This is a genomic window from Pantoea sp. SGAir0215 (assembly GCF_043543215.1).
In genome coordinates, this window is the sequence record NZ_CP028031.1 from 1,036,732 (window position 1) to 1,151,055 (window position 114,324).

Consider the following 114,324-nt stretch of genomic DNA (forward strand, 5'->3'; position numbering starts at 1 on the left):
TTACAACGACGGCGATTTCTACTACTTCATGCACCCGGAAAGCTTTGAGCAGTACCAGGTTGAAGCTAAAGTGCTGGATGAAGTACAGAAGTGGTTGCAGGACAATGCGGAGTGTATCGTAACCTTGTGGAACGATAAACCGATTGCAGTTCAGCCACCGAACTTTATCGAAGCGGAAGTGATTGAAACTGACCCAGGCCTGAAAGGCGATACCGCGGGTACAGGCGGCAAGCCTGCCACGCTGTCTACCGGCGCCGTCATTAAAGTACCTTTATTCGTTCAGATTGGCGAGGTGGTGAAAGTGGACACCCGCTCTGGCGAATACGTTTCACGCGTAAAATAATCCTGAGAGGCGCATCCTTTGATGCGCCTTTTTTATGTGAGTTTCAACAATGAAAAAACTGGCAAAACTTATCGCGCTGGCGTTGCTGGTCTCTTCTGGACTGAGCGCCTGTAATACCTTTCACGGTTTTGGCGAGGATGTTTCTCACCTGGGTGGGGCTATTTCTCGCGCCGCGAAGTAACACGGCAGAATTTCCTTTTTTCAGCGGGTTAGGCTCGCAGCGTGGCGTAATCGGTCTATGCTTTAAAAGCTGTACTTTTAATGCAACGTAAAAAAGGAACTGGCTTATGTTAAAGAAAAGTATTGTTGCGATTTTTTCTGTGGTGATGTTATCAGCATTGTTGTCAGGCTGTAATACCACGCGTGGCGTTGGCGAAGACGTTGAAGCAGGCGGTCAGGCGATTCAACGTAGCGCGCAGTAAGCTCCAAAAACCGGTACGAACGTCTTTCGTACCGGCTTTATTTTCTCTTCTATCCCTGTTTTACCCAAATCAACTCGTCCACCGGGAAACCGGCCTGACGTGCCTGCTGTACCAGCTTTTGCTTCACGTCGTTGTCCAGCTGCGGCGTGCGGGACAGAATCCATAAATAGTGGCGGTTAGGTCCGCAGACCAGCGCATAGCGGTAGTCGGGATCCAGCGCGATAACGTTATAGCCACCATAAAAGGGGCCAAAGAAAGAAACTTTGAGCGCGGCGCGTTGTTTGTCGCCGGTAAAGTAAGCTTTGCCCACGCTCTCCTGCCAGCGCTGCTTTTTCGGGTTATAGCCGCGGTTAACCACCTTGAGGCCGCCGTCTTCCCGAGGACTGTAGTTTGCCGTCACCTGTTCAAGACCGCGTTCAAAGCCGTGATTCAGCCGGGCGATCTCATACCATTGACCGAGATAACGCTCACTGTCGAAGTGTTCAACGACGGTAACATTCTTCGGCGGTGTGGTTGAGCAGGCAACGGACAAGAAGGTACTCAGGCTGGCGACCAGTGTTTTCCATGGAGACATAAAAAGATTCCTTTGTTATTTAACCTGTTAATTATAGAACCCGGCCAGTTTATTGGACAGTTTTGCGCCATGATTGTCTGGCACCGCCATTGCGAGTAGACTTCCCACCCTTATTTGTATCAGGAGTCATCACCATGAGTGAAACGGCAAGCTGGCAACCGGGCGCGTCCATTGCCAATTTAATTAAACGCGCAGGCATTGTGGCTGAAGTGCGTCGTTTCTTTGCCGATCGTGGCGTACTGGAAGTGGATACGCCAGCCATGAGTCAGGCGACCGTCACCGATATCCATCTGGTGCCTTTCCAGACGCGGTTTGTCGGCCCCGGCATGTCCGACGGATGCGACCTCTGGCTGATGACCAGCCCGGAATACCATATGAAACGCCTGCTGGCAGCCGGTAGCGGGCCGATTTATCAGATGGGACGTTGTTTCCGCAATGAAGAGGCCGGACGGCACCACAATCCTGAATTCACCATGCTGGAGTGGTATCGCCCCCATTATGATATGTACCGGCTGATGAACGAAGTGGACGATTTGCTTCAGCAGGTGCTGGAGTGCGACAGCGCGGAATCCCTCTCATATCAGCAGGCGTTTATTCGTCATCTTGATCTGGACCCGCTTTCTGCGGATAAAACGCAATTGCGGGAGGCCGCAGAAAAGCTGGGTGAGGGCGAGCTGGCGAATCGGGAAGAGGATCGCGATACCTTGCTGATGCTGCTGTTTATGTTGGGCGTGGAACCCAAAATTGGTCAGGATAAGCCCTGTTTTGTCTATCACTTTCCGGCCAGCCAGGCGGCACTGGCGGAGATCAGCACAGAAGACCATCGCGTTGCCGAACGCTTTGAGGTTTATTACAAGGGCATTGAACTGGCGAACGGCTTCCGTGAACTGACGGACAGCCGTGAACAGCGTCAGCGTTTTGAACAGGATAATCGCCGCCGTGCAGCACGCGGGCTGCCGCAGCACCCGATTGATCATTACCTGCTGGCGGCGCTGGAACATGGCATGCCAGCCTGTTCAGGCGTGGCGCTGGGCATAGATCGGTTGATTATGCTGGCACTGAAGGCCGACTCGCTGAGTGAGGTTATCGCCTTTCCGGTAGACCGCTGCTAGTCAAGGCTTCGCGCCAGCTTACGCTGAGAAGCCTACTGACCTGAGCCAGAAACAGACAAGGCCGCGCAATGCGCGGCCTTGTCTGTTTTTTTCCGTGGGACGGGCGTTCCCGTCAAAATATTTTGCCTACTGACTGTTGTCCGGAAACTCCTGAATCGTCACCGGCAGGGTCAGCTTCTTATCATTACGCAGCACCTGGACATCAATCACTGAGCCGGGACGAATTTCGGCAACCTGGTCCATGGTTTCCTGTGCCGATATAGCCGGTTTTCCGTTTACGCTCAGCAACACATCGTTAGGCTCAATACCGGCTTTATCCGCCGGACCGCCGGGCGTAACGACGCTGACGATAATCCCCTGAACTCTGTCCAGACTGTTTCCCTGACCGTGCAGCGGGGGCACTTCGCGCCCTGTGATACCGATGTAGCCACGTATAACCCGGCCATCGCGAATCAGCTTATCCATGATTTTCGACGCGAGTGCGGTGGGAATGGCAAAACCGATTCCCTCGGGCGTTTCACCGTCGCTGCTTTTGTCGAAGGTCAGGGTGTTAATTCCCATCAGCTCGCCCAGCGAATTGATTAACGCGCCACCGGAGTTGCCCTGGTTAATGGAGGCATCGGTCTGCAGGAAATTCTGGCGGCCTGACGAGCTCAGTCCGACCCGACCCGTTGCGCTGATAATGCCCTGCGTGACCGTTTGCCCAAGGTTATAGGGGTTACCAATAGCCATCACGACATCGCCAATGTGTGCGACACGTTTAGGGTTAATGGGGATCACCGGCAGATTCGGCGCGGTGATTTTCAGCACCGCTAAATCGGTCATCGCATCCGACCCAACCAGCGTCGCCTCGAAGAAGCGGCCATCCTGCAGGGCGACGATGATTTGATCGGCATTATTAATGACGTGCTTGTTGGTCAGAATATAGCCTTTGGCATTCATAATCACGCCGGAACCCAGCGTGGTGATACCACGGTTATTGTTCCCTTGCGTACTGCGGTTATAAACGTTGACCACGGCAGGCACAGCGCGGCGCACCCCTTGATTGAAGCCAAAGGGCGTTTCATCGTTACTGTCATTTTGACTATAGAGGGCAGCACCGCCCAAACGCAGTGCGGGCAACGCTGCGAGCAAGATGCCCGCAACAATCAGTCCCAACACCACTGAACGCAAAAGTTTAAGAAACATGGTGTTAAATCACGTCAGGGGAGAACGTTGGGGAGAATACCATGCGCGAGGCGGACACACACGTGCTTGTGTCCGCCATTATGCGTGGTTTATCTCAATAACAGATAGATGCTTTCCTGACCGCGCACGACATTCAGCGCCAGCACTGGTGGTTTGGCTTCCAGCACTTTGCGCATTTCGGCAATATTCTGAACGCGCGTGCGGTTAACGCCAATGATGACATCATCTTTTTGCAGGCCCACTTGTTCAGCCGGCGTGCCTTTTTCGATGCCGTCAATCTTCACGCCTTTATCACCGGTTTTCGTCTGACCATCGCTCAGCGTGGCACCCTGAAGAGCCGGTGACAGCAGTTGTGCGCTGGCGGTTGTCTGAGCACTCTGTTCAAGAGTGACCTCAACGCTGACGGGTTTGCCTTCACGCAGCAGGCCCAGCTTCACTTTCTCGCCGGGTGCCGTGGTGCCGATTTTTACGCGCAACTCAGCAAAACTGGTGATGGGTTTATCATTCACAGAAACAATGATATCTCCCGACTTAATACCGGCTTTCTGTGCCGCCGACTGCGGCAGAACTTCAGACACGAAAGCACCGCGTTGGGCATCGACGTTAAACGCCTTGGCCATATCCGCAGTCATTTCCGTGCCTTTAATGCCAAGCTGACCGCGTTTGACTTCGCCATACTTAATCAACTGATCGGCCAGGTTGATTGCCATATCGCTTGGAATCGCAAAGCCAATGCCGATATTACCGCCGCTGGAGGCGAGGATGGCGGTGTTAATACCAATCAGTTCGCCGTTTAAATTCACCAGCGCACCGCCGGAGTTACCGCGGTTGATGGCGGCATCCGTCTGGATAAAGTTCTCCAGCCCCTCAAGATTCAGTCCGCTGCGGCCCAGTGCCGAAATAATCCCGGACGTAGCCGTCTGGCCCAGCCCAAAGGGATTACCAATAGCGACGGCAAAATCGCCCACCTTAAGTTGGTCGGAATCCGCGACTTTAATCTGCGTCAGGTTCTTAGCGCCCTGGATCTGAATCAGGGCAATATCCGTTTGTTCATCGTGACCGATGAGTTTGGCGTCATATTCACTGCCGTCGCCCAACTGGACATTGATTTTATCGGCGCCGTTGACCACGTGGTTGTTCGTTAACACGTAGCCCTTCGAGGCGTCGATAATGACGCCGGAACCCAGGCCTTCAAACGGTTGTGGCTGAGACTGACCGCCGCCAGGCAGTTGGCCAAAGAAACGCTTTAAGGGTTCAGGAATATCCTGGGCCTGTGAATCCGACTGCGTGCCTTCAACATGCACACTGACCACGGCAGGTAACACTTTTTCCAGCATCGGTGCCAGGCTGGGCAGTGGCTGCCCCTGAATCTGTGCAGGTAGCGTCGCCATTGCGCCGGGCGCAGCGGCAAGACTCATTCCAATACTCAAGGCTAACGCGCTTAACAGTCGTGCTTGTTTTTTCATTGCTACAACGCTCTCGCTGCAAAAAGTGGGGGGAATAAATCAGTGAGACAGCCGTTTGCGGCCGGGGTTCGCAAAAACAGCGGGCACAGCGTGGCTGTGCCCGATACGCTTAGTCGCGCACGGCGCGTTCACCGCGCAGTAAACCGGAAGCGCCTTCTGAGTAATCGCGTGGCATCTGAACCGGTACCTGATCGTTATCGGCTTCCGCTTCGGTCAGTTGCCAGGCAAAGGGATTTTTGTCGCCAGGCATGTTTGGCAGCAGGTCATTAGATCCTTTCGCCATATGCTGGTAAAGCTGACGGTAATCGCGTGCCATGTTGTCAAGCAGCTCGGCGCTTTGCGCAAAGTGGTTGGTCAGCTCTTCACGATAATCAGCCAGTTCGGCTTTCGTTTTATCCAGCTCATACTGCATGCTGCGCTGCTCGCGCAGTTTCCTGTTGCCAAAACGCATGGCTACTGCGCCGACAATGATACCTACCACTAAACCAATTAGCCCGTATTCCCAGGTCATAATGACTCCCGTGTTATTTCCGTTGTTCCGTAGGGCGTTGCACCACTTAATAATAGTCACTATACCCGTTAATCTTATGGATGTGGAACTCTGGAGCGCCATGCCTTAGTGTAGAGCGGCCTTTTTTTCGACAAACGATGTGTGAATAAGACAACATTCAGGGACACTGAGCGAACCATGCAAACCTCATCTCCGCTTGCCCGCTATGAGCAGGCGCTATCGCAGGGCGATTTTAAGCCCGACGATGTACAACGTGAAGCGATCACCCGCTTAGATGCTATCCAGCAAGGGCTCATCGCCCGCCAGCAGACGACTGAACCTGCCTCGCAGGGGTTGTTTGGTCGTCTGTCGAAGCTGATGGGTAAAGAGAAATCCCAGGTCAAAACGCCGGTACGTGGCTTGTATATGTGGGGCGGCGTGGGGCGCGGGAAAACCTGGGTCATGGATCTGTTTTTTCAGTCTATTCCTGGCAACCGCAAGCTGCGCTTACACTTTCACCGCTTTATGCTGCGCGTGCACGAAGAGCTGACCGAACTGCAGGGGCACAGCGATCCGCTGCTGATCATCGCCGATCGCTTCAAAGCCGAAACCGATATTTTGTGCTTTGACGAATTTTTTGTGTCCGATATTACGGATGCCATGTTGCTGGGCACGTTAATGGAAGCGTTGTTCGAACGGGGCATCAGCCTGGTCGCCACCTCGAATATTCCGCCCGATAACCTCTATAAAAACGGTTTACAGCGCGCGCGTTTCCTGCCGGCCATTGAGCAGATCAAGCAACATTGTGACGTCATGAACGTTGATGCGGGCATTGATTACCGTCTGCGCACGCTGACGTCGGCGCATCTGTGGAAGTCTCCTTTAGGGCCAGAAACTTACGCCGATATGGATCGCATGTTCCAGGCGCTGTCAGGGGAAAAACGCGACAGCGCACCGGTGCTGGAGATCAACCATCGCAAAATGCCCACGCTGGGTGTCAGTGAAGGCGTGGTGGCAATCGACTTCAAAACCCTGTGTGGGGAAGGGCGCAGCCAGCACGATTACATCGAACTGTCGCGCCGCTTTCACAGCGTGCTGCTGTTTGATGTGCCGGTCATGATTTATAAAACGGAAGATCAGGCGCGGCGTTTTCTGGCGCTGGTGGATGAGTTTTACGAGCGCCATGTCAAACTGGTCGTCGCCGCGGAAACCTCGCTGTTCGAAATTTATCAGGGCACGCGCCTGAAATTTGAATACCAGCGCTGCCTGTCGCGTTTGCAGGAAATGCAGAGCGAAGAGTATCTGCGGCTGGCGCATTTACCCTGAGATTCCGGGTAATAAATGAAAATAGAGTTCGATTTTTGTAATCGACTTCTCTATAATCTTGCGACCCCACGTTACGGCACTGGATTTTTTTCCCAAATCCTCTGCGCGCCGGTAACGCTATCCGAAGGGGTGGCTTGCTGGTCAAAATGGTCGTGTGAGCCTCATTCGTTTACTTAAGCGTTTGGGATTTCACCAACGTGTAACTTAATTTGGGTAAGCTTTTCGATGAAAACTTTTACAGCTAAACCAGAAACCGTCCAACGTGACTGGTATGTTGTTGACGCAACTGGCAAAACCTTGGGTCGCCTGGCGACTGAACTGGCACGCCGTCTGCGTGGTAAGCATAAAGCGGAATACACTCCGCACGTTGATACAGGTGATTACATCATCGTTCTGAACGCTGAGAAAGTTGCTGTCACCGGCAACAAGCGTTCTGACAAGATTTACTATCACCACACTGGTCACATCGGTGGTATCAAACAGGCGACCTTTGAAGAGATGATTGCTCGCCGTCCTGAGCGCGTGATTGAGATCGCGGTTAAAGGCATGCTGCCGAAGGGCCCGCTGGGTCGTGCTATGTACCGTAAACTGAAAGTTTACGCAGGTAACGAGCACAACCATGCGGCACAGCAACCGCAAGTTCTTGACATTTAATCGGGATTAAAGGCAATGGCTGAAACTCAAAACTACGGCACTGGTCGCCGCAAAAGCTCATCCGCACGCGTCTTCATCAAGCCGGGTAGCGGTAACATCGTCATCAACCAACGCTCTCTGGAGCAGTATTTCGGTCGTGAGACTGCACGCATGGTCGTGCGTCAGCCTCTGGAACTGGTTGATATGGTTGGCAAACTGGACCTGTACATCACCGTTAAAGGTGGTGGTATCTCTGGTCAGGCAGGCGCGATCCGTCACGGTATCACCCGCGCTCTGATGGAGTATGATGAGTCACTGCGTGGCGAACTGCGTAAAGCAGGCTTCGTTACTCGCGATGCTCGTCAGGTTGAACGTAAGAAAGTCGGCCTGCGTAAAGCACGTCGTCGTCCTCAGTTCTCCAAACGTTAATTGTTGCTGCTTCGGCAGTCACAGTTGGCACAAAAAACCCGCTTCGGCGGGTTTTTTGCTTTTCATGCCAGGCGGCGCAGTCACAGAAAACAACAATGCTGTTCGCATTTTACCCGCAAAAATGCATTCCCCCGCCCACAAGCTGCCTAAAATCTGGTAAACTCCCTGTCACTTTGCGCCCGCAAGCTGGCGCGTTATGCGCCTGGCATCAGTCGGGAGTGGTTAGCGCGGATTGCGAGCGAGTTCTATGAGCAGGTGAGTCGCCGTGTGGTTGGCCATTCGCAGTAACTTTTTGTGAACAAACTGGGAGGTTTTCATGGCTGTCGCTGCCAACAAACGTTCGGTAATGACGCTGTTTTCTGGTCCTACTGACATTTTTAGCCATCAGGTGCGTATTGTGCTGGCCGAGAAAGGTGTCAGCGTAGAGATCGAGCAGGTCGAAATGGATAACCTGCCGCAGGATCTGATTGACCTCAATCCGTACCGTACTGTGCCGACGCTGGTTGATCGCGAACTGACACTGTATGAATCACGCATCATCATGGAATACCTTGATGAGCGTTTCCCACACCCGCCTTTGATGCCGGTTTATCCGGTTGCGCGTGGCGAAAGCCGTTTGATGATGCACCGTATCGAGCAAGACTGGTACAGCCTGATGAGAAAGGTCGAGAACAGCAGCGGTCAGGAAGCCGAAGCGGCGCGTAAGCAGCTGCGTGAAGAGTTACTGGCGATTGCCCCCCTGTTTGGACGTTCACCTTTCTTTATGAGCGACGAGTTCAGCCTGGTTGACTGCTACCTGGCACCGCTGCTGTGGCGCTTACCGTCAATGGGCATCGATCTGCTGGGATCGGGCTCAAAAGAGCTGAAAGGCTATATGAACCGCGTATTTGAACGTGACTCCTTCCTTGCTTCACTGACTGAAGCTGAACGTGAAATGCGCCTGCAAGCCCGGGGCTGATTTATGGAAATGTCGCAACTTACGGCCCGTCGCCCCTATTTGCTGCGGGCTTTTTATGACTGGCTCCTGGATAACCAGCTGACGCCGCATCTGGTGGTCGATATCAACCTGCCGGGCGTTCAGGTTCCGCTGGAATATGCCCGGGACGGTCAGATTGTCCTCAACATTGCGCCGCGCGCTGTAGGCAATCTTGAGCTGGGTAACGAGGAAGTCTCGTTTAATGCCCGCTTTGGTGGCGTGCCGCGCCAGGTGAACGTGCCGATGGCGGCCATTCTGGCCATCTATGCGCGTGAAAACGGTGCGGGGACCATGTTTGAGCCTGAACCGGCTTATGAAGGGGCATCCCAGGCGTTCCCGGAAAATCAGGAAGAGACGGTCATGTCAGTGATTGATGGCGATCGCCCTGACGATGCCAGCGATGACGACAACTCACCTGATGACGATCCGCCACCGCGCGGCGGTCGTCCCGCACTGCGTGTGGTGAAATAACTCAGAATGCCTGTCAGCCGACAGGCATTTTTTTGATCGTCAGAATGATGAGCGAAAAAAAATCCGGGCGCACAGCGTACCCGGATTTTTGCTTTCTGCGGCTGAGATTAGTACACGTCGCGCAGGTAGCGTTTCTCTTTCTTCAACTGATCGATGTAGTCCGCCGCGCGCTCGCTGGACAGACCACCAAACTGGCGTACGATTTCATACAGCGCATTATCCACGTCTTTCGCCATGCGTGAGGCATCACCACAGACGTAGAAATACCCACCTTCCTGCAACCAGGCGTACAGTTCTGCGCCCTGTTCCAGCATGCGGTTTTGCACGTAGACCTTTTTGTCCTGGTCGCGTGAGAACGCCAGATCGAGACGCGTCAGCAAACCGCTCTCATGCCAGGCCGTCAGTTCTTCACGGTAAATGAAGTCATGCTCCTGATGCTGATCGCCAAAGAACAGCCAGTTTTTGCCTTGCGCACCGGTCACCTGACGTTCCTGCAGGAACGCGCGGAAAGGGGCGATGCCGGTACCCGGGCCGACCATGATCATGGGGGCATTGCCGTTGGCCGGGACCCGGAAGGATTTATTCGGCGAAATAAAGATCGCCGGCTTTTCGCCACGACGCACGCGCTCGGCCAGGTAGGTTGAACAGACTCCGCTACGGTTGCGGCCGCCACTGTGATAGCGCACAGCCGCAATCGTCAGGTGAACCTGGTTAGGATGCGCTTTGGAACTGGACGAAATGGAGTAGGCACGGTGCTGCAGCGGACGCAGCAGGGCGACGAACTCAGGCACGCTCAGGCTGCGGGTCAGCTCAAGTTGCAGCAGGTCCAGCGTATCTTTGCCCCACAGCCAGACACCCAGGGCATCTTTATCATCGTGCTGAAGTACGTGACGCAGTTCCTGGTTCGTGGTGTTCTGTCCAACCCACTCAATCAGCTTGCGTGAAGGCTCAGAAATTTCAAACTGGTAGGTCAGCAGATCGCCAAGACTTCTGTCGAAGCCGGGGACGGGCGTCTGATAATCGGCGTTCAGTTGTGTCAGCAACAGGCTGACCAGCGACGGTTCGTTCACCGGGATCACACCCAGCGCATCGCCCGCTTCGTACTTCAGACCGCTGTCAGTCAGATCAAATTCGAAATGGCGAATGTCTTTCGCAGACTGCTCACTCGACAGGCGCTTGTTGGTGATGAGGGCTGCGGCATAAGGATTGGATTTGTTGCTGCCGGGGATGACCGGGGCTTCCGGTGCGCTCTCCAGAACCGTGCCGCTGCTGCCTGCGCTGCTGGCGAACTGTGGCATCGTGCTGTTCAGCCACGCATGCGAAGGCTCTTCATAATCAATATCGCAGTCAATACGATCAACAACACGTTTGGCACCCAGCTGTTCCAGGCGCATATCCAGGAATTTACCGGCCTGGCAGAAACCGTCATAGCCGGTGTCGCCGATAGCCAGAACGGCAAAGTGCATCTGCTCCAGACGCGGTGCGGTACTGGCGGAGATGGCGTCCCAGAATAACTGGGCATTGTCCGGCATTTCACCTTCACCGTAGGTCGAGGTGACGATCAGCACGTGGCGCATTGTGGCAAACACGTCGAGATCCACATCGCCCAGCGCCTGAACGACAGGCACCAGGCCTTTAGCACGGGCCGATTTGGCCGCAGACTGGGCCAGAGCTTCAGCGTTACCGGTCTGCGAACCATAAAGAATGTGCAGTTGGGTCGTTGCAGCGGCGGCGTTGCCCGCGGCAGGTTGCTGTTTGTCTTCTAACACCAGCAAACGGGAGTGCAGGCCAGCCAGAAAGCCCGCCAGCCAGTATTTCTGATCACCATTGAAAGGTGCATCTTCAGGAATGTATGGAATTTTCATGGATACCTTTACTCAATCCCGCTCTTAACCGTCATGTTTCGCACCGCCGTGAGTGTGGCGAAACCCGTCCTCTCAGCGGCCGTCTGCCACAGAGAGGCTCGGGATTGACCTCCGCCCGGTACCGCGAAACCCTCCGGGTAATCATGATTAAACACAGTTCAGTTTACAGACGCGGCTGTCAGGCCAGTTTCCCTACCGCTGCCGCAATTTCAGGTAATGCCGCACGTGCAAACAACTCTTCAAAATCAGGCAGACGACCAAGGATTTCACGGTTGCAGGCATCCTGATACATGATCCAGCCATAGGTGGCCAGGCTGTCCATGGAACGGATGTTGCGTTGCGTCAGTGCCGCTTTGTAATCGGACATGCGTTTTGAACCGATCAGGCTGGCTAATTCGCTGTCGCTGTAGTTCTCAATAGCTGCCCGCGCATGGCGCTGCAGTTTACTGACCAGCGAAAAGTCCTCTGTCATCAGTAAATTACGAACCGCTTTCTCGACCGCCGGATCCTCAACGTGGGTGCCTTTCGGTAACTTGCCGAGAGCCAGCTGCTGCGCGAAGCTCAATACGGTGTAGTTATTGAGCAATACAAACATCTCGACCGTATCTGTCGCGCCATAAGCCGGTACGGCACCGTCTGCAATGGTTTTGCCTTCACGCCACGCGGCTTTGAATTTCGCCACCTGATGCGCTGCCAGCGCGGTTGAGAGTTCTTCCAGCAAATCCTTACGGGATTTCGCCTTCAGGATTTCACCGCCATCCTGATACAGCAGCAGAGAGCGCGGCATCACATACACGAAGTGCTGACATTCGGTTTCCCAGTGCTCCAGCAGCCAGGCCGCACGTGGTGACTGCGTGGCGTCCAGATGCCAGTTCAGCATGGTCAGCACGGCCTGCTTATGAATTTGTGCCAGCTCATCGGCATCGGCAATGGAACCAAACAGAACGGAATCGCCCGCTGCATGGTTAGCCAGGGAGCCGTACGGATCGTACTGGTAAGCAAAGCCGCCGCTCATGCCGTTACCGAAGCCTTTACCAAAGGTGCCCAGGTTCAACACGGCACCGTTGGTCATGTATTCGCAACAGAAGTCACCGACGCCTTCCACTACCGCAGTGGCACCAGAGTTACGCACTGCGAAGCGGTCACCGGCCTGGCCCTGCACGAACAGGCGGCCGCCCGTTGCGCCGAACAGAGCAAAGTTACCGATCAGGACGTTGCCATCACTGTCCTGTGCGCCGCCGCCCGGTGATAACACCACCAGCTCGCCGCCGCACTGGCCTTTGCCCACGCCATCGTTGCAGGTGCCACGATGTTGCATCAGCATGCCGTCATTGCAGAAGGCACCGAAGGACTGACCGGCTGAGCCGGTGGTCGTAATATGCACCGTGGCCGGCGCCAGATAGCGACGACCGCGATCGTCCTGCAGCACAGAGGGCATCGCCTGCAGTTGCTCTGCTGTCAGGGTATGATTCAGCATGCGCTCGATATCGATCGCCAACTGACCGCCCACGCTTTTATTGCGGTTGTTCAGGACGACATCGTGACCTAACTGCAGCGATGTCTTGCCCGCTGTCACCAGTTGCTGGTTGAGTTCTTCTACCCAGCCATCATCCAGCTCAAAATCTTTTTCCAGATAAACCGGCTTGTCGATTTTCAGCTCTGGCACCACGGTGAGCATGGCGCGCAGATCCAGCTTGCCGACTTCCAGCGGGTGATCCATCAAATGGAGCAGGTCAGCGCGCCCACGGGCTTCACGCAGCGAGCGCAGGCCCATACGCGCCAGGATTTCGCGGACTTCGTGCGCCACATTCAGGAAATACTGTGCGAGCTGACGCGGATCGCCATCAAAGGCTTCGGCGTTCGTGGTTAACCCTGCCGGGCATTTGACGTTACAGTTCTTCGCCATCACGCATTTCAGCATCATCAGCGCAGTCGTACCGAATTCAAAGCTGTCACCGCCCAGCAGCGCGGATTTCACCACGTCGCTGCCTGTCTGCTGTGCACCTGAACAGCGCAGCAGGACTTTGTCGCGCAGGCCGTTCGCACACAGCGCCTGATGAACTTCGGCAATGCCGATTTCCGCGACGCGACCGGTATATTTCAGACTGGTCACCGAGGCGGCGCCCGTACCGCCCGTGTTACCGGCGACGTTAATAACGTCAGCACCGGCTTTCGCTACGCCCACGGCAATGGTGCCAATCCCTTCAGAGGACACCAGCTTCACAATGACGCGAACACGCGCCGCTTTGCAGTCGTGAATCAACTGGGCCAAATCTTCGATAGAGTAGGTGTCGTGGTGCGGTGGTGGCGAGACCAGCTCAACGCCCGGTGTGCCGCCACGTGCCGCCGCGATTTCGACGGTGACTTTCGCCGCAGGCAACTGGCCACCTTCGCCAGGTTTTGCACCCTGACCAATTTTGATCTCCAGCTCTTCCAGCATCGGATCGGCCAGGTACGCCGCCCAGACGCCGAAACGACCTGACGCCAGCTGCTTGATACGGGACGCACGGATAGTGCCATGACGGGAATAGTGCTCGCCGCCTTCCCCGCAGTTGCTCATGCCGCCGACCATGTTGGTGCCATGTGCGACAGCTTCATGTGCCGGTGCCACCAGCGCGCCGTGACTCATCGCCCCGGAGGCGAAAGTACGAGTGATTTCACAGGCAGGCTGAATTTCGCTTAACGGCAGTGAGGGCAGCGCAGTAAAAATGCGCGACAGATAGTCGGCAGCTTTACCTACGGCGGTGATTTTCAGGCCGCCTGCGACCACGTCCGCCGATTCGATTTCGTCACTGAAGCGGGCTTTCAGAGCCCGTGACAGATTCAGCAGACGTTCGCTTTCCGGCTTCAGCCCAGCGATGGCATCGGTCAGCCGCAGCATAAAGGTGTTCGGGCTGCCTTCGATGGCCTCGCATTCCAGGCCGCGAGTAGCAAATCCGTTGTTGGTCAGCGAATAACGGCCCAGTTTACGGCGGAATTCCGCTTCGCTGTCGATATGCGTCAGATCGGCCGGGAAGGCCAGAATGTCACGCAGCGCAGCAGGGCGGCGTTTACGCTCTTCATACATCAGGCTGGAGAACTGACGGTAATCGGCTGTGATGGCAAAGTTATTCATCACGTCATCAGGAATGCGCTCAAAGCTGCTGTCCTTGAACGTGTCAGGCTTGATGCCAAACGCATTATCCAGACGGGCCAGCGTCATCAGACGAATGAAATTGTCCTCTTCGCGCGCTTTGTCCGCAAAGCGAATCGGCTCTTCCGTCATATCAATAAAGGTACGCACGGCAATGGTGCCGTAGGAGTGGCCTGCGCCCTCTGCGCGCTCTTTAAACAGCCCCAGTAATGGCACTTCTGATTCGCCCTGAATTTTCAGCGCGCTTTGATGCCAGTCCACTGCCATTTGCGCGATGGTGGCAAAGCCCGCGCCACCAACAGGCGTTTTGATATTCGGGAAATACTTCTTCAGCACCGGATCGTCAGTGTTAAGGAAGTTAGGTTCAAAGAACTCACCGCTACTGTAGCTTTCAACGGTACACAGGCCCACTTTACCCATGGTCTTCATCAGGGCCTTTTCGGCGGCTTTGGCATAGCGTTTAAAGGCTTTATTGCCTTCTTCACCTTCACCGAATTTCTCCTCGGCACGCATCTGTACGCCGAGCGGATAGACAGCAGAGGCACCAAAGCCCAGCGTCGCGGCAATGTGATGCGACGAGATAATCTGCCCACTCTCCACCACCAGGGACACGTCAAGACGTAATCCTTCCTGGACCAGGCGCTGGTTCACCGCAGAAACCACCAACAGCATGGGCAGGGCGGCATGGGTGGACGAGATGTGGCGGTCGGTCAGGACGGCTATCCCGCCCTGAGAACGTGCGAAATCCACGACCTGCTGAGCCAGATCGTCAATCGCCTTCTCCAGCGCAGTGGCGTTGGCCGTACGGCTGAGCAGGTCTTTGCCGGTGACAGGTTCGTACAGCATGTCAAAACGGGCATAAGGTGCGACGTTCTGTTCGCGCAGCTGTAGCATGTCCAGGTGCGTCAGAATAGGCGTCGGCACAATAATCTGACGGCCTTTACTGCGTCCCAGGTGCGGTTTGGCTCCCAGTGCCACGCGCAGCGTCATACCGTCCGCTTCACGGATGGAGTCCAGCGGTGGGTTAGTGACCTGTGCAAAACGCTGCGAAAAGTAGTGCGCCATGCCGCCTTCGTGATCGGACAGACCATTGATCGCGTTGCCGTAACCCATAGCAGAGATTTTCTCGGCCCCGGTGTTCAGCATCGGGTCCATCATGAATTTGAAGCTTTCCTGGTTATAGTAGTAAGCCACAAAGCGCTGATAGGTTTTCAGATCGCCGCGATAGCGCAGAGGCGACCCTTGTTTCTCAGCAGGGATGACAGGCAACTCCTTGAGATCGACGCGAGATTTGCCGAGCAGTGCAGCGTAATCTTTTTCCGCAGCCAGCTTTTCCAGCGCTTCATGCGTGGTATAGCTGCGTTTTTCGCGATGATCAAAATAGAGCATGCCGCCGGCTTCGATACGACCACGGCGCAGTACGCTTTCCGGGGGAAAGGCAATCTGGCCGGCTTCCGACATGGCACCAATATACTCGGCGGTTTCTACCGAACGCAGTGGACGAAGACCCAGACGGTCAAGACGTGCGCCAATCACTTCCCCATTACCAAAGATCAACGCCGCAGGGCCGTCGTTCTTCTCTTCATAGAGTGAGAAATATTCCAGCATGTCACGCACCGCCGGAGAGAGCGCGGTGTCATTTTCCCATGCAGGTGGCATCATCGACACCACGGCGGTGATTAAGTCGAGATCGTCTTCCATCAGGCGGCTGTGAATGCTCTGGTCAAGACGGGAACTGTCTGACTGACCTTTCGGGCGAACGATAGTTTTTCCACGCGCAGAGGCCAGCGCGGATTCAGCAATCCGGTTTTTACGATCGGTATTCAGCTCACCGTTATGGGCCATTAACCGGAAAGGTTGCGCCATAGTGGTGTGCGGATCGGTATTGGTTGAGAAGCGGGTATGGAAAAACAGCCCACGGACCTGATGATTGGGATCGGTCAGATCTTTGAAATAAGGAATGACCTCATTGGAATTCAGACGGGCTTTGAATACCTGGGTACGGGACGAAAGCGACAGCGGATACAAACCGCCAAACTCACTTTTCGTAAAGGCCTCTGCCTCAATCGCCAGCAGGGCGCGATAAATCCGTTTTTCAAAATCGTTCTGGTGGCTGACATCCTGAGGCGCAGCAAAAATCCATTGCACGATGGGCAACTGAAACTGGACAGCGGCCGGACGCGTCACGCTGTTATCCAGCGGCATTTCGCGTTTCATGATCACCGGCAGATTAAAATGACGCAGCGTCTCTTCTACCAGGCGCTCCGCATTGGCACGCAGTTCAGCATCTTTAGGAACGAAGAAGTTACCCACGCCAAAGCGACCGGCTTCCAGCGCCTGACCGGTAATTTTACGGAAAAAGTGCAGTGAAAGATCGACGTTGACACCCGCGCCATCACCCACGCCTTCAGCGGACATGCCACCACGGTGCGGAACCGTGCAGAGTGCACTGTGCGCCATACGCAGAATGTCGTGGGTCTGCTCGCCGTCCTTACGGGTAATGAAACCTACACCACAGCTGTCACTTCCTGCTGCTGGGTTATATAAGCCATAGGATTCAGGTTTTTTAGTGGACATTGAGGGTCTCCTTAAACTGCTTTTGACATTACCTGCATTGTTTCAGGCACTGAGCCTGGTTAAACACTCTTCCCAGCGCGCATTCTTTTATTCCCGCGCCTGACAGCCTGCGCGATTTCGTTTTACGCACTTTTCATCGGCAGGAGGATAAGTCCGTGGATGTGTAGCGCGTGGTGTTTCCGTTCTCGAAAGGAGATGACTCAAACCATGCGGGCGTCATGTTGCATAGATATGCCGTGACGCTTGCCCATCATGAAAGCTTTCAGCGGAATTCCAACTTATCGGGAAAGCGAATCAAGGTCAAATAGCGAGCCTGACACAGTTTAATCACGTCTTTATGTCGATAACCAAATGAATTTATTATGCTTTTGTGTCTAAATTGTGTCAGTTTTTCATTAAGCGGCAGAGAGGGAAATGTGAACTCTATCACTGTGCCAGTGGCGTGAAATCGCTGAAGTATGCTGGCGACAGGGTACTAAACAGTATCAAATGCTGCTACAGGCAGTGGAAGCGCAGGATGTATCTGTTTTTCTTATAGCAGCAAATTTGAATCAATAAGGGGCATGTGATTAGTAAAATTAATCAGGTCGCGTTGCTTAAAGCTTCGAATAATGTGAATGGCTATGCATGAAAAACAGGGCGTCGTGACAATAAAGCCTTGTCAGACGGAAAAGAAGAGGTTGGATACGCGCGCCTGTTTAGCAGACGGCCCTACAGATTCATTGAGTTAGCACAATTAGTCAAGGGTTTTAGCAATAATGGGGCAAACGTCGGCGAAGCAACGGCGTTTTGCACCATATAAGTGCATGACGGTCGCGATCTCGCCGGATGCACTAAGACGACGGTGACGTAAATACGCTATCATGTGGCTGTTCTCACCCAGGGAGTGTTTATGAAACAGATTCGCCTGCTGGCGCAATATTATGTTGATTTAATGGTCAAGCTTGGCCTGATCCGTTTTTCGCTGCTGCTGGCGTCTGCACTGGTCGTGCTGGCCATGATTGTGCAGATGGCGGTGACCATGGTACTGCGTGGTCATGTCGAAAGTATTGATATGGTGCGATCGGTCTTTTTCGGTCTGTTGATCACGCCCTGGGCGGTTTATTTTCTTTCCGTGGTGGTCGATCAACTGGAAGAGTCACGCCAGCGTCTTGCCAGGCTGGTGGATAAGCTGGAAGAAATGCGTACGCGCGATCTTGAGTTGAATCAGCAGATGAAAGAGACCATTTCCCGACTCAATCAGGAAATTGCCGATCGTAAAAAAGCGGAGCAGGCACGTGAGCAGGTCATGGCTAAGCTACGCGAAGAGGTGGCGCGGCGCGAGCAGGCGCAAATAGAGCTGGAACAACAGTCGTCTTTCCTGCGCTCTTTTCTGGATGCATCGCCAGATCTGGTCTTTTATCGCAATATCGACAAGCAGTTCTCAGGCTGTAACCGCGCCATGGAGCTGCTGACCGGTAAAAGTGAAAAACAGCTTATCGGGCTCACGCCACATGATATTTATGACAATGACACGGCGACTAAAGTGTTGGAAACCGATGAAAAAGTCTTTCGTCATAACGTCTCGCTCACCTATGAGCAGTGGCTGCAGTATCCCGATGGGCGGAAAGCCTGTTTTGAAATTCGTAAAGTGCCCTATTACGACCGGGTCGGTAAGCGCAGCGGCCTGATGGGCTTTGGCCGCGATATAACCGAACGTAAACGCTATCAGGACGCGCTGGAGAACGCGAGCCGGGAAAAGACCACCTTTATCTCTACGATCAGCCACGAGCTTCGTACGCCGCTTAACGGCATTGTCGGTCTGAGCCGCATTTTGCTGGATACCGATCTGAATCAGGAGCAGCTCAAGTACCTGAAAACCATCCATGTCTCTGCCATCACCCTGGGCAATATCTTTAACGACGTCATCGAAGTGGACAAAATCGAGCGACGCAAGGTACAGCTGGACAACCAGCCGCTGGATTTCACCAGTTTCCTGGCCGATCTGGAGAATCTCTCTGGCTTGCTGGCGCAGCCAAAAGGCCTGAAGTTTGTCATGGCCCCGCAGTTACCGCTGCCTCATAAAATCTCAACGGATGGTACACGACTACGGCAGATCCTGTGGAACCTGATCGGCAATGCCGTGAAGTTTACTCAGCAGGGTGAAATCATCGTGCGTATCGCCTATGAACAGGATGAAACGCTGCGCTTTGAGGTACAGGATTCCGGGCAGGGCATTCGCGAGGAAGAGCAGGACAAAATTTTTGCCATGTATTATCAGGTTACCGATCAGCATGGCGGCAAACCGGCAACCGGAACCGGTATCGGCCTGGCGGTCTCCCGCCGTCTGGCGCAGGCGATGGGCGGGGATATCAGCGTCAGTAGTGCACCGGGCCAGGGCTCCTGTTTTACCGTGGTGATTAAAGCGCCGCGTATTGCCGAGGAAGTAGAAGATGAAGGCGTTGACGATACGCTGCCGCTTCCGGCCCTGCACGTGCTGTTGGTGGAAGACATTGAGCTGAACGTCATTGTGGCTCGCTCGGTTCTGGAAAAACTGGGATGCAGCGTTGACGTTGCTATGACGGGGCAAGCAGCGCTTGAGATGTTTGACCCGCTGGAGTTCGATTTGGTGCTGCTGGATATTCAGTTACCGGACATGACCGGCATGGACGTGTCGCGTGCCATTCGTCAACGGTATCCTGATGCGCATTTGCCGCCGCTGGTTGCCTTAACCGCCAACGTATTGAAAGACAAAAAAGAGTATTTTGATGCGGGCATGGACGATGTGCTCAGTAAACCGCTTGCCGTACCTGCGTTAACGGCCATCATCAAAAAGTTTTGGGATGACCAACCCGGAAACGATGATCAGGCCGTTATGACGCCGGGCAGTCGTCAGTCCGATACCTTGCTGGACATTCCAATGCTTGAACAGTATCTGGAGCTGGTGGGACCCGGTCTGATTACGCAAAGCCTGACCATCTTCGAACAGATGATGCCGGGCTACCTGGAGGTACTGGACTCCAACCTGATGGCACGCGACGAAAAAGGCATTGCTGAAGAGGGCCACAAAATTAAGGGAGCGGCGGGTTCTGTCGGTCTGCAGCATCTGCAACAGATCGCGAAACAAATTCAAAGCCCAGAATTACCGGCCTGGTGGGATAACGTGGGCGAATGGGTGGAAGAGCTGAAGCGTGAATGGCGGCACGATGTGCAGATATTGCGCGAGTGGGTGGCTGAGAAACAACGGTGATCCAAAAAAAATGACCCCAGCCGAGGCCGGGGTGCGCTAATACTGCGCCAACACCAGGGAAAAAGTCGCTGCTGCTATGCTTAGTGTTTTTCAAGGCAACAACGGGTATTGGTTAACACATGCAACACCTTATCAAATTCGAATTAGCTTGTGACAAGATTCATTAAAATTTGTGATGTTGAACAGCGTTTAAATACAGGAAACATTAATTTGCCAACATAGTCAAGAAAGGAATCAATTTTACCGTTACATTGATTGTTTTTTGAACAAAAGTTCTGTTTTTTGTACGGGTTTAACCCAAATTTGTTAACAAAGCCTGTGTTGAGCCTCTTAACACAAATGATTCGTCACTGATGCGAACTAAATTGGCTATAAACTTATGATAATAAAGAATAATGAAAGGATCGGGTCAGGAAGGTCCAAAACGTTTCGGAAAACGTCATCCGCCCTGGCGCTTAAAAGGTTTTATCAATAGAAAAGTTTGTAATGTTTGGGGAAACATATTAATAAAAAAACATGCATTGCGGTTAAGAAATGCCATAAGTACGTTAATGCCTGCCGCATTGCTGCAACCTGTGTTCAGGCGCGCCCGAAATAAAATATAAGTTTTGTGAAACATTGATGGCTGCAATTATCACGAATTATTATCATCGCCCTGCAAGGAATGGTGTGAGACTTCGTAAATGGAACCGATTCCTTTTTAAGGGAACTTATTGAACTCATTCATACTATTGTTGCATCGCAGATGCATTTTCTTTGCCATATCATAAAGGTGACAGGCCCAGACGGCGAATTTTTCAGGAACGCTTTTTATCATCAGGGGTGATTACACCTGAAATTAATTAAAAAACGACATAATGATGAGACGATTGTATGAGTAAGCATAAAGGGAAGCTTTGGCAGGGTGTAAAGCGCATTGTGCTGCGCATTCTGCTGATTTGGGCAGGGCTGTGGCTGGCAGGTATTTTACTTTTTTCCTTTCTCCCGGTGCCTTTCTCTGCCGTGATGGCTGAACGCCAAATCGGTGCCTGGTTGCGTGGCGATTTCAGCTATGTCTCACATTCGGATTGGGTGGGGACACAGGCGATGTCGCCCTGGATAAGGCTGGCCGTTATCGCGTCGGAAGATCAAAACTTTCCTCACCACTGGGGCTTTGATGTGGCAGCCATTCAGTCTGTACTGGACAGCGATGATAACCGGATGCGCGGTGCGTCAACGCTGTCACAGCAAACGGCTAAAAATCTGTTTTTGTGGGATGGACGTAGCTGGATGCGTAAAGGACTGGAAGCGGGTCTGACGGTCGGCCTGGAAACCGTTTGGACTAAACGCCGGATCTTAACGGTTTACCTGAATATCGCGGAGTTTGGTAAAGGGACCTTTGGTGTTGAGGCGGCGTCCCGGCGTTTTTTCAACAAGCCTGCCAGTCGCTTAACCATGTCAGAAGCGGCGTTACTGGCGGCCGTTTTACCTAACCCGCTGCGCTTTCGTGCCGACGCGCCGTCAGGCTATGTGCGTCAGCGCCAGCAATGGATACTCCGACAGATGCGCCAACTGGGAGGAGAGGGCTTCCTGCAGCGCAATCATCTGGACTGACGTTACTCTTCGTCGAAACCGGCTTCGAAGAGTTCAATGACGGCGGCCAGCGCGTCAGTTTCCTGGGGGCCGCTGGCTTCGATCTCAATATGGCCGCCCTTGGCGGAATCCAGCATCAGCAACGCGATAACGCTGCTGGCTTCGGCTTCTGTGCCGGCCTCGTTGCGTAACAGCACTTCGGCATCGAAACTTTGCACCAGTTCAAACAGCTTCATGGCGGGGCGTGCATGCATGCCCAGCTTGTTTCTGATTTCCACGGTTTGCTTGACGGTCATGATTTACGTTTTTCCAGTGTGCGATGACGGGACTGTACATTTTTACCCCGTGAGCGGAAATAATCAGCGAGCTGTTCTGCAATATACACCGAGCGGTGTTTGCCACCGGTGCAACCAATCGCCACGGTGAGATAGCTGCGGTTGTTCGTTTCCAGCATGGGCAGCCAGAGTTCCAGATAACTGCGTGTCTGATAAATGAAGTTATGGACTTCGGTATGACGATCCAGAAAAGCCGCGACGGGACGATCCAGCCCCGTCATCGGGCGCAGTTTGGGATCCCAGTGTGGATTGGGCAGGAAACGCACGTCAAAGACGTAGTCCGCATCAATGGGAATACCATGTTTGAAGCCAAACGACTCAAACACCATAGTCAGCTCCCGCTCGCGTTTACCCAGTAAGCGGGTACGCAACATCTCAGCCAGTTCATGCACCGACATCTCTGACGTATCAATGATCAAATCGGCACGCGAGCGCAGCGGCTCAAGCAGGTCACTCTCTTCATCAATCGCGCTTTCCAGCGACAGATTTTTGCTGGACAGGGGATGGAGGCGACGCGTATCACTGTAACGGCGAATCAGCGTATTGCGGTCGGCATCAAGAAACAGCAACTGGGGCGAGAATCCGGAAGGCAGATTATTGAGCGCGGTTTCAAAAATTTCAGGCGACTCAGGCATGTTACGCACATCGATACTCACCGCCGCTGAGATATTGCGCTCAACCAGTGATTCTGCCAGCTGAGGCAACAACACGACCGGCAGGTTATCCACGCAGTAAAAACCCATGTCTTCCAGCGCGCGCAGCGCCACTGATTTTCCTGAGCCTGACCGACCGCTGACGATCATCAGCACCATGACCTTCTCTCCCGTTTTAAAGCCGGCTCACGCCGGTAAATCACGCGCTTTATTGCTCTGTTTGTTCTTCGGTAATGATGGCATACAGCTCTTCATCGCTCTGCGCAGCACGCAGACGGCGGCAAACCGTTTTATCCGCCAGCCGTTTGGCTACTAACGACAGTGTATGTAAGTGAGTTTTACACTGGTCCGCGGGCACGAGGAGCGCAAAAAGGAGATCGACAGGCTGATTATCCACGGCATCAAATGCGATGGGTTGCTCAAGGCTGATAAAGACACCGACGGCACGTAACGTATCCTCCTCCAGCTTGCCATGCGGGATGGCAATACCGTTGCCAATACCGGTACTTCCCATGCGCTCGCGGGTCAGTATCGCTTCAAACAGCGTTTGATGCGGCAGGTTGAGCTGCTTAGCGGCCAGTTCACTGATAATTTCCAGCGCCCGTTTTTTGCTTTGGCAGTGTACGCTGCTGCGGGTGCAGTCTGGCGAAAGCACTGTGCTCAGTTCCAGTGTTAAATCATTGTTCATTTTCGTTTCACTTGCGAGTTCACTTAGCCAGTAAACCGGTACGCGGTAATCACGTAGCGGAATCATGGCGCTGGCACAGATGACAAAACGGGGCGGTTAATCCGCCCCATCCTTTCAGCTCTGCGCGCCCGGCGCGCCTGCCAGCGTGAAGGTTAGTGTTTTTTTAACTTGTCTTTATATTTGGTCAGTTGACGGGCCAGCTTGTCAATCAGTCCGTCAATTGCCGCATACATATCTTCCGCTTCCGATGTGGCGTGCAGCTCGCCCCCGTTAACGTGCAATGTGGCATCAGCAACCTGTGTCACCTTCTCAACGTTCAGGACAACATATACCTGGTTGATATGATCAAAGTAGTGTTCCAGTTTGGCAAATTTCGCCGTGACGAATTCACGCAGTGGCTCGGTGATTTCAACATTTTGCCCGGTAAGGTTCAGCTGCATAGGTCTTCCTTCTCTCTGTTAAACCAACTGCTTACGTTGGTTTGAAGGCGGTATGGACAAAGACTCTCGATATTTTGCAACGGTACGACGTGCCACTATGATCCCTTGATCAGATAACATGGAGGTCAGTTTACTGTCACTCAAGGGTTTAGCGGGATTTTCCGCCGAGATTAATTTTTTTACTAGTGCCCGTATCGCAGTAGATGAGGCTTCGCCTCCTCCTTCAGTATTAACATGACTGGAGAAAAAATACTTCAGTTCAAAAATGCCACGCGGGCTGTGAAGATATTTTTGCGTGGTGACGCGGGAAATCGTGGATTCATGCATATCCACCGCCTGGGCAATATCGGCCAGCACCATCGGACGCATAAACTCTTCGCCCTGCTCAAAAAAGGCCTGTTGCTGTTCAACAATGCAGCGTGAGACTTTTAACAGCGTCTCATTGCGACTTTCCAGACTTTTGATCAGCCAGCGCGCCTCCTGCAAATTACTGCGGATAAACTGACTGTCACTGTCATTACGCGCAGCACCGCCCATGGCGGCATAGTGCTGGTTGATTTTAAGCCGCGGCAGACTGTCGGTATTAAGTTCTACCGTCCAGCGCGTCGCAACTTTACGGACCAGCACATCAGGAATAACGTATTCAGGCTCGCCAGTATTGATCGACTGGCCCGGACGTGGATCGAGCGACTGAATCAGCAGCATTGCCTCTTTCAGTACGTCTTCCTTTAAACGCGTGACGCGCATCAGGCTGCGGAAATCATGGTTGGCCAGCAGATCAAGATGATGGCTGACGATCAGGCGGGCTTCAGAGAGCGTTGGCGTTTCAGGCGCATACTGCGACAACTGTACCAGCAGGCAATCACGCAAATCACGTGCACCTACGCCGATCGGATCAAAATGTTGAATGCGCTTTAAAACGGCCTCAACTTCGTCCATTTCCAGCTCATCATCGCCGATACTGTCGAGAATGTCTTCAAGCGAAACGGTAAGATAACCCGTATCGTCAATGGCATCGACGATAGACGTCGCGATCGCCCGATCGGTATCGCTAAACGGCGTCAGCTCAACCTGCCACATCAGATAATCTTGCAGCGACTGGGTGGTTTCGCCCTGGTAGATGGGCAGTTCGTCATCCTGATAGTCCGTACCGGTTCCTGATGGCGTTCCCGCGGTATAGATTTCATCCCAGGTCGCGTCGAGCGGCAGCTCTTCGGGCATATCCTTTTGTTCCAGCGCTTCACGCGTATCAAGTCCCGCTTCGCCTTCCTGATACTCTTTTGCGTCTATTTCTTCATGCTGTTCAGTCTGTTCAAGCAGGGGATTACTTTCCAGGGCCAGCTGTAGCTCTTGCTGAAGTTCAAGCGTAGAAAGCTGCAACAGACGTATCGCCTGTTGCAGTTGTGGGGTCATCGCCAGTTGCTGGCTGAGCCGGAGTTGTAAACCTTGCTTCATAGACAGGATGAATATTCCCGGGTAACCATCAGTATTAACGACACCTTATCAGAGTCTGAACTCTTCACCCAAATAAACACGTTTAACCTGCTCATCTGCAAGGACTTCATTCGGCGTACCGTGAGCAATCAGGTTGCCCTGGCTGACAATATAGGCCCGTTCACAGACCGCCAGCGTTTCACGCACGTTGTGGTCAGTGATTAACACGCCAAGCCCACTGTCGCGCAGATGTTCAATAATCTTTTTGATATCAATAACGGAAATCGGGTCAACACCGGCAAAAGGCTCATCCAGCAGAATGAATTTGGGATTTGCGGCCAGCGCACGGGCAATTTCCACACGGCGACGTTCACCGCCCGACAGTGACTGTCCCATATTGTCGCGCAGATGTGCAATATGGAACTCATCCATGAGCTCATTCGCCCGATCCTGTCGCTGTTCTTCGGTTAAATCATCACGAATTTGCAGCACGGCCATCAGGTTGTCGTAAACGCTCAGACGCCGGAAGATTGACGCTTCCTGGGGCAGGTAGCCGATACCGCGACGCGCACGCGCGTGGAGCGGCAGAATACTGATGTCTTCATCGTCGATGACAATGCGGCCCGCATCGCGCGGAACAATCCCGACCACCATATAGAAGGTGGTGGTTTTACCGGCACCGTTTGGGCCGAGCAGGCCGACGATTTCACCGGATTTTACCTGCAGACTGACGTCTTCAACCACGCGACGGCCTTTGTACGCCTTCGCCAGGTTCTCTGCGATTAATGTGGCCATAGTGATCAGTTACTCTTTTTTTCGCTATTGGTTGACGCGGGCTTGTCCTGCAACTGCGACGGCACCAGAACTGTGGTCACGCGCTTGCTCTGGCCCTGGCTGTAAGCCTGCATTTTTTGCTCTTTGACCAGGTAAGTAATGCGGTCGCCTTTAATATTGCTGTCCAACTGCTCAATGTACGCATTGCCCGTCAGCTCAACAAAGTCATTAGCAAGCTCGTAATGCAGTTTGGACGCGTGTCCCTGTACCGGTTTACCGTTGTCCTGCATCTGATAGAAGGTCGCCGGATTGCCGTAGGCATCAACGATAGTTTTTTTGCTGTCGCCGCCCGGACGGGTCACCACGACTTTATCTGCCGTAATCTTGATCGACCCCTGAGTTACGACCACATTACCGGTAAAGGTCGCGACGTTGCCTTGCAGGTCCAGCGACTGATTTTCAGAGTCGATATTAACGGGTTTGTCCGAGTCACCGGTCAGCGCCAGCGCCGGCAGGCTGGCTGCAAGCAGCAGGCTGGCCAGTAAAAACTTAATGCTGTTTTTGTTCATTTTGAATTTCATAAGAGGTTTTGACCTTTTCGAGTAACTCGGCTTGCTTTGTCCGTAAATTTCCACGCATTTTCATGCCGGTAGAGTTAAAACTGCGGCCATATAACGTCACCTGATCGTCCGAGGCGACGTCCTGAGTGACAAGATTGACCTGAGCGTTATCCGTTTTGATGCGCTCCAGTTCAGAATCTGGCGCCAGCGCATTCAGCTCAACATGACCATATAAATACAGCATACGATCTTTAGTGAGCTTTGCTTTATCTGAACGTACCGTCCAGGTCGGCATTTTATTCTCGTCGTAGGTTGTCATGACCGGATTATCAAACCAGCTGGTTCCCGTATTTTCGAAATACGTAACTTTGTCCGAGATCAGCTTATAAGCCAGGCCACCCTGAGGGTTGTAAACTACGGTATGCGAATTGGCACTGGTGTAGGTTGGCGTTTGATCATTATTCATTACCGGTGCGCCATCGTCGCTGTCCCGGTTAGTGAAATTCCAGCCAATGAGCACCAGCGCAATCAAGGCCAGCCCCAACGTTATCCAACGCCTGCTTTTACTCATACTGATTGCCCTTTGGCATCCTCAAATTTATTTTGCGCCATCAAAATGAGATCGCACAGTTCACGCACTGCGCCGCGCCCACCGGCAATACGTGTGACGTAACGCGCTCGCGCTAACAGCAGCGGGTGCGCATCGGCCACCGCTACGCTGAGCCCTACTTTTGCCATAACTGGCCAGTCGATCAGATCGTCACCAATATAAGCCACCTGCTCGTCAGAGAGCGACAGTGTATCCAGAAGTTCGCGATAGGCCAAAAGCTTATCTGATTGCCCCTGATAAAGATGGCGAATCCCCAGCGTTTTGCAGCGGTCTTCCAGTAACCGGGCCGTGCGGCCGGTAATAATAGCCACTTCAATGTCCGAGGTCAGCAGGCAACGAATGCCGTAACCGTCGCGCACATTAAAGGTTTTCAGTTCTTCTCCACTGTTACCCATGTAGATCAGGCCATCAGACATCACGCCGTCCACATCGCAAATCAGCAGGCGAATGTGCCCGGCACGGGCCATAATGTCGGCACTGACCGGGCCGTAACATGTTTCTATAGCGGCAATCTCAGACTGCATTGTGTCTTCCTGTTTACACTACGCCTGCGCGCAGCATGTCATGCATATGTACCACACCCAGCAGATGGTCGTCATCGGCTACCAGCAGGGAGGTAATGTTTTTGGTTTGCATTAAATTCAGCGCATCGACGGCCAGCACGTTCGGACGTACGCGGATGCCGCCACGCGTCATGACTTCTGCAATGGTCGCTTTTTGAAAATCGATGCCCATGTCAAAGATGCGGCGCAGGTCACCATCGGTAAAAACGCCTTCAATCTTCATCAAATCGTCAACAATCACGGTCAGGCCCAGATTTTTACGGGTTATCTCCAGCAACGCATCCCGCAATGATGCATCCCGCGTGACGTGCGGTAACTCATCACCGCTGTGCATGATGTCGCTTACGTGCAGCAGCAGTTTACGGCCCAGCGCACCGCCCGGATGCGACAGCGCGAAATCTTCAGGCGTGAAGCCGCGTGCCTCCAGCAGGGAGACAGCCAGTGCATCGCCCATCACCAAAGCTGCGGTGGTACTGGTCGTAGGTGCCAGGCCCATCGGACAGGCTTCCTGCGGCACCTTGACGCAAAGATGAATATCGGCGGCCCGAGCCATGGCGCTTTCAGGTCGACTGGTCAGACAGATCAGTTTAATCTGCTGGCGTTTCACCACCGGAATCAGCGCCAGAATCTCGCTGGATTCGCCGCTATTGGAAATGGCAAGCACCACGTCGTCTTTACCCACCATTCCCAGGTCGCCGTGGCTGGCTTCCGCTGGATGCACAAAGAAAGCCGGCGTGCCGGTGCTGGCAAAAGTCGCCGCCATTTTTTTACCAATATGACCTGACTTGCCCATGCCCATAACCACCACTTTGCCCTTACAGGCATAAATCATGGCGCAGGCGTCGGAGAAGGCCTCGTTGATATACTGGTCAAGCTGCTCAAGGCCTTCGCGCTCAATGCGCAGAACCGTTTTACCGGCTCGCTGAAAATCAAACTCTACCGTTGGTTGCTGATGTGACATGGCAAATCTGTCCTTTTTAGCCGCCCATAAACGCTGGCTGTAGCCACAGCAACGTTACCCAGACGAAGAAACCACAGAGTAAAAGCGTCCCCGCCGTACGGCCAATGCGGCGGTGACGCAACAGACAAAGCATGGCGAACAGTACGCTTACGCCAAGCATTATCCAGTAATCGCGTGCAAAAGCGTGATAATCGACGCTGCCGGGGTGAATCAGTGCCGGCAGGCCCAACACGATAGCGAGGTTATAAATATTGGCCCCAATCAGGTTGCCAATCGCAATATCATCTTCGCCTTTCAACGCACCGGCGATGACCGTGGCCAGCTCCGGCAGACTGGTGCCGACGGCGATAAGCGTCAGCCCCATAACCAGTTCACTCACGCCAAAGTAGTCGGCAAAGACCGTCGCATTATCAATCACCATGTGTGTCGACATGGGCAGGATAATCAGGGCGACAGCCAGCCAGAGAAAGGCCACGGTGTTACCCGTCTCTTCGCGTGGCAGCTCAGCCAGTTGTTCACGCGTCAGCGTATCGTTATTGTCATTTTCTGCTTTACGCGCGATGCGAATAGTCACAATCAGATAAATCGCGGCGATGGCAATCAGGGCGATACCGTCCAGTCGACTAAGATAGTTATCAAACAGCGTAATACCGCTCAGTAATGAGACCAGCACCATCAGCGGCAGTTCACGGCGAATTAAGTTGGAATGGATACTGAGCGGATGCAACAGCGCCGCGCCGCCGAGAATCAAAAGTATATTGGTGATGTTCGAACCAAGCGCGGTGCCCACCGCCAGATCCATTTGGCCATACTGCGCAGCGGAGAAGGAAAGAATGATCTCCGGAAGCGAGGTACCGATACTGACGACGGTCATGCCGATGATTAACGGTGGGATCCCGAACGATCGGCAAAGTATTGCAGCACTAAACACCAGACGATCGGCACCATAAGCCAGTAAAAGCAGTCCGATAATCAGCAGTGCGGTTGCGACGAACATGAAAAATCCTTGCTTAAAACCCCTGTTGGCTTGCCTTCAGGTTCGATGTGACAAAACAGGCGCTGATTTTGACCGTCCGAGCGACAAAAGTAAATTTTATGACCGTTTTCGCCAAATCTTTGCATTAAGTTTCTGTAAAGCTATCGTGCGTTTAACCTTAACAGGCTACCATCGTACCCTATGTTTACGCCCGATCCGTAATAGAGGTGATAATGATCCAACAAAAAACGAACCTGGTTGAGGTTCGTGGCGTGAGTTTCTCACGTGGCGATCGCAAAATTTTCGACGATATTTCCCTTACGGTACCCAAAGGCAAAGTGACGGCGATCATGGGGCCGTCAGGGATCGGGAAAACAACGCTGCTGCGCTTGATTGGCGGGCAACTTCAGCCTGACAGCGGCGAGATCTGGTTCCGGGACGAGAACATTCCGACATTGTCGCGCACCCGATTGTATGAAGCGCGTAAAAAGATGAGCATGCTGTTTCAGTCCGGTGCACTTTTTACCGATTTAACCGTCTACGAAAATGTGGCCTGGCCGCTTCGTGAACACACACGGTTGCCGGCGGCGCTTCTGCACAGCACCGTCATGATGAAGCTGGAAGCCGTGGGGTTACGGGGTGCCGCGCAGTTGAAACCTGCGGAGCTTTCGGGCGGAATGGCGCGCAGGGTGGCCCTGGCTCGGGCTATTGCTCTGGAGCCCGAGTTAATTATGTTCGATGAGCCGTTTGTGGGTCAGGATCCTATTACCATGGGCGTACTGGTTAAACTGATTGATGAGCTTAACCATGCACTGGGACTGACATGCATTGTGGTGTCGCATGACGTGCCTGAAGTGTTAAGTATTGCCGATTATGCTTATATCGTGGCGGGACAAAAAATTATCGCGCACGGGACCACGCCCGATTTGCGTGCCAACAATGACCCACGCGTGCGCCAGTTTATCGACGGCATCGCGGACGGGCCCGTACCGTTTCGTTTTCCGGCGGGCGATTATTTGGCCGATTTAACCGGGTCAGGGAGAAGCTAAGCTGATGTTGTTAAAAGCACTGGCGTCATTAGGACGTCGGGGGATTGGAACCTGCGCCAGCTTTGGGCGTGCCGGATTGATGCTTTTTCATGCGCTGGTCGGTAAACCCGCGTTTCGCAAACACTTCCCGCTGTTAGTCAAACAACTTTACAGCATTGGCGTCCTGTCTTTGGTGATCATTGTGGTCTCCGGGTTATTTATCGGCATGGTGCTGGGGTTGCAGGGCTATCTGGTATTAAACACCTATGGTGCAGAAACCAGCCTGGGCATGTTGGTGGCACTGTCATTGCTACGTGAACTGGGGCCGGTTGTCACAGCCCTGCTGTTTGCCGGTCGGGCAGGGTCGGCGTTAACGGCTGAGATTGGGCTGATGAAGGCCACGGAACAGCTGTCCAGCATGGAGATGATGGCGGTCGATCCTCTGCGCCGTGTTGTCTCACCACGTTTTTGGGCAGGTTTTATCAGCATGCCGCTGCTGGCACTCATCTTCACCGCCGTAGGGATTACCGGCGGCGCGCTGGTGGGCGTGAGCTGGAAAGGTATTGACCCTGGCTTCTTCTGGTCGGCGATGCAAAATGCCGTCGATTTTCGTAGCGATGTGGTTAACTGCATTATTAAAAGCGCCGTTTTTGCCGTCACGGTTACCTGGATCGCGCTGTTTAATGGTTACGATGCGATTCCGACCTCTGAAGGTATTAGTCGCGCCACGACGCGCACCGTGGTGCATGCATCACTGGCGGTCCTCGGTTTAGATTTTGTGCTGACAGCACTGATGTTTGGGAATTGATGCGATGCAAAGCAAAAAAAGCGAAATTTGGGTTGGCGTTTTTATGATCATGGCACTGTTAGCGGTGCTGTTCCTTTGCCTGCGCGTGGCGGATCTTAAATCGCTGGGGACAGAACCCACTTGGAAGCTGTATGCCACCTTCGATAATATCGGCGGCCTGAAAGTCAGTTCGCCTGTTAAAATTGGTGGTGTCGTGATTGGTCGGGTGACAGATATTTCACTTGAACCGAAAACATTACTGCCACGCGTCACGATGGATATCAGCGACAAGTATGCCAACCAGATTCCGGACACCAGTTCGCTGGCCATCCGCACTCAGGGCTTGCTGGGCGAGCAGTTTCTGTCGTTAAACGTTGGCTTTGACGATCCTGAGCTTGGCTCGGCGATGTTAAACGATGGTGGCACGATACGTGATACCAAGTCGGCGATGGTACTGGAGGACCTGATAGGCCAGTTCCTGTATAAAAGCGGCGACAACAAAGGTAACAAGCAAACCGGTGACAGTAAGGATGCGCAGGGTGGCGATACTGCCGCTCCCGCAGCCGCTCAACCTTAACAGAGGGATAACATGATGTTTAAACGTTTTCTGATGATTGCCATGCTGGCGATCGCGCCATTGGCGGCGACAGCAGCCGATCAAAGCAATCCTTATACGTTGATGAATGAAGCGGCTAATAAAACTTTTACCCGCCTGAAAAGCGAGCAGGCGAAAATCAAGCAGGATCCCAACTACCTGCGTGATATCGTCCGCCAGGAGCTGCTGCCTTATGTGCAGATTAAATATGCGGGGGCGTTAGTCCTGGGCCGTTTCTATCGGGAAGCCACACCGGCACAGCGCGAAGCCTATTTTAAGGCTTTTGGTGATTATCTGGCTCAGGCCTATGGCCAGGCGTTAGCGCTTTATCACGGTCAGACTTACCAGATCGAACCTGCGAAACCGCTGGGCAATGCCAATATTGTCGCCATCCGTGTGACGATTATCGATCCTCAGGGCCGTCCGCCAGTGCGCCTGGATTTCCAGTGGCGTAAAAACAGCCAGACCGGTAACTGGCAGGCGTTCGATATGATCGCAGAAGGGGTCAGCATGATCACCACGAAACAAAATGAGTGGGGCGATCTGTTACGTACGAAAGGGATTGATGCACTGACTGCGCAACTTGAAGCGTCAGCGAAACAGCCAATCACACTGGATCAAAACAAATAATGCAGCCCTCACTGCACTGGAGCCGCGAGGCGAACACGCTACGGCTGGAAGGTGAGCTGGATCGTGACACGCTGCTGGATCTCTGGGAGCAGCGTGAAACGTTGATTAGCGGGGCGACGCTGATCGACGTTTCAGCTCTGGAACGGGTGGATACCTCAGGCCTGGCGCTGTTGGTCCACCTGCGGGAAATCGTCTCGCAGCAGGGCGGCGCGCTGCAGTTTGTTGGAATCGGTGACAAACTGCAGTCGTTGATCACCCTTTACAACCTGCAACAAATTATTGTTTCTGCGGATTAAAGCGCCTGTATTCGCCTTCTGAGCCTTAGCCCCGGTCGCCGACAGGGGCTTTTGCGTATTTAAGAATCAGGCACTTTCCTCTACTATGTCAGCCTTATTATTATTAAGTGAAGTTAAGAGCGATGGAAAACAGTGAAATTCAGGCTGTGCTGATGGCAGCACTGCCTTTAGAAGAAGTTCATGTCATGAGCAACGATGGCAGCCATTTCCAGGTGATCGCCGTGGGCGAACTGTTTGGTGAGTTAAGCCGCGTTAAGAAACAGCAGGCTGTTTATGCGCCGCTGATGGAATTCATTGCGGATAACCGCATTCATGCGGTATCCATCAAAACCTACACGCCTGCAGAGTGGGCGCGTGACCGTAAACTGAACGGTTTCTGATCCCCGCAAGGGCTGCGCCACCTGCGCGACCGTTTAATAGCCAGTTAATTGAGAACCGTGTTAATGGATAAATTTCGTGTGCAAGGCCCCACCCGTTTAAGTGGTGAAGTCACCATTTCCGGGGCGAAGAACGCCGCACTGCCAATTCTGTTTGCAGCTTTACTGGCCGAAGAGCCGGTTGAGATTACGAATGTGCCGAAGCTGCGTGACATCGACACCACTATGAAGCTGTTAACCCAGTTAGGTGCGAAGGTTGAGCGCAACGGTTCTGTTCACGTCGATGCCAGCGGCGTAGACGTTTTTTGTGCACCCTATGACCTTGTGAAAACCATGCGTGCCTCTATTTGGGCGCTTGGTCCGTTAGTGGCCCGTTTCGGTCAGGGCGAAGTCTCACTGCCCGGCGGTTGCGCCATCGGTGCGCGCCCGGTAGACCTGCATATATCGGGTCTTGAGCAGTTGGGTGCCGAGATTAAGCTGGAAGAAGGCTATGTAAAAGCCTCAGTTAACGGTCGCCTGAAAGGGGCGCTGATCGTGATGGATAAAGTCAGCGTAGGCGCGACGGTGACCATTATGAGTGCCGCGACGCTGGCAACCGGGACCACGGTGATTGAGAACGCGGCGCGTGAACCTGAAATCGTGGATACCGCCAATTTCCTTAATACGCTGGGTGCAAAAATTTCGGGCGCAGGCACGGATAAAATCACCATTGAAGGCGTTGAGCGTCTGGGCGGTGGGGTTTATCGCGTCCTGCCAGACCGTATTGAGACCGGCACCTTCCTGGTGGCGGCTGCTATTTCGGGGGGGAAAGTGCTGTGCCGCAATGCGCAGCCTGACACCCTGGACGCAGTGCTGGCGAAACTGCGTGATGCCGGTGCAGACATTGAAACCGGTGAAGACTGGATCAGCCTGGATATGCACGGTAAGCGCCCTAAAGCGGTCAACGTGCGTACCGCTCCTCATCCGGGGTTCCCGACCGATATGCAGGCGCAGTTCACCCTGCTGAATTTGGTCGCGGAAGGCACGGGGCTAATCACCGAAACCATTTTTGAAAACCGTTTTATGCACATCCCTGAACTGATTCGTATGGGTGCTCACGCAGAAATTGAGAGCAATACCGCAATCTGTCACGGTGTGGAAACCTTGTCGGGCGCGCAGGTGATGGCGACGGATCTCCGTGCATCGGCAAGCCTGGTGCTGGCAGGGTGTATAGCGGAAGGCACAACGCTGGTCGATCGCATTTACCACATCGATCGGGGTTACGAGCATATCGAAGATAAGCTAAAAGCGATGGGCGCAAACATCGAGCGCGTCAGCGGCGAATAGTGTTTCGGACAAGCCTGTAAAAAACCAGCCTGGCATACGGGCTGGTTTTTTTTCGTCTGGCACTAACCCGATGTTAGTTTTTGGTCGTCTGATCGGACGATCGCACACGTTTTTTTCGATCCAGTAGGCTGTTCGTTTCAGGATCGTAATAGCGGCTTGGCCATATCTCTGATGGGTGGACATTGATCGCATCAGCAATCAGCCATTCCCCTTTTGGCCATGGCCGTGAAAGGGCGTTAGCCAGTGTTGATGAGCTTAATCCTGCCTGGCGGGACAATGCCGCCAGCGTTGTACCACGTTTGCGCAGTGCGGCAATAATATCGGCAGGATGCCAGTCCTCTGTCCTTTTTTGCATTACTGTTTTCTCCTTGTCAGTGCGAAGCGCGCGGGGGGATTCTGACGTGCTTTAAAATACATCTGGAAACTTATGGTGGTTTATGTCAGAAAGTTTCCATAAGGTTCCAGTAATATTTCCGTAAGCAGACAGAACTGCGCGGCCTGACGCAAAAGGATGGTAATGACTGCAACAGCGGCGGGGGAAAGAAAGAAGACGAGGCCGTCAGGCCCCGTCAGCGATTAGAAATCGCGTTGAACCGACATGTGAGCCAGAGATTCCAGCGCTGTGCGCCATGGGGTTTCAGGCAGGATTTGTAATGCCGCGATGGCTTTATCCGCTTCCTGCTCAGCACGCTTGCGCGTCCATTCCAGAGAGCCGCACTGGTTCATCGCTTCCAGAACGGGAGCCAGTAAATGGCGGCCGTTCCCCTGTTCAATCGCCTCACGGATCATTTTAGCCTGTTCAGGCGATCCGTTGTTCATAGCATGAAGCAGAGGCAGCGTGGGTTTACCTTCGCTGAGATCGTCACCGGTATTTTTGCCCAGGGTTTCACCATCGGCACTGTAGTCCAGTAAATCATCGATTAACTGGAAAGCCGTTCCCAAATAACGTCCGTAATCCTGCAGCGCTTTTTCCTGCGCTGGCGTCGCTTCCGCCAGAATCGCCGAGGCCTGAGAGGCGGCTTCAAATAAGCGCGCGGTTTTGCTGTATATCACCCGCATATAGCTCTCTTCGGTGATGTCGGGATCGTTGACGTTCATCAGCTGGAGCACTTCTCCTTCAGCGATCACGTTCACCGCCTCGGACATCAGCGCCAGAATGCGCAACGAGCCCATGCTGGTCATCATCTGGAAAGCGCGGGTATAAATAAAATCACCGACCAGTACGCTGGCCGCGTTACCAAATGCGGCGTTCGCGGTGGCTTTTCCACGGCGCATATCGGATTCATCCACGACATCGTCATGCAACAGCGTGGCGGTGTGGATAAATTCGATCAGCGCCGCGTTGGTCACGTGTAAATCGCCCTGGTAACCCATGGCGCGAGCAGACAGCACGGCAATCATGGGCCGGATGCGTTTACCGCCGCCACTGATGATGTAATAACCCAGCTGGTTGATGAGCGAGACATCTGAATTCAGCTGGTCGAGTATGGTCTGGTTAACGGCAGCCATGTCCTGTGCGGTTAATTCGTTAATCTGTTCTAAGTTCATTCGTCTTTTCAGCTATGACTCGTTTCTCTGCCATGGTAAGCGGTTTTACCCAGCCAGCGTTCAGTAATCTGTTACTGATTGTACTTGAATTTTCAGGTTGAGAAACGTTTGCATTGAGCCTGTGTTTTTTTTCTGCAAGAGTGTGCAAAGTGCTCTTGTCTTCTGTTTGAGTTTTGCGTAGAATTCGCGCCCTATTGTGAATATTTAGCGCGCCGCCTGATGAACTAAAAGGCAAGCGCAGAAGCGGAGTTTTATATGTACGCGGTTTTCCAAAGTGGTGGTAAACAACACCGAGTAAGCGAAGGTCAGACCGTTCGCCTGGAAAAGCTGGACATCGCAACCGGTGAAACCATCGAGTTTGACCAGGTTCTGATGATTGCAAATGGCGAAGACGTGAAAATCGGCGCGCCACTGGTTTCAGGCGGTGTGATCAAGGCAGAAGTTGTTGCTCATGGTCGTGGCGAGAAAGTTAAAATCGTTAAGTTTCGTCGTCGTAAGCACTACCGTAAGCAAGCTGGCCATCGCCAGTGGTTCACTGATGTGAAAATCACTGGTATCACGGCGTAAGAGGAGATCTGACAAATGGCACATAAAAAGGCTGGTGGTTCGACTCGAAATGGTCGTGACTCCAATGCAAAACGTCTGGGTGTAAAACGTTTCGGTGGTGAATCTGTTCTGGCAGGTAGCATCATCGTTCGCCAGCGTGGTACCAAATTCCATGCCGGTAACAACGTAGGTTGTGGTCGTGACCACACTCTGTTTGCTACCGCAGACGGCAAAGTAAAATTCGAAGTTAAAGGTCCGAACAACCGTAAATACATCAGCATCGTTGCTGAGTAAGGTTGTCGTGACGCAGACGGTTACCGTCTGAACGCACGAATTGAAGGCCCCGCAACTCTTGCGGGGCTTTTTACATTCTGCGACCTGTCGCCAGACAGGCGACATAGCCTGGCTGCGTGTTGTACACTTTATGTACATGCTGGCGAGAGCCAGTTTTGATTTATCCGCCGCTGGTCAGCGCAGAACGACCCTGGCGGACCCGTTTGCAGCCTGTTGCAGACGATTGTGTGACGGAGAAAGAAAATGAAGTTTGTTGATGAAGCGACAATTTTGGTCGTCGCAGGTGATGGCGGTAATGGCTGTGTCAGTTTCCGCCGTGAAAAATATATCCCAAAAGGCGGCCCGGACGGCGGTGATGGTGGTGACGGCGGTGACGTATATTTAGTCGCTGACGAAAACCTTAACACCCTGATCGATTATCGTTTCGAAAAATCTTTCCGCGCTGAGCGTGGTCAGAATGGTCAGAGTCGCGACTGTACCGGTAAACGCGGCAAAGATATTACGATTAAAGTCCCCGTCGGAACCCGCGTTATTGACCAGGGAACGGGCGAGACACTGGGCGATATGACGCGTCACCAGCAGACGCTGATGGTGGCAAAAGGCGGCTGGCACGGTCTGGGTAACACCCGTTTTAAATCCTCGGTCAACCGTACCCCACGGCAGAAAACCATGGGCACCGCAGGCGAGAAACGTGACCTGCAACTGGAGCTGATGCTGCTGGCTGACGTGGGCATGCTGGGCTTACCGAATGCCGGTAAATCCACCTTTATCCGTGCGGTTTCCGCTGCCAAGCCGAAAGTGGCTGATTATCCTTTTACCACCCTGGTACCCAGCCTGGGCGTTGTACGTATGGACAGTGAGCAGAGCTTCGTCGTCGCCGATATTCCGGGGCTGATTGAAGGTGCTGCAGAAGGCGCCGGTCTGGGGATTCGCTTCCTGAAACATCTGGAACGCTGCCGTGTTCTGTTGCACCTGATTGACATCGCCCCGATTGACGAGAGCGATCCGGTTGAGAACGCCCGTATTATTCTGGGTGAGCTGGAAAAATACAGCGATAAGTTATTCAACAAGCCGCGCTGGCTGGTGTTTAACAAAGTCGATCTGATTGATGAAGAAGAAGCACAGGCGCGCGCAAAAGCCATTGCTGAGGCGCTGGGCTGGGAAGAGAAGTACTACCTTATTTCGGCGGCCAGCCGTCAGGGCGTGACCGACCTGTGCTGGGATGTGATGAGCTTTATCAACGCCAATCCGAAAGAAGCGGACGTTGAAGAAAAACAGCCTGAGAAAGTGGAATTCATGTGGGACGACTACCACAAAGAAGCCCTCGAGAACGCGGCTGTTGAAGACGATGAAGAGTGGGATGACGACTGGGATGAAGATGACGACGAAGGCGTCGAAATCATTTATCAGCGTTAACACACTTTGCTGCCCCCTTCTGCCGGAATGGGGGCAGTATTCTTTCCGGCCTGTCTTTGACCGCTATCACGCCTTGCCGTTGATAACTCAAATGCCGCAGACAGTGGACAAACCTCCTGCTACCCGCTTCGACGTATACGCCGAAATCCAGCGGGCAGGCGCTGGGTTCACCCGCGCAGCCCTGGCGTATGTCTGCCAGTTTCTTCATACAGCCTGTATCTCACTATGCTTTCCCTCCTTCGCATAAAAGCCTGAGGTTCACTTACGTGGCTAACGTATCGCGGCTCACGGCGTGTTTAATGGCCCGTGGCGTCAGTCAGAGGAACGTCACTAACGTGATGGCAGTAAGAATAAAACAGTGAGGCAAAGGGGAAGGGCTAACGCCTGTCAGGCCAATAAAAAAGCGCAGCGGCGTTAATCCCACTGCGCTTTTATCGACATCAGTTAGTAGTTCTTGTTGATATCGCGATAGAGCCGACTTTCGAACCGCACCAGTGGAATACGGCGCGTGCGCTGATCTTCCGGCGGTACCGCATAGCCGGACAGGAACTGCACAAACGCAACGCGCGCCCCGCTGGACGTGGTGATAAAACCGGCAAGGTTGTAAACGCCCTGCAGTGAACCCGTTTTGGCAGAGACTTTGCCATCCAGACCGGCTTCATGCAGGCCGCCGCGATATTGCAGCGTGCCGTCATGACCCGCCAGGGGCAGCATGGAAATATAATCCAGCTTGCTGTCATTTTGCGCAATGTACTGCAGCACCTGCATCATGGTGGCAGGAGAGATGAGATCGTGGCGCGACAAGCCGGAACCATCAACCTGGATACTGTTACCCAAATCGATATTCGCTTTTTCACGCAGGATACGGCGCACCGCGTCTGACCCGGCGCGGAAGGTGCCCGGCACATTAAAGTAATGATGGCCAATGGTGCGGAACACCGTGTCGGCGATCATATTGTCGGACTTCTTCAGCATCATATGCAGCAGCGTATGCAGCGGCGCAGACTGGGTTGAGGCCAGCACGGTGCCCGGCTCTGTGACCTGTGTCTGGCGCAGGAGATGTCCGCTGTAATCAATACCGGCGGAACGCAGTTCAGATTTCAGAATCTCGCCGGCCCAGGCGGCACCATCCTGAACGGCAAAGGCCAGCGGAAGGGGATCGCTACGCTGACGCAGACAGCCGGTCAGGGTATAGCGGTTCAGCTCACCCGGCACCACATCCAGTTCGCAATACTGCCCCTCGCCACTGTTGCGCCCAATGGTGCGCACCTGGCTCAGCATGTGCGCCGGATAATAAGAGGCGATGCGCACGAAGGCGTTTTCGCCGGGCTTATCCGCACTGTAGAGCGACACGGAGAAACAGTTTTTATCGACGATAGCCGCAGCGGGCGGTGCGCTAAAGCACTGCGTCATATCGTTCCACGGCCAACCCGGCGCCGCATCATGGCTGGCAAACACCGAGGTATCAATGACCAGATTGCCTTTGATATGCGTGATGCCTTGTTTTTTTAAGGCTGCGACCATATTACGCAGATCCTGGCGGCCCAGCGTGGGATCGCCAGCGAAACGGGCAACAAGATCGCCATTCAGTGTGCCATCGATCAGCGCACCTTTGGTCTCAAAGGTCGTTTGAAAACGATAATCACCGCCCAGTTCCAGTAATGCCGCCAGCGCGGTGATGACTTTCATGGTACTGGCGGGAAGCGCCATCTGTTTCCCGTGGTAATCAATGATCGGCGTAGTTGCGCCCACTTTTTGCACCAGTAAAGCCAGGTTGGCACCATCTGGCAGATACTGCATGTATTCATCAACGGGTGCTGCTTGTGCCTGCAGCATAAACGCACAGGTTAATCCGGTAACAAGTCGTGAAAATCGCATAATCTCGCGGCAACTGACAGGTGAAGGCGACAATACTACGTCCCTGGACGGTGCAAAGTAAACGATGACCCGCAGGGAACTCTGGGGTAAAATACGTATCAAATTGCAAAACCTTTTCTGGCCTGGAACATTTCCGGGTCAGTCTTCTTTTATTTGCAAAATGAGGCATGGCGCCGCAGAACGCTTTTTTCTGCAGTCACCGGTCAGGATGCACCGTGAAACAGGATTGATGACGAGGAGCTAAAATGAACCAGATTCCGATGACGTTAAGAGGCGCTGAAAGGCTGCGCGAAGAGCTGCATGAGCTGAAAACGGTGAAACGCCCGCGCATTATTGCCTCCATCGCGGAGGCCCGCGAGCACGGCGATTTGAAAGAGAATGCCGAATACCACGCTGCGCGTGAAGAACAGGGGTTCTGTGAGGGACGCATTCAGGAGATTGAGGCCAAACTCTCTAATGCGCAGGTTATCGACGTCACCCAAATGCCTAAAACCGGCCGCGTCATTTTTGGCGCGACGGTAACGGTCCTGAATGTGGATACGGATGAAGAGTTTACGTACCGCATCGTAGGTGACGATGAAGCAGACTTTAAGCAAAATCTGATTTCTGTTAACTCGCCAATGGCGCGTGGCCTGGTGGGGAAAGAAGCCGATGACGTGGCGATTATCAAAACGCCGGGCGGCGATGTGGAGTACGAAATCCTGAAGGTGGAATACATCTGACAGGTGGCAACCTTTTGTAACGGGTTGCAGTACAATGTAAAGAAAGGAAAAAGGCCGCGCTGCGGCCTTTTATCCCATGTAAGAGCATGGCACTTTCTTTGCCCACTTAACGTGGCAGAGAAATCTTGCTCTCTTTAGCGGGGCGATACAGCACCAGCGTTTTACCTATCAACTGAACGTTGACGGCGCCAGTTTCACGTACGATAGCGTCGACGATCAGCTGCCGGGTCTCACGATCTTCAGAGGCGACTTTCACCTTGATTAACTCGTGGTGTCCCAGCGCGTGTTCGATCTCTGCCAGCACACCTTCGGTCAGGCCATTGCCTCCGAGCATGACGACTGGCTTGAGCGGATGGGCGAGGCTTTTCAGGTGCTGTTTTTGTTTGGTACTTAGATTCATCGTATTATTTACTTACTCGGGGATTGAAAACGGTTCATTCTACCGCCATCTCGGGTATATCGCCAAATCGACGCAACCTACTGCGTGCAGATTTATCGCTACGATGACGATTTAGTTGGAAATTTTATGACCGGTAAAAAGCGTTCAGCCAGCTCCAGCCGCTGGCTACAGGAACACTTTAGCGATAAATACGTGCTCCAGGCACAGAAAAAAGGGTTGCGTTCGCGCGCCTGGTTTAAACTTGATGAAATACAACAGGGTGACAAGCTTTTCAAACCCGGTATGACCGTGGTAGATCTGGGTGCTGCACCCGGTGGCTGGTCGCAATATGTGGTACAGCAAATTGGGTCCAAAGGGCGTGTCATTGCATGTGATATCCTGCCTATGGATCCTATTGTTGGTGTCGATTTTCTTCAAGGCGATTTTCGTGAAGAATCGGTGATTAACGCGTTGCTTGAGCGTGTGGGCGATCAGAAAGTCCAGGTCGTCATGTCTGATATGGCACCGAATATGAGTGGTACACCTGCCGTAGATATTCCCCGGTCGATGTATTTGGTTGAGCTGGCGTTAGAGATGTGTCGTGACATTTTGGCTCCCGGCGGGAGTTTTGTAGTGAAAGTGTTCCAGGGGGATGGCTTTGATGAATACCTGCGGGAAATTCGATCCCTGTTCACGAAAGTGAAAATACGTAAGCCTGACGCTTCACGTTCACGTTCACGTGAAGTTTATATTGTGGCGACTGGGCGCAAGCTGTAGCCAACGTGGTGGATCATCCAGCCTTCCCGCTGCGATTCCATGTACGAAGGATCTATAGTACCCTACGCTATCTGTTAACACCGTTGTAATATGAGGTTAATCCCTTGAGTGACATGGCGAAAAACCTGATTCTCTGGCTAGTCATCGCGGTTGTACTGATGTCAGTCTTCCAGAGCTTTGGGCCCAGCGAGTCAAATGGCCGTAGGGTTGATTATTCAACCTTCCTGTCGGAAGTGAACCAGGATCAGGTCCGCGAGGCACGTATTAACGGGCGTGAAATTAACGTAACCAAAAAAGACAGTAATAAATACACCACCTACATTCCTGTCAATGATCCCAAGTTACTCGATAACCTGTTGACCAAGAACGTTAAAGTGGTTGGTGAGCCGCCTGAAGAGCCAAGCCTGCTGGCGTCGATCTTCATTTCCTGGTTCCCAATGTTACTGCTGATTGGTGTGTGGATTTTCTTCATGCGGCAAATGCAGGGCGGTGGCGGCAAAGGCGCAATGTCCTTTGGTAAGAGCAAAGCCCGCATGCTAACGGAAGATCAGATTAAAACCACTTTTGCTGACGTAGCAGGCTGTGACGAAGCGAAAGAGGAAGTCGGTGAGCTGGTCGAATACCTGCGTGAACCGAGCCGTTTCCAGAAGCTGGGGGGTAAAATCCCGAAAGGCGTTCTGATGGTCGGCCCGCCGGGTACCGGTAAAACCCTGCTGGCGAAAGCCATTGCCGGTGAGGCGAAAGTACCGTTCTTTACCATTTCAGGTTCTGACTTTGTTGAAATGTTCGTCGGTGTGGGTGCGTCTCGCGTCCGTGACATGTTTGAACAGGCTAAGAAAGCGGCACCGTGCATTATCTTCATCGATGAGATCGATGCCGTTGGTCGCCAGCGTGGTGCCGGTTTAGGGGGAGGGCACGATGAGCGTGAACAAACTCTGAACCAGATGCTGGTTGAAATGGATGGCTTTGAAGGTAACGAAGGCATCATCGTGATTGCCGCGACCAACCGTCCAGACGTACTTGACCCTGCGCTGCTGCGCCCTGGCCGCTTTGACCGTCAGGTTGTCGTGGGCTTGCCAGACGTACGTGGTCGTGAGCAGATTCTGAAAGTGCATATGCGTCGTGTACCCCTGGCAACCGACATTGATGCGGCCATCATTGCGCGCGGTACGCCAGGCTTCTCCGGTGCCGATCTGGCGAACCTGGTGAACGAAGCGGCGCTGTTTGCTGCACGCAGCAATAAACGCGTTGTGTCGATGGTGGAATTCGAAAAAGCCAAAGACAAAATCATGATGGGTGCAGAGCGCCGTTCCATGGTGATGACCGAAGCACAGAAAGAGTCTACGGCTTACCATGAGGCCGGCCACGCGATTATTGGTCGTCTGGTACCGGAACACGATCCGGTGCACAAAGTGACCATTATTCCGCGCGGTCGTGCATTAGGTGTGACCTTCTTCCTGCCTGAAGGCGATGCGATTAGCGCAAGCCGTCAGAAGCTGGAAAGTCAGATTTCGACCCTGTACGGCGGTCGTCTGGCGGAAGAGATCATCTACGGTGCAGAACATGTCTCTACCGGTGCCTCTAACGATATCAAAGTGGCAACAAACCTAGCCCGTAACATGGTTACCCAGTGGGGCTTCTCTGAGAAACTGGGCCCGCTGCTGTATGCTGAAGAAGACGGTGAAGTGTTCCTGGGCCGTTCAGTGGCAAAAGCCAAGCATATGTCAGATGAAACTGCCCGTATTATCGACCAGGAAGTTAAACACCTGATCGATACGAACTATCAGCGCGCTCGCCAGATTCTGGGCGAAAACATGGACATTCTTCACGCGATGAAAGATGCGCTGATGAAGTATGAAACCATTGATGCACCGCAGATTGACGACCTGATGGCACGCCGTGAAGTGCGTCCGCCAGCAGGCTGGGAAGATCCGGGCAGCAGCAATTCAGACAGTAACGGTACGCCAAAGGCCCCGCGTCCGGTCGATGAACCGCGTACGCCGAATCCAGGCAATACCATGTCAGAACAGTTCGACAAATAAGACGTCAGGTCTTTTAATAAAACCCCGGCTGGTCCGGGGTTTTTTACATCTATACATTGAGCCACAAGGAGTTTTTCACCATGAAACTGTTCGCCCGTGATTCCCATCTCGATTTGTCATTTCCACATGTGATGGGCATTCTCAACGTCACGCCGGACTCTTTTTCCGATGGTGGTAAACACAATGCGCTGGTCGATGCGTTAACGCACACTAACGAGATGGTCAACGCTGGCGCAACAATCATTGACGTGGGGGGCGAGTCCACGCGTCCGGGCGCTGATGAAGTGAGCGTTGAGGAGGAGCTTGAACGGGTGATTCCGGTGGTTGAAGCTATCGCTCAACGCTTTGAGGTATGGATATCAGTCGATACGTCCAAAGCCGACGTGATTCGTGAAGCCGCCAGCGCAGGGGCTCACATTATCAATGATGTGCGCTCGCTGTCTGAGCCTGGCGCGTTGGCAGCGGCAGCGGCAACGGGCTTACCGGTTTGTCTGATGCATATGCAGGGCGAACCGCGTACGATGCAGCAGGCACCAGCCTATAAGGATATTGTAAGCGAAGTGGACACTTACTTCGTTGAACAACTGGCCCGCTGCGAAGCCGCAGGCATAAAAAAAGAGAATCTGTTACTCGACCCGGGCTTCGGTTTCGGTAAGAATCTCAGCCACAATTATGAACTGCTGGCCCACCTCAGTAAATTTCACCGTTTTGCGCTGCCGCTGCTGGTTGGCATGTCACGCAAATCAATGATTGGACAACTGCTGAATGTGGGGCCTTCCCAGCGCCTGACGGGCAGCCTGGCCTGTGCGGTTATTGCCGCCATGCAGGGCGCGCACATTATTCGCGCCCACGATGTAAAAGAAACCGTCGAAGCGATGCGGGTGGTTGAAGCGACACAAAGAGCGAAAGGATGAAGAGCATGAGCGAACGTAAATATTTCGGTACCGATGGGATTCGCGGCAAAGTCGGTGAGTCACCGATTACCCCTGACTTTGTATTAAAGCTCGGCTGGGCGGCGGGTAAAGTACTGGCCCGTCACGGCTCCAAAAAAATTATCATTGGTAAAGACACGCGCATTTCAGGCTATATGCTGGAATCCGCGCTGGAAGCCGGTCTCGCAGCCGCAGGGTTGTCCGCGGCGTTTACCGGCCCAATGCCCACGCCCGCTATTGCCTATCTGACCCGCACGTTCCGTGCCGAAGCCGGCATCGTGATTTCCGCTTCGCACAATCCGTTTGATGATAACGGCATTAAGTTTTTCTCCGCCGAAGGGACGAAACTGCCCGATGACGTGGAAGAGGCGATCGAACTGGAAATGGAAAAACCGCTTACCTGTGTGGAATCCGCCCAGTTGGGGCGTGCCAGCCGTATTGTTGACGCGGCCGGGCGTTACATTGAATTTTGTAAAGGTACGTTCCCCAGCGAACTCAGCCTCAGTGGCCTGAAAATTGTCGTCGACTGTGCAAACGGTGCCACTTATCACATTGCGCCTAATGTCCTGCGTGAACTCGGTGCGACGGTGATTGCAGTTGGCGTCCAGCCTGATGGCATGAACATTAATAAAGCATGCGGTGCGACCGATCTCAGGATGCTGCAGGAACGCGTACTGGCTGAAAAAGCGGACATCGGTCTGGCCTATGACGGTGACGGCGATCGCATCATGATGGTCGACCACCTTGGCAAGAAAGTGGATGGGGACCAGATTCTGTATATCATCGCCCGCGAAGGTCTGCGTCAGGGACAGTTGCGCGGTGGTGTGGTCGGCACGCTGATGAGCAACATGGGGCTGGAGCTGGCGCTGAAACAGCTGGGTATTCCGTTTGTTCGTGCAAAAGTGGGCGACCGCTATGTACTGGAAAAAATGCAGGAAAAAGGCTGGCGCCTGGGAGCGGAAAACTCCGGTCATGTGATCCTGCTGGATAAGATCGCTACGGGTGACGGCATCGTTGCAAGTTTGCAAGTACTTACAGCTATGGTTCGTAACCATATGAGCCTGCACGATCTCTGCACCGGCATGAAAATGCTGCCTCAGGTGCTGGTAAATGTCCGCTTCGCCGGCGAGCACGATCCGCTGGAAAGCGATGCCGTTAAAGCGGTAGCCGAGGACGTGGAAAAAGCCCTGGCCGGAAAAGGACGCGTGCTGCTGCGTAAATCAGGCACGGAACCGCTAATCCGCGTAATGGTAGAGGGTGAGGATGAAACCCAGGTGACGGCGCTGGCGAATCGAATTGCCGATGCGGTTAAAGCCGTCTGAGGCAGCTGGCAGGCGGGGACATCGCAGTGAACCTGCCTGCAAAATCATCGCACTGGCGCTTTTTTCTGCAATCAGCGTGCCGCATGTAAATTGCACTTGCAGAGGTATGCGCCATTGGTTAGTATTCACACCCGCTTCTGATGGGTGATGAAGAAACTCCCCGTCAAATTGGTTGAAGCTTTAACTGTGCGGATTACGCGCAAGGAAACAGGTTGATTATGTACGAAGCTCTGTTAGTTGTTTTCCTTATTGTAGCAATTGGCCTAGTAGGTCTTATCATGCTGCAGCAAGGCAAAGGCGCTGATATGGGTGCATCATTCGGTGCAGGCGCGTCAGGTACGCTGTTCGGTTCAACAGGGTCAGGTAATTTCATGACTCGTATGACCGCCGTACTGGCTACGCTGTTTTTCGTCATCAGCTTGATTCTGGGTAACCTGAACAGTAATAAAACAGCCAAAGGAAGTGAGTGGGATAACCTCACTGCGCCAGCTCAGTCTCAACAGCAGACTCAGCCAGCTAAACCGGTTACGCCGGGCAACGATATCCCGCATTAATAGCGTTAAGCGTCATAAGCGGCAGTTCAGCGTCGCAGTCAGTGCAGTACCGAGGTGGTGAAATTGGTAGACACGCTACCTTGAGGTGGTAGTGCTCGAAAGGGCTTACGGGTTCAAGTCCCGTCCTCGGTACCAAATCTTAGTTAGACTTGCATTTTATGCATGATCGGCGTAACATTCGCCACGTTTTCGGACGCGGGGTGGAGCAGCCTGGTAGCTCGTCGGGCTCATAACCCGAAGGTCGTCGGTTCAAATCCGGCCCCCGCAACCACTTTCCCTTAGAGTTCTTTTTCAAATATACTGTATGCATCGACGGGCGCATTAGCAGCGAATTTTGAAAAAAATTCTTTTGGATGGGCGTCCGGGCCGCAATGCGGCATACAGGGTCCAGTGATAAAAAGCCCCGACTATTCGGGGTTTTTTGTTATTAGCGAATCGTAATACTGGGCTATAGGCCCTTTTTTTATGTCTTGGGGGTGGGCTTGTCCACATTAGAGCAAAAATTGACAGAGTTGGTATCTGCTCCGGTAGAAGCGCTCGGCTACGAACTGGTCGGAATTGAATTCGTTCGTGGTCGCACATCAACCCTGCGCATCTATATTGACAGTGAAGATGGCATCAATGTTGACGATTGCGCGGACGTCAGCCACCAGGTGAGTGCCGTGATGGATGTGGAAGATCCCATCACCGTCCCTTACCACCTTGAAGTGTCCTCACCGGGGCTCGACCGTCCTCTGTTCACTGCAGAACATTATGCACGCTTTACCGGCGATGAGGTGAGCCTGGTGCTGCGTATGGCCGTTCAAAACCGCCGTAAATGGCAGGGAATCATCAAGTCTGTAGAAGGCGAGATGATAACGGTAAACGTTGAGGGTAATGACGAGGTGTTCGCGCTGAGTAATATTCAGAAAGCGAACCTGGTCCCCCACTTTTAAAAGTCCGGATTGAGGCTAACCAGGATGAACAAAGAGATCTTAGCTGTTGTAGAAGCCGTTTCTAACGAAAAAGCCCTGCCGCGTGAGAAAATCTTCGAAGCGCTGGAGAGCGCGCTGGCGACTGCGACCAAGAAAAAGTACGAGCAGGAAATTGACGTCCGCGTCAGCATCGACCGCAGAAGTGGCGACTTTGATACGTTCCGCCGTTGGGAAATCGTAGAGCAGGTCACTCAGCCAACGCGTGAGATCACGCTGGATGCGGCTCGCTACGAAGATGAGTCCCTCAATCTGGGCGACTACGTTGAAGATCAGATTGAATCTGTCACCTTTGACCGCATTACTACCCAGACCGCAAAACAGGTTATCGTGCAAAAAGTACGTGAAGCCGAGCGCGCAATGGTCGTGGATCAGTTCCGTGAGCAGGAAGGCGAAATTATCACCGGCGTGGTGAAAAAAGTTAATCGTGACAATATTTCACTGGATCTGGGCAACAATGCTGAAGCGGTAATCCTGCGTGAGGATATGCTGCCGCGCGAAAACTTCCGCCCTGGTGACCGTATTCGTGGTGTTCTGTATGCCGTTCGCCCGGAAGCGCGTGGTGCACAGCTGTTTGTGACCCGCTCAAAGCCAGAAATGCTGATCGAACTGTTCCGCATTGAAGTACCAGAAATTGGCGAAGAAGTGCTTGAAATTAAAGCCGCAGCCCGCGATCCGGGTTCACGCGCTAAAATTGCAGTAAAAACGAACGACAAACGTATTGATCCGGTGGGTGCCTGCGTCGGTATGCGCGGTGCGCGTGTTCAGGCCGTGTCCAGTGAACTGGGCGGCGAGCGTATCGATATCGTGCTGTGGGACGACAACCCGGCACAGTTTGTTATTAACGCCATGGCTCCGGCTGATGTGGCGTCAATCGTGGTTGATGAAGACAACCACACGATGGATATCGCCGTTGAGGCTGGCAATCTGGCCCAGGCGATCGGCCGTAATGGCCAAAACGTGCGTCTGGCTTCACAGCTGAGTGGCTGGGAGCTGAACGTGATGACCGTCGATGATCTGCAGGCGAAGCATCAGGCTGAAGCCCATGCAGCGATCGATATGTTCACTAAACATCTCGACATCGACGAAGAGTTCGCCACCATTCTGGTGGAAGAGGGCTTCTCATCGTTGGAAGAACTGGCCTATGTGCCAATTAACGAGCTGTTGGAAATCGACGGCCTCGACGAAGAGACCATTGAAGCCCTGCGTGAACGAGCAAAAAATGCGTTAACCACCCTGGCACTGGCTAAAGAAGAGAGCCTGGGGAATCAGGAACCTGCAGAAGACCTCTTGAATCTTGAGGGTCTGGATCGTGCACTGGCTTTCCGCCTGGCATCCAAAGGCGTTTGCACGCTGGAAGACCTTGCTGAGCAAGGTGTTGACGATCTGACTGATATTGAAGGGCTGACTGATGAGCAAGCTGGCGCGCTGATTATGGCCGCACGCAATATCTGCTGGTTCGGCGATGACGCGTAATAACAGGAAGGAACAGCATGACAGATGTAACCGTAAAATCGCTGGCAGCAGAAATTCAGACTTCGGTCGATCGCCTGGTACAGCAGTTTGCTGATGCGGGGATCCCAAAGTCTGAAAATGATGCGGTGACCCAGCATGAGAAAGAAACCTTACTGTCTCACCTGAAGCATGGTCAGGCCGGTTCAGGCAAACTGACCCTGCAGCGCAAAACGCGTAGTACCTTGAATATTCCTGGCACCGGGGGTAAAAGTAAATCGGTGCAAATCGAAGTCCGCAAAAAGCGCACGTATGTAAAAGGTGATGCAGAGTCTGAGCAAGCTCAGGCAGAAGCAGAAGCCGAGGCGCAGCGTGAAGCGGAAGAGCAGGCGCAACGCGAGGCCGCTGAACAGGCGCGTCGTGAAGCGGAACAAAAAGCGCAACGTGAAGCCGAAGAGAAAGCCAGGCGCGAAGCCGCTGAAAAGGCTAAGCGTGCAGCAGCGGAAAATGAGAAAGTGACTAATCAACCTACCGACGAAGTGACCAAGGCCGCCCAGTCCGATAAAGCACGTCGTGAAGCTGAAGCCGCTGAACTGAAGCGTAAAGCGGAAGAAGAAGCGCGTCGTAAGCTGGAAGAGGCTGCCCGCCTCGCCGCGGAAGAAGCCCGCCGTTTAGCCGAAGAAAAAGCGGCTGAATGGGAAAAGCCTGAAGAAGAGGATAAGGGCGACTATCACGTCACCACCTCAACACATGCCCGTCAGGCCGAAGACGAGAACGATCGTCAGGTCGAAGCGGGTCGTGCCCGCACGCGCAGCGCTAAAGCCGCGCGTCCGGTGAAAAAAGGCAACAAGCATTCAGAAGCCAAAACCGACCGCGAAGAAGCCCGTGCGCAGGTTCGTGGTGGTAAAGGTGGTAAGCATCGTAAGCCAAGCGCTCTGCAGCAGGGCTTCAACAAGCCAGCACAGGCGGTTAACCGCGATGTGGTGATTGGCGAAACCATCACCGTTGCTGAACTGGCTAACAAAATGGCCGTTAAAGGTTCACTGGTCATCAAAGCGATGATGAAAATGGGCGCTATGGCGACCATCAACCAGGTTATCGACCAGGAAACCGCACAGCTGGTTGCCGAAGAAATGGGCCACAAGGTGACCCTTCGTCGTGAAAACGAGCTGGAAGAAGCGGTAATGGACGATCGTGATACCGATGCAGCGCAGGAAGCGCGTGCGCCGGTCGTGACCATTATGGGCCACGTTGACCACGGTAAAACCTCACTGCTGGATTATATCCGCTCGACCAAAATCGCCTCTGGCGAAGCGGGCGGGATTACACAGCACATCGGTGCATACCACGTCGAAACCGACAACGGTATGATCACCTTCCTGGATACCCCGGGCCACGCCGCGTTTACCGCGATGCGTGCACGTGGTGCGCAGGCAACGGATATCGTTATCCTTGTGGTGGCGGCAGATGATGGTGTGATGCCACAAACCATCGAAGCGATTCAGCACGCCAAAGCCGCGAAAGTGCCGGTTGTGGTTGCTGTCAACAAGTGCGATAAGCCAGAAGCCGATCCGGATCGTGTTAAAAATGAACTGACACAGTACGGCATCATTCCGGAAGAGTGGGGCGGCGAAAACATGTTCGTCAACGTCTCTGCGAAAGCGGGTACCGGTATTGACGATCTGCTGAACGCGATTCTGCTGCAAGCAGAAGTGCTTGAGCTGACGGCCATTCGTGCCGGTATGGCCAGCGGCGTTGTGATCGAATCGTTCCTCGACAAAGGTCGTGGTCCGGTTGCGACCGTTCTGGTACGCGAAGGCACGCTGAACAAAGGCGATATCGTTCTGTGTGGCTTCGAATACGGCCGTGTTCGTGCAATGCGTGACGAACTGGGACGTGAAGTCATGGAAGCGGGCCCGTCTATCCCGGTTGAGATCCTCGGCTTGTCCGGTGTTCCGGCGGCAGGTGATGAAGCGACCGTGGTGCGTGACGAGAAGAAAGCCCGTGAAGTGGCACTTTATCGTCAGGGCAAATTCCGCGAAGTGAAACTGGCACGTCAGCAGAAATCTAAGCTGGAAAACATGTTTGCTAACATGACCGAAGGCGAAGTATCTGAACTGAACATCGTGCTGAAAGCCGACGTTCAGGGCTCTGTGGAAGCGATCTCCGACTCCCTGCTCAAACTCTCCACCGACGAAGTGAAGGTGAAGATTGTGGGTTCAGGCGTAGGTGGTATCACCGAAACCGACGCGACGCTGGCAGCCGCATCTAACGCGATTATCCTTGGCTTTAACGTCCGTGCGGACGCATCTGCGCGTCGCGTCATCGACGCTGAAAGCCTGGATCTGCGTTACTACTCCGTCATCTATAACCTGATTGACGAAGTGAAAGCCGCAATGAGCGGTATGCTGGCACCAGAGTACAAACAGCAGATCATCGGTCTGGCTGAAGTGCGTGACGTGTTCAAATCACCGAAATTTGGTGCTATCGCAGGTTGTATGGTGACGGAAGGTAACATCAAGCGTCACAACCCAATCCGCGTCCTGCGCGATAACGTGGTGATCTACGAAGGTGAGCTTGAATCACTGCGTCGCTTTAAAGATGACGTTAACGAAGTGCGTAACGGCATGGAGTGCGGTATCGGCGTGAAGAACTATAATGACGTTCGTGTCGGCGATATGATCGAAGTCTTCGAAGTGATTGAAGTTAAACGCACCATCGCTTAAGTCCTGGCGTTGATGATGCAATTTGGGAGGCCGCTGGCCTCCCGAATTATTTGGGAGAAATAAAAATGGCGAAAGAATTTGGCCGTCCGCAGCGTGTATCACAGGAGCTGCAAAAAGAGATTGCGATGATTCTGCAGCGTGAGATTAAAGATCCACGCCTTGGCATGATGGTGACCGTTTCGGGTGTTGAGGTATCACGTGACCTCGCTTACGCCAAAGTGTTTGTGACATTCCTCAACGATCAAGATGAAGAAGCCGTAAAAAATGGCCTGAAAGCGTTGAAAGAAGCCTCGGGTTATATCCGTACGCTGCTGGGTAAAGCCATGCGCCTGCGTATCGTGCCTGAACTGACCTTCTTCTACGATAACTCGTTGATTGAAGGGATGCGCATGTCCAACCTCGTGACTAACGTGGTGAAAAAAGACGTTGAGCGTCGTGGTCCAGAAACCACGGATGATGACGAGGAGGCGTAATGAGTCGTCCTCGTCGTCGCGGTCGCGACGTCCATGGCGTTTTGTTGCTGGATAAGCCACAAGGCATGTCGTCTAACGATGTTCTGCAGAAGGTGAAGCGCATTTTTAACGCTAACCGTGCAGGACACACCGGTGCACTTGATCCGCTGGCAACCGGCATGTTGCCGATCTGTCTGGGTGAAGCCACCAAGTTCTCGCAGTATCTGCTGGATTCCGATAAGCGTTATCGCGTGATTGCCCGGTTAGGTGAACGTACCGATACCTCCGATGCGGACGGGAACCGGGTACAAACCCGTCCCGTGACCTTTACCCAGGCCGATCTGGATACCGCACTGGACAGTTTTCGTGGTGACATTATGCAGGTGCCGTCGATGTTTTCAGCATTGAAACATCAGGGCCGGAAACTGTATGAATATGCCCGCGAAGGCATCACTATCGAACGTGAGCCCCGGCCGATCACCGTGTATGACTTGCAGTTTATTCGCTGGCAGGGCAGTGAGCTTGAGCTGGAAATTCACTGCTCTAAAGGTACGTACATCCGTACCATTATTGACGATTTGGGTGAAAAGCTGGGCTGCGGTGCGCATGTCATCATGCTGCGTCGTTTGCAGGTAGCACGCTATCCCTTCGAAAGAATGGTCACGCTGGAGCAGCTTCAGGCGTTGCAGGCAGAGGCGAACGCCTCAGGCGACGATCTGGCGTTACAGCTCGATCCTCTGCTGCTGCCCATGGACAGTCCGGCTGCGGATTTTCCTGCGGTCAACCTGTCAGCGGATGTGGCGGCCTACTTTAAACAGGGCCAGCCGGTGCATGCAAGTCAGGCACCTGACCAGGGGCTGGTTCGGGTCACCGAAGGTGAAACACGCAAGTTTATCGGTATGGCAGAAGTGGCCGACGATGGCCGGATTGCTCCACGCCGTTTAGTGGTTGAGTATCAGAATTAAGTTGTGCGCTTTTCATTAAGGGCATTTGCGTTGCCTTCTGGCGAAGAGTAGAATAGCGCGGCTTTAAAGCGGGATGCTGAATTAGAGATCGGCGCCCATACATTCATTTAACTGGAGTTTATTATGTCTCTAAGCGTAGAAGCTAAAGCAGAGATCGTTGCTAAATATGGTCGTGGTGCTAACGACAGCGGTTCAACTGAAGTTCAGGTTGCACTGTTGACCGCGCAGATCAGCCATCTGCAGGGCCACTTCTCTGAGCACAAAAAAGACCACCACAGCCGCCGCGGTCTGCTGCGCATGGTATCTCAGCGTCGTAAGCTGCTGGACTACCTGAAGCGTAAAGACGTTGCACGCTACAGCAGCCTGATCGAAAGCCTCGGTCTGCGTCGCTAAGTCTTAAAATCGGATCGTCTGGGATGCCACAAATGTGTGCTAAAACCCCTTTGGCGATCAGATTTGTGCGAGTTTCATGAAAAGGGGGCCTTTATGGCCCCTTTTTTCAAGCAATGCGCAGCAATCCTGAGCAAACTCATGTATTGTTGTTGGGTGTGATCTTTGTTTGCAGAGGTTCGCGCGGCTAATGAGAGGCTTTACCGCAGGGGCGGTTAAGGGTTGTCATTAGTCGCGAGGATGCAACGGAGATCGGTAATTAATGGCAGGCTCAAGATAGCACTGCCCCGATGTTAAGGACTTTGATTTTGCTTAATCCGATCGTACGCAAATTCCAATATGGTCAACATACCGTCACGCTGGAAACCGGCATGATGGCTCGCCAGGCGACTGCCGCCGTTATGGTGAGCATGGATGACACCGCTGTTTTTGTCACCGTTGTTGGCCAGAAAAAAACCAAACCAGGCCAGGACTTCTTCCCACTGACCGTTAACTATCAGGAGCGTACTTACGCTGCTGGTCGTATCCCGGGCAGCTTCTTCCGTCGCGAAGGTCGTCCAAGCGAAGGTGAAACGCTGATTTCACGTCTGATTGACCGTCCGGTGCGTCCTCTGTTCCCGGAAGGGTTCGTTAACGAAGTTCAGGTGATTGCGACCGTTGTTTCGGTCAACCCACAGGTTCACCCAGACATCGTTGCGATGATCGGTGCCTCTGCCGCGCTGGCGCTGTCGGGTCTGCCTTTCAATGGCCCAATCGGTGCGGCGCGTGTGGGTTATATCAATGACCAGTACGTACTGAACCCAACGGCTGACGAACTGAAAACGTCACGTCTGGATCTGGTGGTTGCTGGTACGCAGAACGCCGTTCTGATGGTGGAATCTGAAGCAGAAATCCTGTCTGAAGAACAAATGCTGGGTGCTGTGGTGTTCGGCCACGATCAGCAGCAGGTGGTGATTGAAAACATTAATGCACTGGTCGCTGAAGCGGGCAAACCGCGTTGGGACTGGCAGCCAGAAGCGGCCAATACCGCACTGATTTCACGTGTCGCGGCCCTGGCTGAAGCGCGTATCAGCGATGCGTACCGTATCACTGACAAGCAAGCGCGTTATGCCCAGGTTGACGCCATCAAAGACGAAACCATCGCGGCGCTGCTGGCGGAAGACGAATCCCTGGATGCGGCTGAAATCGGTGATATCGTGCACAGCCTGGAGAAGACGGTTGTTCGTACCCGTATTCTGAACGGCGAGCCGCGTATCGATGGCCGTGAAAAAGACATGATTCGTGGTCTGGACGTGCGGACCGGCGTACTGCCGCGTACCCATGGTTCAGCCCTGTTCACCCGTGGTGAAACACAGGCGCTGGTGACCGCAACGCTGGGTACCACCCGCGATGCGCAGAACCTGGATGAACTGATGGGTGAGCGTACCGACAGCTTCCTGTTCCACTACAACTTCCCTCCCTACTCAGTAGGTGAAACCGGTATGGTGGGCTCGCCTAAGCGTCGTGAAATTGGTCACGGTCGTCTGGCGAAGCGCGGCGTGTTGGCCGTAATGCCAAAAGTGGAAGATTTCCCTTACACCGTTCGTGTCGTGTCTGAAATCACTGAATCAAACGGTTCATCTTCTATGGCTTCCGTCTGTGGTGCTTCTCTGGCGCTGATGGACGCGGGCGTACCTATTAAAGCGTCTGTTGCCGGTATCGCGATGGGCCTGGTAAAAGAAGACGACAAATTTGTTGTTCTGTCTGACATTCTGGGTGATGAAGATCACCTGGGTGATATGGACTTCAAAGTGGCGGGTAGCCGTGACGGTATCACCGCGCTGCAGATGGACATCAAAATTGAAGGCATCACCCGCGAGATCATGCAGGTAGCGCTGAATCAGGCCAAAGGTGCACGTCTGCACATTCTGGGCGTGATGGAGCAGGCTATCAGCACGCCGCGTCAGGAAATCTCTGAGTTCGCACCGCGCATTTACACCATCAAGATCAGTTCAGATAAGATCAAAGATGTGATCGGTAAAGGCGGTTCTGTTATCCGTGCGCTGACCGAAGAAACCGGCACCACCATCGAAATCGAAGATGACGGTACGGTGAAAATCGCGGCAACTGATGGCCTGAAAGCGAAAGAAGCGATTCGTCGCATCGAAGAGATCACCGCTGAAATCGAAGTGGGCCGCATTTACAGCGGTAAAGTCACGCGCATTGTCGATTTCGGTGCTTTCGTTGCTATCGGCGGCGGCAAAGAAGGTCTGGTGCATATTTCACAAATCGCTGATAAGCGCGTTGAGAAAGTGACGGATTATCTGCAGATGGGTCAGGAAGTACCGGTGAAGGTGATGGAAGTGGATCGCCAGGGCCGTGTCCGTCTGAGCATCAAAGAAGCGACAGAAACCAAGCCTGAGGCTGTTGCAGCTGAGAGCGCACCTGACGCTGAATAAGTCTTTCCTGATTTGCCTCTCCTTGCCTGGCAGGGGGAGGCTTTTGTGTCATCGCGAGGGCAGGAATCCTTGTGCACAGCAGGCGGATAACAGGACGGTTGTCCCAATGTTTGTATTCGGGAGTGGGAAATGAAGCCTTTTTTGCGCTGGTGTTTTGTTGCGACAGCTTTGACGCTGGCAGGATGCAGCAACTCCAATTGGCGTAAGAACGAAGTTCTTGCAGTACCTTTACAGCCCACACTGCAGCAGGAAGTGATTCTGGCTCGCATGGAACAAATTCTTGCCAGTCGAGCCCTTACCGATGATGAACGCGCACAGCTGTTATATGAGCGCGGAGTGTTGTATGATAGTCTGGGTCTGAGGGCATTAGCGCGGAACGATTTTTCGCAAGCGCTGTCTATAAGACCTGATATGCCAGAAGTGTTTAACTATCTTGGTATATACTTAACGCAGGCGGGCAACTATGATGCCGCCTATGAAGCTTTTGATTCTGTACTTGAGCTTGATCCAACTTACAACTATGCGCATTTAAATCGTGGTATCGCCCTCTATTACGGTGGTCGATACAAGTTAGCGCAAGATGATCTGCTGGCGTTTTATCAAGACGATCCTAACGATCCTTTCCGTAGCTTGTGGCTCTATCTTGTTGAAAGCAAGATGGACGCAGCCAAAGCAAAAGTGGCGCTTAAACAGCGTTACGACAAAGCGGTTAAGGACCAATGGGGATGGAATATTGTCGAGTTCTACCTGGGCGACATCAGCGAAGCAACACTGATGGAACGTCTCAAGGCGGACGCAACGGATAACACCTCGCTCGCTGAACATCTCAGTGAAACCAACTTCTATTTAGGTAAGTATTACCTAAGTCTGGGGGAGAAGGACAACGCAGAAGCGTTGTTCAAACTGGCGGTCGCCAACAACGTGAATAACTTTGTTGAACACCGATACGCATTGTTGGAACTGGCGCTACTCGGCCAGGCACAAGACGATTTATCAGAATCTGACCAGCAATAGCTGACGAACTTTTTTGCCTGTAAACCTGTCAAGTCATCATCTTCAGGGATGAGGGCTTTTCTGTTCGTCAAAACTTCTAATTTGAGCCGGTTCACACTTTTTGATGAAAATGACTGAAAGTTTTCACGACGAGTTATGTAGACTGGCCGCCGCAATCAACGAGGCACGTGTACTACATGACTGATATTCAAACCACTTTTGCAGACCTTGGCCTGAACGCCGACATCCTTGAATCACTGAACGGCATGGGCTACGTAAAGCCATCCCCAATCCAGGCTGAGTGTATTCCTCACCTGTTGGCGGGCCGTGACGTGTTAGGCATGGCGCAGACCGGGAGTGGTAAAACGGCAGCGTTCTCTCTGCCGCTGTTAAACAACATTGATCCGACTATTAAAGCACCGCAAATTTTGGTGCTGGCTCCGACCCGCGAACTGGCGGTTCAGGTTGCTGAAGCGATGACCGAATTCTCTAAGCACATGCGCGGTCTGAACGTAGTTGCCCTTTACGGCGGCCAGCGTTATGACGTGCAGCTGCGTGCTCTGCGCCAGGGACCCCAGGTTGTTGTGGGCACCCCAGGTCGTCTGCTGGATCACCTGAAGCGTGGCACGTTAGATCTGTCTAATCTGCGTGGTCTGGTGCTGGACGAAGCAGATGAAATGTTACGTATGGGCTTCATCGAGGACGTTGAAACCATCATGGCGCAGATCCCGGAAGGTCATCAGACCGCGCTGTTCTCTGCCACCATGCCAGAAGCGATTCGTCGCATCACCAAGCGTTTCATGAAAGATCCGCAGGAAGTGCGTATTCAGTCGAGCCTGACAACGCGTCCTGACATCAGCCAGAGCTACTGGACGGCTTACGGCCGTAAAACCGATGCACTGGTTCGCTTCCTGGAAGCAGAAGATTTTGATGCGGCGATCATCTTCGTTCGTACCAAAAATGCCACTCTGGAAGTCGCTGAAGCGCTGGAGCGTAGCGGTTACAACAGCGCGGCCCTGAACGGTGATATGAACCAGGCCCTGCGTGAGCAGACGCTGGAGCGTTTGAAAGATGGTCGTCTGGACATCCTGATCGCGACTGACGTTGCGGCCCGTGGCCTGGACGTTGAGCGTATCAGCCTGGTTGTTAACTACGATATCCCGATGGACGCCGAATCTTACGTTCACCGTATTGGCCGTACGGGTCGTGCGGGTCGTGCGGGGCGCGCACTGCTGTTCGTTGAGAACCGCGAGCGTCGTCTGCTGCGCAACATCGAACGCACCATGAAGCTGACTATTCCGGAAGTTGAGCTGCCAAACGCAGAGCTGCTGGGTCAGCGTCGTCTGGCTAAGTTTGCCGCGAAAGTTCAGCAGCAACTGGAAAGCAGCGATCTGGAACAGTACCGTGCACTGCTGACCAAAATGCAGCCTGAAGAAGAGCTGGATATCGAAACGCTGGCTGCCGCCCTGCTGAAAATGGCACAGGGTGAGCGTCCGCTGATCGTACCTGCTGACGCACCGCGTCCTCCGCGCCGCGAATTCCGTGAGCGTGACGATCGTCGCGACAGCCGTGGTCCACGTGACAGCCGTGATGGCGATCGTCCACGTCGTGAGCGTCGCGATGTTGGCGACATGCAGCTGTATCGCATTGAAGTGGGCCGTGATGACGGTGTTGAAGTTCGTCACATCGTTGGCGCGATTGCTAACGAAGGCGACATCAGCAGCCGTTACATCGGTAACATCAAACTGTTTGGTACGCACTCGACGATCGAACTGCCGAAAGGCATGCCGGGCGATGTCCTGCAGCACTTTACCCGTACGCGTATTCTCAACAAGCCGATGAATATGCAACTGCTGGGTGATGCACAGCCGCATGAAGGTGGCCGTGGTGAGCGTCGTTCAGGTTCTGGCGAGCGTCGTGGTCCTCGTCCTGAAGGTCAGGGCCGTCGTTTCTCTTCTGAGCGCCGTGAAGGTGGTCGTGAAGGTGGACGCAGCTTTAACCGTGAAGGCGGTCGTGGTCCACGTCGTGAAGACGGTGCTGCTGCACCTCGTCGTCGTGACGCATAAGCGAGACGATTTCGCATGATAAAAAGGGAAGCCTGCGGGCTTCCCTTTTTTTTGCCCTTGCGGTAAATCCATGTCAGGGCAGACCGGCTGAGACAGCGGGGAAGCAAGATAAGTAAAGGGAAGCCAGCAGGCTTCCCTTTTTGTCTTTGTCTTTTACCTGGCGCGAAACAGAACGAGGCGTTTACAGCCCGCGTGCCGCCTCCATCGCCAGCTTAAAGGAGTGCAGACGTGCATCGGTATCGTAAATCTGACCGTTAACCATGATCTCATCGGCCTGCGTTTCACGCAGCAGCGAGGCCAGACCGTGACGCACTTTATCCACGTCCCCGACCAGCGACATGCTCAGAGCCTGCTGGACGCCATACTGTTCTGACGGCGACCAGAGACTGTCCATGTTCTGCACCGGGGCAGGTAACGGACCGGGCTTGCCGCGACGCAAATTAATAAACTGCTGCTGCATCGAGGTAAACAGAAAACGGGCGTCGCTTTCCGTGTCCGCCGCCACGATGTTAATGCAGACGGTAGCATAAGGTTCAGCAAGGCGCGCTGACGGTGTAAAGTTTTCACGATAAACATGCAGAGCCTGGAACAGCTGGTCCGGTGCGAAATGCGAGGCAAACGCAAACGGCAGCCCCATTTTGGCCGAGAGCTGGGCGCTGTACAGGCTGGAACCCAGTAACCAGACGGGAATTTTCATCCCTAAACCAGGTACCGGCTGAACAGGCGGCTGCGCGCCAGCTTCTGCATCAAACCAGTGAATCAGCTCGGCCACATCATCCGGAAACGTATCGGCCTGCATGCCTGACAGGTTGCGACGTAAAGCCAGCATCGTGCGCTGATCCGATCCTGGCGCACGGCCTAATCCCAGATCGATGCGATCGGGATACAGCGATGCCAGGGTGCCGAACTGTTCTGCGATCACCAGCGGCGCGTGATTGGGCAACATAATGCCGCCAGAGCCCAGACGCAGCGTCGTGGTGTTTGCGGCCAGATAGCCGATTAACACGGCTGTGGCGGCGCTGGCGATGCCGGTCATATTATGGTGCTCAGCTAACCAGTAACGTTCAAATCCCAGAGCTTCGGCCTGACGTGCCAGCGCAAGTGAATTCTGAAACGCATCACGTGGCGTAGCGCCCTGAGGAACAGGGGCAAGATCGAGTACAGAGAGGCGAACGTTTTTTTTCTCAGACATGGGTACTCCAGAGGTTATAGCGCAGGTTTCATACCCTGCACTATTAAGTATTGCGCAACATTCGCTATATTAAAACGCTTTACGCCCACTCTCTGTTGCCTGTATGTGCGTTTCAGTCGGTGGTCTGTAAAACCATCCCCGGCAGTTTACGCCAGTAGCCATTGCAGTCCCGGTTTTTCTCGATCGCTAACGGGGCCTGGCCCGCTTCGTTGTCGCGAAAACGGTCAACAAGGCTTAAGGTTTCCTCGCTTTGTGGTGAAAGTCGCACAATATCGACACAATTGTGCATGCTTACCAGATCGTTGCCCAGGTTGTAACAGTAGCCACTCAGCGTCTGAATACCGTTCAGAACGAAAACCTGTTGTTGCTCCTGCGAAAGCACCCTGCGTCCGTTCGGATAATGACGGCAGCAGGTTTCGCAGTCATCTTTAGCGCGATTCTCCGAGCGGGCCGTAAAGCATCGCGCTGACAGGGCTAGCGGTAAATGCCCATAGGCCAGCACCTCGACTTCAAACTGTTCGCGAATACCGCGCGTTTCGCACTGCGCCAGCAGAGGTAACAGCCAGTCTCGTGGCATTTCAACGGGCAGGCACCAGCGCGTCATACCTTCTTTCACCAGCAGATGTAAGGTGTCAGCGTTATAAACGTTCAGGGTAGGACCGGCGACAAAGGGCAGCTTGCGCTCCGCCGCCATGTTGACCGTCCCCATGTCGTTGGCCTCGATAAGAAACTCGCCATTTTCGACATAACGCTGTAACTCTTTCAGTTCGGATGGAGATTGCAGCAGCGCCAGCGTGCTCACGACAACCTGCTTGCCGCTGGCAGCCAGCTCACGTGCTAAATCCATCCAGGCGGCAAACGAGGTTGCGCGGCGCTTGCTGCATACGGTTTCGCCCAGGTAAATGATGTCGGCACTGCTTTGAGCGGCGAGATGGTAAAAGTGTTGCAGTGTGTCGCCAGGCCAGTACCACAGCACCGGGCCAAGGGAATATTTCATGCTGCCTCCTTATTGCCAGTCACGATGGTAAGCACCTAACGTGGTTTGCGTTCCTTCAGACAGCGCCCCTAATGTCTGCATCCATTTCTCGCTGACATCAAAGCTATCCGGCGCGGCCTGACAGCGATTGATCGCCTGACGCCAGACGCGCGCCACCTCAGAAATATAGGCGGGGCTGCGCTGGCGGCCTTCAATCTTCACTGAGGCAATGCCCGCCCGCAGCAGCTCAGGCAGCAGTTCCAGGGTATTCAGGCTGGTGGGCTCTTCCAGCACGTGGTAGCGCTGTTCGTCAATCTCGTAACGCCCTTTACACAGGGTGGGATAACCCGCGCTTTCATCCGCACCGTAACGGTCAACCAATACGTCATTCAGGCGCACCTCCATTCCGGCAGGCGTTTGCTGCCAGCGCACAAACTTCGCCGGCGAGCAGGCACCTTTGCTGTTTGGCGATTCCCCTGTGAGCCAGGAGGACAGGTAGCAGCGACCTTCGGCCATAATACACAGGCTGCCAAAGGCAAATACTTCCAGCGGGACTGGCGAACTGCGCGCCAGTTGTTTTACCTGATGGAGGGATAAAACACGGGGCAGCACTACGCGATGCAAAGTGAAATGACGGTGATAAAAACGGATGGCTTCCAGATTGGTGGCCGAGGCCTGAACGGACAAATGTCGCTCTATGTGTGGATAGCGTTCGCGGGCATAGGCCAGCGTGGCGATATCGGCCAGTATCAGCGCATCCGCTCCACAGTCCGCCGCCACATCAATGGCCCGCTGCCAGCGATGCACGCTATCAGGGTGTGCAAAGGTATTAATGGCAACGTGCAGTTTGCGACGATGCTGATGTAAGTAACAGGCTGCTTCACGTAATTTCTTATCCGTAAAGTTTAGCCCGGCAAAATGACGCGCATTGGTATCGTCTTTTAGCCCGACATAGACCGCATCGGCCCCATTCTCAACGGCGGCGCGCAGGGCTGGCAGGCTCCCGGCCGGACACAGCAACTCCATACCCAATCCTCTCGACATACAGATGGAGCCCGAGTCTAGTCATGCCGCGTTGCGCAAATCTTGATTTGGGGCAGTGAAAGCCGTTTTGATGCGTGAGGCTGGCGTATTTTTAATCGGTCAGCTGTTGGTTTTATTGATCTCACCGACGGCGATAACCGGTGTCTGTGGCAATATAGCTAAAATTTTTTTAACAGGAGTGACGAGCGTGCTTCAGCGGTTTTCAGCCAGTTTAGTGAAAAATGGTCCTAAAATTATTGGTTTACCGGCGAAGATTGCCCCGTTTACCTTGAAGAAGCCCCTCTTGCAGCAACTCTTAAACTGGCAATTTCGTCATGTTTTGGCTGAAGGTGAGTTAGACTTCCTTCAGGGACGCTTTTTAGGCATTGAGATCCTTGATATGCATCTCACCTGGATGACCACGCTAGAGGATGGCCGACTGAAGGTGTTGCAGCATGCCGAAGCAGATGTCTGGTTCCGGGGCAATGCCAATGATTTGTTGCTGGTAGCCGCGCGTAAAGCGGATCCTGATATGCTTTTCTTTCAGCGTCGATTGCTGATTGAAGGGGATACTGAACTGGGACTGGAGGTTAAGAACGTAATGGATGCAATAGAACTCGACACCATGCCCGTAGGGTTACGTACCGCCATTCAGCACATGGCTGCGATTGTGGAAACAACGATGCAACAGGACGCGAACGCCGCACAGGCACGCGCAGGTGTTTCATGTTAATACGAACGGAAATTGGCGTTGACGCCGCCGGAATCGATGCACTGCTCCGACGTTGTTTCCCTACATCGGCCGAGGCGGAACTGACACAGGCACTGCGCGAAGATGGCCTGTTAACGCTTGGCGTCGTGGCAACCGATGATGAAGGACAAGTGCTGGGTTATGCTGCCTTTAGTCCGGTCACGATGCAGGGCGAGGATCGCGGCTGGGTCGGCCTTGCGCCGCTGGCCGTTGATGAACCTTTACGGGGACAGGGCATTGCGAAACGCCTCATTTACGAAGGTCTGGATACGCTCAATGAGTTTGGTTACAGCGCGGTAGTCGTACTTGGCGAGCCTGCGCTGTTTCATCCGCTGGGATTTGAACCTGCGGCGCGCCGGGGATTGCACTGTCGCTGGCCGGACAGTGAAGCCGCTTTCCAGGTTTACCGTCTGGCCGATAATGCCTTCGACGACGCGGAAGGGCGCATTGAGTATGCAGCTCCCTTTAACGCACTGCGCTAAGCCAGGTTTCGAGACTCTGCGGTTGCTCGGCAACCAGTTGCAGTTTGCGTTGCCGGGGAAGTTGCTTGACCTGATATTCCAGCCTGGATGCCTGCGCGCGGTCACCTGCCGCGCAGGCATAAACCAGCGCCAGTGGGCCTTTTCCGCGCAGGGCCCGGGCTCCACGACCACACTCATGTTGCGCAAGGCGGCGCGTGACGTTGGTCGTGATGCCGGTATATAACAGACCGGCGGCCGTTTTTATCAGGTAAAGTTGCCAGTGCTGACTCATAATCTGTCCCAGAAATGCCTGCCCGGCAGTGTAACGCGCTTCCCTATCGTGCGCTATCCGTTGCCCTTATCCGGAGTTGATTGTGTCTGATCTTTCCCATCTTATTCGCTACCTGAAGAAGCAACATGTCCTGTCACTGTGCTGCAGTGCCGGAAATGAACTGTGGTGTGCAAACTGTTACTACGTGTTTGATGAGGCACGTATGGCATTCTGGTTGATGACGGAACCGGATACACGTCATGGCCTTCTGGCCAGCAAAAATCCTCACGTGGCCGGAACGATCAATGGTCAGCCGAAAACGGTCTTACTGATAAAAGGGGTGCAGTATCGTGGACGCATCAGGCAACTGCGTGAGGAGGAGGCGGTTGAAGCTCGCCATGCCTATCAGCGACGTTTCCCGATGTCACGCAGCGTGTCTGCACCGCTGTGGGAAATCACGCTCGATGAACTGAAAATGACCGATAACGCGCTGGGATTTGGCAAAAAGATTGCCTGGCTGCGGGAAGAGTAGTGCGCCCTGATCCCTGACGGAAAAGGGCGCCAACGCGTTACAGCGCTTCCAGAATGCGCAGGGACTCACGGTTAAAAGCAGGCAGGTCAGCCGGGGTGCGGCTGGTTACCAGCTTGTCACTGTCCACCACCACTTCTTCATCGCGGAAATCAGCCCCGGCATTAATCAGGTCGACCGCAATGGCTTTTACGCTGGTCATTTTTCGGCCGCGGACGCCATTGGCACTGATCAGCAACTGTGGCCCGTGGCAGATCGCAAACACCGGTTTGCCGCTTGCCACGAAGTCTTTGGTGAAAGCGACGAAGCGGTCGTCGCCGCGCAGGGCGTCAGGGGAATGGCCGCCAGGCAGCAGCAGCGCGTCAAACTCAGCCGCACTGACATCGTCGATGCTGCGGTCAATCTTCACTTCCGCATCACCCTGTTTGCCTTTAACGGTTTTACCCGCCTGCTCCTCAATGGTCACCACCTCGTAGCCAGCACGTTTATACACTTCCGCTGGCGAGGTAAACTCAGAGTCTTCAAATTCATCGGTGATCAATACCGCAATTTTGGTGCTCATCTTTACCCTCCTGTAGGCATGTTAGGCGCTTAATGCGCTATCCTGATACGCATTAAGCCTGGCTGCCGACATCAGGAAAGCAAGCCAGACGGCGCACATTGACCAGATTTTGCACGGCTGGTGATGAAACAGGGACAATTCTGAGATGAATCGCGTATTAGTGACCGGCGCAACCGGATTAGTCGGGTCATATCTGCTGCGTTTACTGGTTGATGATCCTCGCATCGATGAGATTATCGCCCCGACGCGCCGCGCGTTGCCTGTTATGAACAAGGTGATCAATCCGGTTGAGGACGATCTGACCGATGTGCTTCAACCCCTGGATGGGCCACTGACCACAGTATTTTGCTGTCTGGGCACCACGCGCAAACAGGCAGGCAGTAAAGCGGCCTTTATTCATGTGGATTACACGCTGGTGGTGGACACCGCCTTGAATGGCTTACGACTGGGTGCCACGCAGATGCTGGTGGTGAGTGCGCACGGCGCGCATCGCCATTCGCCCTTTTTATACAGCCGCGTAAAAGGTGAGATGGAGAATACGCTGCGCCACCAGAACTGGGCACGCCTGGTTTTCGTCCGGCCATCTTTATTGCTCGGTGAAAGAAAAGAGAAACGCCGCGGAGAAAGCCTGATGGCACCGTTGTTTTCCTGGTTGCCCGGCAACTGGCGTGCAGTGTCAGCACAGGATGTGGCCCGCTGTCTGCATCAGCAGGCCTTCATAGATAAAGCCGGCGTCACCCTCATTGAATCCGGGGCGATTCCCCGCTCTTCAGCGTAAATACCAGATGTGCTGATTACGACTGCCGCGCCATAAGAGGGTGGCGTCTTTTTCGGCCTCTTCAAAGCGCCCGTCGATCAGAACGTCAATCCAGGGCAGCACTTCACGCTGCGCGGACGTCAGTGACGCCATTTCATAGCCGGTCCATAGCCAGATATCTTTGCCCGGGCAGGTCTGTTTGACGCGTTTCACCAGACGACGAATATGCGGCACATTTTGTGGATGCAGGGGATCGCCGCCGCTTAACGATAAGCCCTGTCGTGGGATGCGCGTGTCGTTCAGATCGGCCAGCAGTTGTTCTTCCATCGCCAGGGTAAACGGCACCCCGGAATCCAGCCGCCAGGTGCGTTGATTGTAACAGCCGCGGCACTGGTGCTCGCAGCCAGAGACAAACAGGGTACAGCGGGTGCCGGGGCCGTTCACGATATCGACATCGTAGTAACGATGGATGCGCATCATTCCAGCTGGCCGCTAGTAAGATGTTTCACCCGACGCTGCACTTCCTGTTGTTTTCCCGCATTAAACGGGCGCGCGTCCGGACTGCCCAGATAGCCACAAACCCGCCGTGTGACCGAAACCCGTGCAGGATCGTGATTGCCGCAGTTCGGGCAGGTAAATCCGCGGCTGGTACAGGTGAACTCCCCGTTGAAGCCACAGTCGTAACATTCGTCAATTGGCGTGTTGGTGCCGTAGTAAGGCACGCGGTCGTAGCTGTAATCCCAGACGTCTTCCAGCGCCTTAAGGTTGTGCTGCACATTGGGATATTCGCCGTAACAGATAAAACCGCCATTGGAGAGTGGCGGATAGGGAGCTTCAAAATCGATTTTTTCGTAAGGATTCACCTTCTTCTCAACGTCCAGATGGAAGCTGTTGGTGTAATAACCTTTGTCGGTCACGCCTTTTACCACACCAAATTCAGCCGCATCCAGACGGCAGAAACGGTCACATAAGTTTTCGCTGGGGGTACTGTAGAGGCTAAAGCCATAGCCTGTTTCCGCTTTCCAGGCGTCGGTCGCCGCGCGCAGACGTGCCACGATGGCCACGCCTTTGGCGCGCAGGGCTGCATCATCAAAAGGATGGACTGAGGCGCCGCTCAGCGCATTCAGTGTTTCGTGCAAGCCGATGAAACCGAGAGACAAGGAGGCGCGGCCATTGCGGAAAATCGAACCCACCTCATCGTCTGCCTGCAAACGCACGCCGCAGGCACCTTCCATATAAAGAATGGGCGCAACCCGGGCTTTGGTTTTTTCCAGCCGGGCAACACGCGTCATCAATGCCCGTTTCGCCAGCATCAGCCTGTCATCCAGTAACGCCCAGAAACGCGCCTCATCACCCCGTGCTTCCAGCGCGATACGTGGCAGATTCAGACTGATGACGCCGATATTGTTGCGCCCTTCATGAATCTGCTCGCCATTTTCTTCGTAAACGCCCAGAAAACTGCGACAGCCCATCGGCGTTTTAAAGGAGCCGGTAACCTTAACGACCTGATCATAATTGAGAATATCGGGATACATTCGTTTGCTGGCACAGGCCAGCGCCAGTTGCTTAATGTCATAGTTCACATCGCCCGGACGACGGTTAACGCCTTCCCGAATCGCAAACACCAGCTTCGGGAAGACGGCCGTTTTGCGATTTTTACCCAGTCCTGCCAGACGGTTACGCAAGATGGATGTCTGCACCAGACGGGCGGCCCAGCTTGTCCCCAACCCGAACCCAAACGTGACAAACGGTGTCTGGCCATTTGCCGTATGCAGCGTGTTCACCTCATATTCCAGCGACTGAAAGGCGTCATAACACTCTTTTTCGGTACGCTGGCGGGCATAGGCTTCCGCCTGCGGGATATCCCAGTGCTGCGCTACCTCTTTATGCCGGACAAAACTTTTTTCAACATAGGGTGCCAGCACCTCGTCAATTCGATTCAGCGTGGTTCCGCCATAGATATGGCTGGCAACCTGGGCAATGATTTGCGCGGTCACCGCAGTGGCGGTAGCAATCGACCTGGGCGGCTCGATCTCCGCGTTACCCATTTTAAAACCGTTGGTCAGCATGCCTTTCAAATCGATCAGCATGCAGTTAAACATGGGGAAGAAAGGCGAGTAATCAAGATCGTGATAATGGATCTCGCCGCGCTCATGCGCCTGAACCACATCACGAGGCAGGATTTGCTGCTGGGCGTAATGTTTCGCCACAATCCCGGCCAGCAAATCGCGTTGGGTCGGGATCACTTTGCTGTCTTTATTGGCATTTTCATGAAGCAGGGCGGCATTGGTCTGATCGACCAGGCCACGGATGGCATGATGCAGCTGGCTGCGGCGTTCGCGCTCGACGTCACGATCGTGACGATAGGCAATATAAGCCCGTGCCAGTTGTGGATAAGGTCCGGCCATCAGCGTCTCTTCCACCGCACACTGAATATCCTGAATGTCGACGTCCTGACGATCCACCAGTTGTGCGCTAACCTGTCCGGCCACCGCGTCGCACCATGCGGCATCGTCGACGTTCGCTGCCCGCGCAGCCGCCATAACGGCCGCTGCGATACGTTGTGCATCAAAGCTTACGCGGCATCCGTCGCGCTTTATCACCACCGTTGCCATGCTCTCTCCGTTAACTACATATAGGTGTTGTTTTGGATTTTAGGCTCAACATGTAGTGACTGCAGAGAAATAATTCGTCTCGTTTTGACCTGAAACAAAGAAGCCGTAAACACGCGCAGAAAATCAGCACGACAAAAAAATCGCCCCGGGGTCGCCTTTTCGGACGGACTGATTTGATTAGCCACGCAAAATGACATTACTCTGGTGACCGACCTTTTTTGCCATCGACTTGCAGGGTACCGTGCCAATGTCGCTACGCCGAAATGTGCTTATCTGTTGTTGTGCTTTGTCCTTTTCTGCCGCAGCGGACACGTTGCCGTTAATGCCATGGCCACAGCAGGTAGAGCAACCTGCCAACGCAGGCTGGCTGACGTTGACGCCACAGCTCACCTTGCGCATCGAGGGGGACAGGTTACCCGGTGCCGAAACGCGCTGGTTGTCACGCATTGCCCGACAAACCGGCTGGCCTTTACTGCCCACCGATCAGACTGTGACCCCGCCTACGATTCGCGTTCAGATTGCCAGAGCCACCGATCCCATTCCGCAGCCAGACAGCGATGAAAGCTACCAGCTTAACGTCAACAGTGATGGCGTTCTGCTACGGGCCACTACCCGTTTTGGCGCGATGCGCGGCATGGAAACACTGCTGCAACTGATTGAAAACACGCCCGAAGGCACCCGCATTCCCTGGGTGACGATCCAGGATAAACCGCGCTTTGCGTGGCGCGGCATCCTGATCGACAGTGCCCGCCACTTCATGCCGGTCAGAACGATTAAGCGGCAGATTGATGGCATTGCGGCGGCACGGATGAACGTGCTGCACTGGCATCTGACGGACGATCAGGGCTGGCGTTTCGCCTCCAGCCGCTATCCTCAACTACAACAAAACGCCAGCGACGGCCTTTTCTATACCCAGGAAGAGATGCGCGACGTGGTGCAGTATGCGGCGGAACGTGGCGTGCGCGTAGTGCCGGAACTCGATTTTCCCGGACATGCCTCTGCGCTGGCAGTGGCGATGCCAGAACTGATCAGCGCCCCCGGTCCTTATCGGATGGAGCGCGGCTGGGGCGTCTTTAAGCCGCTGCTGGATCCCAGTAATGAGCAGGTTTACCAGGTCATTGATGCGCTAATCGGAGAAGTCGCCGCCATTTTTCCCGATCCGTATGTGCATATTGGCGGCGATGAGGTCGATCCCAGCCAGTGGCAGGCATCATCCCGCATTCAGCAATTTATGCACGATCGTGGTCTTGCCGACAGTCACGCGCTTCAGGCGTACTTTAATCAGCGCCTTGAAAAAATTCTCGAAAAACATCAACGACACATGGTGGGCTGGGATGAGATCGCCCATCCGGATCTGCCCCACAGCATTCTGATCCAGTCCTGGCAGGGCCAGGATGCGCTGGGTACCGTCGCCAAAAATGGCTATCGCGGCATTCTCTCCACCGGGTTCTATCTGGATCAGCCGCAACCGGCCAGCTATCACTATCGCAATGAAATCTATCCCCAGGGGCTTGAGGGCAAAGATGTCATTCAGCCGGGTGACCAGGCGCAGAGCTGGTCGTTCTCTATGCCGCGGTTAAAAGGCAGTCCGGTGACGGGCAGCTTTACGCTGATTAAAGGTCGTGACGGCTGGCGCGGGTTTATTGATTTCGCGGGTAAGTCGCGCCGTCTGGTGAAAGGGATTGCGTGGCTGGCACCCGATCGTCTGACGTTCGAGGTCGATACGTGGATGGGACCGTTCCAGCCCGTGGTGACGCTGACCGGTAACCAGCTCAGCGGGTATATGCGGGTGGGGAACGTACGCTACGCCACCGAAGGCCGACGCCTTGATGCCGTGCCAGCCGGTATTCAGCCGGTGCTGCCCGATGCGCGGCAGAAGCAGCAAAACCTGCTGGGCGGCGAGGCCGCGCTGTGGGCCGAAAACGTCAATAGCACGATCATTGATACTAAACTCTGGCCGCGCGCTTTTGTAGTGGCCGAACGGTTATGGTCAGCGCAGAACGTCACCGATCCAGACAGCATGTATCAACGGCTTGCGGCGATGGATCGCTGGACAACGATCTCCGTCGGCCTGCAACAGCACGATCAGACGGAACGACAGATGATGCGGCTGGCCAACAGTACCCATATCGAGCCGCTGCGCGTCCTGGCCCAGGCGCTGGAACCGGCACAGTACTATACGCGTCAGCATCTCAAGTTTCAGGCCGGGCATTACAACTACTTTGAACCGCTGAATCGCCTGGCGGACGTCTTACCGGCTGAAAGTGATACCGTCCGGGCGCTGGAGAAGCAGGTTGCCCTGCTGATTGAAGACCGGACCGATCCTGCCGCCGCGACGGCGATTCGTGCACAGTTACAACGCTGGCACGAAAATTATTCGCAGGTTCAGCCGCTACTGAATGCCACCCAGCCGCTCCATGCGCTGGCGGGCAGTGCCAGGCAGGTTGATGCACTAAGCGTGATGGGCATGGCGATGGTGGATGCCTATGTACGTAACCAGGCCTTTGGGGCGGGCGAGGTGGCGCAGATGCAGGCGAAGCTGGATGCAGCGGCACAGGTGCAGGATGAGACGGTCATTGCACTCGTACGGCCGCTTGAACGCCTCCTCCATGCTTTCAAATAAGCTGGCGACCTGCGCGCAGCAGGCGCATTGTTTGCGGTTCGCTATCACGGTCACTGACAACAGTAAGCTCCCGGGGATGACTCATCTTGCCGCCTTCCTGCAGCGCGAAGGCCCGGCTTATTTCGCAGAACAGACAGAGAGAGAAAAGATGCAAAAAATGGTGAGTATCATCCTGCACCATCAACATATGCCGCGGCAAAGGTCGCGGCAAGGCAGGAACTCAGGACGAGGTGGCCGGGCCGCTGACCGAGTGGCGGCGGACTAACGTCGGGCTGAACATATTGGTCACTTCAGGAACGGGCTGGTGGTGAGCCAGCGCCAGCGCCAGTTCGGCGGCTTGCTGCGCCATAGTGACGATGGGATAACGCACCGTCGTCAGGCGCGGGCGAACGTAGCGGGAAACCAGCACGTCATCAAAACCGATCAGGGACATCGCTTCGGGAACCTGTACGCCATTATCGCTTAAGACCGCCAGCGCCCCGGCAGCCATGGAGTCGTTATAGCAGGCTACGGCAGTAAAGTTTCTGCCGCGTCCCAGTAATTCCGTCATCGCCTGCTCGCCGCCGACTTCATCCGGTTCGCCCCAGGCGACCAGCCTGTCGTTACAGGGCAGGCCGTGCTCTTCCAGGGCATCGTAATAGCCCTGCAGGCGGTCTTCCGCATCCGAAATGGTGTGAGTGGAACAGATAAACGCGATATTTTGATGGCCCAGTTGAATCAGATGGCGCGTGGCCAGCCAGGCACCGTAGCGGTCATCAAGCGCAATACAGCGTTGTTCAAACCCCTTTAGCAGGCGATTCACTAATACCATGCCGGGCATCTGCTTCATCAACACTTCCAGCTCGCTGTCGGGGATTTTCTTGGCGTGAACCACCAGCGCCGCGCAGCGATGACGCATCAGTTGTTCGATAGCCTGACGCTCTTTTTGCTCATTATGGTAACCGTTACCAATCAGCAAAAAGTTGCCTGTCTGGCCTGCCACTTCATCTACCGCTTTCACCATCGCGCCAAAGAACGGGTCGGATACATCGCCCACCACCAGCCCCAGGGTTTCGGTTGACTGCTGTGCCAGCGCCCGTGCATTGGCGTTTGGATGGTACTGGAGCGATTCCATGGCCTGATTCACCGCCTGGCGCGAACTGTCACTGGCCTTAGGCGAATTGTTGATCACGCGGGAAACCGTGGCGACAGAAACACCCGCCAGCCGGGCAACATCCTTAATAGTAGCCATGGGTTTACCTGATTTTGGGGAAACGTTTACACATCGCTCCAGTGTTACGGAAAAGCGTACGCACATCAAGCCAACAGAATGCCAGCAAGGTCGCAAACAGGGCAAAATCAGACGATGGGTGATGCCTTCTGCTACGGTCACAGCCCGTGATATGCTGCTTATCCCAACACCTGCCGAAGCGATGACCATGAAAATAAAAGTGCCACATCTGGCGCACTGGGGCGCCTTTACCGCGGTAAGCGAAAACGACCGTCTCATCGGTTGCGAACCTTTTTTTGCCGACGCCGATCCGTCGCCCATGCTCAACACCATTCCTGAACTGGTCTACTCGGATAAACGCATCCGCCAACCTATGGTGCGGCGTTCGTGGTTAACCTCCCGCGAGAACAGCGATCGCACCTTGCGTGGACGTGAAGATTTTGTCGCCGTTGACTGGGATACGGCGCTGGATCTGGTGGCTGAGGAAAATCGCCGCATTCGTGAACGCTACGGTGCCTCCGGCATTTTTAATGGCTCTTACGGCTGGTCATCGGCAGGGCGCGTCAACCATGCGCGCACGCTGGTACGGCGTTTCTATTTTCAGGGCGGCGGCGGGGTCGATCAGCAAGGCAACTACAGCTGGGGCGCAGCGCAGTTTTTCCTCCCTTATGTTATGGGCACCTACATGCCGCTCACCGGGCGCGTCACCGACTGGCCGCAGGTGGTGGAACACGCCGAGATTTTTATCGCCTTTGGCGGACTGGCGCTAAAAAATGCTCAGGTGGCTTCCGGCGGCGCAGGTCAGCACAGCCTGAAACCGGCGCTGGAACAGCTGGCCGCGAAAGGCACGCCCGTCATCAACATCAGCCCCATGCGCGACGACTGCCCTGAATTTGTTCGCGCGGACTGGATCCCGATCCGGCCAAATACCGATGTGGCGCTGATGCTGGCGCTCGGGTATGAAATTTATCAGCGCGGTGCGACCGACGAGGATTTCCTTGCCCGTCACTGCACCGGCTGGCCGCAGCTGCGTGCTTATCTGCTGGGCGAAAGCGATGGCATCGCCAAAACGGCGGGATGGGCGAGCCGGATCACCGCGGTCCCGGCGGAGCGCATTGTGCAACTGGCGCAGCAACTGATCGGCAAACGCAGTTTTATCACCTGCTCCTACTCTGTCCAGCGTGCTCATCGCGGCGAACAGCCCTACTGGATGATGATCGCGTTGTCCTCCATGCTCGGACAGCCAGGCCTGCCGGGCGCGGGCTTCTCATTTGGTCACGGCTCCATGAACAGCGTGGGCAATCCGCGCCAGGAAGGGCCCGCGCCGATGATGAGTACCGGGCCCAATCCGTCTGGCCTCTCTATTCCCGTGGCGCGCATCAGTGACATGTTGCTTAACCCCGGCCAGCCCTATAGCTTCCAGGGCGAAACCCTGCACTACCCGGACATTCACATGGTGCACTGGGCGGGCGGCAACCCGTTCCACCATCATCAGCAGTTGAACCGGCTGGTGGAAGGCTGGCAAAAGCCGGATACCGTCGTGGTGCAGGATATCGTCTGGACACCGGCTGCACAGATGGCCGATATCGTACTGCCGGCAACCACCACGCTGGAGCGCAATGATATCGGGGGCTCGTCGCGCGATCGCTTTGTGCTGGCGATGCATCAGGCGATTAAACCCCAGCATCAGGCACGTAACGACTTTGATATCTTTGCGGATCTGGCCGAGCGACTGGGCTATCGGGATACCTTCACGGAAGGGCGCAACGAGATGCAGTGGATTGCGCATCTTTACCAACAATGCGCCGTCGCCTATGGTCGTCGCGGCATTGCTTTCCCCGAATTTGAGGCGTTCTGGCAGCGCGGCTTCGTTGAAATCCCCGAAGGCGGTAAACCCTACGTCTTTATGGCGGACTTCCGCGCCGATCCCCTCGCGCATCCGATCCAGACCGCCAGCGGCAAAATTGAGCTGTTCTGCCAGACCATTGCGGATTATCAGCTGGAGGATATGGCCGGTCACCCGGAATGGCGTGAGCCGCGGGAATGGCTGGGAGCGCCGGCAAGTCAGGACTATCCACTGCATATGATCTCCATTCAGCCCTCGGATCGCTTGCACAGTCAGCTGGATGCCACCGCCACCGTGCAGGGCAATAAAACCGCCGGCCATGAAACGCTGTACATGCATCCTGAGGATGCGAACGCGCGCGGCATTGTCGATGGTGACGAGATTGAAGTCAGCAATGCGCGCGGCAGGATTCTGGCTGGGGTGCGTTTAACCGACGGCCTGAAGCAGGGCGTGGTGATCATCTCTACCGGTGCCTGGTTTGATCCCGGCTTTGGCAACGCCTGGCAGCCGTTTGATCGGGCGGGCAATCCGAATGTCTTAACGCTGGATATCGGCACCTCGTCACTGACCCAGGGGCCGAACGCCATGAGTTGCCTCGTGGACATCAAAAAACATGTCGTTTGCACAAATACGTAAGGATCACACGGCTGGTTACATTTTGCAGGTAACTGTTGCGTTTCTGTCGTGGCAGAACGGGATCGCCGCTTGCTACAGTCAGGATCCCAGAGGTATTGATGGGTGAACATCAACTGATTTTTTTGATTACACCAACCTGCGTAGATACGCAGGTTTTTTTTGCCCCGAGGAAAACGATCAATAACGAACTGATACACAGTTTTCCTGTGTTTTCACCCGCGCTTTGATTATAACTGCTGGATTGACCTCTTTTTTTTAAGCGCAGCGGATTGCTATGCCCCGGATAAAAAAATTACTGGGTAAAGACCAGATAAAAGCCCCGTTTAACCCGTTTCGTTTTCGCCTGATTTGTCTGGGCGTATTTGCCTGCATGGTCGTTTTGCTGGCGCGCGTGGCCGATTTGCAGTTCCTGAATCAGCCGATGCTGGAGCATGAGGCGGATCAGCGCTCCCTGCGCACCGTGACGCTGCCCACCAGCCGGGGCACCTTACTGGATCGCAATGGTGAGGCACTGGCACTCAGCGTGCCCTCGCGTGACGTGATCGCCGATCCGCAGCGCGTACTGGAAAGTAACCCCGACTTTACCAGCGCCAAATGGGCCTATCTGGCGGCGGCGCTGGGCATGCGGCCCGAAGAGGTCGCGTCACAGATCACTGCGAATCCTAAACGTCGTTTTCTCTATCTGGGACGTAAAGTGGAGCTGGGGATCGCCAAAGACATCAAAGATCTCAAGCTGAAGGGCATCAGTGAGGTCTATGACGACAGCCGCTTCTATCCGATGAGTGAAGCCTCGGCACCGCTTATCGGCATCGTCGGTGCTGACAATACCGGTCTGAACGGCCTGGAAAAAGGCTTCGATAAAGTGCTGCAGGGTCAGCCGGGCAAAGAAGTGTATCGCCAGGATGCGGCCGGCAATATCATTTCGATGATTAGCTATCAGCCGCCGACGCAGCCGCCGACGGTACAGCTCAGCATTGATAAATTCAGCCAGTACACGCTGTACAGCAAACTGCGTGACGGTGTGTTGCTCAACAAGGCCGACTCCGGTGCGGCGGTGCTGGTCAAAATTGATACCGGCGAGATTCTGGCGATGGCCTCTTATCCGTCGTTCAACCCCAACAACTACCAGGGTGCCACACCGGCACAGATGCGCAATACCGCCATCAACGACAGTTATGAACCGGGTTCGACAGTGAAACCGCTGGTAGTGATGGAAGGGCTGGAGCGCCACCTGGTGCGACCGGATTCTGTACTGGATACCACGCCTTACCGCGTGAACGGCCACCTGATCCGTGACGTCGGGCACTGGCCGCGTCTGACGATGACCGGCATCCTGCAAAAATCGAGCGACATCGGCGTCTCGCATATTGCCCTGGCAATGCCTGCGGAAGCCCTGGTGAACACCTACTATGCCTTTGGCCTCGGTAAACCCACCGGACTGGGCTTAACCGGCGAAAGCGTCGGCTACTTCCCGCTGCACCGCACGCGCTGGGCCGATATCGAACGCGCGACCTTCTCCTTCGGCTATGGTTTACGCGTGACGCCGCTACAGATTGCCCGGGAATATGCCACGCTGGGTTCCTATGGGGTTTATCGTCCGCTGTCGATCACCAAGGTCACGCCACCCGTGCTGGGCAAGCAGGTGGCCAATCCTGAAACGGTGAAAGAAGTGGTGCACATGCTGGAAAGTGACGTCTTACCGGGCGGGACCGGGGTGAAGGCGGCGGTACCCGGCTATCGTCTGGCTACCAAAACCGGGACAGCGGAGAAAATGGGCAGCAGCGGTAAATATGACGGCGGCTATGTGAACTACACCGCTGGTATTGCTCCCGCCAGCCATCCTGAAGTGGCGCTGGTCGTCATGATTAACCACCCGACCGCTGGCGATCACTTTGGTGGCTCCGTGGCCGCGCCGGTATTCGGCAACATCATGGGGCCGGTGCTGAAGCACATGAATATCGCCCCCGATGCTATCTACAGTAAGCCTGTGGATAACGGTTCAGATAAATCCTAATCAAATCAAACTGTAAGCGAGGTGTGGATGTTTTTACACCTCGTTTCATTTCGGCGAATTCATTTTCTTTTTTCACCTGTCTCTGACCGACTAAAGAGTGAGAGGATAGAAATCCCAGAGGTATTGATGGGTGTGAAAACGGGCACTGCTCCGGCAAGGCCAGTCGTTATTACACCGACCCACGCAGATGCGTGGGTTTTTTTTGCCTGAAATCTGGCCTGGTCTTGTCATGATCTGCGTCAGCTTTCTCCGGCGCATCCGCCAATAATCAGTTGTCGATTACCGCTAAATCCTGCATCGTGAGTGGCTGTTTTCACCATGCTAAGGAGCCGGCATGTTATTCACTTTTTTCCGTCTGCTTTTTCGCCTGCTGTGGCGGGTTGAACTGCGGGGCGATACCGCTGAGCTGCGCAAGCAGAAAGTGTTGATTACGCCCAATCACACCTCATTCCTGGATGGCGCGCTACTGGCGCTGTTTCTGCCCGTTAAGCCAGTATTTGCAATCTACTCGTCTATTAGCGAACACTGGTTTTTACGCCTGATAAAACCCTATGCGGATTTCGTGCCGCTCGATCCTATGAAGCCGATGGCGCTGAAGCAGCTGGTGCGGCTCATCGACAGCGGCCGCCCGGTGGTTATTTTCCCCGAAGGCCGCATTACCGTAACCGGATCGCTGATGAAGATTTACAGCGGCGCGGGCTTTGTCGCAGCAAAATCCGGCGCGACCGTGGTGCCGATGCGCATTGAAGGAGCAGAATTTACGCCGTTCGGTCGCCTGGCGGGCGTTTTCAAGCGTCGCCTGTTTCCCCGTATTACCCTGAGCATTTTACCCGGCACCCACATTCCGATGCCCGAGGCGAAGCGCGCCCGCGACCGTCGCGTGCTGGCCGGTGAGCACCTGCACCATATTATGATGGAAGCACGCATGGCGGTGCGACCCAGGGAAACCCTGTATGAGGCTTTTCTGAGTGCCCGTCAGCGCTATGGCGCGTTTAAGCGGTGCATCGAAGACGTGAATTTCAAACCCGACAGCTATACCGGCCTGCTGAAAAAAGCGCTGGGCGTTGGACGCATTCTGGAACGGTACAGCCAGCCTGGCGATTACGTCGGGTTGCTGCTGCCCAACGCCACGGTCACGGCGGCGGCGATCCTGGGCGCATCATTACGTGGGCGCGTGCCCGCCATGCTGAACTACTCTGCGGGCGTAACGGGCCTGCGTGCGGCACTGACTGCGTCACAGGTAAAGACCGTGTTCACGTCGCGGCAGTTCCTGGATAAAGGCAACCTGTGGCATCTGTCGCAGGCGCTGACCGAGGTGCAGTGGATCTATCTGGAAGATCTGAAAGATACCGTCACGTTGAAGGATAAGCTCTGGATACTGGCGCATTTGCTGGCGCCGCGTCAGGCGCAGGTGACGCAACAGCCGGAAGATGCCGCGATGGTGCTGTTTACCTCTGGCTCCGAAGGGCATCCAAAAGGCGTGGTGCATTCTCATAAAAGCCTGCTGGCGAACGTTGAGCAGATTCGCACGGTGGCCGACTTTACGCCACGCGATCGCTTTATGTCAGCGTTGCCGCTGTTCCATGCCTTCGGCTTGACTGTGGGGCTGTTTACGCCGCTGATGACCGGGGCGCAGGTCTTTCTGTATCCCAGTCCGCTGCACTACCGCGTGGTGCCTGAGTTGGTGTACGACCGCAACTGTACCGTGCTGTTTGGCACTTCAACCTTCCTGGGGAATTACGCCCGTTTTGCGCAACCTTATGACTTTGCCCGTCTGCGCTATGTGGTCGCGGGGGCAGAAAAACTGCAGGAGAACACGCGCCAGCTGTACATGGAAAAATACGGCATCCGGATTCTGGAAGGCTATGGCGTCACCGAATGCGCGCCTGTTGTCGCCATCAACGTGCCCATGGCCGCCAAAGCGCACACGGTAGGTCGTATTCTGCCGGGAATGGATTCGCGCCTGATGTCCGTGCCGGGCATTGAACAGGGCGGGCGGCTGCAACTGCGTGGTCCAAATATCATGAAAGGCTACCTGCGGGTGGAGAATCCCGGCGTACTGGAAACCCCGGCTGCGGACAACGGGGAAGGGCAGATGGAAGCGGGCTGGTACGATACCGGCGATATCGTCAGCTTTGATGACGGCGGATTCTGCCAGATCCAGGGCCGGGCGAAGCGCTTTGCCAAAATTGCCGGGGAAATGGTCTCGCTGGAAGTGGTCGAGCAGATCGCCCTGAGCGCGTCGCCGGAGAAACAGCACGCGGCCTCGCTGCGGCCCGACGGTAATCGGGGTGAAGCATTAGTGCTGTTTACTACCGACAGCGCCTTAGCGCGTGAGGATCTGCAAAAGGCGGCCCGGTCGCTGGGTGCCGCGGATCTGGCCGTACCGCGCGATATCCGTGTGGTCAAACAGCTGCCGCTGCTGGGCAGTGGCAAACCTGACTATGTCACCCTGAAGAAAATGGCGGAAGAGGACCAGGCATGATCCCAGAACGTGATGCGCCGTTACTGTCGCGCGGCATGATAGCGGTAATCGTGGCGCAGTTTTTCTCCGCGTTCGGCGATAACGCCCTGCTGTTTGCCACGCTGGCGTTGCTGAAAAACCAGTTCTATCCCGACTGGAGCCAGCCGGTACTGCAGATGCTGTTTGTTGCCACTTATATTCTGCTTGCGCCCTTTGTCGGCCAGATGGCAGACAGCATCGCCAAAGGCCGGGCCATGATGTTTGCCAACAGCCTGAAGTTGCTCGGTGCGATGGTGATCTGCTTCGGTTTTAATCCTTTCCTGGGTTACACCCTTGTGGGAATCGGGGCTGCCGCGTACTCCCCGGCGAAGTACGGCATTCTGGTTGAAATTGCGCATGGCGAAAAGCTGGTTAAAGCCAACGGGCTGATGGAAGCCTCCACCATTGCGGCTATTCTGCTGGGCTCGGTGGCGGGCGGCATCCTGTCGGACTGGCATCTGGTTGCCGCACTGGCCGCCTGTGCTCTGACCTATGCGGTGGCGGTGGTGGCGAACCTGTTTATTCCCAGACTGCGCGCCGCGCGTCCGGGGCAGAGCTGGAATGTGGCGGCCATGCTGGGCCGTTTTCTCCGCGCGACGCGCCTGCTGTGGAACAATGCCGAAACCCGATTCTCTCTGCTCGGTACCAGTCTGTTTTGGGGCGCAGGTGTAACGCTGCGTTTTCTGCTGGTGCTGTGGGTACCCGTGGCGCTGGGCATCAGCGATAACAAAACGCCGACCATGCTGAATGCTATGGTCGCGGTAGGGATTGTGGTAGGCGCGGCACTGGCGGCAAAGCTGGTGACGCTGGAAACCGTGCGCCGCTGTATGCCCGCGGGCGTTCTGATCGGCGTGATGGTGGTAATTTTCGCCCTGCAACATACCCTGCTGAATGCTTACCTGCTGCTGATGATCATCGGCGTGCTGGGCGGTTTCTTTGTTGTACCCCTCAACGCGCTGCTTCAGGAACGCGGTCAACAGAGCGTCGGCGCAGGCAATGCGATTGCAGTGCAGAACCTGATTGAAAACACCGCCATGCTCATCATGTTGGGGCTGTATACGCTGGCTATTCGCGCCGGTGCGCCCGCCGTGGCGACCGGCATTGGCTTTGGTGCATTGTTCGCGCTGGCGATTACCTTCCTGTGGCTGTGGCGTCCGTCCTCCCGCGCCTGATGCAACAACCGCGGGGCGCGCTGTCCCCGCGGTTCCGCTTTTCTCCTTTATGCTGGCCCCGAGGGTATTACGCCTTTTGTTGACGTATCACCAGAAATTTATTATTCAAAAAAATATAGTTTGTTTTGTTATTGTTTTTTTCCGGTTATTTATTTAATTTCGATAAGTTTTTGCAATGAATAATTAATTTAAACTTGAAATCGAATTCAGGTTTAAAAAAATTGAAATAAATTTTTATTTATTATTGCCGATTAATTTCTGGCTTCCTTCGGGAATAGGCTCGGAGGAAAGAAAGGAGCTCGGTTTAATGAATATGACGCAAAGACTTTCTCTGGCTTTTTCGCTTTTAGCAGGTTCGTTGATTATTCTGGGGATCGTAACGCTTTCACTTCTTGCCGGTTTTCAGGCGCGATTTGAATATGTGCAGGTAAACACGATTGATTCGCTCAAGGTATTAAACCGGCTGGTGGATGAAAGTAATCGCCTCTCTGTGGCGTTATATCGTCATCAGACAGAGGATGAGAGCGGCAAGCTGGCCAGTCTCGAAGCGGTTATTCAAAAACGCATTGAGGACATTTCGACACTGACGAAATATTATTTCGATAACGACATTACCAACGATGACGATCGGGTGATGACAGAAAAGTCATTCCGGTTAATCGATGCCGTTAAACAAAATCTTCCGGCATTTCTCACGGCTTCCCGGGCACATCAGAATGAACGCAGCCTGGCGCTGTTAAGTGATGATGAAGGTATTGGCGGCGCCATCACCCAGCTAAAAAACAGTTACCGCGACCAGTTTGAATTTAACAGCAAAATGGGTGAAGCGTTACGCCTGCAAAACCAACATATTTATCGGCTGACCAAATGGGGCATGGCCGCCGGTATTGCCCTGGCGATTACTGGCCTGGGGATGCTGACGATACTGACCATCATGCGCGTCCGCCGCAGCCTGAATGCCATGGGCGGGCTGATGGAACGCGCCAGCAATACGCTTGATCTTTCCCTGAAGGCCGATGACAGCCGCCGTGATGAAGTCGGTATCATGGCACGCTCTTATAATCGTCTGATGACAAGCATTTCGTCCGCTATGCATGCGGTCAGCAGTGCCTCACAGTCCGTCAGCAGTGCGTCGGCACAGATTGCGGCAGGGAATGAGGATTTGTCTGCCCGTACAGAAGAGCAGGCTGCCTCGCTGGAGCAAACGGCTGCCAGCATGACGCAAATCAGCGAAACCGTCAGACAGACCGCCGACAACACGCGTCAGGCGAGCAATCTGGCCGAAAATACGCGTAACCTCTCCGAAACCAGCTCTGCGGCACTCACTACCATGCTGGATACCATGACGTCGATCCGTGACAGCGCGGGCAAGGTGGGCGACATTATCACCCTGATTGAAGGCATTGCGTTTCAGACCAATATTCTGGCGCTGAACGCGGCGGTTGAAGCGGCGCGAGCCGGCGAACACGGGCGCGGCTTTGCGGTCGTGGCAGGGGAAGTGCGCAATTTGTCGCAGCGTTCCACCACCGCCGCCCGTGAAATCAAAACGCTGATTCAGTCGTCGAATGCATTGATTGAATCGGGAACGTCGCAGGCGGATAACGTGAATCAGAATATGGAGACGATGCGCGGTGCGGTCAGTCAGGTTACCGATCTGGTTAACGAAATCGCCGCTGCGGCCACAGAGCAGAGCCAGGGGATCGCGCAGGTGCATCAGGCGGTCAATCAGATGGACGACGTGACCCAGCAGAATGCGGCTCTGGTGGAAGAAGCCTCGGCCGCATCGCTCTCACTACAGGAGCAGGCCGACGGCCTGGCTGCGCTGGTGCGCAGGTTTACGCTCGCGGGCCAGCAGGCGGCTGATGTGACGCCTCAGCGCCAACCTGCAACCGTTGTTGCGCCCAAACCCGTGATGGCTCTGGCGACAGGCGGACAGGATAACTGGCAAAGCTTTTAAGGTTGATCACACCGTGAACGGTCGGCGGTAAGCAGGGCAAATTCCTGGCTTGATGGCAGACCGAAAGCCGCGTGCGCACCCGCGGTGCGCACGCGTTTTATCAGCGACGCAGTGCAATCGCTTCGATTTCAATCTTCACATCTTTTGGCAGACGGGCGACTTCCACGCACGAGCGCGCCGGGAAGTTTGCCTTGTGCTCAGTAAAGAACGCTTCGTAGGTGGCGTTCACGGTCGCAAAGTCATTCAGATCTTTCACGAACACGGTGGTTTTAACGATATCGCCTACCGTCAGTCCCGCCGCTTCCACGATTGCCTTCACGTTTTCCAGCGACTGACGTGCCTGCGCAGACACATCATCGGCGACCTCACCGGTGGCCGGGTTCACAGGAATCTGACCCGAGGTGATGATCATGTTGCCGAGATCAACGCCCTGTACGTAAGGGCCAATGGCCGCAGGGGCTTTTTCCGTACTGATTTCACGAGACATCATTTCTCCTTAAAGTAAGGCCGGGGCAGCAACGATGCCGCCCGCAACAGAACGCGTTCCATTATAGGCGCGCCCGGGACGATTAAAAGTGGCCCAGCACGACATGGCGGGCGAACTCTTTCTCACAGTATTTGCACTTCAGGTGCACCTCATCGGCGCGGTGCTTGACGGCGAAGCTGGAGAACACCGGCTCGCTGCGGCTGATGCAGTTGCTGTTCGGGCAGGTAAGCACCCGATCGATGTGATCCGGCAGCGTCGGGGCGATCTTGGCCACCACTTCATAGTCGTCGATGCGATTGACCGTCGCATGCGGTGCATAGAACGCCAGCTGATTGATCTGATCGTCGGTCAGGTAAGTGTTTTCGATCTTGATCAGGTCCTTACGGCCCATTTCACCTGACGGCAGGTTCAGACCAATAGTGATGCGCTGGTCAGTTTCGGTCAGGCGAAACAGCGACAGGAGCTTAAAGCCCACCTGCGCCGGGATATGATCGATAACCGTGCCGTTTTTGATGGCTTCGACCTGCAGTTTGTTATCGTGGCTCATTGTTCACTCCTTACAGGGCGATGTCGCTGTTCAGTACCAGCGCCAGCAGGGCCTGGCGCGCATAAATACCGTTACCTGCCTGCTGGAAATACCAGGCGTACGGCGTGGTGTCCACGTCAGGGGTAATTTCATCAATACGGGGCAGCGGATGCAGCACTTTCATGTTATCGCGGGCTCCGGCCAGATCGGCTGCCCGTAAAATAAACTGGGCTTTGACGTTGGCATATTCTGAGGGATCGAGCCGCTCTTTTTGCACGCGGGTCATATAGAGAATATCCAGCTCAGGCATCACCTCTTCAAAGCTGTCATGGCGCGACCAGGCAATATTCTGCTCGTCCAGCATATCGGTGATATAGGCAGGCATTGCCAGCGCATCCGGCGCGATAAAGAAGAAGCGGTTGCCGTCGAACTTGGCCAGCGCCTGGGTCAGCGAGTGAACGGTACGGCCATATTTGAGATCGCCCACCATGGCCACGTTCAGATTGCTGAGACGACCCTGGGTTTCGTGGAGAGTAAACAGGTCCAGCAGCGTTTGTGTTGGGTGCTGATTCGCGCCGTCGCCCGCGTTCAGAATGGGAATGCCGTTGGAGAACTCCGTGGCCAGTCGGGCTGCCCCTTCCTGCGGATGACGCATCACAATCGCGTCCACATAGGTGCTGATGACGGAAATGGTATCCGCCAGGGTTTCCCCCTTCTTGCCCAGCGAGGTGTTACTGCCATCGGCAAAGCCGACGACGGAGGCACCCAGGCGATGAATGGCGGTTTCAAACGACAGCCGGGTGCGGGTGGAGGCTTCAAAGAAGCAACTGGCGATCACATTGTGTTTCAGCAGTTCCGGCTGAGGGTTGGCTTTGAGCCGGGCGGCGGTATGCAGCACCAGCTCCAGCTCGTCGCGGCTGAGATCGTTAATTGAAATGATGTGCTTGCGATATAGCGGGTTAGCCATAGCTCTCTCCTCTGCGCGGCCGGATTGCGGACAAAAAAAAGCCCCTTAGAAAGGGGCTTTTTTGAGATCGGTTCGATGACGGAAAGAAACAGCGGTGCCGCCTGCGGTCAGGCGAGATAGCGCGTCACATTGTCCACGATGCTGTTGCATGTTTCCTCCGGCAAATTGTGGCGCATTATACGCCATCGCGGGTTGGCATCAAGGAAAAATAGCGTAACAGGTAAACGTTTGCGTCTTTCTGATTAGCGCTGTCCCAGCGTGGCGACCATTACCGCTTTGATGGTGTGCATCCGGTTTTCAGCCTGGTCAAACACGATGCTGTGTGCCGACTCAAAGACCTCATTGCTGACTTCCATGCCGTCTTTAAGGCCATACTGTTCTGCCATCTGGCGGCCCAGCGTGGTCTGATCGTCATGGAAAGCCGGTAAGCAGTGCAGGAATTTCACCGCCGGATTGCCGGTCAGCGCCAGCATCGCACGGTTCACCTGATAGTCGCGCAGCAGGGCAATCCGTTCTTCCCACACCGCTTTGGCTTCGCCCATGGAAACCCAGACGTCGGTATAGATAAAGTCGGCACCTTTTACGCCCTCGGCAATATCCGCCGTCAGGGTGATTTTACCGCCGGTCTTTTCGGCGACCTGACGGCATTCTGCGACCAGCCCGGCTTCCGGCCAGCAGCTTTGCGGCGCAACCATGCGCAGATCCAGCCCGACCAGCGCGGCGGCTTCCAGCATGCTGTTGCCCATGTTATTGCGGGCATCGCCAACGTATACCAGCGTCATCTTATTCAGCGGTGTAGCGGGCAGATGCTCCTGCATGGTCAGCAGGTCAGCCAGCAACTGGGTAGGGTGAAACTCGGTGGTCAGGCCGTTCCAGACCGGCACGCCCGCGTGCTCGGCCAGCGTTTCCACCAGTGCCTGACCGTAACCCCGATACTGAATGCCATCATACATGCGGCCCAGCACGCGCGCGGTGTCTTTCATCGACTCTTTATGGCCGATCTGGCTGCCGCTCGGGCCAAGATACGTGACGTTAGCTCCCTGATCGTAGGCGGCAACTTCGAAAGAGCATCGGGTACGGGTCGAGTCTTTTTCGAAGATGAGCGCGATGTTTTTGCCTTTCAGGTATTGGGTTTCGCTGGCGGTTTTTTTGGCGTGTTTTAATTCGGCAGACAGGGCAAGCAGGTAATCGATCTCGGCCGGGGTAAAATCCAGCAGCCTGAGAAAATGACGGTGATACAACTGACTCATACAGCACTCCGGTACGGGTTTCGTAATGAATTAAAATTCAATTTAACCGTATGAATATGCATTTTCAACCCTGGCGAGAATAATCTTTTCGGTTTTGTGTAGTGGCGCGACAGGCAGTATGGGAAAATAATGACTTATTGCCGAACTCAGAGAGGATATCGCCATGGCATTTGAAGCATTGTTGGAAGAGCAGCGTGAAGAGACGCGGCTGATCATCGAAGAACTGTTAGAGGATGGCAGCGATCCCGATGCGCTCTATACCATTGAGCACCATCTCTCCTGTAACAACTTTGACTCGCTGGAAAAAGCGGCGGTGGACGCGTTTAAGCTGGGCTATGAAGTCACCGAGCCGGAAGAGCTGGAGCTGGAAGACGGCACCACCGTCATGTGCGTGGACATTCTCAGCGAAGGCGCGTTGAAAGCGGAGCTGATCGACGCGCAGGTAGAGCAGCTGGTGAATCTGGTGGCAAAATATAACGTCGACTACGACGGCTGGGGCACCTACTTTGAAGATCCGAATGCCCAGGATGACGATGAAGACGATGGCGATGTCATCGACGAAGACGATAACGGCATTCGCCACTAATCTGACGAGGGCGGAGTCTGCTCCGCCTTTTCTGTTTTCCGGCCCTGTCTGACATTCATGAATTACGCACCCTTACTTGAACCGATACAGCAATTTTTACACTGCCGCACGCCGCAGGCCTGGATTGATGAAGCGCGCAAACCTGAAAATCTCACACTGCTCCTGACCGACCATCTGGTGTGTGAACTGAAAGCCGCACAGACCGCCGTCTGGCTGATTCGCAAATATGTCGCCGACAAGCCAAGTGGAGACCGGATTCTGGCGTGGCTGCGGCCTTACGAGAATTTTATCTTTCGCGAAGACGGCGACAGCGATTTTATCAACGCCCATAAAAATCTGACTAAAACGATCATCGTACGCAATGCGCTGCCGTGGGCGGATGATCTGGTAGAGAAAATGGTGCTGCTGATTAAAGAAGAGCTGCATCACTTTTACCAGGTGTGGGAAATTATGCAGTCGCGCGGTCTGGTGTACGAGAAAATCACCTCAAGTCGTTACGCCAAAGGGCTGTTGCGCGAAGTGACCACGCACGAACCCGATACGCTGGTGGATAAGCTGATTTGCGGTGCCTATATCGAAGCGCGCTCCTGCGAACGGTTTGCCAGCCTGGCGCCTTTCCTGGACAGTGAACTCGAGAAGTTTTATATCTCGCTGCTGCGTTCTGAAGCCCGCCATTACCAAGATTACCTGGCGCTGGCGGCACAGATATCACCCAAAGACATTACGGCGCGCGTACGGGCGATTGGTGAAGCGGAGGCCAGGCTGATTAGTGAGCCGGACACGGAGCTGCGCTTTCACAGCGGCGTCCCGGCTTTTTGACGGCGTTACAGCGTTTTCAGCATCCTGAACTCGCAGTCGCCATGGCCGGTGCAGCCCAGCGCATGGTCGATACGCGCAAAGCCCAGCGATTCATAAAGCTTAATGGCGCGCGTCAGGCTGCCGGTGGTTTCCAGATAGCAACGACGAAAGCCCCGCTGGCGCGCATGATCCATGGCTAACAGCGCCAGTTCGCGCGCCACGCCGAAGCCGCGAATAGCGGGCAGGAAATACATCTTTTGCAGTTCACAAATATCCGGCGCGCTGCAGGCGAGCGGGGCAATGCCGCCGCCGCCCATCACCTTCCCCTGATGTTCCACCACCCAGTAAGCGCTGTGTTCAGCGCTGTACAGCTCAAACAACTGGTCCAGATTAGGATCGGCAACGGTGTAGCCTTTATCCGCCGTCAGGCCAAATTCCGCAGAGACGTCGCGGATGACCCGGGCGATATGGGGATTGTCGGCGGCAGTAATGGGCCGCAGCTGAATATCGGCAGTGGTTCTCATCAGGATTCCGGTACAAAGTCAGCGCAATAAAAAAGCCGGGCAAAGCCCGGCTTCAGGTTCAAGCTATCGGACTACGACGCATTACAATGCCGCAATCACCGCCTGCTGTTCAATCAGTTTTGCTTTGGACTGTTCCATGTCGGCAACGCGTTCACGCTCTTTGGCGACGACCGCTTCCGGGGCACGGGACACAAAGCCTTCGTTGGCCAGCTTGGTCTGAATCTTCTCGATTTCAACATCGAGTTTCACCAGCTCTTTCGCCAGACGTTCCAGCTCGGCGGCTTTATCCACCAGATCCGCCATCGGGATCAGGAGCTCGGCGCCTTCAACAATTTTGGTCACCGAAACCGGCCCTTTCTCGCCCGCAGGCAGAATGGTCAGGCTTTCCAGACGCGCCAGGCGCGACAGGAAGTTACGGTTGGCCTCAACGCGGCGCTGGGCCGCCGGCGAGCAGTCACGCAGCAGCACATCCAGCAGCTTGCTCGGCGCGATGTTCATCTCCGCACGGATGTTACGCACCGCGACGATCGCCTGCTTCATCCACTCAATGTCGGCTTTGGCGTCGGCATCTTCTTTCGCCGCATCAAACTGCGGGAACGGCTGCAGCATGATGGTGTCATCGCTGATATTTTTCAGGCCTTTCACGCGCTGCCAGATGGTTTCCGTGATGAACGGAATGATCGGATGCGCCAGGCGCAGCAGCGCTTCCAGTACATGAACCAGCGTATGGCGCGTACCGCGCAGTTCTGCTTCGCTGCCGCTGTTCATCACCGGCTTGGTCAGCTCCAGGTACCAGTCACAGAACTGGTTCCAGGTGAAGTCATACAGAATGTTGGCGGCGATATCGAAGCGATAGCTGTCCAGGGCTTCACGGTAAGCTTTCACCGTATGGTTGAACTCGGTCAGAATCCAGCGATCGGCCAGCGACAGCGTCATCTCGCCACCGTTCTGACCACAATCCTGATCTTCGGTGTTCATCAGCACAAAGCGGCTGGCGTTCCACAGCTTATTACAGAAGTTGCGATAACCTTCCAGGCGCTTCATGTCCCAGTTGATATCACGACCGGTTGATGCCAGCGCGGCCAGCGTAAAGCGCAGCGCATCGGTACCGGATGGCTCAATACCGTTCGGGAACTGTTTCTCGGTGCGCTTACGGATTTTCTCGGCCAGCTGCGGCTGCATCATGTTACCGGTGCGTTTTTCCAGCAGATCTTCCAGCGAAATGCCGTCAACCATATCCAGCGGGTCAATCACGTTGCCCTTGGATTTGGACATCTTCTGGCCTTCTTCGTCGCGGATCAAACCGGTCATATAGACGGTTTTAAACGGCACCTGCGGTTTGCCGTTTTCATCTTTGATGAAGTGCATGGTCAGCATGATCATGCGGGCAATCCAGAAGAAGATAATGTCAAAGCCACTGACCAGCACGCTGGTCGGGTGGAAGGTCCGCAGGGCCTCGGTGTTTTCCGGCCATCCCAGCGTTGAGAACGTCCACAGACCTGAGGAGAACCAGGTATCCAGTACGTCGTCGTCCTGGCGCAGCGCCACATCGGCGGCCAGGTTGTTTTCGCTGCGCACTTCGTCTTCGGTGCGACCAACGTATACGTTGCCGTCGTTATCGTACCAGGCCGGAATGCGGTGGCCCCACCACAACTGACGGGAAATACACCAGTCCTGAATGTCACGCATCCAGGAGAAGTACATGTTCTCGTACTGTTTTGGTACAAACTGAATATCGCCGTTCTCAACGGCTTCAACGGCCACTTTTGCCAGCGGTGCCGTGCGGACGTACCACTGGTCGGTCAGCATCGGCTCGATGACCACACCGCCGCGGTCGCCGTAAGGAACGGTCAGATCGTGTGGTTTGATCTCTTCCAGCAGGCCCAGTTCGTCCACCGCGGCCACGATGGCTTTACGCGCCGCAAACCGTTCCATCTTCTGGAACGCAGCCGGGATCGCGTCACTGTAGACGGTGCTGGCTTCGCCGTTGGTATCGTAAACCTGCGCGCTTTCACGGATATCCCCGTCAAAGGTCAGGATGTTGATCATCGGCAGCTTATGACGACGGCCCACTTCATAGTCGTTGAAGTCGTGCGCCGGGGTGATTTTCACGCAGCCGGTGCCTTTTTCCATGTCCGCGTGCTCGTCACCCACGATCGGGATCAGGCGATCAACCAGCGGCAGCATGACAAACTTGCCGATCAGATCTTTATAACGCGGATCGTCCGGGTTCACGGCCACGCCGGTATCGCCCAGCAGTGTTTCCGGACGCGTGGTGGCGACAACCAGATAATCTTTCCCGTCGGCGGTTTTGGCGCCGTTGGCCAGCGGATAGCGGATGTGCCACATGGAGCCTTTGCTCTCACGGTTTTCCACTTCCAGGTCAGAGATCGCGGTGCGCAGTTTCGGATCCCAGTTCACCAGACGCTTGCCGCGGTAAATCAGGTTCTCTTTGTACAGGCGCACAAACACTTCTTTTACGGCATTGGACAAGCCTTCATCCATGGTGAAGCGTTCACGCTCCCAGTCCACAGAGTTGCCCAGGCGGCGCATCTGGCGGGTAATGGTGCCGCCGGATTCGGCTTTCCACTGCCAGATTTTGTCGATAAAGGCATCACGACCGTAATCCTGACGGGTTTTGCCTTCTTCTGCGGCGATCTTACGCTCAACCACCATCTGCGTGGCGATGCCCGCATGGTCGGTACCGGCCTGCCACAGGGTATTTTTGCCCTGCATGCGCTGGTAGCGAATCATGGTATCCATGATGGTTTGCTGGAAGGCGTGACCCATGTGCAAGCTACCGGTGACGTTCGGCGGCGGGATCATGATGCAAAAGCTTTCCTGGCTGGTGTCGCCATTCGGTTTGAAGTAGCCCTGCTTTTCCCAGTGCTCGTAAAGCGGCTGCTCGATATCTTGCGGGTTATATGTCTTATCCATTTCTGCTATGTCGTTTGCGGCTGTGGTGGCGTTGCCGTATTCAATTGGAAGCCAACGCTGCGATAGGCTTTATAGCGATCGCGCGCTAACTGTTTGAGCGATTCTTCATAAGGAACGAAGTCTATCACTTCATGGAAAGCAGTAGCAAAATCTGCAAACTGCGGCAGCAGGCTGATCAGCAGGTCGCGCGGTGAATTGCCCCGACGCTGCGGCCAGGCCAGCTCGACCGGTGCGCCGTAGCGCGGGCCTTCGCCAGCCAGGTTATGTGGCACAAAGGCATTGGCAGGGCGCTGCCAGAGCGCCTCATCCAGCCGAATGGCTTGCTGCTCATCTTCACAGGCGATGAGCACTCGCTTACCGGCCCGCCAGCGTGTTTCCGCCAGATCGCACACCAGCGCTTCCACAGCGGTTAAGCCGTCGCGGGATGCATCGGTTTCCAGCACGTAGAAGGTTGCGTTTTTCATCGAATTGCCTGCTAAAAGAAAAGCGGGGCGACATGGCGTCCACCCCGGTTGGTTCGGTTGCCCGGGCGTTTAGTCGTCGCCGTTCAGACCTGCACGGTTCAGCAGGAACTGTGACAGCATCGGCACCGGACGGCCGGTGGCCCCTTTGGCCTTGCCGGAGCGCCACGCAGTGCCGGCGATGTCCAGGTGCGCCCAGTTATATTTGCGCGCAAAACGCGCCAGGAAGCAAGCGGCGGTAATCGCGCCGCCCGGACGGCCACCGATGTTGGCCATATCGGCAAAATTGGATTCCAGCTGTTCCTGGTACTCATCGGCCATCGGCAGGCGCCAGGCGCGGTCGCCCGACTGTTCTGACGCGCTGATTAGCTCATGGGCCAGCGGGTTGTGGTTCGACAGCAGGCCGCTGACGTGATGGCCCAGCGCGATCACGCAGGCGCCGGTCAGCGTCGCCACGTCGATGACCACTTCCGGATCAAAACGCTCGACGTAGGTCAGGGCATCGCACAGCACCAGGCGACCTTCGGCATCGGTATTCAGCACTTCAACGGTCTGGCCAGACATGGTGGTCAGCACATCGCCCGGGCGCATGGATTTGCCGTCCGGCATGTTTTCACAGCCGACCAGTACGCCCACTACGTTCAGCGGCAGGTTCAGCTCGGCGACCATGCGCATCACGCCATAAACGGATGCCGCACCGCACATGTCGTACTTCATTTCATCCATGCTGTCCGCAGGCTTAATAGAAATACCGCCGGAGTCGAAGGTCAGCCCTTTACCGACCAGCACGATGGGGCGTGCATCGGTATCCGGGTTGCCTTTGTACTCAATCACCGACATCAGGGATTCATTGTGCGAACCGGCCCCGACGGCAAGATAGGCGTTCATGCCCAGCTCTTTCATTTGCTGCTCGCCAATCACGCGGGTTGAGATGTGTTTACTGTAGGCATCCGCCAGCTGACGCGCCTGAGAAGCCAGGTAAGCCGGATTACAGATATTTGGCGGCATGTTGCCCAGATCTTTGGCCGCTTTCACGCCCGCCGCAACGGCCAGGCCGTGCTGAATCGCCCGTTCTCCGCTGGTTAACTCACGGCGGGTCGGCACGTTAAACACCAGCTTGCGCAAAGGACGGCGCGGTTCGGCTTTGTTGCTCTTCAACTGGTCGAAGTTATACAGCGCCTCTTTAGAGGTTTCGACAGCCTGACGCACTTTCCAGTAGGTGTTGCGCCCTTTGACGTGCAGTTCGGTCAGGAAGCACACGGCTTCCATCGAGCCGGTGTCATTCAGCGTGTTAATGGTTTTCTGAATCACCTGCTTATACTGACGCTCATCCAGCTCGCGCTCCTTGCCGCAGCCAATCAGCAAAATACGTTCTGACAGGATATTCGGCACATGATGCAGCAGCAGCGTCTGACCCACTTTACCTTCCAGCTCACCGCGGCGCAGCAGGGCGCTGATATAGCCATCGCTGATTTTATCCAGCTGCTCGGCAATCGGTGACAGACGGCGCGGTTCGAAAACACCAACTACAATGCATGCACTGCGCTGTTTTTCCGGACTACCGCTTTTTACACTGAACTCCATGCACTCTCCTGAATCTTAAAGACAACAGCCGTAGCTGCCGCTAGAATGTAGCGCATTCATGACTCATTTATTAATCGGTGCAACATGCTAGCATGCTGTCGACGGTCGTAATGAATCAGGGTGACAACGTGTTGTTTTTTCACCACCCACATGCAATTCGTATACATTTTTAGCGCTGGCTTCGGCCATTTATGAAGAAAAATGGCTAATAAGCGTTGAAATTAGCGATTTTCCTGCAAAAAGACAAGTTTTCACAGGCGTATTAAGCGTGATCATTATTAGATATCTGGTTCGGGAAACGCTCAAAAGCCAGCTGGCTATCCTGTTTATCCTGTTGTTGATCTTCTTCTGCCAGAAGTTGGTCAGGATTTTAGGGGCTGCGGTGGATGGCGAAGTGCCGACAAACCTTGTTCTGACGCTGTTAGGACTCGGTGTGCCTGAAATGGCGCAACTTATTCTGCCCCTTAGCCTGTTTCTGGCGATTTTAATGACGCTGGGAAGGCTGTATACGGAAAGTGAAATCACCGTGATGCACGCCTGCGGGCTGAGCAAAGCGGTGCTGGTCAAAGCGGCGATGATTCTGATGCTGTTCACGTCGATTGTGGCCGCGATTAACGTCATCTGGCTCGGCCCCTGGTCGTCACGTTATCAGGATCAGGTTACGCAAAACGCCAAGGCCAACCCCGGCGCAGCGGCCATGGCGGCCGGGCAGTTCCAGACCTCTAGCGACGGCAATAATGTGCTGTTCGTGGAAGACGTAAAAGGCAACCATTTCGGCCATGTCTTCCTGGCGCAGCTACGGCCAAAAGGCAATGCCCGCCCGTCCGTCGTGCTGGCCGACAGCGGCCATATGCAACAGGAAAAAGACGGTTCGCAGATCGTCACCCTGGATAAAGGTACTCGCTTTGAGGGCACAGCGTTGTTACGTGATTTCCGCATTACGGATTTCACCAACTACCAGGCCTATATAGGCTATAAGCAGGCGACGCTGGATCCTAACGATGTGGATCAGGCTCCCCTGAGCACGCTCTACGCCAACAACACGCCGGAATTTAAGGCCGAGTTTCACTGGCGTCTGACGCTGGTGTTCTCTGTGCTGGTGATGGCCCTGATGGTGGTACCACTCAGCGTGGTCAATCCACGTCAGGGGCGCGTACTGTCCATGCTGCCCGCCATGCTGCTGTACCTGATTTTCTTCCTGCTGCAGAGTTCGTTGCGTTCAAGTGGAGCCAAAGGCCGCCTGGATCCGGCCATCTGGATGTGGGTGGTTAACCTGAGCTACCTGGCGTTAGCGATTGTGCTCAACCTGTGGGATACGGTGCCTGCGCGCCGGATTCGCGCGCGCTTTTCACGCGGAGGATCGGTCTGATGTTTCGCGTTCTTGATCGCTACATTGGTAAAACCATCTTTAATACCATTCTGCTCACGCTGTTTATGCTGGTCTCGCTGTCCGGCATCATCAAGTTCGTCGATCAGTTGCGTAAGACCGGCCAGGGTGCATACAGCGCGCTGGATGCGGGCTATTACACCTTGCTGAGCGTACCAAAAGATATCGAAATCTTCTTCCCGATGGCCGCCCTGTTAGGCGCATTGCTGGGACTGGGAACGTTGGCGCAGCGCAGTGAGCTGGTCGTGATGCAGGCGGCGGGTTTTACCCGCATGCAGGTGGCGCTGTCGGTGATGAAAACGGCGATTCCGCTGGTCCTGTTGACCATGGCTATCGGCGAGTTCGTTGCCCCGCAGGGCGAGCAGATGGCGCGTAATTTCCGCGCGCAGCAGCTCTACGGCGGCGCGCTGGTTTCAACACAAAACGGCCTGTGGGCAAAAGACGGCAACAGCTTTATCTACATTGAGCGCATTAAAGGCGACGATGAGATCGATGGCGTCAGTATTTATAACTTCAACGACGCGCGCCGCTTAGAGAATGTTCGCTACGCGGCCTCGGCCAAATGGGATAAAGACAAAAAGCTGTGGGTGCTGTCGCAGGTGGATGAATCGAACCTCACCGATCCCAAACAAATTACCGGCTCACAAAGCCTGGGCGGCGAATGGAAAACAAATCTGACGCCTGACAAGCTGGGCGTGGTGGCGCTGGATCCGGATGCGCTCTCGATTACCGGCCTTTACGATTACAGTAAATACCTGAAGCAGAGCGGCCAGGAATCCGGTCGTTACCGCCTGAACATGTGGAGCAAGATCTTCCAGCCGCTGTCGGTTGCGGTGATGATGCTGATGGCGCTGTCGTTTATCTTCGGCCCCCTGCGCAGCGTTTCAATGGGCGTTCGCGTGGTGACCGGCATCAGCTTCGGCTTTCTGTTCTATGTGCTGGACCAGATTTTCGGCCCGCTCAGCCTGGTTTACGGCCTGCCGCCGATTTTCGGCGCGATACTGCCAAGTTTCGTCTTCTTTGCCATCAGTCTGTTTATGCTGGTAAAACGGCGCTAATCGCCTGCCGTGAAAAAGGCCGCCTTTCGGGCGGCCTTTTTGTTTGCAGCTACTACGCATCATTCAGTCATCCAATAGCCTGATGCATTCTCCAGGCACCCAGCCGCACTCGCCCGATGCGCGTTCAGCCCAGTACCAGTCGTTCAGCGATGTCGTTACGCTCACCCGCTCACCGGGACTGACCGTCAGTTCCTGCGCACTGTAGGTTTGCCGACAGATAACCTGATTTGGACTACGTAGCGAAAAGTATTGCTGAGGTGCCCAGCCTGCTTTTCCACCGGGCAAAATTATCCACAGCCAGCCTCGCCATGCCAGATCACAGTGGCTGACCACCGCAACGTCGCCTGCCTCCACGAAAAGGGGATCGGGATACGCAGACACATAACGCTTTATCACGCATGCTCGCCGTCTCATCATGTTCTCTCTGGCCTGAAACACCGCAATCATTATAGAGGGGAAATCCCTGATCGCTTTTACGTCGATATCAGGCCGTGTCGGCGCAGCGTAAAGGCGGAAAGGTTTGAAGTGAAAAAGCCCGCCGTGCAGGAAAAGATTAAGCCTCAGGAAAACGGGGCTGACACCGCTCCGCGCATGCATCATCTCTTCATCACGTCATCCAGTCGTGAATCAACGCACCATACAGCACCTCCGCTTCCGCTAACCGGCTCAGCAGACAGTATTCATCGGTCTGGTGCGCCATCGACGGCTCGCCGGGGCCGAGGATAATACAGGGCGGATTGCCCAGCGCGGGCAGCAGCAAGGACGCATCGGTGAAGTAGGGCACAATGCGCGGTGTCAGCGGGGCATCATGTAACGGCTGGCAGTGCTGATAAACCGACTGAATCCAGGCCTGATTGTCTTCGCTCAGCACCGCGGGCAGATCCACCAGCGTGGTCACCGTTACGCTGTCGCCCAGTAACGTCGTGAGCTGCTGACGAATGGTGGCGTGCTGCAGATTGGGGGCGCTGCGGATATCCACGTCAAACTGCGTGTGATCGGGCACGGAGTTAATGTTCAGGCCGCCCACGATGCGGCCGACGTTGAGGGTCGGCTGCTTCATCAGCGGATGCGGCGCGCCGGGTGAGAAATGCTGAATTTTGCCCAGCGCGTCCGCCGCCAGATAAATGGCATTGATACCCAGCTCCGGCATCGCGCCGTGGGCCGTTTTGCCCCGGGTTTCACAGCGCAGCCAGAGTGCGCCTTTATGGCCGATAACCGGATAGTTGGCGGTGGGCTCGCCGACGATCAACGCGCCCACTTCGGGCAGGTCAGCGCTGTCGATCAGCGCCCGCGCACCATCGCAGCCTGTTTCTTCGCCGCCGGTAATTAACATCACCACGCCGGAACCCTGTCGAATCGCCTGCTGGTGCGTAACGCAGGCGACGGCAAAGGCCGCAACGGCGGCCTTCATATCACTCGAACCGCGCCCATACAGTTTATCCCCGACGATTTCACCGAACGGATCGTGCTGCCAGTCGGCATTGCCGAGCGGAACCGTATCCAGATGGCCGGTAAATCCCAGTTGCGGTCCGAGCTGGCTGCCAGGCAGGCTGGCAATCAGGTTCAGGCGGTTTTCGCCGAAGGTGGACAGGGTGACGTCAAAGCTCCGTTCCGCCAGCCAGTCCGCCAGAAAGTGCATGCAGGCTGCTTCGTTGCCCGGCGGATTAATGGTGTCAAAGCGCAACAGCTGCTGCGCCAGTGTCTGGCTCTCGCTCATCAGCCGCGCACCGTTAACCAGTCCAGGCAGTTGATCCACAGCTGGCGATAACCCGGCCACTGAGCAAATTCCTGCGGCAGCCAGTGGGCAGACATATCGCTGGTCCAGACCAGCGAGCGGCCCTGTTGATATTCGCGCACCGCCAGCAACGGATGTGACGTTCCGGCAATGGTCGCCAGCAGTTTACCTTCCGGGTGCATTTCCACTTCGTTATAGCCCAGTAACCATGGCCAGTCGCCCGGCATATCGGTAAACAGCGCGTGAGATTCGGTCACGCTGGGATAGGCCCCTTCGGGCGTTTCGATGCGGTCATCCCAGGCCAGGCAGCGCACCGGCAGCACCTTCTCGACCGCCGTGTTGCGATAGCGCGCGCCGCCGTTGATGCCCTGAAAACTAAAGTAGCCGCCAATCATCATCAGCGCGCCGCCCGCCGCCACGTAGTCGTGGATCAGCGTCAGGCGGTTTGCCGTGCGCTGGCTCTTCAGCCAGGTATCCGGGTGCAGCAGCAACGTATTGGCGCCGATGTCGGACAGAATAATCGCATCCCACTGCTGAAGCCCGGCAGGCGTCAGCGGAAACTCGGTCGCGGCGGCATGAGCGGGCATGTAGGTAATGGCATAATCACTGTCGGCCAGCGCCGCCATAAAGTCGGTTGCGCCATTGTGCCAGGTGGCGGTGGCAAACTGATCGAAGCCTTTGACGTGAACGGATGTGCTGGTCCAGGATTCCCCGACCAGTAAAATTTTCTTCTGCATTACGCTTCTCCCTTACCCACCAAAAACGCGCTGTGGGTTAGCAATCAGTAAGGTTTCAAGTTGTTCGCCGCTGACGCCGTGGCGTTTCAGGCGCGGGACAAAATGTTTAAGGATGTAGCCATAGCCGTGACCACCGTAGCGGGTCAGCATGGTTTTCAGGAACACGTCCTGCGATAACAAAATCTGTTCGATAAAGCCGTCATCGATCAGCTCGCGAATGGCGCGGGCATTCTCTTCATCGGATGGTGACTGCGCGGACTCATCGGCGTAGTAATAGCTCATGCCGATCATGTCGTATTCCAGAAAGGCGCCGCGCTGCGCCAGGTCGCGCTGGTAGCGCTTATCGGCAAAGCTGGGGTTCATGTGGCACAGCACCACGTGACGCAGGTCAGCGCCTTCTTCTTCCAGAATATCCAGTACCCGATGGCCTAATCGCTCCCAGCCGGGCAGATGTACCTCAACCGGCACCCGTGTCGCGGCACTGGCGCGGCCCGCCGCCCGCAGGGATTTCTCCTCGTTGGGAGTAAAGCGGCTGGAAACGCCGATTTCGCCGATCAAACCGGCCAGCACCTCAGGTTTCTCTTCCCGGCCGCCCAGGTCGTAAATCAGCTTGTCAGCAAGCGCTTCGATGCTGATCGTTTTGACCCAGTCCGGATGAGATGGCTCCAGATACAGTCCGGTGCTCATAATGATGTTCAGCCCGGTCAGGCGCGCGATGCGCTGCAGCGCTTTCGGGTCACGGCCAATGCCGATATTGGTGGGATCCACCACCGTCTCGCCGCCCAGTGCCCGAAACTTCATCAGCTCTTCAATCGCCAAATCCACATCAAACAGCTGACAGTTATCGCGACTGATCAGCGGGTTAAGCGACAGCTCGCCCAGGTTTTCGATGCTGACCGGCATTTCTGCCAGGTGACGATCGCCACAGCAGCAGGGCGGCACCCATTTGCCGGAGGCATCCAGCAGAATATGTTCGTGCATCAGCGTCACGCCCATTTCACTCACCGGCAGCGGACCGAGTACGGTCATCACATAGCCGCTGTTGATGCCCAGCGGCAGCGGATCGGGATGGCGAAAAATAGAATGTTTCATCAGCTATCCTTTCGCCGCCGATCGCGTCGGGTTGAGAATGCGGGTGTTCAGCCAGATGGCCAGCAAAATAATCGTACCGGTGGCGATCTGCGTATAAAACGGGGAGATGTGCGACAAAATCAGGCCGTTCTGGATGATGGCAATCGACAGCGCGCCGAGCAGCGTGCCGATAACGGTACCGAAACCACCGAACAGGCTGGTACTGCCCAGCACCACCGCAGCGATAACCTGTAACTCAAAGCCTTCGCCCTGGTTGGAGGAGCCGCTGCCCAGACGCGCAGTGATGATCATGCCCGCCAGCGCCGCCGCCATGCCGCTGATGATGTAGACCTTCATGGTCACGGCTTTGGTGTTAATCCCGCTCCGGCGCGCGCCTTCCGCATTCGCGCCAATCGCCGTGACATAGCGACCAAAGCGCATATGATTCAGCACGATATGGCCGACGATCAGCACTACGATGCCGATCAGCGCGGGCATCGGCACGCCCAGTACCCAGGCGCGGCCCATAAAAGCGAACGGGCTGTCGGCAGGGATGGGAATGGAATAGCCCTGCGTAATCAGCAGCGCCACGCCGCGCACCACCGCCAGCGTCGCCAGCGTGACGATAAAGGCCGGAATGCCTTCATAGGCGATAAAGAAGCCGTTGATGGCCCCCACCAGCGCCCCCAGCAGCAGGCCACCCAGCAACACCACCGGCCAGGGCAGGCCCCAGTTATTCAGCGCGATAGCCGACAACGCGCCGACCAGCGCCAGCGTCGATCCTACGGAAAGATCGATGCCGCCCGTGGTGATCACCAGCGTCATCGCCGTGGCGACGATCAGCAGCGGCGCGCTCTGGCGAATGATATTCAGCCAGTTAGCACTGCTGAGAAAGTTGCCGGTGATCAGGGAGAACACCACGCAGCAGAACACAAAAAACAGCGCGATGCTCACCACGCCAGAGTGGTTGTGCAGCAGGCGGCGCGGCAACGAGTGTTGCGCCATACGGGAACTGCTCAGATTCATAATAGTCATCCTGTTACCTCGCTCAGTGCGCGGCGGCCGAGCGGGCGACAAACTTCTCACCCACGATCAAATTGACGATCTCGGTCAGATCCGTGTCGGCCACGCGACGTTCCGCCACGTTGGTGCCCTCGTACATCACCATGATGCGATCGCACACCAGGAACAGATCCTGTAAGCGATGGGTGATCAGGATGACGCTCACGCCACGCGCCGAGACCCGACGGATCAACTCCAGCACCGCCTCGACTTCGGCGACGGCCAGCGCGGCGGTGGGTTCATCCATAATTAGCACTTTGGGATCGAAGGCGGCGGCGCGCGCAATGGCAATCGCCTGGCGCTGACCGCCGGAGAGATTGCGCACCAGTAAGCGCGTGTCGGGGATTGAAATGCCCAGGCCTTTCAGCATTTCCCGCGCATCTGCGTGCATTTTTTCTTCGTCCAGAAACGGAATGCCGAGAATCGACTTCATCGGCTCACGTCCCATAAACAGGTTGCCCGCCACATCGACGGTGTCGCACAGCGACAGGTCCTGATACACCATCTCGATATGGCAGCGGCGGGAATCCGCCGGGTTACTGAAATGCTGGTCTTCACCATCGATACGAATCGTGCCGCTGGTGGGCACGACTGCGCCAGACAGCACTTTGGTCAGCGTGGATTTACCCGCGCCGTTATCGCCCACCAGGCCCAGCACTTCGCCCGGGGCCAGTTGCAGATTGACGCCGCGCAGGGACCGTATCGCGCCATAAGTCTTGGTAATATTCACCATTTCTACCCGTGCCGGGGCAGGTTGTATTTGCTGCATGTGATCACTCCCATCACCGCTAACGGGAAAGTTGTTCTGCGGGTAAAAAGAGGTTATCCGGCACGGTTTACGCCCTTGTAAACCGGTTTACCTGCAAGATAAACCCTTTGTCATTACATACAGAACAACGCGCTACAACGATATTTGTTTGCCGGGTACGACATTGCAGCTTCCGTGCCAGCCTGGGAACAGGCGCGACATTCACGGTCTAACCTTTTGTAATGCAAAACATTTAAATGTTAATTTCAGGTAAACCGGTTTACTCACTATAACGCTGTGAAATTAAAAAGCGCGTTATTTGCGCTAAAACTGTGCACTTTTGCGCCATTTTGGGACGTTGTTAACACATTTGTATCGAATCGCGCGCCACCCATTCCACCGGCAGGCGGGTTTCGGCGGGCACGGCGAGGTCGTCATTCAGAATGCGCAACATGATGTGAACCGCCGTGCGGCCCAGTTCCCGCGCGGGCTGGCGGATGGTAGAAATGCGCGGTTGGGTAAAGTCGGCATAGGTCGCGTCATCAAAGCCCACCAGCGACAGCGCCTCAGGGGCTGTGAGTCCGCGTGCGCGCAGGCCATCCAGCAGTCCCAGCACCAGATAATCACTGGCGGCAAAGACAGCGGTAGGGCGCTCATCGCGGCTGAACAGCCTTTCCAGCGCCTGCTCACCGAATTCACGCTGGTATTCGCCGTACATCACCCATTCGGGCGGCACGTGCAGGCCCGCCTGCGTCATCGCGGTGCAAAAGCCCTGATAGCGTTCGCGCACACTCATCAGCTCATCCGGCCCGCCGACAAAGGCGATATGGCGGTGACCGGCGGCGATCAGGTTTTCGGTGGCAATCCGGCCGCCCTGTACGTTATCGGCAAAGACCTTGGGCACCATGCTGCCGGGAATGTCTTCATCCAGCAGTACGATGCGCTGGTGGCGGTTAATTTCTTTGCGTAACAGGCCGTTATCAGGATGGTTAGTGGTAAACAGCAGGCCATCCACCTGGCAGGTATCCAGCCAGCGAATAAACTGGCTCTCTTTGTCAGGATGGTTGCGGGTGAGGCACAGCACCAGGCTGTAGCCGTGGGCCGAGGCGGCTTCTTCGGCGGCATCGGCCAGTTCGGCAAAGAAGGGGTTGGTAATATCGGGCAAGACCAGCCCTAAGGTTTCGCTGCCGCCCTTGCTCAGACGGCGTGCCAGGCTGTTGCCGCGATAATCCAGTTGACGAATCGCCGCTTCAATCCGGTCGATGGTTTCCTGCGGCAGCATAATGCTTTGATTCATATAGCGGGATACGGTCGCTTTTGACAGCCCGGCCAGCGCTGCGACGTCGGATAACAACACCCGTTTTTTACTCATATCTTCTGCCATCTTGCCCGGAATCGGCTATCAGTAACACAGTTACGCGCAGCGAATACAGTGTTTTCCCTGACCGCTGACGATAAAATAATCGCTTGACAAAATTTTGCCGGAAGCGAATGGTAGAGACAGTTTACCGCATGACCCGGGAGTCCCTCCCAAACCCGATTAATCCCTTTCACAAGTTCACCATAATGGACGGCGAACAGAAAGTCGGTTATTCAGGTCCTGGCTGAATCAGCCATTCAGACGATATTTGCCCGCCAACAATAATCCCTCTGCATTACGATGCGGAGATCGACTGGTTATCGCACATTCCCGACGAGGAATTTTATGATGATGGCATTTAACACCAGAAAACTGCGCGCGGTTGCGCTGGCTACCGGCTTACTGTCTGCGGGGTCGTTATTTTCACTGGCGCACGCCGCCACGACGTATGCGCTGGTTCAGATTAATCAGCAGGCCCTGTTTTTTAATCAGATGAATCAGGGCGCACAGGAAGCCGCGAAAGCCAGCGGTAAAAATTTAGTAATCTTTAACGCCAACGATAATCCCGTATCGCAAAACGACGCGATCGAAAATTATATTCAGCAGGGCGTGAAGGGCATTATGGTGGACGCGATTGACGTCAACGGCATTATGCCGGCCATTAAAGAAGCGGCCGCCGCCAAAATACCGGTCATTGCGATTGATGCGGTATTACCGGCGGGCCCACAGGCGGCACAGGTGGGCGTGGATAACCTGGAAGGCGGCAAAATTATTGGTAAATATTTTGTCGACTACGTGGCGAAAAATATGGGCGGCAAAGCGCGACTGGGCATTGTGGGCGCGCTGAACTCAGCCGTGCAGAACCAGCGTCAAAAAGGGTTTGAAGAAACCATTAAAAGTCATCCAGGCATCACCGTCGCGGATGTGGTTGATGGCCAGAACGTGCAGGATACGGCGATGACGGCGGCAGAAAACCTGATCACCGGCAACCCGGATTTAACCGCCATCTACGCGACCGGCGAACCGGCCCTGCTGGGCGCGATTGCGGCGGTGGAAAACCAGGGCCGCCAGAAAGACATCAAAGTCTTTGGCTGGGATCTGACCTCCAAAGCTATCAGCGGCATCGATGGCGGGTATGTCACGGCTGTCCTGCAACAGGACCCGAAAAAGATGGGTGAAGAGGCGGTGAAGGCCCTGAACGCGATTACCGCAGGCAAAACCGTGTCGAAAACCATTCTGGTGCCGGCCACGGTAGTGACCAAAGCCAACGTGGACAGCTATCGCGCGATGTTTAAATAACCGCTGACTCGCCGCCTGCCTGGAGCAGCGCGGCGAGCTCCTCTGCGGTGGGAAAGGCCTGACGTGTGCCATGCCGACTGACGGTCAGCGCGGCAGCCTTGCTGGCGTGAGTAAGTGCTAACTTATCAATCTCGCCCCCACGGAGGAGTGCGGATGCCAGCATCACGGCAAGAAAGGTATCGCCTGCACCGGTGGTATCCACGGCATGAGCGGGCTGCGCCGGGCAAAACGTCCGCTGCTCGCCCTGAATCAGCCAGGCCCCGGCGCTGCCGTGAGTAACCACTAACGTTTTAACGGCACCGGGCGCTAACTGTTGGGCTTCATGCTGATTCACTACCGCAATATCTACCTGCGGCCAGCAGGCGCGAAAACCGGCGTGCACTGGCGAGGGATTAAAGACGGTGATCAGACCAAGGGATTTCGCCAGGCTGAACAGCGCGTGGGTTTTCCCGGGCGAGAAATTACCCTGCTGGACCAGCAGATCGCCCGGACGCGCGCCGGCAAGATGGTGACTGAGCGTCGTGATATCCAGCGCCTCAGCCGCCGCTGTACTGGTAATAATGGCGTTATCGCCGTCGGCGCTGTTTAAAATAAGTGAGGTATCACTCAGGGCCGCAACAGGCTGTGCAGGCAGTAACGTCACCGGCTCGTGTATAAGCTGCTGACGGATCCAGTTTCCTTTACTGTCATGACCGGTCGCGGCAAGTAAAACCGTCTCGATGCCGCAGCGGGATAATACGATCGCCTGATTCGCGCCTTTACCGCCGATATCCTGCGAACGGTGATAACCATGCACAGAGGCGCCCTTAGCCGGAATATCCGTGACAGACCAGGTTTCATCGACAGTAATATTACCAGCCACATAAACACGCATAGTGTTTTCCTGAACAGGATAAAGACGCGATGGTTGCTATATCAGCAGAAAAAAATGACGCAATACAAGCGATATTTTCCCGCCCCAAAGCCGTTATTGGCGTGATTCACTGTGACCCATTTCCGGGCTCGCCAAAATATCGCGGCAAATCCGTCAGCGCGATCATTGAGCGCGCCTTACGCGATGCCGAAAACTATATTCTCGGCGGTGTTCACGGTCTGATCGTGGAAAACCATGGCGATATTCCCTTTTCAAAACCCGAGGATATTGGCCCGGAAACGCCGGCATTCATGGCGGTAATTACGGAAAAAGTGCGCGAACGTTTTGGCGTACCGCTGGGTATTAACGTGCTGGCAAACGCCGCGCTGCCTGCCTTTGCCACCGCGCTGGCGGGCGGGGCGGATTTTATCCGCGTCAACCAGTGGGCGAATGCCTATATTGCCAACGAAGGCTTTATTGAAGGGGCCGCCGCCAAAGCGCTGCGCTACCGCAGCCAGTTACGTGCCGAACATATTCGGGTGTTTGCCGACAGCCACGTTAAACACGGCAGCCATGCGATAGTCGCCGACCGCTCCATTCAGGAACTGACCCGCGACGTTGATTTCTTTGAAGCCGACGCGGTTATCGCCACCGGACAGCGTACCGGCGACAGCGCCACGCTGGACGAAATCGACGAGATCCGCGCCGCCACCGCCTTACCGCTGCTGGTGGGTTCGGGCGTCACGCCCGCCAATGTCTGCCAGATTCTGGGACGCACCCAGGGCGTGATTGTGGCCAGCGCGCTCAAGGTGGACGGCGTCTGGTGGAACGATGTGGACCGAGACAGGGTAAAACAGTTTATGGCCGTGGCGCAGTCGGCGCTGGATCAGGCATAACCGCCGTTTATTCTCTGGCGCAGACAACAAAAAACCCCGCGAGTGAGGCGAGGTTTTTTGTTTACGTCAGCACGATTGCGTGCGGTGCACATCATGCATTATCAACGTTTTGAACTATACGAATTAATCCGGCATGGTGCAAGCAGGTGATGCTTTATTGTACGCTCTGACTGGATTGGTTTGAGGCTTCGCTCGCAATCATTGTATTTTTCTGTTTATTTATACAGTGTTTTTGTTATGCTTTTCCAGGTTGATGTTGATGTGCTCTGAGGCCGCACTGTGCTGTGAAAGATGCGTTTCATGACTGACAAGTCCTGGCTGCAACGGGTGGTGCCGTCAGTGCCTTAACCTCCAGGGGCACATCATGCATTATCAACCTAATCAGCCTGTTACAGGCAGCGGAAAGGTACGCAGGCTGTAAGTGCTCCTGACCACAGGAGCCAGCGTATGAGATGGATAGAAATCGCTCGCGTATTTCTGAAGCTCATGGTTGCACTACTGCAACTGCTTGAAATTATCGTGAAGTCCTTCAGGTAAATCACGTTCAGGCCGCACCTAAGGGAGGTGATGTTTACCTCCCTTTAATCATGTAGTTGAATTAAGCAGAACAGGGCGGTGTTAAATCAGGCCAGCCAGCCTTTCACCACCGGCAGCAGCGCCGGAATCTGCGACAGCAGATACAGCACCAGCCCGATGGTGCCGCCCACCAGCGTGCCGTTGATGCGGATAAACTGCAGGTCCTTACCGATGTTCAGCTCGATCTGCTGCGACATATCGCGCGCATCCCAGCTTTTCACCGTGTCGCTGATATGGCGCGTCAGGAACGCCGCGAACTCCGGCGCAACGCTGCGGGCAGCGTCTTCCAGATGCTGATTCATCGAGCTGCGCAGCCCTTCATCGGCGGCGAGGGTTTCGCCCAGCCACAGCGCCGCCTGGCGGACCTTGTCCTGCACTTTTGACGCCTCGCTGTTGAGATCCGCTTTCAGCCAGTCGCGCAGATCGCCCCACAGCTCGCCGATATAGCGGTTCAGCGTAGGATCGTCTTTCAGCCAGCCTTTAATTACCTCGGCGCGTTCCGCCATTTCCGGATCGTTTTTCAGCTTCTCAATCAGGCGATCTACCGCGCGGTTAAAGCCCAGCCGCAGTTCATGGCCCTGATCCAGCGCCACATCATCCAGCAGCGAATCCACCGCATTCGCCACCAGTTCTGCGCTGTGCTCGCCCAGCCACTCGGTCGGCAACATTTTGGCCTTGATGGGATGCTCGCGCTTCAGCCAGCGCACCAGCTGGTTGGCGATAAATTCCCGGGTACTGGGTTTATCCAGCAGCCGCAGCAGCTGATCGATCGCGGCATCCAGCAGCTCCTGATGGCGGTTATTTTTGGTCAGGCTTTCCAGCATCAGCGCGCCGGTCTGGCTGAGATCTACCTTGTCGATTGCCTTGTGCACCGCCCGGCGCATAAAGTGCTGGATGCGTGCGTCATCCGTCAGATCGAGAAAGCCGCGCATCACCTGCAACAGATGACGACCGACCCGATCGGCATTACCGGGCGCGCTCAGCCATGTCGCCAGCATGTGCGACGGATCGTGGCGGCGGATCAGATTCAGCAGCGAATCGGTATCCAGAAATTTTTCCTGCACAAAGCGGCCCAGATTCTCACCGATGCGATCTTTATTACGCGGAATGATGGCCGTATGACGGGCAATAAACGGCACCGGCACGCGGCGAAACAGCGCCACCACCGCAAACCAGTCGGCCAGCGCCCCGACCATCGCAGCTTCGGCAATGGCTTTAATACCGCTGACGTAGAAGTTGGGCGGCAGAAACAGCGTGACAACAAAAGTGATGGCGGCCAGCAGCAGCAGCGAGAGCGCCAGGCGTTTGGTCCGTTTTAATTCGCGTTGTTTATCCATATCCTGATCTTAGCAGCTTGCCTGCTGAGTAAGTCAACGTTGCCCGATCCAGGCCGAAAAGCGCAGTTAAGTCTGGCACTAAACCGGCCTGTCTTAACGCGGTGGGCGATTCCCGAATCAGACTGTTCCTAAAAACTAATAACATTAAAAATTACCACTCTTATAAACAGTTACAGCAGTGTACATTTCGGGAGCAGTCTCCGTACGTTGACGCACCCTATCCATGGAACCAGACCAGGAGAATTCACGTGAAAGCAATCGCAACGGCAACCGCAAGTCTGTTGATGTTAATGAGTGGTATCGGCGCGCATGCAGAAGGGCTGACCACCTCTGCCGATGGAAAAAATCTGACTGTCAGCTTCGGAAAGCCCACCATTAAGCAGGTCCTGCATTACCGTAAAATGTACGACAAAAAACCCTTCCCCGATGCCGAAATTTATTACTACGACAACGGCACCTATAAAATCATCTCGCAGGGGGAAAACCATTACGGCGTGTACGTGATGCAGGGCAAGTTCGATGATGAGACCTTCACGGTGCGCTTTATCTCGCTGCCGTCCACCGACTGGGGCAATAAGACCGCCTTCCATCAGCTGACCTTTGTGCGCGGCGATAAGCAGAACGTGTTTATCCAGAACGCGATTGTCGATACCGGCGAGGCGATTGCCCAGCAGAACGGCACCTACACGCAGGAAAAGAACACCGTCACCAACCCGGTGTCTACCAGCTGGAAACACAAGTAGCGTTAAGGTGGCAGCCAGGCTGCCACCGACCTTTAGCGACGGCGACCGCCAAACAGGCTGCCCAGCACGCCGCGAATAATCTGGTTAGTAATCTGTCGTCCCGCGCTTTTCGCCATGGTTTGCACCACGCCATCTCGCTTGCCGCCGCGCGGACCGGTGCTGCCAAACAGGATCTCTTTTAATCCCCCCAGAATACCGTCGTCGACCTCCACCGTGTTGCCTTTGGCTTCGGGCGCATTGGCTTTCTCACTGGCGGCCTGCACGCCCTGTTGCAGACGTTCGTAAGCCGATTCCCGATCGATTTCCGTGTCATATTTGCCCGACAGCGGAGAATGGTTGATCAGCCCGTTGCGCTCGTCCGTATTCACCGGCCCCATGCGCGAGCCGGGAGCGATCACCATCGCACGTTCCACCACCGACGGGCTGCCTTTGGCATCCAGAAAGGAGATCAGCGCTTCGCCGGTGCCCAGCGCCTGGATCGCCTCTACGGTCGTAAAGGCCGGATTGGCGCGCAGGGTTTCGGCGGCGGTTTTCACCGCTTTCTGATCGCGCGGGGTAAAGGCGCGCAACGCATGCTGTACCCGGTTGCCTAACTGGCCCAGCACCGTATCCGGAATGTCCGCCGGATTCTGCGTCACGAACCAGATCCCTACGCCTTTGGATCGGATCAGGCGGATCACCTGCTCGATCTTCTCCAGCAGCACCGGCGGCGCATCGTTAAACAGCAGGTGCGCCTCGTCAAAGAAGAACACCAGCTTCGGTTTATCCAGATCGCCCGCTTCCGGCAGGTATTCATACAGCTCTGACAGCATCCACAGCAGGCTGGTCGCATATAGCTTTGGCATCTGATACAGCTTCTCGGCCGACAGGATGTTAATGATGCCTTTGCCGTCGCTGTCGACGCGCATCCAGTCGCTAATTTCCAGCATCGGCTCGCCAAAGAAGTGCTCCGCGCCTTGTTCTTCCAGCGCCAGCAGCCCGCGCTGGATCGCACCCACCGAGGCGCTGTTGATATTGCCGTACTGCGTCTGAAAGCTTTTCGCGTTATCGCCAATGTACTGCGTCATGGCGCGCAGGTCTTTAAAATCCAGCAGCAGCAGGCCCTGATCGTCGGCGATGCGGAAGATGATCTGCAGCACGCCGCTCTGTACCTCGTTCAGGTTCAGCAGCCGTGCCAGCATCAGCGGGCCCAGATCCGACACTGTCGCGCGCACCGGATGGCCTTTGTCCACAAAAATGTCCCACAGCACCACCGGATTGCGCTGCGGTTGCCAGTCGGTCACGCCGATGCTGGCCAGTCGCGCCTGCAGCTTTTCACTGCTCTGGCCTGCCATCGCCACACCGGTTAGATCGCCTTTCACATCCGCCATAAATACCGGCACGCCAATCGACGAAAAGGATTCCGCCAGCTTTTGCAGCGTCACGGTTTTTCCCGTGCCGGTCGCACCGGTGATCAGGCCGTGGCGGTTTGCCATCTGCGGCAGCAAATGCAGTTGAACGTCAGGGGTTTGGGCGATAAGCAGGGGAGCGGTCATAGCGCAGTACTCACAAATAGTCAGTCATGCGTCAAGCATAGCCAGCGGGGCGGCAGCCGTCAGTAAAGATTGCGTGCTGCCGCCCGGAAATTTACTTCTGCACCTCTTCAAAATTCAGCAGCGTCACGCCAATGCCCTGCTGGGCGTGCGTCACGTTCTTGCGCAGCGCGACCTGCACCTCGCCCTGCAGCATCACCACGTAAGGTGAGTTCTGCTGAAGCTGCTGTTGCAGCGAGACGTAATCGGCCCGGCGCTTCGCGGCATCGCTTTCTCCGGCGGCTTTACGGGTCAGGGCGCTCAGCTCCGGAATATCCCAGCCCACGCGCCAGGCCAGCGTTTTGCTGCCGTTTGGCACGTTATAGGCGAAGGTGCTGGCGTTAGTGTTCGGGTCGATATAGTCCGCGCCCCAGTAGGTAAAGATGGATTCGAACTGACGGCTGCGCATCTTGCTCCACAGCTCGGATTCCGCCACCGGCTGGATATCCAGATTCACCTCGGCTTTGGCAAAGCTCGACTGCAGCGCCTGGGCAATATCGATATACGGCGGCTGATTCACCACCGACAGCGCGATATGCGCGCCGGGCTTAATGCCGCCTTTGGCTAAAATCGCTTTGGCCTTTTCGACATCGTAGTGGAACGGTTTGGTCTCCAGCGCGCCGTCAAAGCCCTGCGGCAGGAAGCTCTGGTGCACACGATATTGCCCCTTCAGCAGCTGATTCGCCAGGCTGTCGTAGTCCACCAGCCAGCGCGCCGCCTGCCATAAGGCCGGATTCCCCAGCGCAGGCTGCTGCGTGCTTTTGGTGTTAAAGCCCAGGTAGTAGATCAGGCTGGAAGGAAAGGCCGCGATGTGCACATTGGGATCGCTTTTCAGCGAGGCCAGCTGATCCGGCCCCAACTGGTACGCCGCATCCACATCGCCCTGCTGGATCAACAGCCGACGGGTGCCCGGATCGGCCACGCCTTTCAGCAGCACTCGTTTCAGGTGCGCTTTCTGGGTGCTGTTGGGATTGGCCTCCAGCACCAGCGCCTGCAGGGGCACGAACTGTTTGATCGCATAGGCCGCGCTGCCCGCCGAGTGGGTTTTCAGCCAGCCGTTGCCGTAATCATTACTGACGGCATGCGACTGCGCCAGCTTGCTGTCGACAATGGAGGAGACCGGCGCGGTCAACAGGCGCAGGGCCAGATCCTGCCCGATTTGTGCCGGCCAGCGCAGCTCCAGTTGATGATCGTTGATCACGGTGAACTGCTGGTCGATATTCTCCGGCGTCCAGCCAAATTCACTCAGGATAAATGAGGGCGCTTTGTTCAGCTTCACCGCGCGGGTAAAGGAGAACACCACGTCCTTCGCCGTCAACGGATTGCCGCTGGCAAAACGCGCCTGCGGATTCAGGTCAAACACCAGACTGTTTGGGGTTTTACCCGGCTGCCAGCGCAGCGCCGCCAGCGGGGACAGCTTCTGCGGATCCTGATGGTCCGGCTCCAGTAACGTCTGGTAGATGTTGCGCAGGCTGCTGTTGCTGACGGTTTCAAAGCTTTCCGCCGGGTCAAAGCTGATAATGCCGTCCAGCGGCACGGCGACCACGAACGTATCTTTTGGCGTCGCCGCGTGGGCGGCTGAGGAGAGAGCAAGGGCGGTAAGCAGGAGCAGCGGTTTGCGCATGGCGGTTATCCTTAATGATTGATAACCCTACTGTAACCCGCGCCAGAGCAGGTCAAAATGCCGGTTTGTTCTGAGCTATGCCAGTTTCGTCTTAGCTGATAAGCCGCCCGTTAAGGGCGGCTCAGATCGTCAGTGGAAGGTGTGAATCACTTCCAGCACGCCGTTGATAATGAACTGCACGCCCATGCACACCAGCAGAAAGCCCATCAGACGCGATATCGCCTCGATGCCGCCTTTGCCCACCAGGCGCATAATCGCCCCTGAACTGCGCAGGGAAATCCATAAAATCACGCTCACCACCAGGAACGTCAGCACCGGCGCGACATTAATAACCTAGGCCGGAAAATCCACCCCGCTGCGCACGGTAGACGCCGAGGAGATGATCATCGCGATCGTCCCCGGCCCGGCGGTGCTGGGCATCGCCAGCGGCACAAAGGCGATGTTCACCGGCTCCTGCGCGGTTTCCAGCTCATCGTGCTTGTGTTTGGCTTCGACCGAATGGCCCACCGGCTTCGCCGGAAACAGCATCCGAAAACCTATAAACGCTACAATCAGCCCGCCCGCGATGCGCAGCCCCGGAATGGAGATGCCGAACGTATGCAGCACCGCGCTGCCCGCGTACCAGGCCACCATCATGATGGCGAACACATAGATGCTCGCCTGCAGGGCCTGACGGTTGCGCTCCCGAAAATTCATCTCACCGGCCAGGCCCAAAAACAGCGCCACGGTGGTGAGCGGGTTGGCGAGCGGCAGGATCACCACCAGCCCCAACCCGATTGCTTTGATTAGCTCCAGCATGCCTTATTCCGCTTAGTGTTTAGGCCGTTCCAGCGCTTCCAGCAGCTCCGGGAAGAAGTCTTGCAGGATTTCCGGCGTCATCAGCTCCGGGTACTGCATCAGGTGCTCGCGGATGCGTTCGTTCACGTCCGGGATCAGGCGCTGTGCCGCATCGCTGGCGCTGATTTTATGCTTCTTCATGCTGCGCAGCAGGTCGGCGGGCAGGTTGTCTTCGTCTTCGTTGTCTTCCACCATCTCCAGCGCATCCAGCTCGTCGAACATTTCCATCAACGCTTCGGTTTGCGGCGTGCGGGATTCATATTCGCGCGGGTGTTCTTCGGCCATGTAGCGCAGCATCAGGCGCATCGGTGTGCCATCCGGGGATTTAGGTGGTTCGGCGGCGAACCAGGTCAGCAGCTGGTGGATGGTGACCTGATGGACGTGATAACCGTTATCCACCAGTTCGTCGGCCAGCAGCTCAGCGCTTTCGTTTTCAATCAGGCAGATATGCGTGCGGTTAGGATCGTACTCTTCGAGCCACTGGTAGATCTCTTCGATCACCCCGTCGTCGTACTCGAACTTTTTGTTTACATAGCTCCCTTCTGACGCATTTACGCAGGCTGTGATCAGGTCTGGATCAAAGTAAATTGCGATGTTGATACCTTTCATGCGTGCCGTCCTGTTCAAATCCAAAACATCACTATAACGCTCAACGCATTAGGAAGGAAAACTTATGACTTAACGTGTTGCGATACAAGATGATACAGACAGCGGGCGGGATGCTGACAGGCGGTAAACAGGCGGAAGAGAAGGGCGATAAACCTGCCAGCGCGGGGCTGGCAGGCGACGGTCAGGAGATAAAGTTTTTACCCTGCTTCAGCACCACGTCACAGGCTTTGGTTTTGAGCTTCTCGCCCATCGGCGAGTTGCTGAGGCTTTGCAGGTTCAGCTGCTGGCCATTGCCGGTGTTCAGCAGCCCGGCCACGCCCTGGGTGTAATCCGGTTTTTGCTCCTGCGCAGCGGTGGTATTCAGGCCCAGCTTGCTCAGCACCTGGTCTTTTACCGACTGCACGTTGTTTTTCACCACGTTGTGCTCCACGCAGTACTGCATCACGCCGGCGGCATTGGTCATGCTGTTGGCGCTCATGGCTTTGTCGTTGCTGTTCAGCAGGCTGGTAATGGAGGACATCGACAGCCCGCCGTTCTGCTGACCTGCTGTACCGTTGTTTTGCTGGCTGAGCTGGTTGGCGGCACTGCTCAGTTGATCCTGCCAGCTTGCGGCTGACGCATTGCCCGCCAGCAGCAGGGCTGCCAGGGCGCAGGCGATATGGCGCTTTTTCATTTCGACCTCGGTTTGGTTTAGTGCTTCGTGTTGCTAAGAGGCGGTGGGGATGAGAAAGTTCCGACGGAATGGTGAGGGGACGGGGGTTTGGGAGGATTCTGGCAGCGGCGCAGGGCCGGTTTACCGGGTTCCGTGTGTTTTTTCGCCGCTTAGCGCACAACACAGCGGAATAGAGTTGCGCGCCGGGCACGTAACGGTATAATCGCCAACGTTTTCCGCATCCTCTTCAGTGCCGAAGTGGCGAAATCGGTAGACGCAGTTGATTCAAAATCAACCATCGAAAGATGTGCCGGTTCGAGTCCGGCCTTCGGCACCATCAGAACATCAATAGACGTCAACGGACGTCTTTTTTTGTGCCTGAAATCCGCGCCACACGAGGCTTTCCGCGATTTTCCTTTCAACAGAAGTCAATCTGAGTCAACCCACATCAAGTCGCTTGTGAGTATAGAACCGAGTATATATGCTGGTTCGATAATGGTTGTATACTCACAGCGGCACATGGAAGGAGAACTTTTATGGCTCTGACAGATATCAAAGTGCGTTCTGCGAAACCGCAGGAAAAGGAGTACACCCTAGTCGATGGGGATGGCATGTTTTTGCTGGTTCACCCCAACGGCTCTAGATACTGGCGGTTCCGCTTTCGCTTTGGTGGTAAGCAGCACCTGATGGCGTTTGGGGTTTATCCTGAAACATCCCTGGCTGATGCTCGTCAAAAGAGGGAAGAGGCCAGAAGGCTTGTTGCTGCTGGAATCGATCCTCGCGAACACAAACGAGCTGTGAAAGAAGAACAGGCGAAAGAAGCTATTACTTTTGAGTCAGTTGCCAGAGAGTGGCACGCAGCAAATAAAAAATGGACAGAAGAACATAGTCGGCGGGTGCTGAAGAGCCTGGAAGATAATTTGTTCCCAGCGATTGGAAAGCGAAATATTGATAGTTTTAGTACGCGCGATCTCCTTGTGCCTATCAAAGTAGTTGAGGCTACAGGGCGTCTTGAAGTGGCTTCGCGTCTTCAGCAGCGTACCAATGCGATTATGCGTTATGCAGTGCAAAGCGGTTTGATCGATTACAATCCTGCTCAGGAGATGGCTGGGGCAGTTGCTTCCAGTAATCGTGTCCATCGACCAGCACTTGAACTGAAACGCTTACCTGAACTACTCCACCGAATTGATAGCTACACCGGACGGCCTTTAACCCGTCTGGCTGTTGAGCTAACGTTATTAATCTTTAT

The 114,324-nt window shown here is 55.0% G+C and carries 105 protein-coding genes, 3 tRNA genes and 1 pseudogene (2 of these 109 cut by a window edge); 58 read left to right on the forward strand and 51 right to left on the reverse strand.

All coding sequences use genetic code 11. From position 1 onward, the window contains the following. The 3 genes from efp to C1N64_RS04905 all read left to right on the forward strand — a co-directional run. A protein-coding gene (gene efp / locus C1N64_RS04895; protein ID WP_006121713.1) for an elongation factor P crosses the window boundary here: on the forward strand, positions 1-343 show its 3' portion. Its footprint begins 224 nt before the window's first position; only the last 343 of its 567 coding nucleotides appear in the window; the start codon falls outside the window, past its left edge; its stop codon occupies positions 341-343. 49 nt (positions 344-392) lie between these two features. Then, positions 393-524, forward strand: a complete 132-nt coding sequence (locus tag C1N64_RS04900) for an entericidin A/B family lipoprotein (protein WP_006121714.1) — start codon at positions 393-395, stop codon at positions 522-524. Between the two features lie 106 nt (positions 525-630). Beyond that, positions 631-765: an entericidin A/B family lipoprotein gene (locus C1N64_RS04905; protein ID WP_006121715.1), complete on the forward strand. Its 135-nt coding sequence runs from the start codon at positions 631-633 to the stop codon at positions 763-765. Positions 766-814: 49 nt separating this feature from the next. Here C1N64_RS04905 and C1N64_RS04910 read toward each other — a convergent pair whose 3' ends face one another. After that, positions 815-1,339 (reverse strand): lipocalin family protein, encoded by a 525-nt coding sequence (locus C1N64_RS04910; RefSeq protein ID WP_054634606.1) that lies wholly within the window; start codon positions 1,337-1,339, stop codon positions 815-817. Between the two features lie 134 nt (positions 1,340-1,473). Between C1N64_RS04910 and epmA the strand changes: the two genes are divergently transcribed. Further along, positions 1,474-2,451, forward strand: coding sequence for an elongation factor P--(R)-beta-lysine ligase (epmA, locus tag C1N64_RS04915; protein ID WP_033739156.1), 978 nt, complete (start codon positions 1,474-1,476; stop codon positions 2,449-2,451). A 126-nt stretch (positions 2,452-2,577) separates the two neighbouring features. Here the strand turns inward: epmA and degS are convergent, their stop codons facing one another. The 3 genes from degS to zapG form a co-directional block, all read right to left on the reverse strand. Further along, positions 2,578-3,639 (reverse strand): outer membrane-stress sensor serine endopeptidase DegS, encoded by a 1,062-nt coding sequence (gene degS, locus C1N64_RS04920; protein WP_033739158.1) that lies wholly within the window; start codon positions 3,637-3,639, stop codon positions 2,578-2,580. An 89-nt stretch (positions 3,640-3,728) separates the two neighbouring features. Next, positions 3,729-5,105, reverse strand: coding sequence for a serine endoprotease DegQ (degQ, locus tag C1N64_RS04925; protein WP_394515291.1), 1,377 nt, complete (start codon positions 5,103-5,105; stop codon positions 3,729-3,731). Between the two features lie 109 nt (positions 5,106-5,214). Further along, the gene (gene zapG / locus C1N64_RS04930; protein ID WP_394515292.1) at positions 5,215-5,616 is read right to left on the reverse strand and encodes a Z-ring associated protein ZapG; all 402 of its coding nucleotides are present in this window, start codon (positions 5,614-5,616) and stop codon (positions 5,215-5,217) included. A 177-nt stretch (positions 5,617-5,793) separates the two neighbouring features. Here zapG and zapE point away from each other — a divergent pair, with 177 nt between their 5' ends. The 5 genes from zapE (at position 5,794) to sspB (ending at position 9,430) form a co-directional block, all read left to right on the forward strand. Further along, positions 5,794-6,921, forward strand: coding sequence for a cell division protein ZapE (zapE, locus tag C1N64_RS04935; RefSeq protein WP_058702619.1), 1,128 nt, complete (start codon positions 5,794-5,796; stop codon positions 6,919-6,921). 225 nt (positions 6,922-7,146) lie between these two features. After that, on the forward strand, positions 7,147-7,575 hold the full coding sequence (gene rplM, locus C1N64_RS04940; protein ID WP_006121722.1) for a 50S ribosomal protein L13: 429 nt from the start codon (positions 7,147-7,149) through the stop codon (positions 7,573-7,575). 15 nt (positions 7,576-7,590) lie between these two features. Next, positions 7,591-7,983, forward strand: coding sequence for a 30S ribosomal protein S9 (gene rpsI / locus C1N64_RS04945; protein WP_006121723.1), 393 nt, complete (start codon positions 7,591-7,593; stop codon positions 7,981-7,983). A 316-nt stretch (positions 7,984-8,299) separates the two neighbouring features. Continuing rightward, on the forward strand, positions 8,300-8,941 hold the full coding sequence (gene sspA, locus C1N64_RS04950) for a stringent starvation protein SspA (protein WP_033739161.1): 642 nt from the start codon (positions 8,300-8,302) through the stop codon (positions 8,939-8,941). A 3-nt stretch (positions 8,942-8,944) separates the two neighbouring features. Continuing rightward, entirely contained in the window at positions 8,945-9,430 is a 486-nt protein-coding gene (gene sspB, locus C1N64_RS04955) for a ClpXP protease specificity-enhancing factor (protein WP_006121725.1), read from the forward strand. Between the two features lie 107 nt (positions 9,431-9,537). Here sspB and C1N64_RS04960 read toward each other — a convergent pair whose 3' ends face one another. Beyond that, positions 9,538-11,295 carry a sulfite reductase subunit alpha gene (locus tag C1N64_RS04960; protein WP_006121726.1) on the reverse strand — a complete coding sequence of 586 codons (1,758 nt, stop codon included), beginning with the start codon at positions 11,293-11,295 and terminating at the stop codon, positions 9,538-9,540. Positions 11,296-11,473: 178 nt separating this feature from the next. Next, positions 11,474-17,005 (reverse strand): glutamate synthase-related protein, encoded by a 5,532-nt coding sequence (locus C1N64_RS04965; protein ID WP_394515293.1) that lies wholly within the window; start codon positions 17,003-17,005, stop codon positions 11,474-11,476. A gap of 892 nt (positions 17,006-17,897) precedes the next feature. On the opposite strand from C1N64_RS04965, the gene arcB reads away from it, so the two are divergent. Further along, positions 17,898-20,234, forward strand: coding sequence for an aerobic respiration two-component sensor histidine kinase ArcB (gene arcB / locus C1N64_RS04970; protein WP_033739163.1), 2,337 nt, complete (start codon positions 17,898-17,900; stop codon positions 20,232-20,234). An 873-nt stretch (positions 20,235-21,107) separates the two neighbouring features. Further along, positions 21,108-21,827, forward strand: coding sequence for a monofunctional biosynthetic peptidoglycan transglycosylase (gene mtgA / locus C1N64_RS04975; protein ID WP_033739165.1), 720 nt, complete (start codon positions 21,108-21,110; stop codon positions 21,825-21,827). A 2-nt stretch (positions 21,828-21,829) separates the two neighbouring features. Here mtgA and npr read toward each other — a convergent pair whose 3' ends face one another. The 11 genes from npr to C1N64_RS05030 all read right to left on the reverse strand — a co-directional run bounded on the left by npr (position 21,830) and on the right by C1N64_RS05030 (position 29,821). Further along, positions 21,830-22,102, reverse strand: coding sequence for a PTS phosphocarrier protein NPr (npr, locus tag C1N64_RS04980; RefSeq protein ID WP_006121730.1), 273 nt, complete (start codon positions 22,100-22,102; stop codon positions 21,830-21,832). Beyond that, positions 22,099-22,953, reverse strand: a complete 855-nt coding sequence (rapZ, locus tag C1N64_RS04985) for an RNase adapter RapZ (RefSeq protein WP_006121731.1) — start codon at positions 22,951-22,953, stop codon at positions 22,099-22,101. Before rapZ ends, npr begins: the two co-directional genes overlap by 4 nt. A gap of 49 nt (positions 22,954-23,002) precedes the next feature. After that, a complete protein-coding gene (ptsN, locus tag C1N64_RS04990; protein WP_033739256.1) occupies positions 23,003-23,482 on the reverse strand; it encodes a PTS IIA-like nitrogen regulatory protein PtsN in 480 nt (159 codons plus the stop codon). A 152-nt stretch (positions 23,483-23,634) separates the two neighbouring features. Continuing rightward, entirely contained in the window at positions 23,635-23,922 is a 288-nt protein-coding gene (gene hpf / locus C1N64_RS04995) for a ribosome hibernation promoting factor (RefSeq protein WP_006121733.1), read from the reverse strand. 18 nt (positions 23,923-23,940) lie between these two features. Further along, positions 23,941-25,377 (reverse strand): RNA polymerase factor sigma-54, encoded by a 1,437-nt coding sequence (gene rpoN, locus C1N64_RS05000; RefSeq protein ID WP_033739167.1) that lies wholly within the window; start codon positions 25,375-25,377, stop codon positions 23,941-23,943. Between the two features lie 48 nt (positions 25,378-25,425). Then, positions 25,426-26,151: an LPS export ABC transporter ATP-binding protein gene (gene lptB, locus C1N64_RS05005; protein ID WP_006121735.1), complete on the reverse strand. Its 726-nt coding sequence runs from the start codon at positions 26,149-26,151 to the stop codon at positions 25,426-25,428. A gap of 5 nt (positions 26,152-26,156) precedes the next feature. Beyond that, the gene (lptA, locus tag C1N64_RS05010; protein WP_033739170.1) at positions 26,157-26,711 is read right to left on the reverse strand and encodes a lipopolysaccharide ABC transporter substrate-binding protein LptA; all 555 of its coding nucleotides are present in this window, start codon (positions 26,709-26,711) and stop codon (positions 26,157-26,159) included. Then, complete coding sequence (lptC, locus tag C1N64_RS05015; RefSeq protein ID WP_006121737.1) at positions 26,680-27,261, reverse strand: LPS export ABC transporter periplasmic protein LptC; 582 nt, start codon at positions 27,259-27,261, stop codon at positions 26,680-26,682. Before lptC ends, lptA begins: the two co-directional genes overlap by 32 nt. Further along, the gene (gene kdsC / locus C1N64_RS05020; protein WP_039338895.1) at positions 27,258-27,824 is read right to left on the reverse strand and encodes a 3-deoxy-manno-octulosonate-8-phosphatase KdsC; all 567 of its coding nucleotides are present in this window, start codon (positions 27,822-27,824) and stop codon (positions 27,258-27,260) included. Before kdsC ends, lptC begins: the two co-directional genes overlap by 4 nt. 13 nt (positions 27,825-27,837) lie before the next feature. Beyond that, positions 27,838-28,824 (reverse strand): arabinose-5-phosphate isomerase KdsD, encoded by a 987-nt coding sequence (kdsD, locus tag C1N64_RS05025; RefSeq protein ID WP_006121739.1) that lies wholly within the window; start codon positions 28,822-28,824, stop codon positions 27,838-27,840. A gap of 16 nt (positions 28,825-28,840) precedes the next feature. Then, positions 28,841-29,821, reverse strand: coding sequence for a calcium/sodium antiporter (locus tag C1N64_RS05030; RefSeq protein WP_006121740.1), 981 nt, complete (start codon positions 29,819-29,821; stop codon positions 28,841-28,843). A gap of 212 nt (positions 29,822-30,033) precedes the next feature. Here C1N64_RS05030 and mlaF point away from each other — a divergent pair, with 212 nt between their 5' ends. The 7 genes from mlaF (at position 30,034) to murA (ending at position 34,839) form a co-directional block, all read left to right on the forward strand. Further along, positions 30,034-30,849 (forward strand): phospholipid ABC transporter ATP-binding protein MlaF, encoded by an 816-nt coding sequence (gene mlaF / locus C1N64_RS05035; protein WP_006121741.1) that lies wholly within the window; start codon positions 30,034-30,036, stop codon positions 30,847-30,849. Positions 30,850-30,853: 4 nt separating this feature from the next. Next, the gene (gene mlaE, locus C1N64_RS05040; RefSeq protein WP_006121742.1) at positions 30,854-31,636 is read left to right on the forward strand and encodes a lipid asymmetry maintenance ABC transporter permease subunit MlaE; all 783 of its coding nucleotides are present in this window, start codon (positions 30,854-30,856) and stop codon (positions 31,634-31,636) included. A gap of 4 nt (positions 31,637-31,640) precedes the next feature. Further along, positions 31,641-32,192 (forward strand): outer membrane lipid asymmetry maintenance protein MlaD, encoded by a 552-nt coding sequence (gene mlaD, locus C1N64_RS05045; RefSeq protein ID WP_006121743.1) that lies wholly within the window; start codon positions 31,641-31,643, stop codon positions 32,190-32,192. Positions 32,193-32,207: 15 nt separating this feature from the next. Next, positions 32,208-32,840, forward strand: a complete 633-nt coding sequence (gene mlaC, locus C1N64_RS05050; protein ID WP_006121744.1) for a phospholipid-binding protein MlaC — start codon at positions 32,208-32,210, stop codon at positions 32,838-32,840. Beyond that, a complete protein-coding gene (gene mlaB, locus C1N64_RS05055) occupies positions 32,840-33,136 on the forward strand; it encodes a lipid asymmetry maintenance protein MlaB (protein ID WP_006121745.1) in 297 nt (98 codons plus the stop codon). The genes mlaC and mlaB overlap by 1 nt, the downstream gene beginning before the upstream one ends. Before the next feature lie 122 nt (positions 33,137-33,258). Continuing rightward, complete coding sequence (ibaG, locus tag C1N64_RS05060) at positions 33,259-33,516, forward strand: BolA family iron metabolism protein IbaG (protein WP_006121746.1); 258 nt, start codon at positions 33,259-33,261, stop codon at positions 33,514-33,516. Between the two features lie 63 nt (positions 33,517-33,579). Next, entirely contained in the window at positions 33,580-34,839 is a 1,260-nt protein-coding gene (gene murA, locus C1N64_RS05065; protein ID WP_006121747.1) for a UDP-N-acetylglucosamine 1-carboxyvinyltransferase, read from the forward strand. A 73-nt stretch (positions 34,840-34,912) separates the two neighbouring features. Here murA and C1N64_RS05070 read toward each other — a convergent pair whose 3' ends face one another. Together C1N64_RS05070 and ispB are read right to left on the reverse strand one after the other, a co-directional pair. After that, positions 34,913-35,194 (reverse strand): helix-turn-helix domain-containing protein, encoded by a 282-nt coding sequence (locus C1N64_RS05070; RefSeq protein ID WP_006121748.1) that lies wholly within the window; start codon positions 35,192-35,194, stop codon positions 34,913-34,915. Positions 35,195-35,415: 221 nt separating this feature from the next. Continuing rightward, positions 35,416-36,387, reverse strand: a complete 972-nt coding sequence (gene ispB / locus C1N64_RS05075) for an octaprenyl diphosphate synthase (RefSeq protein ID WP_006121749.1) — start codon at positions 36,385-36,387, stop codon at positions 35,416-35,418. A 255-nt stretch (positions 36,388-36,642) separates the two neighbouring features. Here ispB and rplU point away from each other — a divergent pair, with 255 nt between their 5' ends. The 3 genes from rplU to cgtA all read left to right on the forward strand — a co-directional run bounded on the left by rplU (position 36,643) and on the right by cgtA (position 38,643). Further along, on the forward strand, positions 36,643-36,954 hold the full coding sequence (gene rplU / locus C1N64_RS05080) for a 50S ribosomal protein L21 (RefSeq protein WP_006121750.1): 312 nt from the start codon (positions 36,643-36,645) through the stop codon (positions 36,952-36,954). Positions 36,955-36,969: 15 nt separating this feature from the next. Then, positions 36,970-37,227, forward strand: a complete 258-nt coding sequence (gene rpmA, locus C1N64_RS05085; protein ID WP_006121751.1) for a 50S ribosomal protein L27 — start codon at positions 36,970-36,972, stop codon at positions 37,225-37,227. 243 nt (positions 37,228-37,470) lie between these two features. Continuing rightward, entirely contained in the window at positions 37,471-38,643 is a 1,173-nt protein-coding gene (gene cgtA, locus C1N64_RS05090) for an Obg family GTPase CgtA (RefSeq protein WP_033739183.1), read from the forward strand. 444 nt (positions 38,644-39,087) lie between these two features. On the opposite strand, the gene dacB is transcribed toward cgtA, so the two are convergent. Beyond that, entirely contained in the window at positions 39,088-40,521 is a 1,434-nt protein-coding gene (dacB, locus tag C1N64_RS05095) for a serine-type D-Ala-D-Ala carboxypeptidase (protein WP_033739262.1), read from the reverse strand. Between the two features lie 245 nt (positions 40,522-40,766). Between dacB and greA the strand changes: the two genes are divergently transcribed. Continuing rightward, a complete protein-coding gene (gene greA, locus C1N64_RS05100) occupies positions 40,767-41,243 on the forward strand; it encodes a transcription elongation factor GreA (RefSeq protein WP_006121754.1) in 477 nt (158 codons plus the stop codon). Between the two features lie 106 nt (positions 41,244-41,349). Here the strand turns inward: greA and yhbY are convergent, their stop codons facing one another. Further along, a complete protein-coding gene (gene yhbY, locus C1N64_RS05105; protein ID WP_006121755.1) occupies positions 41,350-41,643 on the reverse strand; it encodes a ribosome assembly RNA-binding protein YhbY in 294 nt (97 codons plus the stop codon). A 126-nt stretch (positions 41,644-41,769) separates the two neighbouring features. On the opposite strand from yhbY, the gene rlmE reads away from it, so the two are divergent. The 17 genes from rlmE (at position 41,770) to C1N64_RS05190 (ending at position 59,702) form a co-directional block, all read left to right on the forward strand. Beyond that, the gene (gene rlmE / locus C1N64_RS05110) at positions 41,770-42,399 is read left to right on the forward strand and encodes a 23S rRNA (uridine(2552)-2'-O)-methyltransferase RlmE (RefSeq protein ID WP_006121756.1); all 630 of its coding nucleotides are present in this window, start codon (positions 41,770-41,772) and stop codon (positions 42,397-42,399) included. A 113-nt stretch (positions 42,400-42,512) separates the two neighbouring features. Further along, complete coding sequence (gene ftsH, locus C1N64_RS05115; protein WP_033739186.1) at positions 42,513-44,441, forward strand: ATP-dependent zinc metalloprotease FtsH; 1,929 nt, start codon at positions 42,513-42,515, stop codon at positions 44,439-44,441. An 80-nt stretch (positions 44,442-44,521) separates the two neighbouring features. Next, positions 44,522-45,355 (forward strand): dihydropteroate synthase, encoded by an 834-nt coding sequence (gene folP, locus C1N64_RS05120; RefSeq protein WP_006121758.1) that lies wholly within the window; start codon positions 44,522-44,524, stop codon positions 45,353-45,355. A gap of 5 nt (positions 45,356-45,360) precedes the next feature. After that, complete coding sequence (gene glmM / locus C1N64_RS05125; protein WP_033739188.1) at positions 45,361-46,695, forward strand: phosphoglucosamine mutase; 1,335 nt, start codon at positions 45,361-45,363, stop codon at positions 46,693-46,695. A 218-nt stretch (positions 46,696-46,913) separates the two neighbouring features. Continuing rightward, complete coding sequence (gene secG / locus C1N64_RS05130) at positions 46,914-47,249, forward strand: preprotein translocase subunit SecG (protein ID WP_394515295.1); 336 nt, start codon at positions 46,914-46,916, stop codon at positions 47,247-47,249. 48 nt (positions 47,250-47,297) lie between these two features. Continuing rightward, positions 47,298-47,384 (forward strand) — tRNA-Leu (locus tag C1N64_RS05135). A 59-nt stretch (positions 47,385-47,443) separates the two neighbouring features. Further along, positions 47,444-47,520 (forward strand) — tRNA-Met (locus tag C1N64_RS05140). A 211-nt stretch (positions 47,521-47,731) separates the two neighbouring features. After that, positions 47,732-48,184: a ribosome maturation factor RimP gene (gene rimP, locus C1N64_RS05145; protein ID WP_006121761.1), complete on the forward strand. Its 453-nt coding sequence runs from the start codon at positions 47,732-47,734 to the stop codon at positions 48,182-48,184. 24 nt (positions 48,185-48,208) lie between these two features. Next, positions 48,209-49,696: a transcription termination factor NusA gene (gene nusA, locus C1N64_RS05150; RefSeq protein ID WP_006121762.1), complete on the forward strand. Its 1,488-nt coding sequence runs from the start codon at positions 48,209-48,211 to the stop codon at positions 49,694-49,696. Between the two features lie 17 nt (positions 49,697-49,713). Beyond that, complete coding sequence (gene infB / locus C1N64_RS05155; RefSeq protein ID WP_028723648.1) at positions 49,714-52,398, forward strand: translation initiation factor IF-2; 2,685 nt, start codon at positions 49,714-49,716, stop codon at positions 52,396-52,398. Positions 52,399-52,463: 65 nt separating this feature from the next. Continuing rightward, positions 52,464-52,871, forward strand: a complete 408-nt coding sequence (rbfA, locus tag C1N64_RS05160; RefSeq protein WP_006121764.1) for a 30S ribosome-binding factor RbfA — start codon at positions 52,464-52,466, stop codon at positions 52,869-52,871. Then, a complete protein-coding gene (truB, locus tag C1N64_RS05165; RefSeq protein WP_006121765.1) occupies positions 52,871-53,815 on the forward strand; it encodes a tRNA pseudouridine(55) synthase TruB in 945 nt (314 codons plus the stop codon). Before rbfA ends, truB begins: the two co-directional genes overlap by 1 nt. Positions 53,816-53,938: 123 nt before the next feature. Next, positions 53,939-54,208 (forward strand): 30S ribosomal protein S15, encoded by a 270-nt coding sequence (gene rpsO, locus C1N64_RS05170; RefSeq protein ID WP_006121766.1) that lies wholly within the window; start codon positions 53,939-53,941, stop codon positions 54,206-54,208. A 305-nt stretch (positions 54,209-54,513) separates the two neighbouring features. Beyond that, on the forward strand, positions 54,514-56,643 hold the full coding sequence (gene pnp, locus C1N64_RS05175) for a polyribonucleotide nucleotidyltransferase (RefSeq protein WP_006121767.1): 2,130 nt from the start codon (positions 54,514-54,516) through the stop codon (positions 56,641-56,643). A gap of 129 nt (positions 56,644-56,772) precedes the next feature. Then, positions 56,773-57,657 (forward strand): lipoprotein NlpI, encoded by an 885-nt coding sequence (gene nlpI / locus C1N64_RS05180; RefSeq protein WP_033739194.1) that lies wholly within the window; start codon positions 56,773-56,775, stop codon positions 57,655-57,657. A 109-nt stretch (positions 57,658-57,766) separates the two neighbouring features. Further along, complete coding sequence (gene yrbN / locus C1N64_RS05185; RefSeq protein WP_226374622.1) at positions 57,767-57,841, forward strand: protein YrbN; 75 nt, start codon at positions 57,767-57,769, stop codon at positions 57,839-57,841. Next, a complete protein-coding gene (locus tag C1N64_RS05190) occupies positions 57,834-59,702 on the forward strand; it encodes a DEAD/DEAH family ATP-dependent RNA helicase (RefSeq protein WP_058702613.1) in 1,869 nt (622 codons plus the stop codon). Before yrbN ends, C1N64_RS05190 begins: the two co-directional genes overlap by 8 nt. Before the next feature lie 181 nt (positions 59,703-59,883). Here C1N64_RS05190 and C1N64_RS05195 read toward each other — a convergent pair whose 3' ends face one another. From C1N64_RS05195 to C1N64_RS05205, 3 genes are all read right to left on the reverse strand, one after another. Next, positions 59,884-60,894, reverse strand: a complete 1,011-nt coding sequence (locus C1N64_RS05195; RefSeq protein ID WP_006121770.1) for a luciferase-like monooxygenase — start codon at positions 60,892-60,894, stop codon at positions 59,884-59,886. 112 nt (positions 60,895-61,006) lie between these two features. Continuing rightward, a complete protein-coding gene (locus C1N64_RS05200; protein ID WP_172913057.1) occupies positions 61,007-61,891 on the reverse strand; it encodes a U32 family peptidase in 885 nt (294 codons plus the stop codon). Between the two features lie 9 nt (positions 61,892-61,900). After that, the gene (locus C1N64_RS05205; RefSeq protein WP_054634597.1) at positions 61,901-62,896 is read right to left on the reverse strand and encodes a ubiquinone anaerobic biosynthesis protein UbiU; all 996 of its coding nucleotides are present in this window, start codon (positions 62,894-62,896) and stop codon (positions 61,901-61,903) included. Between the two features lie 205 nt (positions 62,897-63,101). On the opposite strand from C1N64_RS05205, the gene C1N64_RS05210 reads away from it, so the two are divergent. Together C1N64_RS05210 and C1N64_RS05215 are read left to right on the forward strand one after the other, a co-directional pair. After that, positions 63,102-63,626, forward strand: a complete 525-nt coding sequence (locus C1N64_RS05210; protein ID WP_006121773.1) for a ubiquinone anaerobic biosynthesis accessory factor UbiT — start codon at positions 63,102-63,104, stop codon at positions 63,624-63,626. Beyond that, a complete protein-coding gene (locus C1N64_RS05215) occupies positions 63,620-64,126 on the forward strand; it encodes a GNAT family N-acetyltransferase (protein WP_033739203.1) in 507 nt (168 codons plus the stop codon). The genes C1N64_RS05210 and C1N64_RS05215 overlap by 7 nt, the downstream gene beginning before the upstream one ends. On the opposite strand, the gene C1N64_RS05220 is transcribed toward C1N64_RS05215, so the two are convergent. Continuing rightward, a complete protein-coding gene (locus C1N64_RS05220; RefSeq protein ID WP_054634596.1) occupies positions 64,110-64,397 on the reverse strand; it encodes a GIY-YIG nuclease family protein in 288 nt (95 codons plus the stop codon). The two genes, C1N64_RS05215 and C1N64_RS05220, sit on opposite strands and share 17 nt — an antisense overlap. 82 nt (positions 64,398-64,479) lie before the next feature. On the opposite strand from C1N64_RS05220, the gene C1N64_RS05225 reads away from it, so the two are divergent. Then, positions 64,480-64,908 carry a YhbP family protein gene (locus C1N64_RS05225; protein WP_033739205.1) on the forward strand — a complete coding sequence of 143 codons (429 nt, stop codon included), beginning with the start codon at positions 64,480-64,482 and terminating at the stop codon, positions 64,906-64,908. Between the two features lie 37 nt (positions 64,909-64,945). Here the strand turns inward: C1N64_RS05225 and C1N64_RS05230 are convergent, their stop codons facing one another. Then, on the reverse strand, positions 64,946-65,467 hold the full coding sequence (locus C1N64_RS05230; protein ID WP_006121777.1) for a type 1 glutamine amidotransferase domain-containing protein: 522 nt from the start codon (positions 65,465-65,467) through the stop codon (positions 64,946-64,948). 145 nt (positions 65,468-65,612) lie between these two features. On the opposite strand from C1N64_RS05230, the gene C1N64_RS05235 reads away from it, so the two are divergent. Then, the gene (locus C1N64_RS05235; protein ID WP_054634594.1) at positions 65,613-66,245 is read left to right on the forward strand and encodes an NAD-dependent epimerase/dehydratase family protein; all 633 of its coding nucleotides are present in this window, start codon (positions 65,613-65,615) and stop codon (positions 66,243-66,245) included. Here C1N64_RS05235 and nrdG read toward each other — a convergent pair. Then, positions 66,237-66,704 carry an anaerobic ribonucleoside-triphosphate reductase-activating protein gene (gene nrdG / locus C1N64_RS05240; protein WP_033739209.1) on the reverse strand — a complete coding sequence of 156 codons (468 nt, stop codon included), beginning with the start codon at positions 66,702-66,704 and terminating at the stop codon, positions 66,237-66,239. The two genes, C1N64_RS05235 and nrdG, sit on opposite strands and share 9 nt — an antisense overlap. Then, a complete protein-coding gene (gene nrdD, locus C1N64_RS05245) occupies positions 66,701-68,839 on the reverse strand; it encodes an anaerobic ribonucleoside-triphosphate reductase (protein ID WP_394515298.1) in 2,139 nt (712 codons plus the stop codon). The genes nrdG and nrdD overlap by 4 nt, the downstream gene beginning before the upstream one ends. 247 nt (positions 68,840-69,086) lie before the next feature. On the opposite strand from nrdD, the gene C1N64_RS05250 reads away from it, so the two are divergent. After that, positions 69,087-71,462, forward strand: a complete 2,376-nt coding sequence (locus tag C1N64_RS05250; RefSeq protein ID WP_394515300.1) for a beta-N-acetylhexosaminidase — start codon at positions 69,087-69,089, stop codon at positions 71,460-71,462. A 220-nt stretch (positions 71,463-71,682) separates the two neighbouring features. Here C1N64_RS05250 and galR read toward each other — a convergent pair whose 3' ends face one another. Further along, on the reverse strand, positions 71,683-72,693 hold the full coding sequence (galR, locus tag C1N64_RS05255) for an HTH-type transcriptional regulator GalR (RefSeq protein WP_039338882.1): 1,011 nt from the start codon (positions 72,691-72,693) through the stop codon (positions 71,683-71,685). A 187-nt stretch (positions 72,694-72,880) separates the two neighbouring features. On the opposite strand from galR, the gene C1N64_RS05260 reads away from it, so the two are divergent. The 5 genes from C1N64_RS05260 to C1N64_RS05280 all read left to right on the forward strand — a co-directional run bounded on the left by C1N64_RS05260 (position 72,881) and on the right by C1N64_RS05280 (position 82,800). Further along, positions 72,881-75,154 carry a molybdopterin guanine dinucleotide-containing S/N-oxide reductase gene (locus C1N64_RS05260; RefSeq protein WP_367144041.1) on the forward strand — a complete coding sequence of 758 codons (2,274 nt, stop codon included), beginning with the start codon at positions 72,881-72,883 and terminating at the stop codon, positions 75,152-75,154. A 274-nt stretch (positions 75,155-75,428) separates the two neighbouring features. Then, entirely contained in the window at positions 75,429-77,168 is a 1,740-nt protein-coding gene (locus tag C1N64_RS05265; protein WP_033739213.1) for a penicillin-binding transpeptidase domain-containing protein, read from the forward strand. Positions 77,169-77,502: 334 nt separating this feature from the next. Then, on the forward strand, positions 77,503-79,653 hold the full coding sequence (aas, locus tag C1N64_RS05270; RefSeq protein WP_367143356.1) for a bifunctional acyl-ACP--phospholipid O-acyltransferase/long-chain-fatty-acid--ACP ligase: 2,151 nt from the start codon (positions 77,503-77,505) through the stop codon (positions 79,651-79,653). Next, complete coding sequence (gene lplT / locus C1N64_RS05275) at positions 79,650-80,843, forward strand: lysophospholipid transporter LplT (protein ID WP_205957201.1); 1,194 nt, start codon at positions 79,650-79,652, stop codon at positions 80,841-80,843. The genes aas and lplT overlap by 4 nt, the downstream gene beginning before the upstream one ends. A gap of 307 nt (positions 80,844-81,150) precedes the next feature. Next, positions 81,151-82,800, forward strand: coding sequence for a methyl-accepting chemotaxis protein (locus C1N64_RS05280; RefSeq protein WP_394515302.1), 1,650 nt, complete (start codon positions 81,151-81,153; stop codon positions 82,798-82,800). 100 nt (positions 82,801-82,900) lie between these two features. On the opposite strand, the gene ridA is transcribed toward C1N64_RS05280, so the two are convergent. The 4 genes from ridA to argF all read right to left on the reverse strand — a co-directional run bounded on the left by ridA (position 82,901) and on the right by argF (position 86,030). Next, positions 82,901-83,287 carry a 2-iminobutanoate/2-iminopropanoate deaminase gene (ridA, locus tag C1N64_RS05285; RefSeq protein WP_006121790.1) on the reverse strand — a complete coding sequence of 129 codons (387 nt, stop codon included), beginning with the start codon at positions 83,285-83,287 and terminating at the stop codon, positions 82,901-82,903. A gap of 82 nt (positions 83,288-83,369) precedes the next feature. After that, positions 83,370-83,834 (reverse strand): aspartate carbamoyltransferase regulatory subunit, encoded by a 465-nt coding sequence (gene pyrI, locus C1N64_RS05290; RefSeq protein ID WP_054634587.1) that lies wholly within the window; start codon positions 83,832-83,834, stop codon positions 83,370-83,372. Positions 83,835-83,844: 10 nt separating this feature from the next. Then, positions 83,845-84,780 carry an aspartate carbamoyltransferase gene (gene pyrB, locus C1N64_RS05295; protein WP_394515303.1) on the reverse strand — a complete coding sequence of 312 codons (936 nt, stop codon included), beginning with the start codon at positions 84,778-84,780 and terminating at the stop codon, positions 83,845-83,847. Positions 84,781-85,022: 242 nt separating this feature from the next. Next, entirely contained in the window at positions 85,023-86,030 is a 1,008-nt protein-coding gene (gene argF, locus C1N64_RS05300; RefSeq protein ID WP_006121794.1) for an ornithine carbamoyltransferase, read from the reverse strand. 163 nt (positions 86,031-86,193) lie between these two features. Here argF and rraB point away from each other — a divergent pair, with 163 nt between their 5' ends. Together rraB and C1N64_RS05310 are read left to right on the forward strand one after the other, a co-directional pair. Then, the gene (gene rraB / locus C1N64_RS05305; RefSeq protein WP_006121795.1) at positions 86,194-86,616 is read left to right on the forward strand and encodes a ribonuclease E inhibitor RraB; all 423 of its coding nucleotides are present in this window, start codon (positions 86,194-86,196) and stop codon (positions 86,614-86,616) included. Positions 86,617-86,673: 57 nt separating this feature from the next. Then, positions 86,674-87,435 (forward strand): tRNA isopentenyl-2-thiomethyl-A-37 hydroxylase MiaE, encoded by a 762-nt coding sequence (locus tag C1N64_RS05310; RefSeq protein WP_033739224.1) that lies wholly within the window; start codon positions 86,674-86,676, stop codon positions 87,433-87,435. 5 nt (positions 87,436-87,440) lie between these two features. On the opposite strand, the gene C1N64_RS05315 is transcribed toward C1N64_RS05310, so the two are convergent. From C1N64_RS05315 to pepA, 4 genes are all read right to left on the reverse strand, one after another. After that, positions 87,441-87,938 carry a GNAT family N-acetyltransferase gene (locus C1N64_RS05315; protein WP_052133190.1) on the reverse strand — a complete coding sequence of 166 codons (498 nt, stop codon included), beginning with the start codon at positions 87,936-87,938 and terminating at the stop codon, positions 87,441-87,443. A gap of 81 nt (positions 87,939-88,019) precedes the next feature. Next, positions 88,020-90,875, reverse strand: coding sequence for a valine--tRNA ligase (locus C1N64_RS05320; protein ID WP_367143354.1), 2,856 nt, complete (start codon positions 90,873-90,875; stop codon positions 88,020-88,022). 5 nt (positions 90,876-90,880) lie between these two features. Then, complete coding sequence (locus C1N64_RS05325) at positions 90,881-91,339, reverse strand: DNA polymerase III subunit chi (protein ID WP_033739228.1); 459 nt, start codon at positions 91,337-91,339, stop codon at positions 90,881-90,883. Between the two features lie 69 nt (positions 91,340-91,408). Next, entirely contained in the window at positions 91,409-92,920 is a 1,512-nt protein-coding gene (gene pepA, locus C1N64_RS05330) for a leucyl aminopeptidase (RefSeq protein ID WP_033739229.1), read from the reverse strand. 268 nt (positions 92,921-93,188) lie between these two features. On the opposite strand from pepA, the gene lptF reads away from it, so the two are divergent. Together lptF and lptG are read left to right on the forward strand one after the other, a co-directional pair. Further along, positions 93,189-94,289: an LPS export ABC transporter permease LptF gene (gene lptF, locus C1N64_RS05335; RefSeq protein ID WP_054688223.1), complete on the forward strand. Its 1,101-nt coding sequence runs from the start codon at positions 93,189-93,191 to the stop codon at positions 94,287-94,289. Continuing rightward, positions 94,289-95,365, forward strand: a complete 1,077-nt coding sequence (lptG, locus tag C1N64_RS05340; RefSeq protein WP_033739231.1) for an LPS export ABC transporter permease LptG — start codon at positions 94,289-94,291, stop codon at positions 95,363-95,365. The genes lptF and lptG overlap by 1 nt, the downstream gene beginning before the upstream one ends. Before the next feature lie 63 nt (positions 95,366-95,428). Here the strand turns inward: lptG and C1N64_RS05345 are convergent, their stop codons facing one another. The 7 genes from C1N64_RS05345 to C1N64_RS05375 form a co-directional block, all read right to left on the reverse strand. Next, positions 95,429-95,761, reverse strand: coding sequence for an SH3 domain-containing protein (locus C1N64_RS05345; protein WP_241492924.1), 333 nt, complete (start codon positions 95,759-95,761; stop codon positions 95,429-95,431). Positions 95,762-95,972: 211 nt separating this feature from the next. Further along, the gene (locus C1N64_RS05350; RefSeq protein ID WP_394515494.1) at positions 95,973-97,082 is read right to left on the reverse strand and encodes a M20 family metallopeptidase; all 1,110 of its coding nucleotides are present in this window, start codon (positions 97,080-97,082) and stop codon (positions 95,973-95,975) included. Beyond that, positions 97,082-97,837 carry a glutamine amidotransferase gene (locus C1N64_RS05355; protein WP_033739233.1) on the reverse strand — a complete coding sequence of 252 codons (756 nt, stop codon included), beginning with the start codon at positions 97,835-97,837 and terminating at the stop codon, positions 97,082-97,084. The genes C1N64_RS05350 and C1N64_RS05355 overlap by 1 nt, the downstream gene beginning before the upstream one ends. A gap of 12 nt (positions 97,838-97,849) precedes the next feature. Then, positions 97,850-98,929 carry a phosphotriesterase family protein gene (locus C1N64_RS05360; protein ID WP_033739235.1) on the reverse strand — a complete coding sequence of 360 codons (1,080 nt, stop codon included), beginning with the start codon at positions 98,927-98,929 and terminating at the stop codon, positions 97,850-97,852. 3 nt (positions 98,930-98,932) lie between these two features. Further along, positions 98,933-99,934 carry an ABC transporter permease gene (locus C1N64_RS05365; protein ID WP_161784121.1) on the reverse strand — a complete coding sequence of 334 codons (1,002 nt, stop codon included), beginning with the start codon at positions 99,932-99,934 and terminating at the stop codon, positions 98,933-98,935. 22 nt (positions 99,935-99,956) lie between these two features. After that, a complete protein-coding gene (locus C1N64_RS05370; RefSeq protein ID WP_161784123.1) occupies positions 99,957-100,703 on the reverse strand; it encodes an ATP-binding cassette domain-containing protein in 747 nt (248 codons plus the stop codon). Between the two features lie 376 nt (positions 100,704-101,079). Further along, positions 101,080-102,102 (reverse strand): LacI family DNA-binding transcriptional regulator, encoded by a 1,023-nt coding sequence (locus C1N64_RS05375; protein ID WP_039338863.1) that lies wholly within the window; start codon positions 102,100-102,102, stop codon positions 101,080-101,082. 324 nt (positions 102,103-102,426) lie between these two features. Between C1N64_RS05375 and C1N64_RS05380 the strand changes: the two genes are divergently transcribed. Further along, complete coding sequence (locus tag C1N64_RS05380; protein ID WP_039339103.1) at positions 102,427-103,377, forward strand: ABC transporter substrate-binding protein; 951 nt, start codon at positions 102,427-102,429, stop codon at positions 103,375-103,377. Here C1N64_RS05380 and C1N64_RS05385 read toward each other — a convergent pair. Then, positions 103,370-104,251, reverse strand: coding sequence for a PfkB family carbohydrate kinase (locus C1N64_RS05385; RefSeq protein ID WP_058702600.1), 882 nt, complete (start codon positions 104,249-104,251; stop codon positions 103,370-103,372). The genes C1N64_RS05380 and C1N64_RS05385 overlap by 8 nt on opposite strands. Before the next feature lie 29 nt (positions 104,252-104,280). On the opposite strand from C1N64_RS05385, the gene C1N64_RS05390 reads away from it, so the two are divergent. Beyond that, a complete protein-coding gene (locus tag C1N64_RS05390; protein WP_033739242.1) occupies positions 104,281-105,126 on the forward strand; it encodes a BtpA/SgcQ family protein in 846 nt (281 codons plus the stop codon). Positions 105,127-105,749: 623 nt separating this feature from the next. Here the strand turns inward: C1N64_RS05390 and C1N64_RS05395 are convergent. Beyond that, positions 105,750-107,039, reverse strand: coding sequence for a DUF445 domain-containing protein (locus tag C1N64_RS05395; protein WP_289367780.1), 1,290 nt, complete (start codon positions 107,037-107,039; stop codon positions 105,750-105,752). A 248-nt stretch (positions 107,040-107,287) separates the two neighbouring features. On the opposite strand from C1N64_RS05395, the gene C1N64_RS05400 reads away from it, so the two are divergent. After that, positions 107,288-107,782: a hypothetical protein gene (locus tag C1N64_RS05400; protein WP_006121814.1), complete on the forward strand. Its 495-nt coding sequence runs from the start codon at positions 107,288-107,290 to the stop codon at positions 107,780-107,782. A gap of 32 nt (positions 107,783-107,814) precedes the next feature. Here C1N64_RS05400 and C1N64_RS05405 read toward each other — a convergent pair whose 3' ends face one another. The 5 genes and pseudogenes from C1N64_RS05405 to C1N64_RS05425 form a co-directional block, all read right to left on the reverse strand. Further along, positions 107,815-109,317, reverse strand: coding sequence for a helicase HerA-like C-terminal domain-containing protein (locus C1N64_RS05405; RefSeq protein WP_367143353.1), 1,503 nt, complete (start codon positions 109,315-109,317; stop codon positions 107,815-107,817). Positions 109,318-109,408: 91 nt separating this feature from the next. Continuing rightward, positions 109,409-110,977: an ABC transporter substrate-binding protein gene (locus C1N64_RS05410; protein ID WP_282498452.1), complete on the reverse strand. Its 1,569-nt coding sequence runs from the start codon at positions 110,975-110,977 to the stop codon at positions 109,409-109,411. Between the two features lie 129 nt (positions 110,978-111,106). After that, positions 111,107-111,775, reverse strand: a pseudogene (locus tag C1N64_RS05415) (MarC family NAAT transporter). Positions 111,776-111,787: 12 nt separating this feature from the next. Then, positions 111,788-112,423, reverse strand: coding sequence for a hypothetical protein (locus C1N64_RS05420; protein ID WP_006121820.1), 636 nt, complete (start codon positions 112,421-112,423; stop codon positions 111,788-111,790). Between the two features lie 181 nt (positions 112,424-112,604). Beyond that, positions 112,605-113,096, reverse strand: coding sequence for a DUF2501 domain-containing protein (locus C1N64_RS05425; protein ID WP_058702596.1), 492 nt, complete (start codon positions 113,094-113,096; stop codon positions 112,605-112,607). A 231-nt stretch (positions 113,097-113,327) separates the two neighbouring features. Between C1N64_RS05425 and C1N64_RS05430 the strand changes: the two genes are divergently transcribed. Beyond that, positions 113,328-113,412 (forward strand) — tRNA-Leu (locus C1N64_RS05430). Positions 113,413-113,611: 199 nt separating this feature from the next. Continuing rightward, a protein-coding gene (locus C1N64_RS05435) for a tyrosine-type recombinase/integrase (protein WP_251903810.1) crosses the window boundary here: on the forward strand, positions 113,612-114,324 show its 5' portion. The gene runs 541 nt beyond the window's last position; the window shows 713 of its 1,254 coding nt (coding positions 1-713); it begins with the start codon at positions 113,612-113,614; its stop codon lies beyond the right edge, outside the window.

What these genes read in the sequence shown, in the direction of transcription:
- mlaE (WP_006121742.1), top strand. Translation starts at nt 30,854, where the DNA reads ATGTTGTTAAAAGCACTGGCGTCATTAGGACGTCGGGGGATTGGAACC.
- glmM (WP_033739188.1), top strand. Translation starts at nt 45,361, where the DNA reads ATGAGCGAACGTAAATATTTCGGTACCGATGGGATTCGCGGCAAAGTC.
- C1N64_RS05360 (WP_033739235.1), bottom strand. Translation starts at nt 98,929, where the DNA reads ATGAAACATTCTATTTTTCGCCATCCCGATCCGCTGCCGCTGGGCATC.
- C1N64_RS05265 (WP_033739213.1), top strand. Translation starts at nt 75,429, where the DNA reads ATGCCCCGGATAAAAAAATTACTGGGTAAAGACCAGATAAAAGCCCCG.
- C1N64_RS05365 (WP_161784121.1), bottom strand. Translation starts at nt 99,934, where the DNA reads ATGAATCTGAGCAGTTCCCGTATGGCGCAACACTCGTTGCCGCGCCGC.
- rplU (WP_006121750.1), top strand. Translation starts at nt 36,643, where the DNA reads ATGTACGCGGTTTTCCAAAGTGGTGGTAAACAACACCGAGTAAGCGAA.
- infB (WP_028723648.1), top strand. Translation starts at nt 49,714, where the DNA reads ATGACAGATGTAACCGTAAAATCGCTGGCAGCAGAAATTCAGACTTCG.
- npr (WP_006121730.1), bottom strand. Translation starts at nt 22,102, where the DNA reads ATGACCGTCAAGCAAACCGTGGAAATCAGAAACAAGCTGGGCATGCAT.
- ftsH (WP_033739186.1), top strand. Translation starts at nt 42,513, where the DNA reads ATGGCGAAAAACCTGATTCTCTGGCTAGTCATCGCGGTTGTACTGATG.
- C1N64_RS05205 (WP_054634597.1), bottom strand. Translation starts at nt 62,896, where the DNA reads ATGGAGTTGCTGTGTCCGGCCGGGAGCCTGCCAGCCCTGCGCGCCGCC.
- rraB (WP_006121795.1), top strand. Translation starts at nt 86,194, where the DNA reads ATGGCATTTGAAGCATTGTTGGAAGAGCAGCGTGAAGAGACGCGGCTG.
- galR (WP_039338882.1), bottom strand. Translation starts at nt 72,693, where the DNA reads ATGGCTACTATTAAGGATGTTGCCCGGCTGGCGGGTGTTTCTGTCGCC.
- C1N64_RS05395 (WP_289367780.1), bottom strand. Translation starts at nt 107,039, where the DNA reads ATGGATAAACAACGCGAATTAAAACGGACCAAACGCCTGGCGCTCTCG.
- ridA (WP_006121790.1), bottom strand. Translation starts at nt 83,287, where the DNA reads ATGTCTCGTGAAATCAGTACGGAAAAAGCCCCTGCGGCCATTGGCCCT.
- C1N64_RS05380 (WP_039339103.1), top strand. Translation starts at nt 102,427, where the DNA reads ATGATGGCATTTAACACCAGAAAACTGCGCGCGGTTGCGCTGGCTACC.
- hpf (WP_006121733.1), bottom strand. Translation starts at nt 23,922, where the DNA reads ATGCAGCTGAACCTTACCGGGCAAAATGTTGAAATCACCGAGCCACTG.
- rpoN (WP_033739167.1), bottom strand. Translation starts at nt 25,377, where the DNA reads ATGAAGCAAGGTTTACAACTCCGGCTCAGCCAGCAACTGGCGATGACC.
- rlmE (WP_006121756.1), top strand. Translation starts at nt 41,770, where the DNA reads ATGACCGGTAAAAAGCGTTCAGCCAGCTCCAGCCGCTGGCTACAGGAA.
- mtgA (WP_033739165.1), top strand. Translation starts at nt 21,108, where the DNA reads ATGAGTAAGCATAAAGGGAAGCTTTGGCAGGGTGTAAAGCGCATTGTG.
- greA (WP_006121754.1), top strand. Translation starts at nt 40,767, where the DNA reads ATGAACCAGATTCCGATGACGTTAAGAGGCGCTGAAAGGCTGCGCGAA.
- C1N64_RS04905 (WP_006121715.1), top strand. Translation starts at nt 631, where the DNA reads ATGTTAAAGAAAAGTATTGTTGCGATTTTTTCTGTGGTGATGTTATCA.
- C1N64_RS04965 (WP_394515293.1), bottom strand. Translation starts at nt 17,005, where the DNA reads ATGTCCACTAAAAAACCTGAATCCTATGGCTTATATAACCCAGCAGCA.
- pyrI (WP_054634587.1), bottom strand. Translation starts at nt 83,834, where the DNA reads ATGAGCCACGATAACAAACTGCAGGTCGAAGCCATCAAAAACGGCACG.
- C1N64_RS05320 (WP_367143354.1), bottom strand. Translation starts at nt 90,875, where the DNA reads ATGGATAAGACATATAACCCGCAAGATATCGAGCAGCCGCTTTACGAG.
- C1N64_RS05215 (WP_033739203.1), top strand. Translation starts at nt 63,620, where the DNA reads ATGTTAATACGAACGGAAATTGGCGTTGACGCCGCCGGAATCGATGCA.
- degS (WP_033739158.1), bottom strand. Translation starts at nt 3,639, where the DNA reads ATGTTTCTTAAACTTTTGCGTTCAGTGGTGTTGGGACTGATTGTTGCG.
- C1N64_RS05030 (WP_006121740.1), bottom strand. Translation starts at nt 29,821, where the DNA reads ATGTTCGTCGCAACCGCACTGCTGATTATCGGACTGCTTTTACTGGCT.
- zapG (WP_394515292.1), bottom strand. Translation starts at nt 5,616, where the DNA reads ATGACCTGGGAATACGGGCTAATTGGTTTAGTGGTAGGTATCATTGTC.
- C1N64_RS05190 (WP_058702613.1), top strand. Translation starts at nt 57,834, where the DNA reads ATGACTGATATTCAAACCACTTTTGCAGACCTTGGCCTGAACGCCGAC.
- truB (WP_006121765.1), top strand. Translation starts at nt 52,871, where the DNA reads ATGAGTCGTCCTCGTCGTCGCGGTCGCGACGTCCATGGCGTTTTGTTG.
- ispB (WP_006121749.1), bottom strand. Translation starts at nt 36,387, where the DNA reads ATGAACTTAGAACAGATTAACGAATTAACCGCACAGGACATGGCTGCC.
- pyrB (WP_394515303.1), bottom strand. Translation starts at nt 84,780, where the DNA reads ATGGCTAACCCGCTATATCGCAAGCACATCATTTCAATTAACGATCTC.
- C1N64_RS04900 (WP_006121714.1), top strand. Translation starts at nt 393, where the DNA reads ATGAAAAAACTGGCAAAACTTATCGCGCTGGCGTTGCTGGTCTCTTCT.
- C1N64_RS05260 (WP_367144041.1), top strand. Translation starts at nt 72,881, where the DNA reads ATGAAAATAAAAGTGCCACATCTGGCGCACTGGGGCGCCTTTACCGCG.
- C1N64_RS05250 (WP_394515300.1), top strand. Translation starts at nt 69,087, where the DNA reads ATGTCGCTACGCCGAAATGTGCTTATCTGTTGTTGTGCTTTGTCCTTT.
- argF (WP_006121794.1), bottom strand. Translation starts at nt 86,030, where the DNA reads ATGAGTCAGTTGTATCACCGTCATTTTCTCAGGCTGCTGGATTTTACC.
- secG (WP_394515295.1), top strand. Translation starts at nt 46,914, where the DNA reads ATGTACGAAGCTCTGTTAGTTGTTTTCCTTATTGTAGCAATTGGCCTA.
- rbfA (WP_006121764.1), top strand. Translation starts at nt 52,464, where the DNA reads ATGGCGAAAGAATTTGGCCGTCCGCAGCGTGTATCACAGGAGCTGCAA.
- C1N64_RS05220 (WP_054634596.1), bottom strand. Translation starts at nt 64,397, where the DNA reads ATGAGTCAGCACTGGCAACTTTACCTGATAAAAACGGCCGCCGGTCTG.
- C1N64_RS05410 (WP_282498452.1), bottom strand. Translation starts at nt 110,977, where the DNA reads ATGCGCAAACCGCTGCTCCTGCTTACCGCCCTTGCTCTCTCCTCAGCC.
- nrdD (WP_394515298.1), bottom strand. Translation starts at nt 68,839, where the DNA reads ATGGCAACGGTGGTGATAAAGCGCGACGGATGCCGCGTAAGCTTTGAT.
- sspB (WP_006121725.1), top strand. Translation starts at nt 8,945, where the DNA reads ATGGAAATGTCGCAACTTACGGCCCGTCGCCCCTATTTGCTGCGGGCT.
- ptsN (WP_033739256.1), bottom strand. Translation starts at nt 23,482, where the DNA reads ATGAACAATGATTTAACACTGGAACTGAGCACAGTGCTTTCGCCAGAC.
- sspA (WP_033739161.1), top strand. Translation starts at nt 8,300, where the DNA reads ATGGCTGTCGCTGCCAACAAACGTTCGGTAATGACGCTGTTTTCTGGT.
- C1N64_RS05310 (WP_033739224.1), top strand. Translation starts at nt 86,674, where the DNA reads ATGAATTACGCACCCTTACTTGAACCGATACAGCAATTTTTACACTGC.
- yhbY (WP_006121755.1), bottom strand. Translation starts at nt 41,643, where the DNA reads ATGAATCTAAGTACCAAACAAAAACAGCACCTGAAAAGCCTCGCCCAT.
- C1N64_RS05390 (WP_033739242.1), top strand. Translation starts at nt 104,281, where the DNA reads ATGGTTGCTATATCAGCAGAAAAAAATGACGCAATACAAGCGATATTT.
- rpmA (WP_006121751.1), top strand. Translation starts at nt 36,970, where the DNA reads ATGGCACATAAAAAGGCTGGTGGTTCGACTCGAAATGGTCGTGACTCC.
- arcB (WP_033739163.1), top strand. Translation starts at nt 17,898, where the DNA reads ATGAAACAGATTCGCCTGCTGGCGCAATATTATGTTGATTTAATGGTC.
- C1N64_RS05355 (WP_033739233.1), bottom strand. Translation starts at nt 97,837, where the DNA reads ATGCAGAAGAAAATTTTACTGGTCGGGGAATCCTGGACCAGCACATCC.
- pepA (WP_033739229.1), bottom strand. Translation starts at nt 92,920, where the DNA reads ATGGAGTTCAGTGTAAAAAGCGGTAGTCCGGAAAAACAGCGCAGTGCA.
- folP (WP_006121758.1), top strand. Translation starts at nt 44,522, where the DNA reads ATGAAACTGTTCGCCCGTGATTCCCATCTCGATTTGTCATTTCCACAT.
- mlaC (WP_006121744.1), top strand. Translation starts at nt 32,208, where the DNA reads ATGTTTAAACGTTTTCTGATGATTGCCATGCTGGCGATCGCGCCATTG.
- C1N64_RS05200 (WP_172913057.1), bottom strand. Translation starts at nt 61,891, where the DNA reads ATGAAATATTCCCTTGGCCCGGTGCTGTGGTACTGGCCTGGCGACACA.
- C1N64_RS05375 (WP_039338863.1), bottom strand. Translation starts at nt 102,102, where the DNA reads ATGGCAGAAGATATGAGTAAAAAACGGGTGTTGTTATCCGACGTCGCA.
- mlaF (WP_006121741.1), top strand. Translation starts at nt 30,034, where the DNA reads ATGATCCAACAAAAAACGAACCTGGTTGAGGTTCGTGGCGTGAGTTTC.
- kdsC (WP_039338895.1), bottom strand. Translation starts at nt 27,824, where the DNA reads ATGCAGTCTGAGATTGCCGCTATAGAAACATGTTACGGCCCGGTCAGT.
- lptB (WP_006121735.1), bottom strand. Translation starts at nt 26,151, where the DNA reads ATGGCCACATTAATCGCAGAGAACCTGGCGAAGGCGTACAAAGGCCGT.
- rpsO (WP_006121766.1), top strand. Translation starts at nt 53,939, where the DNA reads ATGTCTCTAAGCGTAGAAGCTAAAGCAGAGATCGTTGCTAAATATGGT.
- rplM (WP_006121722.1), top strand. Translation starts at nt 7,147, where the DNA reads ATGAAAACTTTTACAGCTAAACCAGAAACCGTCCAACGTGACTGGTAT.
- mlaD (WP_006121743.1), top strand. Translation starts at nt 31,641, where the DNA reads ATGCAAAGCAAAAAAAGCGAAATTTGGGTTGGCGTTTTTATGATCATG.
- mlaB (WP_006121745.1), top strand. Translation starts at nt 32,840, where the DNA reads ATGCAGCCCTCACTGCACTGGAGCCGCGAGGCGAACACGCTACGGCTG.
- cgtA (WP_033739183.1), top strand. Translation starts at nt 37,471, where the DNA reads ATGAAGTTTGTTGATGAAGCGACAATTTTGGTCGTCGCAGGTGATGGC.
- C1N64_RS05385 (WP_058702600.1), bottom strand. Translation starts at nt 104,251, where the DNA reads ATGCGTGTTTATGTGGCTGGTAATATTACTGTCGATGAAACCTGGTCT.
- kdsD (WP_006121739.1), bottom strand. Translation starts at nt 28,824, where the DNA reads ATGTCACATCAGCAACCAACGGTAGAGTTTGATTTTCAGCGAGCCGGT.
- C1N64_RS05405 (WP_367143353.1), bottom strand. Translation starts at nt 109,317, where the DNA reads ATGACCGCTCCCCTGCTTATCGCCCAAACCCCTGACGTTCAACTGCAT.
- C1N64_RS05325 (WP_033739228.1), bottom strand. Translation starts at nt 91,339, where the DNA reads ATGAAAAACGCAACCTTCTACGTGCTGGAAACCGATGCATCCCGCGAC.
- C1N64_RS05425 (WP_058702596.1), bottom strand. Translation starts at nt 113,096, where the DNA reads ATGAAAAAGCGCCATATCGCCTGCGCCCTGGCAGCCCTGCTGCTGGCG.
- C1N64_RS05420 (WP_006121820.1), bottom strand. Translation starts at nt 112,423, where the DNA reads ATGAAAGGTATCAACATCGCAATTTACTTTGATCCAGACCTGATCACA.
- C1N64_RS05370 (WP_161784123.1), bottom strand. Translation starts at nt 100,703, where the DNA reads ATGGTGAATATTACCAAGACTTATGGCGCGATACGGTCCCTGCGCGGC.
- C1N64_RS04910 (WP_054634606.1), bottom strand. Translation starts at nt 1,339, where the DNA reads ATGTCTCCATGGAAAACACTGGTCGCCAGCCTGAGTACCTTCTTGTCC.
- degQ (WP_394515291.1), bottom strand. Translation starts at nt 5,105, where the DNA reads ATGAAAAAACAAGCACGACTGTTAAGCGCGTTAGCCTTGAGTATTGGA.
- rapZ (WP_006121731.1), bottom strand. Translation starts at nt 22,953, where the DNA reads ATGGTGCTGATGATCGTCAGCGGTCGGTCAGGCTCAGGAAAATCAGTG.
- rpsI (WP_006121723.1), top strand. Translation starts at nt 7,591, where the DNA reads ATGGCTGAAACTCAAAACTACGGCACTGGTCGCCGCAAAAGCTCATCC.
- C1N64_RS04960 (WP_006121726.1), bottom strand. Translation starts at nt 11,295, where the DNA reads ATGAAAATTCCATACATTCCTGAAGATGCACCTTTCAATGGTGATCAG.
- C1N64_RS05315 (WP_052133190.1), bottom strand. Translation starts at nt 87,938, where the DNA reads ATGAGAACCACTGCCGATATTCAGCTGCGGCCCATTACTGCCGCCGAC.
- C1N64_RS05230 (WP_006121777.1), bottom strand. Translation starts at nt 65,467, where the DNA reads ATGAGCACCAAAATTGCGGTATTGATCACCGATGAATTTGAAGACTCT.
- aas (WP_367143356.1), top strand. Translation starts at nt 77,503, where the DNA reads ATGTTATTCACTTTTTTCCGTCTGCTTTTTCGCCTGCTGTGGCGGGTT.
- ibaG (WP_006121746.1), top strand. Translation starts at nt 33,259, where the DNA reads ATGGAAAACAGTGAAATTCAGGCTGTGCTGATGGCAGCACTGCCTTTA.
- lptC (WP_006121737.1), bottom strand. Translation starts at nt 27,261, where the DNA reads ATGAGTAAAAGCAGGCGTTGGATAACGTTGGGGCTGGCCTTGATTGCG.
- zapE (WP_058702619.1), top strand. Translation starts at nt 5,794, where the DNA reads ATGCAAACCTCATCTCCGCTTGCCCGCTATGAGCAGGCGCTATCGCAG.
- lptG (WP_033739231.1), top strand. Translation starts at nt 94,289, where the DNA reads ATGTTTCGCGTTCTTGATCGCTACATTGGTAAAACCATCTTTAATACC.
- lplT (WP_205957201.1), top strand. Translation starts at nt 79,650, where the DNA reads ATGATCCCAGAACGTGATGCGCCGTTACTGTCGCGCGGCATGATAGCG.
- nrdG (WP_033739209.1), bottom strand. Translation starts at nt 66,704, where the DNA reads ATGATGCGCATCCATCGTTACTACGATGTCGATATCGTGAACGGCCCC.
- C1N64_RS05350 (WP_394515494.1), bottom strand. Translation starts at nt 97,082, where the DNA reads ATGAGCGAGAGCCAGACACTGGCGCAGCAGCTGTTGCGCTTTGACACC.
- C1N64_RS05235 (WP_054634594.1), top strand. Translation starts at nt 65,613, where the DNA reads ATGAATCGCGTATTAGTGACCGGCGCAACCGGATTAGTCGGGTCATAT.
- C1N64_RS05280 (WP_394515302.1), top strand. Translation starts at nt 81,151, where the DNA reads ATGAATATGACGCAAAGACTTTCTCTGGCTTTTTCGCTTTTAGCAGGT.
- lptA (WP_033739170.1), bottom strand. Translation starts at nt 26,711, where the DNA reads ATGAAATTCAAAATGAACAAAAACAGCATTAAGTTTTTACTGGCCAGC.
- C1N64_RS05195 (WP_006121770.1), bottom strand. Translation starts at nt 60,894, where the DNA reads ATGTCTGAGAAAAAAAACGTTCGCCTCTCTGTACTCGATCTTGCCCCT.
- murA (WP_006121747.1), top strand. Translation starts at nt 33,580, where the DNA reads ATGGATAAATTTCGTGTGCAAGGCCCCACCCGTTTAAGTGGTGAAGTC.
- nlpI (WP_033739194.1), top strand. Translation starts at nt 56,773, where the DNA reads ATGAAGCCTTTTTTGCGCTGGTGTTTTGTTGCGACAGCTTTGACGCTG.
- nusA (WP_006121762.1), top strand. Translation starts at nt 48,209, where the DNA reads ATGAACAAAGAGATCTTAGCTGTTGTAGAAGCCGTTTCTAACGAAAAA.
- C1N64_RS05070 (WP_006121748.1), bottom strand. Translation starts at nt 35,194, where the DNA reads ATGCAAAAAAGGACAGAGGACTGGCATCCTGCCGATATTATTGCCGCA.
- dacB (WP_033739262.1), bottom strand. Translation starts at nt 40,521, where the DNA reads ATGCGATTTTCACGACTTGTTACCGGATTAACCTGTGCGTTTATGCTG.
- epmA (WP_033739156.1), top strand. Translation starts at nt 1,474, where the DNA reads ATGAGTGAAACGGCAAGCTGGCAACCGGGCGCGTCCATTGCCAATTTA.